The sequence below is a fragment of the Pseudomonas gessardii genome (genome assembly GCF_001983165.1).
GTDB classification, from domain to species: Bacteria; Pseudomonadota; Gammaproteobacteria; order Pseudomonadales; family Pseudomonadaceae; genus Aquipseudomonas; species Aquipseudomonas gessardii.
In genome coordinates, this window is record NZ_MNPU01000001.1 from 57392 (window position 1) to 170951 (window position 113560).

At 62.1% G+C, this 113560-nt stretch carries 107 protein-coding genes (2 of these 107 cut by a window edge); 48 read left to right on the top strand and 59 right to left on the bottom strand.

Translation table 11 applies throughout. The annotated features are described in order from the left end of the window. Nucleotides 1–2223, top strand: partial view of a hypothetical protein gene (locus BLL38_RS00260; protein ID WP_076960768.1) — the 3' portion only. 1527 nt of this gene lie to the left of the window's left edge; only the last 2223 of its 3750 coding nucleotides appear in the window; its start codon lies beyond the left edge, outside the window; it ends in the stop codon at nt 2221–2223. Here BLL38_RS00260 and BLL38_RS00265 read toward each other — a convergent pair. The 5 genes from BLL38_RS00265 to BLL38_RS00280 form a co-directional block, all read right to left on the bottom strand. Next, nucleotides 2220–3290, bottom strand: coding sequence for an NAD(P)H-dependent flavin oxidoreductase (locus BLL38_RS00265; RefSeq protein ID WP_076960769.1), 1071 nt, complete (start codon nt 3288–3290; stop codon nt 2220–2222). The two genes, BLL38_RS00260 and BLL38_RS00265, sit on opposite strands and share 4 nt — an antisense overlap. Nucleotides 3291–3372: 82 nt before the next feature. Continuing rightward, nucleotides 3373–4449 carry a bifunctional DNA-binding transcriptional regulator/O6-methylguanine-DNA methyltransferase Ada gene (gene ada / locus BLL38_RS00270; protein WP_076960770.1) on the bottom strand — a complete coding sequence of 359 codons (1077 nt, stop codon included), beginning with the start codon at nt 4447–4449 and terminating at the stop codon, nt 3373–3375. Nucleotides 4450–4535: 86 nt separating this feature from the next. After that, nucleotides 4536–5204 carry a DNA oxidative demethylase AlkB gene (alkB, locus tag BLL38_RS00275; RefSeq protein WP_076960771.1) on the bottom strand — a complete coding sequence of 223 codons (669 nt, stop codon included), beginning with the start codon at nt 5202–5204 and terminating at the stop codon, nt 4536–4538. Nucleotides 5205–5235: 31 nt separating this feature from the next. Continuing rightward, on the bottom strand, nt 5236–5403 hold the full coding sequence (locus BLL38_RS31060) for a hypothetical protein (protein WP_162493895.1): 168 nt from the start codon (nt 5401–5403) through the stop codon (nt 5236–5238). 29 nt (nt 5404–5432) lie between these two features. Further along, a complete protein-coding gene (locus tag BLL38_RS00280; RefSeq protein WP_034105160.1) occupies nt 5433–5735 on the bottom strand; it encodes a DUF1883 domain-containing protein in 303 nt (100 codons plus the stop codon). Nucleotides 5736–5947: 212 nt separating this feature from the next. Here BLL38_RS00280 and BLL38_RS00285 point away from each other — a divergent pair, with 212 nt between their 5' ends. From BLL38_RS00285 to BLL38_RS00300, 4 genes are all read left to right on the top strand, one after another. Next, nucleotides 5948–6298, top strand: a complete 351-nt coding sequence (locus BLL38_RS00285; protein WP_029294633.1) for a hypothetical protein — start codon at nt 5948–5950, stop codon at nt 6296–6298. A gap of 181 nt (nt 6299–6479) precedes the next feature. Next, complete coding sequence (locus tag BLL38_RS00290) at nt 6480–7130, top strand: c-type cytochrome (RefSeq protein ID WP_076960772.1); 651 nt, start codon at nt 6480–6482, stop codon at nt 7128–7130. Continuing rightward, nucleotides 7127–8050 (top strand): c-type cytochrome, encoded by a 924-nt coding sequence (locus BLL38_RS00295; RefSeq protein ID WP_076960773.1) that lies wholly within the window; start codon nt 7127–7129, stop codon nt 8048–8050. The genes BLL38_RS00290 and BLL38_RS00295 overlap by 4 nt, the downstream gene beginning before the upstream one ends. A 73-nt stretch (nt 8051–8123) precedes the next feature. Beyond that, nucleotides 8124–8354 (top strand): hypothetical protein, encoded by a 231-nt coding sequence (locus BLL38_RS00300; RefSeq protein WP_076960774.1) that lies wholly within the window; start codon nt 8124–8126, stop codon nt 8352–8354. 9 nt (nt 8355–8363) lie between these two features. On the opposite strand, the gene BLL38_RS00305 is transcribed toward BLL38_RS00300, so the two are convergent. The 11 genes from BLL38_RS00305 to BLL38_RS00355 form a co-directional block, all read right to left on the bottom strand. Further along, nucleotides 8364–8645, bottom strand: a complete 282-nt coding sequence (locus BLL38_RS00305) for a hypothetical protein (protein ID WP_076960775.1) — start codon at nt 8643–8645, stop codon at nt 8364–8366. Nucleotides 8646–8783: 138 nt separating this feature from the next. Next, entirely contained in the window at nt 8784–9737 is a 954-nt protein-coding gene (locus BLL38_RS00310) for a fimbrial protein (RefSeq protein ID WP_076960776.1), read from the bottom strand. A 106-nt stretch (nt 9738–9843) separates the two neighbouring features. Next, nucleotides 9844–10392: a fimbrial protein gene (locus BLL38_RS00315; protein WP_076960777.1), complete on the bottom strand. Its 549-nt coding sequence runs from the start codon at nt 10390–10392 to the stop codon at nt 9844–9846. Between the two features lie 11 nt (nt 10393–10403). Continuing rightward, nucleotides 10404–10883, bottom strand: coding sequence for a fimbrial protein (locus BLL38_RS00320; protein ID WP_076960778.1), 480 nt, complete (start codon nt 10881–10883; stop codon nt 10404–10406). 13 nt (nt 10884–10896) lie between these two features. Further along, a complete protein-coding gene (locus BLL38_RS00325; RefSeq protein ID WP_076960779.1) occupies nt 10897–11388 on the bottom strand; it encodes a fimbrial protein in 492 nt (163 codons plus the stop codon). 10 nt (nt 11389–11398) lie between these two features. Further along, complete coding sequence (locus tag BLL38_RS00330; protein ID WP_076960780.1) at nt 11399–11974, bottom strand: fimbrial protein; 576 nt, start codon at nt 11972–11974, stop codon at nt 11399–11401. Between the two features lie 21 nt (nt 11975–11995). Then, entirely contained in the window at nt 11996–12757 is a 762-nt protein-coding gene (locus BLL38_RS00335; protein ID WP_076960781.1) for a fimbria/pilus periplasmic chaperone, read from the bottom strand. Continuing rightward, nucleotides 12754–15363 (bottom strand): outer membrane usher protein, encoded by a 2610-nt coding sequence (locus BLL38_RS00340; protein WP_154220372.1) that lies wholly within the window; start codon nt 15361–15363, stop codon nt 12754–12756. The genes BLL38_RS00335 and BLL38_RS00340 overlap by 4 nt, the downstream gene beginning before the upstream one ends. A 21-nt stretch (nt 15364–15384) precedes the next feature. Continuing rightward, nucleotides 15385–15945, bottom strand: a complete 561-nt coding sequence (locus BLL38_RS00345; protein ID WP_076960782.1) for a fimbrial protein — start codon at nt 15943–15945, stop codon at nt 15385–15387. Nucleotides 15946–15996: 51 nt separating this feature from the next. Beyond that, entirely contained in the window at nt 15997–16518 is a 522-nt protein-coding gene (locus BLL38_RS00350; protein ID WP_076960783.1) for a fimbrial protein, read from the bottom strand. Nucleotides 16519–17196: 678 nt separating this feature from the next. Next, nucleotides 17197–17382: a hypothetical protein gene (locus BLL38_RS00355; RefSeq protein ID WP_076960784.1), complete on the bottom strand. Its 186-nt coding sequence runs from the start codon at nt 17380–17382 to the stop codon at nt 17197–17199. A gap of 309 nt (nt 17383–17691) precedes the next feature. On the opposite strand from BLL38_RS00355, the gene galU reads away from it, so the two are divergent. Then, complete coding sequence (gene galU / locus BLL38_RS00360) at nt 17692–18531, top strand: UTP--glucose-1-phosphate uridylyltransferase GalU (RefSeq protein ID WP_029294645.1); 840 nt, start codon at nt 17692–17694, stop codon at nt 18529–18531. Nucleotides 18532–18632: 101 nt separating this feature from the next. Further along, on the top strand, nt 18633–19991 hold the full coding sequence (gorA, locus tag BLL38_RS00365) for a glutathione-disulfide reductase (RefSeq protein ID WP_076960785.1): 1359 nt from the start codon (nt 18633–18635) through the stop codon (nt 19989–19991). Here gorA and BLL38_RS00370 read toward each other — a convergent pair whose 3' ends face one another. Next, nucleotides 19992–20999 carry a DNA-binding protein gene (locus tag BLL38_RS00370; protein WP_076960786.1) on the bottom strand — a complete coding sequence of 336 codons (1008 nt, stop codon included), beginning with the start codon at nt 20997–20999 and terminating at the stop codon, nt 19992–19994. Between the two features lie 184 nt (nt 21000–21183). On the opposite strand from BLL38_RS00370, the gene BLL38_RS00375 reads away from it, so the two are divergent. The 3 genes from BLL38_RS00375 to ahpF all read left to right on the top strand — a co-directional run bounded on the left by BLL38_RS00375 (nt 21184) and on the right by ahpF (nt 24492). Next, nucleotides 21184–22116 carry a site-specific integrase gene (locus BLL38_RS00375; protein ID WP_076960787.1) on the top strand — a complete coding sequence of 311 codons (933 nt, stop codon included), beginning with the start codon at nt 21184–21186 and terminating at the stop codon, nt 22114–22116. A 132-nt stretch (nt 22117–22248) separates the two neighbouring features. Further along, nucleotides 22249–22812 carry an alkyl hydroperoxide reductase subunit C gene (ahpC, locus tag BLL38_RS00380; RefSeq protein ID WP_076960788.1) on the top strand — a complete coding sequence of 188 codons (564 nt, stop codon included), beginning with the start codon at nt 22249–22251 and terminating at the stop codon, nt 22810–22812. A 126-nt stretch (nt 22813–22938) separates the two neighbouring features. Next, nucleotides 22939–24492 carry an alkyl hydroperoxide reductase subunit F gene (gene ahpF / locus BLL38_RS00385; RefSeq protein ID WP_076960789.1) on the top strand — a complete coding sequence of 518 codons (1554 nt, stop codon included), beginning with the start codon at nt 22939–22941 and terminating at the stop codon, nt 24490–24492. 71 nt (nt 24493–24563) lie between these two features. Here the strand turns inward: ahpF and gloA are convergent, their stop codons facing one another. Further along, a complete protein-coding gene (gene gloA, locus BLL38_RS00390; protein ID WP_076960790.1) occupies nt 24564–25085 on the bottom strand; it encodes a lactoylglutathione lyase in 522 nt (173 codons plus the stop codon). Between the two features lie 199 nt (nt 25086–25284). Between gloA and BLL38_RS00395 the strand changes: the two genes are divergently transcribed. Beyond that, a complete protein-coding gene (locus BLL38_RS00395; protein WP_076961127.1) occupies nt 25285–25821 on the top strand; it encodes a DUF4946 domain-containing protein in 537 nt (178 codons plus the stop codon). Nucleotides 25822–26023: 202 nt separating this feature from the next. Here BLL38_RS00395 and BLL38_RS00400 read toward each other — a convergent pair whose 3' ends face one another. After that, nucleotides 26024–26389 (bottom strand): histone-like nucleoid-structuring protein, MvaT/MvaU family, encoded by a 366-nt coding sequence (locus BLL38_RS00400; RefSeq protein WP_076960791.1) that lies wholly within the window; start codon nt 26387–26389, stop codon nt 26024–26026. A 198-nt stretch (nt 26390–26587) separates the two neighbouring features. Then, nucleotides 26588–28129 carry an EAL domain-containing protein gene (locus tag BLL38_RS00405; protein ID WP_076960792.1) on the bottom strand — a complete coding sequence of 514 codons (1542 nt, stop codon included), beginning with the start codon at nt 28127–28129 and terminating at the stop codon, nt 26588–26590. Nucleotides 28130–28525: 396 nt separating this feature from the next. On the opposite strand from BLL38_RS00405, the gene BLL38_RS00410 reads away from it, so the two are divergent. The 5 genes from BLL38_RS00410 to BLL38_RS00430 are packed head-to-tail and all read left to right on the top strand — an operon-like array spanning nt 28526 to nt 34354. Next, nucleotides 28526–29089 carry a fimbrial protein gene (locus tag BLL38_RS00410; RefSeq protein WP_076960793.1) on the top strand — a complete coding sequence of 188 codons (564 nt, stop codon included), beginning with the start codon at nt 28526–28528 and terminating at the stop codon, nt 29087–29089. A 47-nt stretch (nt 29090–29136) separates the two neighbouring features. Next, nucleotides 29137–29901 carry a fimbrial biogenesis chaperone gene (locus tag BLL38_RS00415; protein WP_076960794.1) on the top strand — a complete coding sequence of 255 codons (765 nt, stop codon included), beginning with the start codon at nt 29137–29139 and terminating at the stop codon, nt 29899–29901. 30 nt (nt 29902–29931) lie between these two features. Next, nucleotides 29932–32574: a fimbria/pilus outer membrane usher protein gene (locus BLL38_RS00420; RefSeq protein WP_090413040.1), complete on the top strand. Its 2643-nt coding sequence runs from the start codon at nt 29932–29934 to the stop codon at nt 32572–32574. Further along, the gene (locus BLL38_RS00425; RefSeq protein ID WP_076960795.1) at nt 32571–33635 is read left to right on the top strand and encodes a fimbrial protein; all 1065 of its coding nucleotides are present in this window, start codon (nt 32571–32573) and stop codon (nt 33633–33635) included. The genes BLL38_RS00420 and BLL38_RS00425 overlap by 4 nt, the downstream gene beginning before the upstream one ends. Next, entirely contained in the window at nt 33632–34354 is a 723-nt protein-coding gene (locus BLL38_RS00430) for a fimbrial biogenesis chaperone (protein ID WP_083743014.1), read from the top strand. The genes BLL38_RS00425 and BLL38_RS00430 overlap by 4 nt, the downstream gene beginning before the upstream one ends. A gap of 9 nt (nt 34355–34363) precedes the next feature. Here BLL38_RS00430 and BLL38_RS00435 read toward each other — a convergent pair whose 3' ends face one another. After that, the gene (locus BLL38_RS00435) at nt 34364–35236 is read right to left on the bottom strand and encodes a LysR family transcriptional regulator (protein ID WP_076960796.1); all 873 of its coding nucleotides are present in this window, start codon (nt 35234–35236) and stop codon (nt 34364–34366) included. A 78-nt stretch (nt 35237–35314) separates the two neighbouring features. Between BLL38_RS00435 and BLL38_RS00440 the strand changes: the two genes are divergently transcribed. Both BLL38_RS00440 and hppD read left to right on the top strand, forming a co-directional pair. Beyond that, nucleotides 35315–36244, top strand: coding sequence for a DMT family transporter (locus BLL38_RS00440; RefSeq protein WP_076960797.1), 930 nt, complete (start codon nt 35315–35317; stop codon nt 36242–36244). Between the two features lie 269 nt (nt 36245–36513). Beyond that, a complete protein-coding gene (gene hppD, locus BLL38_RS00445; protein ID WP_076960798.1) occupies nt 36514–37590 on the top strand; it encodes a 4-hydroxyphenylpyruvate dioxygenase in 1077 nt (358 codons plus the stop codon). Nucleotides 37591–37631: 41 nt separating this feature from the next. On the opposite strand, the gene rarD is transcribed toward hppD, so the two are convergent. After that, nucleotides 37632–38513: an EamA family transporter RarD gene (gene rarD, locus BLL38_RS00450; protein WP_076961130.1), complete on the bottom strand. Its 882-nt coding sequence runs from the start codon at nt 38511–38513 to the stop codon at nt 37632–37634. Nucleotides 38514–38645: 132 nt separating this feature from the next. Here rarD and BLL38_RS00455 point away from each other — a divergent pair, with 132 nt between their 5' ends. Further along, on the top strand, nt 38646–39122 hold the full coding sequence (locus BLL38_RS00455) for an Lrp/AsnC family transcriptional regulator (protein WP_076960799.1): 477 nt from the start codon (nt 38646–38648) through the stop codon (nt 39120–39122). Between the two features lie 33 nt (nt 39123–39155). Here BLL38_RS00455 and BLL38_RS00460 read toward each other — a convergent pair whose 3' ends face one another. The 10 genes from BLL38_RS00460 to BLL38_RS00500 form a co-directional block, all read right to left on the bottom strand. Continuing rightward, nucleotides 39156–40166: an aldo/keto reductase gene (locus BLL38_RS00460; RefSeq protein WP_076960800.1), complete on the bottom strand. Its 1011-nt coding sequence runs from the start codon at nt 40164–40166 to the stop codon at nt 39156–39158. Between the two features lie 95 nt (nt 40167–40261). Next, complete coding sequence (locus BLL38_RS00465; protein ID WP_076960801.1) at nt 40262–41902, bottom strand: dipeptide ABC transporter ATP-binding protein; 1641 nt, start codon at nt 41900–41902, stop codon at nt 40262–40264. Beyond that, entirely contained in the window at nt 41899–42750 is an 852-nt protein-coding gene (locus tag BLL38_RS00470; protein WP_076960802.1) for an ABC transporter permease, read from the bottom strand. Before BLL38_RS00470 ends, BLL38_RS00465 begins: the two co-directional genes overlap by 4 nt. Further along, the gene (locus tag BLL38_RS00475; protein WP_242627584.1) at nt 42747–43808 is read right to left on the bottom strand and encodes an NtaA/DmoA family FMN-dependent monooxygenase; all 1062 of its coding nucleotides are present in this window, start codon (nt 43806–43808) and stop codon (nt 42747–42749) included. The genes BLL38_RS00470 and BLL38_RS00475 overlap by 4 nt, the downstream gene beginning before the upstream one ends. After that, the gene (locus BLL38_RS31315; protein WP_242627583.1) at nt 43780–44076 is read right to left on the bottom strand and encodes an LLM class oxidoreductase; all 297 of its coding nucleotides are present in this window, start codon (nt 44074–44076) and stop codon (nt 43780–43782) included. Before BLL38_RS31315 ends, BLL38_RS00475 begins: the two co-directional genes overlap by 29 nt. A gap of 14 nt (nt 44077–44090) precedes the next feature. Continuing rightward, nucleotides 44091–45332 carry an acyl-CoA dehydrogenase family protein gene (locus BLL38_RS00480; RefSeq protein ID WP_076960803.1) on the bottom strand — a complete coding sequence of 414 codons (1242 nt, stop codon included), beginning with the start codon at nt 45330–45332 and terminating at the stop codon, nt 44091–44093. A gap of 76 nt (nt 45333–45408) precedes the next feature. Then, nucleotides 45409–46332, bottom strand: a complete 924-nt coding sequence (locus BLL38_RS00485) for an ABC transporter permease (protein ID WP_076960804.1) — start codon at nt 46330–46332, stop codon at nt 45409–45411. Continuing rightward, nucleotides 46329–48041 (bottom strand): ABC transporter substrate-binding protein, encoded by a 1713-nt coding sequence (locus BLL38_RS00490; RefSeq protein ID WP_076960805.1) that lies wholly within the window; start codon nt 48039–48041, stop codon nt 46329–46331. The genes BLL38_RS00485 and BLL38_RS00490 overlap by 4 nt, the downstream gene beginning before the upstream one ends. Nucleotides 48042–48057: 16 nt before the next feature. Continuing rightward, entirely contained in the window at nt 48058–50187 is a 2130-nt protein-coding gene (locus BLL38_RS00495; RefSeq protein WP_242627582.1) for a TonB-dependent receptor family protein, read from the bottom strand. Between the two features lie 359 nt (nt 50188–50546). Continuing rightward, on the bottom strand, nt 50547–51857 hold the full coding sequence (locus BLL38_RS00500; RefSeq protein WP_076960806.1) for an MFS transporter: 1311 nt from the start codon (nt 51855–51857) through the stop codon (nt 50547–50549). Between the two features lie 170 nt (nt 51858–52027). Between BLL38_RS00500 and BLL38_RS00505 the strand changes: the two genes are divergently transcribed. The 5 genes from BLL38_RS00505 to BLL38_RS00525 all read left to right on the top strand — a co-directional run bounded on the left by BLL38_RS00505 (nt 52028) and on the right by BLL38_RS00525 (nt 57064). After that, nucleotides 52028–53128 (top strand): sugar diacid recognition domain-containing protein, encoded by a 1101-nt coding sequence (locus BLL38_RS00505; protein WP_076960807.1) that lies wholly within the window; start codon nt 52028–52030, stop codon nt 53126–53128. 115 nt (nt 53129–53243) lie between these two features. Next, on the top strand, nt 53244–54386 hold the full coding sequence (locus BLL38_RS00510; RefSeq protein WP_076960808.1) for a glycerate kinase: 1143 nt from the start codon (nt 53244–53246) through the stop codon (nt 54384–54386). Between the two features lie 102 nt (nt 54387–54488). Then, nucleotides 54489–55760, top strand: a complete 1272-nt coding sequence (locus BLL38_RS00515; protein WP_076960809.1) for an AAA family ATPase — start codon at nt 54489–54491, stop codon at nt 55758–55760. Further along, nucleotides 55757–56476, top strand: coding sequence for an HNH endonuclease family protein (locus tag BLL38_RS00520; protein ID WP_076960810.1), 720 nt, complete (start codon nt 55757–55759; stop codon nt 56474–56476). The genes BLL38_RS00515 and BLL38_RS00520 overlap by 4 nt, the downstream gene beginning before the upstream one ends. Before the next feature lie 75 nt (nt 56477–56551). Continuing rightward, nucleotides 56552–57064, top strand: a complete 513-nt coding sequence (locus BLL38_RS00525; protein WP_076960811.1) for a GNAT family N-acetyltransferase — start codon at nt 56552–56554, stop codon at nt 57062–57064. Here BLL38_RS00525 and BLL38_RS00530 read toward each other — a convergent pair. Then, nucleotides 57052–57753: an aspartate/glutamate racemase family protein gene (locus BLL38_RS00530; RefSeq protein ID WP_076960812.1), complete on the bottom strand. Its 702-nt coding sequence runs from the start codon at nt 57751–57753 to the stop codon at nt 57052–57054. The two genes, BLL38_RS00525 and BLL38_RS00530, sit on opposite strands and share 13 nt — an antisense overlap. 412 nt (nt 57754–58165) lie before the next feature. On the opposite strand from BLL38_RS00530, the gene BLL38_RS00535 reads away from it, so the two are divergent. From BLL38_RS00535 to BLL38_RS00555, 5 genes are all read left to right on the top strand, one after another. Continuing rightward, nucleotides 58166–60391 (top strand): cytochrome P450, encoded by a 2226-nt coding sequence (locus tag BLL38_RS00535; protein WP_076960813.1) that lies wholly within the window; start codon nt 58166–58168, stop codon nt 60389–60391. After that, a complete protein-coding gene (locus tag BLL38_RS00540; protein WP_076960814.1) occupies nt 60388–61185 on the top strand; it encodes a class I SAM-dependent methyltransferase in 798 nt (265 codons plus the stop codon). The genes BLL38_RS00535 and BLL38_RS00540 overlap by 4 nt, the downstream gene beginning before the upstream one ends. A gap of 72 nt (nt 61186–61257) precedes the next feature. Further along, entirely contained in the window at nt 61258–61800 is a 543-nt protein-coding gene (gene idi / locus BLL38_RS00545; protein ID WP_076960815.1) for an isopentenyl-diphosphate Delta-isomerase, read from the top strand. Between the two features lie 120 nt (nt 61801–61920). Next, nucleotides 61921–62256: a hypothetical protein gene (locus tag BLL38_RS00550; protein ID WP_076960816.1), complete on the top strand. Its 336-nt coding sequence runs from the start codon at nt 61921–61923 to the stop codon at nt 62254–62256. 157 nt (nt 62257–62413) lie between these two features. Continuing rightward, nucleotides 62414–62908 (top strand): hypothetical protein, encoded by a 495-nt coding sequence (locus BLL38_RS00555; protein ID WP_076960817.1) that lies wholly within the window; start codon nt 62414–62416, stop codon nt 62906–62908. Between the two features lie 58 nt (nt 62909–62966). Here BLL38_RS00555 and BLL38_RS00560 read toward each other — a convergent pair whose 3' ends face one another. Together BLL38_RS00560 and ccoN are read right to left on the bottom strand one after the other, a co-directional pair. Beyond that, the gene (locus tag BLL38_RS00560) at nt 62967–63188 is read right to left on the bottom strand and encodes a cbb3-type cytochrome c oxidase subunit 3 (RefSeq protein WP_076960818.1); all 222 of its coding nucleotides are present in this window, start codon (nt 63186–63188) and stop codon (nt 62967–62969) included. Further along, the gene (gene ccoN, locus BLL38_RS00565) at nt 63188–64615 is read right to left on the bottom strand and encodes a cytochrome-c oxidase, cbb3-type subunit I (RefSeq protein ID WP_076960819.1); all 1428 of its coding nucleotides are present in this window, start codon (nt 64613–64615) and stop codon (nt 63188–63190) included. Before ccoN ends, BLL38_RS00560 begins: the two co-directional genes overlap by 1 nt. A 239-nt stretch (nt 64616–64854) precedes the next feature. On the opposite strand from ccoN, the gene BLL38_RS00570 reads away from it, so the two are divergent. Beyond that, the gene (locus BLL38_RS00570) at nt 64855–66525 is read left to right on the top strand and encodes a nitrite/sulfite reductase (protein ID WP_076960820.1); all 1671 of its coding nucleotides are present in this window, start codon (nt 64855–64857) and stop codon (nt 66523–66525) included. After that, entirely contained in the window at nt 66522–67016 is a 495-nt protein-coding gene (locus BLL38_RS00575) for a DUF934 domain-containing protein (protein ID WP_076960821.1), read from the top strand. The genes BLL38_RS00570 and BLL38_RS00575 overlap by 4 nt, the downstream gene beginning before the upstream one ends. Nucleotides 67017–67041: 25 nt before the next feature. On the opposite strand, the gene BLL38_RS00580 is transcribed toward BLL38_RS00575, so the two are convergent. Then, on the bottom strand, nt 67042–69360 hold the full coding sequence (locus BLL38_RS00580) for a tetratricopeptide repeat protein (RefSeq protein WP_076960822.1): 2319 nt from the start codon (nt 69358–69360) through the stop codon (nt 67042–67044). Between the two features lie 192 nt (nt 69361–69552). Between BLL38_RS00580 and BLL38_RS00585 the strand changes: the two genes are divergently transcribed. Further along, nucleotides 69553–70224: a DUF3313 domain-containing protein gene (locus BLL38_RS00585; RefSeq protein ID WP_076960823.1), complete on the top strand. Its 672-nt coding sequence runs from the start codon at nt 69553–69555 to the stop codon at nt 70222–70224. Nucleotides 70225–70304: 80 nt separating this feature from the next. Here BLL38_RS00585 and BLL38_RS00590 read toward each other — a convergent pair whose 3' ends face one another. The 13 genes from BLL38_RS00590 to BLL38_RS00650 form a co-directional block, all read right to left on the bottom strand. Further along, the gene (locus BLL38_RS00590; RefSeq protein WP_076960824.1) at nt 70305–72794 is read right to left on the bottom strand and encodes a fused MFS/spermidine synthase; all 2490 of its coding nucleotides are present in this window, start codon (nt 72792–72794) and stop codon (nt 70305–70307) included. A 163-nt stretch (nt 72795–72957) separates the two neighbouring features. Further along, nucleotides 72958–74544, bottom strand: coding sequence for an arylsulfatase (locus BLL38_RS00595; RefSeq protein ID WP_076960825.1), 1587 nt, complete (start codon nt 74542–74544; stop codon nt 72958–72960). 75 nt (nt 74545–74619) lie between these two features. Next, entirely contained in the window at nt 74620–75621 is a 1002-nt protein-coding gene (locus BLL38_RS00600; protein WP_076960826.1) for an HAD family hydrolase, read from the bottom strand. Further along, a complete protein-coding gene (locus BLL38_RS00605; RefSeq protein WP_076960827.1) occupies nt 75618–76673 on the bottom strand; it encodes a BatD family protein in 1056 nt (351 codons plus the stop codon). The genes BLL38_RS00600 and BLL38_RS00605 overlap by 4 nt, the downstream gene beginning before the upstream one ends. Further along, the gene (locus tag BLL38_RS00610) at nt 76666–78177 is read right to left on the bottom strand and encodes a VWA domain-containing protein (RefSeq protein WP_076960828.1); all 1512 of its coding nucleotides are present in this window, start codon (nt 78175–78177) and stop codon (nt 76666–76668) included. Before BLL38_RS00610 ends, BLL38_RS00605 begins: the two co-directional genes overlap by 8 nt. After that, on the bottom strand, nt 78158–79156 hold the full coding sequence (locus tag BLL38_RS00615) for a vWA domain-containing protein (protein ID WP_076960829.1): 999 nt from the start codon (nt 79154–79156) through the stop codon (nt 78158–78160). The genes BLL38_RS00610 and BLL38_RS00615 overlap by 20 nt, the downstream gene beginning before the upstream one ends. Beyond that, on the bottom strand, nt 79143–79613 hold the full coding sequence (locus BLL38_RS00620; RefSeq protein ID WP_076960830.1) for a DUF4381 domain-containing protein: 471 nt from the start codon (nt 79611–79613) through the stop codon (nt 79143–79145). Before BLL38_RS00620 ends, BLL38_RS00615 begins: the two co-directional genes overlap by 14 nt. Then, nucleotides 79610–80533: a DUF58 domain-containing protein gene (locus BLL38_RS00625; RefSeq protein ID WP_076960831.1), complete on the bottom strand. Its 924-nt coding sequence runs from the start codon at nt 80531–80533 to the stop codon at nt 79610–79612. The genes BLL38_RS00620 and BLL38_RS00625 overlap by 4 nt, the downstream gene beginning before the upstream one ends. Further along, entirely contained in the window at nt 80530–81504 is a 975-nt protein-coding gene (locus tag BLL38_RS00630) for an AAA family ATPase (RefSeq protein ID WP_076960832.1), read from the bottom strand. The genes BLL38_RS00625 and BLL38_RS00630 overlap by 4 nt, the downstream gene beginning before the upstream one ends. A 78-nt stretch (nt 81505–81582) precedes the next feature. After that, entirely contained in the window at nt 81583–82488 is a 906-nt protein-coding gene (locus tag BLL38_RS00635) for a transporter (RefSeq protein WP_076960833.1), read from the bottom strand. A gap of 45 nt (nt 82489–82533) precedes the next feature. Further along, entirely contained in the window at nt 82534–83934 is a 1401-nt protein-coding gene (locus BLL38_RS00640) for a DUF1254 domain-containing protein (RefSeq protein ID WP_076960834.1), read from the bottom strand. 95 nt (nt 83935–84029) lie between these two features. Beyond that, on the bottom strand, nt 84030–84821 hold the full coding sequence (locus tag BLL38_RS00645; RefSeq protein WP_076960835.1) for a hypothetical protein: 792 nt from the start codon (nt 84819–84821) through the stop codon (nt 84030–84032). Nucleotides 84822–85012: 191 nt separating this feature from the next. Continuing rightward, nucleotides 85013–85372 carry a response regulator gene (locus tag BLL38_RS00650; protein ID WP_076960836.1) on the bottom strand — a complete coding sequence of 120 codons (360 nt, stop codon included), beginning with the start codon at nt 85370–85372 and terminating at the stop codon, nt 85013–85015. 224 nt (nt 85373–85596) lie between these two features. On the opposite strand from BLL38_RS00650, the gene BLL38_RS00655 reads away from it, so the two are divergent. From BLL38_RS00655 to BLL38_RS00675, 5 genes are all read left to right on the top strand, one after another. Next, on the top strand, nt 85597–89097 hold the full coding sequence (locus tag BLL38_RS00655) for a response regulator (RefSeq protein WP_076960837.1): 3501 nt from the start codon (nt 85597–85599) through the stop codon (nt 89095–89097). Nucleotides 89098–89112: 15 nt separating this feature from the next. Continuing rightward, entirely contained in the window at nt 89113–89928 is an 816-nt protein-coding gene (locus tag BLL38_RS00660) for a CheR family methyltransferase (RefSeq protein WP_076960838.1), read from the top strand. Beyond that, nucleotides 89925–90530, top strand: a complete 606-nt coding sequence (locus BLL38_RS00665; RefSeq protein ID WP_076960839.1) for a chemotaxis protein CheB — start codon at nt 89925–89927, stop codon at nt 90528–90530. Before BLL38_RS00660 ends, BLL38_RS00665 begins: the two co-directional genes overlap by 4 nt. Continuing rightward, nucleotides 90524–91717 carry a hybrid sensor histidine kinase/response regulator gene (locus BLL38_RS00670; protein ID WP_076960840.1) on the top strand — a complete coding sequence of 398 codons (1194 nt, stop codon included), beginning with the start codon at nt 90524–90526 and terminating at the stop codon, nt 91715–91717. Before BLL38_RS00665 ends, BLL38_RS00670 begins: the two co-directional genes overlap by 7 nt. A gap of 78 nt (nt 91718–91795) precedes the next feature. Continuing rightward, nucleotides 91796–92173 (top strand): response regulator, encoded by a 378-nt coding sequence (locus tag BLL38_RS00675; protein ID WP_076960841.1) that lies wholly within the window; start codon nt 91796–91798, stop codon nt 92171–92173. 84 nt (nt 92174–92257) lie between these two features. Here the strand turns inward: BLL38_RS00675 and BLL38_RS00680 are convergent, their stop codons facing one another. The 4 genes from BLL38_RS00680 to BLL38_RS00695 form a co-directional block, all read right to left on the bottom strand. Further along, the gene (locus BLL38_RS00680) at nt 92258–93928 is read right to left on the bottom strand and encodes an ATP-binding protein (RefSeq protein WP_076960842.1); all 1671 of its coding nucleotides are present in this window, start codon (nt 93926–93928) and stop codon (nt 92258–92260) included. Further along, a complete protein-coding gene (locus BLL38_RS00685) occupies nt 93928–95430 on the bottom strand; it encodes an ATPase domain-containing protein (protein ID WP_076960843.1) in 1503 nt (500 codons plus the stop codon). The genes BLL38_RS00680 and BLL38_RS00685 overlap by 1 nt, the downstream gene beginning before the upstream one ends. A gap of 143 nt (nt 95431–95573) precedes the next feature. Continuing rightward, complete coding sequence (locus BLL38_RS00690; protein ID WP_076960844.1) at nt 95574–96632, bottom strand: tetratricopeptide repeat protein; 1059 nt, start codon at nt 96630–96632, stop codon at nt 95574–95576. A gap of 75 nt (nt 96633–96707) precedes the next feature. Beyond that, the gene (locus BLL38_RS00695) at nt 96708–97601 is read right to left on the bottom strand and encodes a bestrophin family protein (protein WP_076960845.1); all 894 of its coding nucleotides are present in this window, start codon (nt 97599–97601) and stop codon (nt 96708–96710) included. Between the two features lie 254 nt (nt 97602–97855). Here BLL38_RS00695 and BLL38_RS00700 point away from each other — a divergent pair, with 254 nt between their 5' ends. The 6 genes from BLL38_RS00700 to BLL38_RS00725 all read left to right on the top strand — a co-directional run bounded on the left by BLL38_RS00700 (nt 97856) and on the right by BLL38_RS00725 (nt 103753). Further along, nucleotides 97856–99508 (top strand): AMP-binding protein, encoded by a 1653-nt coding sequence (locus tag BLL38_RS00700; RefSeq protein ID WP_076960846.1) that lies wholly within the window; start codon nt 97856–97858, stop codon nt 99506–99508. Nucleotides 99509–99530: 22 nt separating this feature from the next. Beyond that, on the top strand, nt 99531–100298 hold the full coding sequence (locus tag BLL38_RS00705; RefSeq protein WP_076960847.1) for an SDR family NAD(P)-dependent oxidoreductase: 768 nt from the start codon (nt 99531–99533) through the stop codon (nt 100296–100298). A gap of 12 nt (nt 100299–100310) precedes the next feature. Then, entirely contained in the window at nt 100311–101504 is a 1194-nt protein-coding gene (locus BLL38_RS00710) for an acetyl-CoA C-acyltransferase (RefSeq protein WP_076960848.1), read from the top strand. Nucleotides 101505–101513: 9 nt separating this feature from the next. After that, complete coding sequence (locus tag BLL38_RS00715; RefSeq protein ID WP_076960849.1) at nt 101514–102641, top strand: acyl-CoA dehydrogenase; 1128 nt, start codon at nt 101514–101516, stop codon at nt 102639–102641. 14 nt (nt 102642–102655) lie between these two features. Continuing rightward, a complete protein-coding gene (locus BLL38_RS00720; RefSeq protein WP_076960850.1) occupies nt 102656–103429 on the top strand; it encodes an enoyl-CoA hydratase in 774 nt (257 codons plus the stop codon). A 129-nt stretch (nt 103430–103558) separates the two neighbouring features. Continuing rightward, nucleotides 103559–103753 carry a hypothetical protein gene (locus tag BLL38_RS00725; RefSeq protein WP_076960851.1) on the top strand — a complete coding sequence of 65 codons (195 nt, stop codon included), beginning with the start codon at nt 103559–103561 and terminating at the stop codon, nt 103751–103753. Here the strand turns inward: BLL38_RS00725 and BLL38_RS00730 are convergent. Continuing rightward, on the bottom strand, nt 103743–104105 hold the full coding sequence (locus BLL38_RS00730; RefSeq protein WP_076960852.1) for a fe2+ zn2+ uptake regulation protein: 363 nt from the start codon (nt 104103–104105) through the stop codon (nt 103743–103745). The two genes, BLL38_RS00725 and BLL38_RS00730, sit on opposite strands and share 11 nt — an antisense overlap. Nucleotides 104106–104358: 253 nt before the next feature. Here BLL38_RS00730 and pvdQ point away from each other — a divergent pair, with 253 nt between their 5' ends. Then, nucleotides 104359–106647, top strand: a complete 2289-nt coding sequence (gene pvdQ / locus BLL38_RS00735; protein ID WP_076960853.1) for a bifunctional acylase PvdQ — start codon at nt 104359–104361, stop codon at nt 106645–106647. A gap of 6 nt (nt 106648–106653) precedes the next feature. On the opposite strand, the gene BLL38_RS00740 is transcribed toward pvdQ, so the two are convergent. The 3 genes from BLL38_RS00740 to BLL38_RS00750 all read right to left on the bottom strand — a co-directional run bounded on the left by BLL38_RS00740 (nt 106654) and on the right by BLL38_RS00750 (nt 109478). After that, the gene (locus BLL38_RS00740) at nt 106654–107178 is read right to left on the bottom strand and encodes an AAA family ATPase (protein WP_076960854.1); all 525 of its coding nucleotides are present in this window, start codon (nt 107176–107178) and stop codon (nt 106654–106656) included. Continuing rightward, nucleotides 107175–107738: a nicotinamide riboside transporter PnuC gene (gene pnuC / locus BLL38_RS00745; RefSeq protein WP_076960855.1), complete on the bottom strand. Its 564-nt coding sequence runs from the start codon at nt 107736–107738 to the stop codon at nt 107175–107177. The genes BLL38_RS00740 and pnuC overlap by 4 nt, the downstream gene beginning before the upstream one ends. Before the next feature lie 105 nt (nt 107739–107843). After that, nucleotides 107844–109478, bottom strand: a complete 1635-nt coding sequence (locus BLL38_RS00750) for a methyl-accepting chemotaxis protein (RefSeq protein ID WP_076960856.1) — start codon at nt 109476–109478, stop codon at nt 107844–107846. 250 nt (nt 109479–109728) lie between these two features. On the opposite strand from BLL38_RS00750, the gene BLL38_RS00755 reads away from it, so the two are divergent. Further along, nucleotides 109729–110559 (top strand): undecaprenyl-diphosphate phosphatase, encoded by an 831-nt coding sequence (locus BLL38_RS00755; protein WP_076960857.1) that lies wholly within the window; start codon nt 109729–109731, stop codon nt 110557–110559. After that, entirely contained in the window at nt 110559–110942 is a 384-nt protein-coding gene (locus tag BLL38_RS00760; protein WP_076960858.1) for a DUF1294 domain-containing protein, read from the top strand. The genes BLL38_RS00755 and BLL38_RS00760 overlap by 1 nt, the downstream gene beginning before the upstream one ends. 175 nt (nt 110943–111117) lie before the next feature. On the opposite strand, the gene BLL38_RS00765 is transcribed toward BLL38_RS00760, so the two are convergent. Together BLL38_RS00765 and BLL38_RS00770 are read right to left on the bottom strand one after the other, a co-directional pair. Further along, entirely contained in the window at nt 111118–111468 is a 351-nt protein-coding gene (locus BLL38_RS00765; RefSeq protein WP_076961132.1) for an MmcQ/YjbR family DNA-binding protein, read from the bottom strand. Nucleotides 111469–111479: 11 nt separating this feature from the next. Then, nucleotides 111480–112388 (bottom strand): LysR substrate-binding domain-containing protein, encoded by a 909-nt coding sequence (locus BLL38_RS00770; RefSeq protein ID WP_076960859.1) that lies wholly within the window; start codon nt 112386–112388, stop codon nt 111480–111482. 126 nt (nt 112389–112514) lie between these two features. On the opposite strand from BLL38_RS00770, the gene BLL38_RS00775 reads away from it, so the two are divergent. Together BLL38_RS00775 and BLL38_RS00780 are read left to right on the top strand one after the other, a co-directional pair. After that, nucleotides 112515–113126: an FMN-dependent NADH-azoreductase gene (locus tag BLL38_RS00775; RefSeq protein WP_076960860.1), complete on the top strand. Its 612-nt coding sequence runs from the start codon at nt 112515–112517 to the stop codon at nt 113124–113126. Nucleotides 113127–113327: 201 nt separating this feature from the next. Beyond that, nucleotides 113328–113560 carry the beginning of an alpha/beta hydrolase family protein gene (locus tag BLL38_RS00780; protein ID WP_076960861.1) on the top strand. 805 nt of this gene lie beyond the right edge of the window, so the window shows 233 of its 1038 coding nt (coding positions 1–233); its start codon is at nt 113328–113330; the stop codon falls past the right edge of the window.

The window sequence follows — 113560 nt, forward strand, 5'->3', positions numbered from 1 at the left end:
GTCGGTCGGTTCCTGGCCGATGACAACGAGAAAGACCCTGTGTTACGAGAGTGCGCATTTGCTTTTTTGCATGGTGAACTCAAACCCCGGCTGTTGTTGTTTCACGGCAAAGTCATACCCAATGTCTATGTGCTCAAGCACAGCTCGCAAAAGGCCTTGCTGGTATCACTGAACATGGAAGAACTGACATGGGTGACGTGGGAGCCGAGTACCGCAGCCGGCCAGCCCAGTGACGCATTGGTGGCGTTCATGGCGCAGCATCTTCCGTTCCCGGAAAAAACCAGTATCACCCGCAGCGACTTTTATCCCCGGAAGAACCGCTATGGCTACCATTACCGCCGCCATCCGCCTGAGCCGGTGTCGTTTCGCGAGACGGCCGATATCAACAGTGCCTTGCTGCAAGTGGCCATTGATGAAATCAAGCAGCAGATGAATTACGTGGTGTTTTCTTCCAACGAAGAACGCCGAAGGGCGCGGACCCAGCTGTTCAGGTCGGCCTTGCGAGCGGTCGCCGGCCTGGTGATTGCTGCTGTCGGCACCTTGACGGGGGTTGGCGGGCTGATGCTGGCCGGCGCTGCACGGTTGTTGGCCAATATAGGCGACGCCAGTACCAGTTACTGGCTTGGGCAACAGGCCGACCGCCCTGCGGACTACGCGGCTTATGTACAGGAGTGCAAGTTGGGGGTGCTGCTGGGGCTGGTTGACTTGGGGGCGGATATCACTTTAGTCAGGAGAAAACTGCGGCTGGTCTTGAAGCAATCGACCCAGGCCGCCAAAACCTTTGTTCCGTTGCTGACCCGGCACTCCTCTGCGGACCTGCCCTTCAAGTTGGAACTGGAGAGTGAGTCCGATCTGTTTATGGGCAGCCCTGAAGAGTTGCGCGAACTGCGTGATCGGCTGGAAAAAACATTGCGCGAGGGTTTCAACCTCTCGGCACTGCGCAGTGCGCTTCAAGATTCAAGCACCTCAAGTTATGTGCTATCGAAACAGTGTGCGGACTATTTGCAGAACAAGTCCTGGGACATCCAGGCGATCGGCGTATTGATTTTTGCCGAGCCCCACGATGACCGACCGCGCGGGCATTTTGCGTTGTCTCTCAGGAACCGGGGGGATGCGGCGGTCTTGGATATGGCCATGTCCCGGCTGGACTCCGAGGCCCAAGGGCGTGCCTACTTTGGCTCCTTTGACAGTTGGCAAGAGCAGCTGCGCTCGCTGCTGCCACTGCAAGACAAGCTGGTGGTGTGCAAAGGGTACGAGCATCTTGCCAGGGCCAGCTATGAGATTGATGCAATGTTTCCTTTGGGCATCAGTTGGGGGCATTTTTTCAACACTGGCAACTACCGCCTTATCTCTTTGCCTTCACGGTTTATCCCCTTGCTGGAAAGCCAATTGTCGCGATTGTGGACGGGGGTTTTCCGACAGCGCACCCCCGTGCCCGCGCTCGGCTCAAGTCTCACCGAAGGTGGTCCGGGTGCGTTCAATCAGGAGCAACTGCTGATGCAGGTCAGCACACTCAACGGTTTGATCAGCGAGCCAGAGCAGATACTGCGCGCCAGCATCGGGGTGAGCAATATTGGTGACTTGCGCGTTCAACTGCTGGGCTTTTTACACGCCTGGCGTGCAGAGGCGATGGAAGGGTACCGCGAACTCATGGACGGCGTGGTTGCTGAAGAGGCGGGGTTGGTGCGCAATGCATTGCTGCACCTGGATGCGTTGCAGGTGGGGGTGGACAGCCCGATAGCGGTGACACAAAACGCGGTGGTCGATTGTGTCGACTGGATCGCCACCCGCGCGGGCCAAGAGGATGAACACTGGCGGGGGCTGCTCAAGACAGAGATCGAACGCTATGCCTCGGGTAACCAGGCCAGCCTCGATCTGTGCCTGAGGGCCGTGTTGGACCCATTGCATGCTGCCCTGGCCAAGGGCAAGGAGCGCCAGGTCCATCATCTGCAGCATGCCGATTATGAACAGTTGTCGATCACCAGCGGCCAGCCCCTGTTCGCCATCGGCCTGGAGTTTATCCGTGGAATGCAGGTGGCGCGCCAGGCCGAGGGGTTGTTTGCCTTGATCATGACCTGCCAGCCGTATGAAGACAGCAACGAGCTGTTTGCACGGATTGTGTACGGTATCAGCGCCTTGCGGCAGCAGCGTTTCATGGTGCTCAGCCCGGCACATGAGCGCCGGCTCAGCGGGCTTGAAACCGCCGAGCCGGTGCCACTCTAGGCCGGTTGCCGGGTCAACTGGGCGTACGCTTGCGCGGCCAGTTGGCGTGTCAGTTGCGCCGTTGACAGGGCGTGCTTCAGGCCAACGGCCTGGCCTGCCCACAGGCTGCTGAAGCCTGCTTCATCCTTGGCGCGCAGAGGCATCAAGGCACCGCCGGCCAGGGGGAAGGCCGGCGCCGTCGGATTGATTGGCCCAACCTCGCGCATCAGCCGGTTGACAATCCCGCGCGCCGGGCGCCCAGTAAACAGATTGGTCAGGGCCGTCTCGCTGGCCTGGGCGCTGTGCAAGGCCTGGTGGTGGGAGGGCGTGATAGTGGCTTCGGGCGTGAACAGGTAGGCAGTGCCGATCTGCACCGCTGAAGCGCCGAGGGCGAGGGCGGCGACGATCCCCCGCGCATCGCCAATCCCGCCGGCGGCGATCACCGGCACGCTGACCGCATCGACGATCTGCGGCACCAGGGCCATGGTCCCGATCTGGCTGCTAAGGCGCTCGCTGAGAAACATCCCGCGATGCCCCCCGGCTTCATAACCCATGGCGATGATGGCATCGCAGCCGTGCTGCTCCAGCCAGATCGCCTCTTCGACGGTGGTGGCGGACGACAACACTTTCGCCCCGGTGGCCTTGACCCGCTCCAGCAGCGCTTTTTCCGGCAGGCCAAAGTGGAAACTGACCACTTCGGGGCGCAACTCTTCCACCACTTCGCAACTGGCATTGTCGAACGGTGCGCGGTTGGAAACCGGCGTGGGCGCCTCAAAGTCGGCACCCAGCTCACGGTAGTAGGGCTCCAGCAGAGCTTTCCACTGGCGATCATGCTCGGGGTTGGGGGCCGGCGGCTGATGGCAGAAGAAATTGACGTTCAACGGTCCGGTACTGGCCTGGCGAATGGTGCTCAGCGCCTGGCGCAGTTGTTCGAGGCTCAAGGTGGCCGCCGGCATGGAGCCCAGGGCGCCGGCCTGGCTTGCGGCAATCACCATCTGCGGGCTGGTGCTGCCAGCCATGGGCGCCTGGATGATCGGCAGTTCAATGCCCAACAGGTCAAGAATACGGGTGTCTGGCCAGGTGCTCATGGATCGCTTCTCCAGGGTGTAACGCTCAGGAAGGGCTGCCCGGCACTTTTAACAGAGGCCGCCGGGGCAAGGCCAGCCTGTTTTATTCAGTGGACACCGGCGCCTGTTCAGGCGGGGTACGACCCTCGCGCTGGAGCAACTGCTGCTTGCGCTCCACGCCCCAGCGGTAGCCCGACAGATGGCCATCGCTGCGCACCACACGGTGACAGGGAATCGCCACGGCCAGGCGATTGGCGCCGCACGCCTGGGCGACGGCGCGAAAGGCACTGGGCGCGCCGATGCGCTGGGCAATCTCGGCATAGCTGGCGGTGCTGCCCACCGGGATTTCCCGCAGCGCCTGCCAGACCCGTTCCTGGAAGGCTGTGCCGCGCAGGTCCAGGGGCAGGTCCAGGCCCAGGGCGGGTGCTTCGATAAACCCCACCACCTGGGCAATCAATTGTTCAAAACCGGGGTCGGCGCCGATCACATTGGCCTGCGGGAACTGGTCCTGCAGGTCGCGCACCAACCGGTCCGGGTCATCCCCCAGGAGGATCGCGCACACCCCGCGATTGCTCTGCGCCACCAGAATCGCCCCCAGGGAACACTCGCCGACGGCAAAGTGAATATCGTTATGGGTGCCACCGGCCTTGTAGTCGCTGGGCTTCATGCCCAGCAACTGGTCGGCGGACGCATAAAAGCGGCTGTTGGAGTTGAAACCGGCGTCGTACAGCGCATCGGTTACCGACTGATTGTCCTGCAGGTGGGCCCTGACCTTGCGCGAGCGATGGGCGCGGGCATAGCCCCGGGGCGTCAGCCCGGTCAGGGTCTTGAACACCCGGTGGAAGTGGAACGGGCTCAGGCCGGCGCCGTTGGCCAGGTCTTCCAGGGAGGGCAAGGCCTGGGCCTGTTCGATATGGCGGCAGGCGGCGGCGACCAGGTGCGCATGGCGTTGCGCAACCTGGGTCTGGTCGGCCGAGGTGCGCTTATTGGGGCGGTAACCGGCGGCTTCGGCTTGCTGCGGTGTGTCGAAAAACTCGACGTTTTTGCGCAGCGGCTGGCGTGCGCTGCTGCTGGGGCGGCAATACACACCCGTGGTCTTGACCCCGTAGACGAAGCTCAGGTCGGCCGTGGCGTCACGGGCGACAATGGCCGCCCAGCGCAGATCATCTTCAGTGCTCATGGCAGTCGCTCGGCAATGGATCAGTGGCCAGGATAATCATCGGCGCCCGCCCGGACACTCCGTTGCTTGCGGTTGAATTCACCGGGTCAGCCGGCCGTGCGAAACGTCAGGTTGATCCGTTGCGGCCCCATGCGCGGGTGCACGCCTGGCTTGATCGGCTGCACGCCATGGTAGCGCAGGCGATCGACGCCGCCCCAGACCGCCACGTCGCCATGGAACAACGAGATTTTCTGCGTCTTGTCACTGCGCTGATGGCCGCCAAACAGAAACACCGCCGGCAGCCCCAGGGACACTGAAACCACGGGAGCATTGTAGTTGCGCTCGTTCTTGTCCTGGTGCAGCGACATCCGGGCGCCCGGTACATAGCGGTTGATCAGGCAGGCGTCGGGCGCAAAGGCGTCGAAGCCTGCGGCGCTGGCAGCATCGATCGCCAGCTCGCACAGTATGGGCGGCATGCCGGGCCAGGGTTGCTGGCGCTCGGGGTCAAGCGGGCTGTAGCGATAGCCCTGGGTGGTGGTGGTCCAGCCCAGCTCGCCACAACTGCTTAGGGCCGCCGACATGGTAAAGCCCCCGGGGGTGACCATATGGCGGAAGGGGGACTGGGCCAGGACCGCGCGCAACTCGGGCAAGACACGCTCAAGCCAGGGCAGGGCATAGCCCCTGAGGACGTAGGATTGTTCGCCGATTTGCTCGCGACGGGCCGGTTGTTGCAGGGCCTCGTCGCTGAACAGGTCGCCGGTGGAATGCGGGTCCATGTTGCACAATCACTCCGCTGCTGGTGAGGGTTTACAGGGCCTTGCTCACGGTGATTTCAGTGATTTGGTCACTGGCCTCGTGGATTTTCGCCAAGGCTGCTTGGGCTTCTTCAGTGCTGGCCGACTGCAATTGGGCAAATTCAAAACGGCGTTCGCCGTTGAGCTTGTATTTGATGACGTATTTAGTGGTCTGGTTCACGGGCATTCCTGTGGCGTAAGGCGGCGCAATCAGCTGAGTTTGCTGCTGGTGCGGCGGACAATGCGGATTTTATGGGACAAGGCCGGCTTGCGGGTAACGCTGATGGCGCGGCGCGTCACCACATCCAGGGTAATGTTCCAGAACCCGGTGCTGGGCGCGGTGATCTTGGCCGGGAACGTGTCGAATGCGCCACCGTGATAGGTGTGGCGACCGCCATTTTTGAAACTGCGAAAATTCGCATCGCTCATCAGGCGGATATTGCAGGTTTGCGAGCATTCAATGACGACAATGTCCCCTTCGTTCAAGTGTTCACGCTGGTGGATGAATTTCATGGGGGTGTCTCCAGAAGGGCTTTTTCTGAAAAATCAGAACGATACGTAGGTTAAGATGGAGTTTATCAGCCCCAGCACGTTTATTATCGGGTCGTCGTCGACGTCTTCGACAATTTAAAACAGTTATTTACCGATATATCAGGGATAAATCCTACGTGGGCGGGAGAAAAATACCATCTCCGCTGTCGTAGGATCTTTATCGGAGGTTTTGTATGAAGTGGAGTGTATTGGTTCTGGCCCTGGCAATAGGTGGATGTGCTTCGGTGTCGGACATCAAGCAGACACCGCCAACCCTGGCGGTCATCTCCGGGAAAAAACCACAGGAATACGCGGCCTGTGTGGTGCAGAAACTGTCGTCGACCCGGCGTCCGTCGCAGATCGAGCCCCATAAGGAAGGCGTGCGCGTGATTGTGCCGCAAAAATTCTCGGCTGACCCATCGGCTATTTTCGAGATTGAAGACCGTTCCAGCGGGAGCAGCATCAAGCTCTACGAGAGCATGTCCAATGTGCCGATCCGTCCGGGTGACGTGAAGAAAGCTGCGGAAGACTGTATTTCCGGCTGAGTCCACGCGCCATTCATACGCGATCAACTCCGATCGAAAAGCTCGGCCTGCGCTTGCAGTGCCGGGCTTTTTATTGCCTGAAATTTCCTACGCGGCGGTTGTGACTGTCAGCTCATTACCCTACCATTTGTATGCTTATGCATTGTAGGTCTAAGCATATAACTATAAAAATGGAGTCGTGATGATGTCTGTGGAGAGAGTGTTGATGGGTGGCGCCCTGCTGCTCATGCTCGGCAGCGCGCAGGCGCTGGAAGGCAAAAAGGTATTCAGTGAAGGGGGCGCGCAGCCTGGCGCGGCGGCGTGCATGGCGTGCCATGGTGCCGATGGCCTGGGGCTGGCCGCTGCGGGTTTTCCGCGGCTGGCGGGGTTGTCGGCGGCCTACCTGAGCAAGCAACTGCATGACTTCCAAAGTGGCGCGCGCAGCCACCCGGTGATGACATCGCTGGCCAAGGCGCTGACCGAGGAAGAAATCGCGGCGGTGACCCAGACACTGGCGGCGATGCCGGCGCCGGCCGTGCAAGCCGGCCATCGCAGCGCTACCCCCACCAACCCTGCCGAAAAGCTTGCGCTGCAAGGCGCCTGGGAGCGGTCGATTCCTGCGTGTGTCAGCTGCCATGGCCCGTCAGGTGTCGGCGTTGGCGAAGCGTTCCCGCCGCTGTCCGGGCAGTCTGCCGCCTACCTGGCCGCCCAGCTCAACGCCTGGCGCAGTGGCACCCGGCACAATGATCCCAATGACCTGATGGGGCATGTGGCCAAATCCCTGACGGATGATGAAGTGCAGGGGATTGCCAGCTACTTCGCCGCCTTGCCTGGCCAGGAGGTCAAGCCATGAAGAACCTGTCATTTGCACCCATGCTGGCCGTGTTGATCGGCGGGCCGGTGTTGGCCGCTCCGATTGCCATGGAAGATCAGTCGCAATTGCAGGTGCCGGCGGCCGTTCCCGTCGCCACGGCGTTCCAGCCGCCCCAGGAAAGCGAACTGCCCGACAACGCCTACGGCAAGCTGGTGATGCAAGGCTATGCGTTGTTCGTCGACACCAAGCGCCTGGCCCCGCAGTTTGTCGGCAATGGCCTCAATTGCAGTAATTGCCACCTGGATCAGGGGCGCCTGGCCAATTCGGCGCCGCTGTGGGGGGCGTACCCGATGTACCCGGCCTATCGAAAGAAGAATGACAAGGTCAACACGTTCGCCGAGCGCCTGCAGGGCTGTTTCCAGTTCAGCATGAACGGTGGCACGCCACCGGCGGCAGATAGCCATGAGATTACCGCGCTGTCGGTGTATGCCTACTGGCTGGCGAGCAAGGCGCCATTGGGCGTGGAACTGCCGGGGCGTGGCTACCCCGAGGTGCCGCCACCGGCCAAAGGCTACAACCTGGCGCAGGGGGCCCAGGTGTACAAGGCACAGTGTGCGGTGTGCCATGGTGCCGAAGGGCAGGGGCAGAAGGTAGGCGACAGCTACGTGATGCCACCGCTGTGGGGCAAGGACTCCTACAACTGGGGCGCCGGCATGCACCGGATCAACACGGCGGCCTCTTTTATCAAGCACAACATGCCGCTGGGCAAGGCCGGTAGCTTGACCGACCAGCAGGCCTGGGACGTCGCGGCCTACGTCAACCGCCACGAGCGCCCGCAGGATCCGCGTCTGGTGGACGGCTCGGTGGAGAAAACCCGCATCAAGTTCCACGCCAATGACGGTGTGAATCTGTATGGGCAAACGGTCGATGGCGTACTGATTGGCCAAGGCATCCGTTAAACTATGGGTTGACCACAAAAAATGCCGCGCAAACCCCGGGTTTGCGCGGCATTGTCATTCTGGAAAACCAAGTATGAAACGTGAATGCGTCAGAGAACGGCATGCAGAGGGTCACATCTCTGCGACCCATGTGATCCAAAATCCAGCCAATTCGGGGGAATGGATTGTTTTTTTCAAGAAAAGCGGCGGGCGCAGCTTTTTCCTGGTGGATGACCAGGACGAGGTCGAATCCTTTGAGAAGCTCGATGATCTGATCGACACCATTCGCAGCCTTGGCATCAAGTTCGCCGAGATCCACATGTAGCCGCCCGGGCTATTTGCAGACCACCACCACACTGCGGCCCTTGAAGTTACCCACATCGGCGCCCAGGGTCTTGTCGCTTTCCTTCAGGGCCGGCGTGCCTTCGGTCCCCACGATGCGGTAACCGGTGCCGGCGCAGGAGGCATCGGCTTTTTCATAGCAACTGGCCCAGGAGTTGGCCTCGCCTGAGCAATCGATGGTCAGGCCTTGTTCGCCGTTTTTCAGGTAAATGTCGGAAGTGGTGGTGCAGCCCGCGAGGGCCAGCAGCGAAGTCAGTGCCAGGATCTTGTTCATGAATTGAGTCGTCGTCGTAGGGGTTGGAGGGGCGCTGACACAGTCGTGGGGCGTTGGCGCAAGAGTATAACGAACTGCCACCTGGCGCGCCTGTGACGGTACGCACAAGATGGCTTGCGCCTTGGCCTCCAGGGTGTGTCACGGCACGCCCATCACAAGCACGCCGCTGCCGCTTACGGGGCCCGGGGTAGGCAGGGAGCCGGCTCGCCGGACCAGGGTGAACGTCACATCGTCGCCTCCCACGCTATTGGTGATACGGGACAGGAAGGCGCCACCGACCTGGACTGGCGCTCCACCCCGCACGAGTGCGGTGCCGACATCCGGGTTGCTCATCACCAGCAGATTGGCGTTGAACGACGATGGGATGCCTTTGTAGGTAATGGTGATCGGCGTGGTAATCCCCGGGTCCGGGCAGGCGTAGGTGAGCCTGCGGTCTCGGCGGATGGTGGTAGTCAGCGGATCGGTGCCGATAGCCCTTTGGTGTACATCGCCGAAGTTGATCTCGATCGGGTTGTTATTGTTGATCGTGCAGGTTGACGGGGAGATGGTGAAGTTGTTGGCCGCCGTATACGTGACCGTGAGTTGCGGCCGGGTGGCGTCGAAATTATTTGAACTGGTGAGGCGTAACAGGCCGAGGGTGTCGCCTGTCCGCACGTCGATTGGGTTGGTTGGATCGTTACGCACCAGGATGTAGGGGGTGATATTGATCGGGTAGCCGACCCCGTTGTTGGGCATGGTCGCCACCCGTATACCCGCCGGGACCGGGGTATTGAGGAACGCGCCATTGATGCGCAAGCCGCTCCTTTCGGCGGTGAATTTGGGGCCGGATGTCCAAGGCGTCCCTGAGGCATTCCCGGTTTCCCAGTAGTCCTCACCCCAAACCGGGCCTGCTCCTGCGGTAAATCGGCATTCGAGCCGAGCGCCCTCCATCAGAATCCTCACGCGATCTGTATCGAGTCGCACTTCTACGGGGACGGTCAGATGGGTGACACGCGCCCACTCACCGCCATTGACCCGACAATCGACAGCCCGTGCGGTCGTACTAACGCTGATCAACAGGAGAAGCCCAATGGCTCCAAAGAGTCGTTTCATTTTGATCTCTCGTTGCTTCTGTAGGCAGGGCCAGGCCAGCGAACAAACAGTCCGTGCAAACCTGGCTGACCTGAAAGCCTGTGAGTTTGGTTTTTGAGCGGATGAATTACGGATAATCCAGCGTAAAAGTGGAGGTCACGGTGTAGGGACCATGGCCAATGGTCTGATCCCGGATGGCATTCGGCTCACCCTGGACGTAGGCCTTGAGCTCGATGACATTGCTGCCATCACTCAACACCTGTTCGTCGCTGACGGTATTGAGCGGCAAAGGCTTATTGCCCGGTGTCTCGATGCCCACGCCAATACCCGAGGCGCCACTCCCGGCATCCAGCGCAAGCAGCCCGGGCAGCGCCGGGTTTTCCCGGCCGCCGAAGGTGATGGTGACGGTGTTGCCGACCGTGGTGTTGCAATCTTCCAGGTGCAGCTTGAAACCCTTGCCCTGGGAGCGCGTGTTGATATACAGGTGCTTGCTGGTCAGGTCCCAGAGTTCCAGGGTGATTGCCTCGTCGCCGGGGCGGATAGTGCAGGCTTCTTCAACCAGGTTGCCCTTTATGCGCAGGTTGTCTGCCGCCAGCCCCTTGGGGATCAGGCCGACGCTGAGCAGCAAGGCCAGCCCGGCCCTTGGCCATCCTTTATGCATCATTTCATGTCCCATGGACGGATCTCCTACTCGTATTCGGCCAACAGCGTGGCCACCGCCGTAAACCTTGCGGGGGGCAGGGTGGCCCCCGGCTGTTTGACGGGCACCACCTCCAGGGCCGGTGGCGACGACAGGGTGATGTCCAGTGGCGTGTTGAGTAGAAACGGTTGGTCATTCTGCAAGAGCCGAATGCCCAGCGCAGGCACACTGGTTTGCAGGGCGGCGGCGTCAAAGCCTGTGGGTGTGCCGTTGACACTCAGCCTCAGTACCCATGGCAGTGTGGCGGGGGCACAACTGATGGTGTAGCCGACCCCTCGACGGTATTTCACACCGTCGACCCGCTTGACCCCGACATCCCCAAAATCCACTTCAATGGTGTTACCTGCATCAATCGTGCAGGGTGGCGGTTCGTTCAGTGTTCCGCTGAAGGTCAGGTTGGCCGACGCACTGCTGCAAAGGCCGATGGAACACAAGGCGAACAACGCTCGCTGCTGCCAACAGGTCATGGATCGCTCCTCTTCATTGGTACTCGATGACAAGGGTGGCGGCGGCATCAAATGCCCCTCCTGTCAGACGGCTGCCCGCACGCTTGACAGGCACCGCCTGCACGATCGGAAAGTTTGGATAGGTAAACCTCACGGCCGTATTCAGAGGCCAGTCGGCGCCATTGGCGAACAGCTTTACCCCTAGGTCCGTCTTGCGGGTCACCAGTACGCGACTGTCAAACGCAGCGGCGGTGCCCTTGAGTTCCAGGGTCATGGCGTTGCTGAAGGGCGAGTCGCATGTCACGGTATAAGGCACGTCTCGACGGTAGTTGACCCCGTCAACCCGTGATGTCAGAAGGTCATTGCCAAAAGGCACATCGAGCGTGCTCCCGCTGTTAATGACACACGGCGGAGGGGCGATGATTTGCGCCCGGATGATCAGATTGGTATCGGCCGCCACTCCCTGGCTGACCGCCCACAGCAGGCTGCCAGCCAGAATGGCCTGTGCGCCGGTTGCCTTAGCCATTGCTTTACCCTTAATCATAATTGAGCCTGAAATCCACCACGGCGCGAAATGCCCCGCTGGTCAGCGGCGCCGAGGTGCGCGTAGGCTGCACATGCCACGTGCGGGTACTGCTGCCCAAGGCCAAAAACAGTGGTTCGCCCCGTGAGCCCAGCTGTACATCGCGGCCCAGGGCATCGGTCAGGCGCAGGCCCATCCCGGTGATGCCCTGCACTTTGACCAGCCGTGGATCGTCGGCATCGGCGGGGGCGACAAAGGCCACCGACAGCACCGGTTGAAAGGCACTCCACGCCAGGTTCCCCGTACGTTCGCTGCGGATGCCGCCTGCGGTGCGATGGCAATCGCTGAACCGCAGCTGGAAAGCCACCGCGGTTGCCTGGTCGCCGGGGCGTTGCAGCTGGCTGGTCGAGACCGCACCCAGGTCAATGGTTTGATGCAGCGAGGCCATCTCCAGGCTGCAAGGGGTTTCATGCATGGCCCCGCTGATGTTCAGCAGGCCATTCATGCCCTCGATATCATCCTCGGCGTGTACGCCTCCCACACAGGCCAGCAACAAGCCGCCCAAGATCTTCACCGTATGCAACTTCATGATGTTCTCCCGCAGCAGGCGCTACTCATTGGGCGGTGCCGCTTGTGCGTTGACCTTGCAGGTCTCGCCACTGCAGGTGAAGGCCAGCAGTGGGCGCCCACCGTAATCATTGACGTAGGATAAATAGGGCGTTGTGCCGAGTGTCTCGGCCGATGGCCCCAGCGTCAGCGCGCCTTTGGGCGGCACCATCAAGGGCTCGAAGCCCGGCACGGTTTTGCCGTCCTTGCTGCTGCGCGCATCCACCAGGGTCACGTAGTAAGGCGTCGGGTTGTTTACCTGGTAGTGGGGGCCTTTGCGGGTCAGGGTCAGCTTTTCCTGCCAGGGGGTGGACAAGTCTTGCTGGCTTGGGGCAATGGCTTGCGGTCGGTAGAACAGTTTGATCCGGGTCTGCAGGGCAATTTGCAGGGTGTTGGACTTGTCGCTGCGCGGCGGGATTTCCCTCAAGTTGAAGTAGTAGACCGTCTCGCGATCCTGCGGCAGCGATTTGGCCGCCGGCAGCGCCTGGACCTTGACCTGGCTTTGTTTGCCCGGCTCCAGGCGTTGAACCGGCGGGAGCACGATCAGGGGCGTGGTGATTTTTGTGCCCGCTTCATCCTCAATCCAGCCCTGCGCCAAATACGGTAACTGGGTGTTGTTATTTGTGATGTTGACGCTGGTGGCATCTTTGCCACCATCAAAAATCACTCGGGTACGATCCAGGCCGACAGCGGCGTATGCGCTATGGCTCAAGCCGACTGCCACCACGGCAAATGCCTGGAGGGTGAGGCGCGTGTTCAGCGTCATGAGGATGGGTTCTCCGTCTCGGTAGGCGTCCCGGTCAGCACCGCTGGCACGGGCAGGGATTGATCGGTGGCTGTCTTGCGGCAGCTCAATTGCAGGGCATCGGTCAAACCGTCCGTGGGCAACGTGACAGGGAGCGTGAGGACGCATTGTTCGACACCTCCCCAACTGACAACCATTTGCCCGCCGGCCTGTATGCCGCTCAGATAGACATTGCCGTCGTCATTCACAATGCCGGTGTCCTGCTGTTTCATGTTCTTGACCGTCGCGCCGAAGGGGGGTGAGTTGCCATCGTCCAGGCGCAGCACGGCCATGGCTTTTTCACCGGCAATCACGTCCAGTGATCGGTAACCGATCGCCCCTTCGGTCAAGGTCAGTTGCGTCACCGATTGAGTGGCCTCGACATTGCTCGGCAGGCTCTCCAGGTCAACGCTGGCGGCCGTACGCTGGTAGCTGCTGATATCGGCGATAACCGCCTTGCCGAAGGCGTTGCTGCGGGTGGGCGCGCCGTAACCGCGTACAGGCACATCGGGTACGCCGCCGGTATCGACCATCAGGCGGGTTCCGCCCGTGCTATGGGTGCGGTGCAGCGCGGCACCGTGGGAGGTAAGCGTGCCACCGCCCCGCGCCGACACACTGAGGCTACTGTTGCCGGTTTGCTGGCTGGCGCTCAGGTCGATATCGGCCTGGTCCCCCATATGGCTCAGATAGCCGCTGGCTGAGTTGTCACTGGCCCGCAGTTGGTAGCTATTGCGCGCATCCAGGCGATCGCTGAAGCGCGTTGAAAAACTGTTATCGCCTGCGCCCTGATAGGCATCCAGCGACAGTGTGCCGGTGCGCCCCAATGGCAGGCTGACCGTCAGCGCCGCGCCGTTATCCTTATAGTTGTATTCCTGCGTGCGGAAGACATTCAGGGACAGGCTCATGTTTTTCACAGTGCCCACATCAAAGTAGCGTGACACCGACATGTTCCAGCGCTGGGTCTGTGGCCGATCCCAGTACGTTTGTTTGTTATAGCTGGCGTAGACGGTGGTGCCCAGGTCGCGAAACTGCTTGTTTACCGTCGCGGTATACAGGGCTTTGTTGCCGCCGATCGGCCTCACATCATCAATGGGCTCGCCGTTCTCGTTGTATCCCCCGCGCCCGCCGAGCTCGCCGTTCAAACCGTAGTGCCGGGCATTGAGGTATTCACTCATGCTCAGGAAGTTCCTTTCGGAAAACCGGTAGCCGGCGAAGGTGATTTGGCTGTCGTACTGTTCAAAGTGCTTGGAGTATTGGAGACGGTAGGATTTGCCTGAGAGCCTCTCGTTCCACACGCTGGCCTGGGATTGTGTAACGTCCAGCGAGAGGGCGCCGAACGCCAGCAGGTCACGACCGGCGCCGACGGACAGCGCGCGGTAGTTGTTATCCGTGATCCCGCCGCCAAACAGCGACCAGCCATTGCTGACCCCCCAGGAGAACTCGCCGGTCGCGAACACGTCACCCTCGGCGCCGTACTGCAGGTTGGACGGTTGCCCCGTCGCTAGCTTGTAACGCACATGCCCGGGGCGCGTCAGGTAAGGGACGCCTGCGGTATCGATCTGGAAGCTGTGCACCGTACCGTCCTGTTCTTCCACCCGCACATCCAGCGTGCCCGACACGGCGTCATTAAGGTCCTGGATGCGAAAGGGGCCTGCCGCTACCAGGGTTTCATACAGCACGCGCCCTTGCTGACTGACCACGACCCGTGCATTGGTCTTGGCCACCCCGACGACTTCCGGGGCATAGCCACGCAAGTTGGGTGGCAGTTGGCTTTCATCGGAATTGAGCGCGGCGCCGGTAAAGCGGAAGCTGTCGAACAGGTCCGAATACAGATAGTTCTCGCCCACCACCAGGCGCGCCTTCAGCGCAGGGATTGCGCGGTAGGCGTAGTAACGGGTCCAGTCCAGCTTGCGGTCCTGGGCGACACCCTCATTGGCGCGCTCGAAACGTCCCTGCCAGTCTGCCCTGAGGCGCCAGGCCCCGGCATTGGCCCCGAGCGTGCCGTTGCCGCTGAGGTTATTGCGGTTGCCGCCGTCCTTTTGATAGTTGGATTGCGCGGTAAGGCTGTAGTCGACCAACAGCCCCGGCACGCCCTCATCCCAACGCGAGGGCGGGTCCCAGTTGATGTCGCTGTATTCGAGATAGGCCTGGGGGAGGTTGATATTCAGGGTGGAGGTGGCCAGGTCGCCACTGACCTCCATGCCAGGCAACCCCTGGATATCCAGGCACTGCCCGTTTTTCCACCAGGTGAGTTTTGCCGTGCTGGATGCCTTGAGGCCCAGTTGTTCCACGAGCTCAGGGGATAAACAAGCCTGGCTGCCTTTGGGATCATGGTCCGGGGGGTAGAACGCCACCGATTGTTCGGCAGTCGGCTGGGCGTTTATCTGCACGACCATCGAGTAGGTGCCAGGCAGAATGAAGCCGCTGCGCGCAAACTGAGACAAGTCAATATTGGTGCGATCATTCAGATCAAGAACGTCAGTATTGAACTCGATATCCCCGGCGCTCATGGCCGTACCAGCCAGTGACATCAACCCGCTGAACAGGCTGGGACGCAGCGCATATTTGACCTTCGACGTATTCAACATGAAAAAGCAACTCATCAATGTTCAAAAGTATTCCAACTTGAACCGCACGGCGGCACCGTGAGCACCAGGCATCAGCGGCAGCCCGTTGCCTACCAGGCGAAGCGTGTAGTGAAGTGTCATGTCGCCTTCGACCAATGGAAGCAGGGGCATCGGTTCACCCGGGACGCTCTCCTGGCCGGCGGCATCCCAGATATGCAGGGCTACCCCCTGCGAGCCGCCAAAAGCCGCAAACGAGCGACCGTCCCTGTCGCGAGGGCCGTCAAAGGTCACTTGCAGGTGCTGCCAATCAGGCAGGTTTACATCCGGGCGTGATGGGTCAGGGCGAGTCAGCGAACAATTGACCAGGCGCAACTGGAAGGGATGGGGGTCTCCTATGGCATTGCGCAACAGCCGGCCTATGGGTTCAGGGCGCATCTCGATGGTTTGATCGGCACTGACCAGCTCCAGCCCGCAAGCCGAGTCAATGATTTCTCCTCCCAGTGTGACGAGCCCATCGCCTTGCGCCGGGGTATCTGCGGCCACCCAGGGGCTGATGAACAGCATCAATGAAGAGGTGACGGCGAAACTTATAATTGTTTTCACCTGTATCTCCCGCCAGCGTCCCCCGCCACCTGAAGTGGCGGGGGGCGGTACTTACTGATAGGCCAAGGTGAAGTTGGTGACCGCGCTGAAATCGCCAGGCTCAATCGTGCCGGTGGCGGCGCCTTGCACATACGCGCCAAACTCCAGTGTGTTATCACCGACGGAAATGGCTTGCGGGGTTGTTGCGACCCCCAGTTCAATGGGCTGGCTGCCATGGGTCATCATGATGCCAATGCCACCCGCGCTGCCTACAGTGCCCAGTGCACCTGGAACCACACTGGAGGGCGCACCGGTGAACGTAGTGGTCACGGTGTTATCGGTAAGGCCGGTCAAATCGCAGCCTTCAAGTTCTATCAGTACGCGTCGGGCTTCAGATTTACCTCCGGTCTGCAATTGATGTTTTGCGATCGCGCCAAGGTGAACGCTTTGATCTACGGACTCAGGCTTGATAGAGCACGCGCCCGAGTGGACAGACCCCAAGAATGTAATTGTTCCATCTGCTGCATGCGCAGCGCCGATCGAGCCTGCGAACAACCCGATAGTTAATAGTGCGGTTTTAAATTTGTTTTTCATTTGCAGATGTCCATATGATAAAGGTCATTTAGGCGTCCGCTCGCAATAGTGCGAAGGACTTATTAAATAAGCGATTATGGTAAGTGCCGTTCAGTGTCCAGGTTTCAGCGGTTTGGCTTTCTCCTCCTATCAGGTATCGAAACTTGCGACTTGGGGCGCTACTTTTTATGGCGCCGCCCCTGATCGCCTGGCAGGCCGGAAAGGGCCAGCCAGTCGGCTCTATCACCTCAAGGGTGGCTTGCAGAAAACTCAATCGAGTTCAGTGCAGTCCAATTTTTTCAATTACGTGTATTGCAATTGAGGAGCACGTTCGAGGCGGTGCAATTATTGGGCTAGCGCTTTTTGTAAGAAAGTCGTCCGGTTCTCTTGGTTGTGTAGTCTTGTAATACTGAAGTGCATAGGAAAGTTGTGGCAATTTGCCAAAACTTGAGAAGCGGCCGTAAGAATTGGGCTACATATGGCTTGAGGGAGGGAGTAAAGGCTGTTGTAAGCGTAGGACTAAAATTTGTGGAAGGCACGCGTATTTATTGCGTTTAGGCAACTAACGTATCGGCCAGGGAATGAACTTTTTCGTTCTTCCGGCGCGCTGCGCGACGTTAGCGCCAAGGTGATGGCGGGTAGGGGGGCACAAAAAAGCCCCGATCATCGGGGCCTTCATGCATGGGCAATCGCGGGGTCTTATTTGCCCTTGGGCCTTTTGCTCGACGCGTGACCGGCTTCGTCTACAAACACTTCAGCGACCGCAATCGCCTGGCTTTCGGTCGCGAATACCCCGGCGACGCTGTCGCCGTGAAAATTGATCAGGTGCCAGCCGTCTGCTCGCTTGGTGATCAGGTAGCCGTTTACGCCTTTGGGTTCTGACATCGATTAACAATCTCGTGGTCTGGTTCAAGCAGGCAATGATAGCGCCAAATGCCATGAGGGCGCGCAAGTTGTTGCAGGTCAGTGCCGAACCCCATAAAGCGTGCTAAAAAGGATGTGGCCCTTTGAAACCGGGGCGCCCTGGATATTTCCCGGAGCCGTTGGGCGTGCTTGTTTGAACGTGGGCGGAACTTACATCGAGATTTTTTCTCTATGTTGACATCGCAATGCCAGCAGCGCCCATTGTAAGGTGGCTGCGGCCTGATTAGACTGCGCCGAATTTCGTACGCACAGCCCTTATTAAGGACTTTTATGATCAAGAAATGCTTGTTCCCAGCAGCCGGTTACGGTACTCGCTTCCTGCCAGCGACCAAGGCCATGCCTAAAGAAATGCTGCCGGTGGTAAACAAGCCACTGATCCAGTACGGCGTCGAAGAGGCACTGGATGCCGGCCTGAACGAAATCTCCATCGTGACCGGGCGCGGCAAACGCGCCCTGGAAGACCACTTCGACATCAGCTATGAGCTGGAAAACCAGATCAAGGGCACCGACAAGGAAAAATACCTGGTCGGTATCCGCAAGCTGCTCGACGAGTGCTCGTTCTCCTACACCCGTCAAACCCAGATGAAAGGCCTGGGCCATGCCATCCTCACCGGTCGCCCATTGATCGGCGACGAGCCGTTTGCCGTGGTCCTGGCGGACGACCTGTGCGTGAACCTGGAAGGCGACGGCGTCTTGACCCAGATGGTCAAGCTCTACCAGAAATACCGCTGCACCATCGTTGCGGTGCAGGAAGTCGACCCTTCGGAAACCAACAAGTACGGCGTGATCGCGGGTGACGACATTGGCGATGGCCTGATTCGCGTGCGCGACATGGTCGAGAAGCCGGCACCGGAAGATGCCCCGTCGAACCTGGCGATCATCGGTCGCTATATCCTGACCCCGGATATCTTCAAGCTGATCGAAGAAACCGAGCCAGGCAAGGGCGGCGAAATCCAGATTACCGACGCTTTGTTGAAGCAGGCCAAGGACGGTTGCGTCATTGCCTACAAGTTCAAAGGGCGTCGTTTTGACTGTGGTGGCGCTGAAGGCTACATCGAGGCGACCAATTTCTGCTACGAGCACTTCTACAAGACTGGCAAGGCTTATTGATTCAAGCCTGGCCTGTTGAGTCTCAAGAAAGCCACCTTCGGGTGGCTTTCTGGTTTTTTGGCTGCAAGCGGGTATTCTGATGCCCTGCCGAGGAGAGTGAAATGGCCTACGATTTTGATCTTTATGTGATTGGCGCCGGTTCTGGTGGCGTACGGGCGGCACGCTTTGCCGCAGGGTTTGGCGCGAAGGTGGCCGTGGCGGAAAGCCGCTACCTGGGCGGGACGTGTGTCAATGTGGGGTGTGTGCCGAAAAAACTGCTGGTCTATGGCGCACACTTTGCCGAAGACTTCGAGCAGGCCAGCGGTTTTGGCTGGTCCCTGGGCGAGGCGGACTTTGATTGGGCGACACTGATCGCCAACAAGGACCGCGAGATCAATCGCCTCAACGGTATCTACCGCAACTTGCTGGTCAACAGTGGTGTGACCCTGCATGAGGGCCATGCGCGCCTGACCGGGCCCCACGAGGTCGAGATCAATGGCCAGCGCTTCACCGCCAAGCACATCCTGATCGCCACTGGCGGCTGGCCGCAGATCCCCGAGATTCCCGGGCATGAGCACGCCATTGGCTCCAATGAGGCGTTCTTCCTTAAAGAACTGCCCAAGCGTGTGCTGGTGGTGGGTGGCGGTTATATCGCGGTGGAGTTTGCCGGGATTTTCCATGGCCTGGGTGCACAGACTTCGTTGCTGTATCGCGGCGACCTGTTCCTGCGTGGCTTCGATGGCGCGGTGCGCAAGCACTTGCAGGAAGAGCTGACCAAGCGCGGCCTGGACCTGCAATTCAACGCCGATATCGCACGCATCGACAAGCAGGCCGATGGCAGCCTCAAGGCCACCCTGAAAGACGGTCGTGTACTGGAAGCCGATTGCGTGTTCTATGCCACCGGCCGGCGTCCGATGCTGGACAACCTGGGCCTGGAACACACCGGGGTCAAGCTGGACACGCGTGGCTTTGTCGAGGTTGACGAGCTGTACCAGACTGCCGAGTCGTCGATCCTGGCCATTGGTGATGTGATTGGGCGCGTGCAGCTGACGCCCGTGGCCTTGGCTGAAGGCATGGCCGTGGCGCGGCGCCTGTTCCAGCCTGAGCAATACCGCCCGGTGGACTACGCGATGATCCCGACGGCGGTGTTCAGCTTGCCGAATATCGGCACCGTGGGCCTGAGCGAAGAGCAGGCCCGGGCCGATGGGCATAACGTGCAGGTCTTTGAAAGCCGTTTCCGGCCGATGAAGCTGACCCTGACCGAGTGCCAGGAGCGTACGCTGATGAAGCTGGTGGTCGATGCCGACACCAACAAGGTGCTGGGTTGTCACATGGTCGGGCCAGATGCGGGCGAGATCATCCAGGGCCTGGCGATCGCCCTCAAGGCGGGGGCGACCAAGCAGCATTTCGACGAGACCATCGGCGTGCACCCGACAGCGGCGGAAGAGTTCGTCACCATGCGCACGCCAGTGGCTGGTTGATCAGGGGTTGGCTGTTGCCTCTGGCGCCGTTGCAACGACGCCAGCCAGGCGCAGCGCCTCGATGGTGGCCTGGGCCTTGATCAGGTCCAGTTCCACGGCTTTGTGGGCGTGCTGCTGTGTTGTCAGTGCGTCCTGGCGTGACTGGCTGTCCTGCACGGCAACCCGCAGACGCTCCTGGAGCAGGGTGCGTTCGCTATCAATCAGGCTCAATTGTTCGCTCAGCTTGAGTTGCTGGGCCTGATCCTTACGGCTTTGCTCCTGCAGGGCAGTCAATTCCTTCGCCGTAACCCGGTGTTCAATCAATAGCCGCTCATTGTCGCGATGCAGTTGGGTGATCTCGTCCTGGCGCACCATGGCGCTCTGCTGGGCCTGGCGTAATTCGGCCTGCAACTGTTGCAACTGGCCTTCATGGCGGCGCTGCTCCTGCTCGCGTTGGTCCTTGATGGCATTGCGATAGTGCTCAAGGGCCTCGCGGGCGTGTAGGTGCTTTTCTTCCAGCGAACGAATCTGTTCGTCCTTGTCCGAGAGCCGTAGCTCGTAGTCGCTGCACGCCTGGCTGAGCCCGGCGTTACGGGTTTGCTCGGTCTGCAGGCTGGTGCTGGCGGTTTGCAGGGCGGCGCTTTCTTCTGCCAGGGCTGCGCCCTGGATATCAAATTGCTGCTGGAGTTGGCTGTGGGCTGCGGTAAGTGCCTCTACCTGGGCGAGCAGGGCGCTTTTCTGTTGCTCGAACTGCGCCAGGGCCAGGTCGATGGGCTCCTGGGCCTTCTCTTTCAGGCGTTGGGCCAGGCGCGCCACCAGTTCGCCCAACTCGTCGTCGAGCGGCGCTTCGGTAATGCTGAGGCGAGTTTCGCTCTCGTCCAGCTCCTTCAGATAGCGGTGGATGGTGGTTTTCGAGCCGGTATTGCCCATCTCGATGCGCACGGCGTCGATGCTGGGGTTTTCGCCGCGGGCGAGGATTGCCAGGCGTGCCGTTTGAACTACTGCTTTGTTGATGCCGCCGCGAGCCATGGCGTCTCCGTCGATTTAGTACTGTGGTATGTATTATGTATTTACGTACTGTATCACGAACTAAAATACGTTGAAAATCATGATTAAACAAATGGGGTATTGGCGTATTATCCCGTGTGAAGACCCCTTTGGCGCAGATCCAGCCCTATGATCCGTACACCACCCCCTTGCCAGCGATCGCGGTATGAGTGAGCTAGACCGTTACCTGAACGCCGCCACCCGCGATAACACTCGCCGTAGCTATCGCGCCGCCATCGAGCACTTTGAAGTGATCTGGGGTGGTTTCCTGCCGGCCACCAGTGACAGCGTGGCGCGATACCTGGTGGCCTATGCCGGGGTGCTCGCGGTCAATACGCTGAAACTGCGGCTCTCGGCGCTGGCGCAATGGCACACCAGCCAGGGTTTTCCCGATCCGACCAAGGCGCCGGTAGTGCGCAAGGTGCTCAAGGGCATCCGCGCCTTGCACCCGGCCCAGGAAAAACAGGCCGAACCCTTGCAGCTCCAGCATCTGGAGCAGGTGGTGGGCTGGCTTGAGCGCGAAGCCGAGCAGGCGCGGGCAGAGGGCGATCGACCGCGCTGGCTGCGTGCCAAGCGCGACACGGCCTTGATCTTGCTGGGCTTTTGGCGCGGCTTTCGCAGCGATGAGCTGTGCCGTTTGCAGATCGAGCATGTGCAGGCGGTGCCGGGCGCGGGCATTACCCTGTACCTGCCGCGCAGCAAGAGCGACCGCGAAAACCTCGGCCAGACCTACCAAACCCCGGCGCTGCTGCGCCTGTGCCCGGTGCAGGCTTACACCGAATGGCTGAGTGCTTCGGCCCTGGTGCGCGGCCCGCTGTTTCGCGGGATCGACCGCTGGGGCAACCTGGGCGAGGAGGGGTTGCATGCCAACAGCGTGATCCCGCTGCTGCGCCAGGCGCTGGAGCGGGCAGGCATTGCCGCCGAGCAGTACACCAGCCACTCCCTGCGCCGGGGCTTTGCCACCTGGGCCCATCGCAGCGGCTGGGATTTGAAGTCGTTGATGACGTATGTCGGCTGGAAGGACATGAAGTCCGCCATGCGCTATGTTGAAGCGACGCCCTTTCTTGGCATGACTCAGGCCCGCGACCCGCTGCTTTAGGATTTCTTCTATTAATACAGTCGGTTGATAGCCAAAACCAATCGGCAGCATCAGGTTTGCCAATGAGCCATCGACGATGAGACTGGGTAGGATTCACCCATCAACTTACTAACCCCTGACGGAGAGTCAACGATGCCTATCATCAACAGCCAAGTAAAACCGTTCAAAGCCACCGCTTACAAAAACGGCAACTTCGTAGACGTGTCGGACGCTGACCTGAAAGGCAAGTGGTCTGTCGTGTTCTTCTACCCAGCCGACTTCACTTTTGTTTGCCCTACCGAGCTGGAAGACCTGGCTGACAACTACGCCGAATTCCAGAAACTGGGCGTCGAGATCTACAGCGTTTCCACCGACACCCACTTTGCCCACGCGGCCTGGCACAACACCTCGCCAGCCATCGGCAAGATCCAGTACACCATGATCGGCGACCCAACCCTGACCATCTCCCGCAACTTCGACGTGCTGATCGAAGAAGCTGGCCTGGCAGACCGTGGCACCTTCGTGATCAACCCGGAAGGCCTGATCAAGATCGTTGAGCTGAACGATGGCGGCGTTGGCCGTGACGCTTCCGAGCTGCTGCGCAAAATCAAGGCGGCCCAGTACGTCGCTGCCCACCCGGGCGAAGTGTGCCCAGCCAAGTGGAAAGAAGGCGAGGCTACCCTGGCTCCGTCCCTGGACCTGGTCGGCAAGATCTAAGCCTGTGAAGTATCAAGGGCGGATGACCGCACCTTAAGTAAGCCGCACCGCCCTCAAAAACGCCCGGGCGAGATTCGCTCGGGCGTTTTTTTTTACCGAATTGATTTGAAATAGGAAATCGCCCGTATGTTGGACGCCAATCTTAAAGCTCAGTTGAAGTCATACCTGGAACGGGTCACCCAGCCGATCGAGATCGTCGCCTCCCTCGACGACGGTGCGAAATCCCAGGAAATGCTTGCTCTTTTGCAGGACGTAACCAGCCTCTCCACGCTGATTACCCTGAAAACCGATGGCAATGATGGGCGCAAGCCGTCGTTCTCCATCAACCGCCCGGGTGCTGATATCAGCCTGCGTTTTGCCGGCATCCCCATGGGGCATGAATTCACTTCGTTGGTGCTGGCCCTGCTGCAAGTCGGTGGCCACCCGTCGAAGGCCAGTGTCGAAGTGATTGAACAGATCCGTAGCCTTAAAGGTGAGTTCAGCTTCGAGACTTACTTCTCGCTGTCCTGCCAGAACTGTCCAGACGTGGTCCAGGCACTGAACCTGATGGCCGTGCTCAACCCGAACATCCGCCACGTTGCTATCGATGGCGCACTGTTCCAGGCTGAAGTCGACGAGCGCCAGGTCATGGCGGTGCCCAGCGTCTACCTCAACGGCGTGAACTTCGGCCAGGGCCGCATGGGCCTGGAAGAGATCCTCGCCAAGCTCGATACCAGCGGTATCGAAAAAGCCGCCGAGAAAATCAGCGCCAAGGACGCCTTCGATGTACTGGTTGTCGGGGGTGGCCCGGCCGGTTCGGCGGCTGCGATCTATGCCGCACGCAAAGGTATCCGCACCGGTGTGGCCGCCGAGCGTTTTGGTGGGCAAGTGCTGGACACCATGTCCATCGAGAACTTTATCTCGGTACAGGAAACCGAAGGCCCGAAACTGGCCGGCGCCCTGGAAGCCCACGTGCGTCAGTACGACGTGGACATCATGAACCTGCAGCGCGCCAGCAGCCTGGTCCCGGCGAAAAATCCCGGCGAGCTGCACGAAATTCGCTTTGAAAGCGGTGCGACCCTCAAGTCCAAGACCGTGATCCTGGCCACCGGTGCGCGCTGGCGCGAAATGGGTGTGCCGGGCGAGCAGGAATACAAGGCCAAGGGCGTATGCTTCTGCCCGCACTGCGACGGCCCACTGTTCAAGGGCAAGCGAGTGGCGGTGATCGGCGGCGGTAACTCCGGCGTTGAAGCGGCCATCGACCTGGCCGGTATTGTCAGCCACGTGACCTTGCTGGAGTTCGACAGCAAGTTGCGCGCCGACGCGGTGTTGCAGCGCAAGCTCTACAGCCTGCCGAACGTTGACGTGATTACCAGTGCGTTGACCAGTGAAGTGAAAGGCGATGGCCAGAAAGTCACCGGCCTGGCCTATAAGGACCGCGATACCGGCGAGTTCAAGACCATCGACCTGGAAGGTATCTTTGTGCAGATCGGTTTGCTGCCCAACACCGATTGGCTCAAAGGCACCGTGGAGCTGTCGCCCCGTGGCGAGATCATTGTCGATGCCCGTGGCGAGACATCACTGCCCGGCGTGTTTGCCGCCGGTGACGTAACCACGGTGCCGTACAAGCAGATTGTGATTGCGGTGGGCGAGGGCGCCAAGGCTTCCCTGAGTGCTTTTGATCACCTGATCCGGGCGTAAGGCCCGATGCTGATCATTCCCACGCTCTGCGTGGGAATGCCTCCCATGACGCTGCGCGTCACCCGGCCCGCTTACAGCGGCGCTGGCTGGATGATCTCGACCCAGTACGCATCCGGGTCCTTGATAAACGCCAGGCTTTTCATGCGCCCATCCGTCAGGCGCTTCTGGAAATCACAGCCCAACGCTTCAAACCGCTCGCAGGCCGCGACGATATCCGGCACCGAAATGCAGATATGGCCAAAACCGCGCGGGTCGGTGTTGCCATTGTGGTAGGCGAAGTCGGCATCGTTTTCGCTGCCGTGGTTATGGGTCAGTTCCAGGATGCCGGGGATCGACTTCATCCATTGGGTGCGTTCGGCGGCATCGGCCGGAATTTGCGCCTTGTCGACCAAGGCGAGGAAGTACAGGCTGAATTCGGCTTCCGGGAAGTCGCGTTTCTCAACCAGGGAAAACCCCAGGACGCGGGTGTAGAAGTCCAGGGACTTGGTGATGTCCTTGACCCGCAGCATGGTGTGGTTGAACACGAAGTTCGCCGTGGCGGTGTCGGGTTGGGCGGTGACGCCCGGGAAGTTGTTCAATTCGTGCAGGCTCATGGGCCCTCCAGAAAAAATGGGGCAGGCGCCGCTCGTGACTTGAGCGGTCCCTTTGGCTTGCGGCTGGCAGGTATCCGTACAGCCGGGCCATGATACGCAAGCCGCGCAGGCCGCGCCAAATGAAAAACTCACACGGGCCTTGCGAGCATCCTGTGCCCAGGCTCAAACTTTGCGGCTTGAACTTCGAGTGTTTTTCGCAATGAGCCGATCGAACAAAGCGTTGTTGAGCACCTTGTGCCTGATCTTGGGCAGCACTGCTGTTTGGGCGGCAGACCCCGAAATTCATTGGCCCAGCGGCTGGCAGGTGGAGGAAGTGGTGCCGGATGCCGATGCACCGGCCACGCCGTCGCCGGTCTCTCGCCAGCGTGCGATAAAGAACGATGAAAACGGCGAGACGCTAATGGTCATGGAGCTGACGGGGACACCGATCGAACCTGGGCATGTGGTCAATCTGCAAGGTGTGCTGCTGGAGATGCGCAAGTCCATCCAGAAGGACTTTGCCCGCAGTGGTTATCAAAGTGTCTGCAACAAGATGCACTCGACCACCTTAAGTCGTCTTGAGGCGCTGGAAACTACCTGTGTCGTTACCGAGAACGGCCGGCATGTGCTTTCGCAAACACTGGTGGGTGCTGTTGATGTGAATAAGGCCTATGTTTTTTCATACGCCGGACAAGCTGATGCTTATGAGTCGAGCAAGGAAGAAGTCCGCGCGGTACGCGCAAGCTTGAAACTTTGATGAGCAAAGGCTAGATGCCTGGCTTGGCTGCGTGATGAACAGTGCATAACTATAAGGCATTGGCACTCAGTGCCCGGTGGTCAAATGTGTGCCCAGTGGAATGTATTGCAAAGTTCACTTTCGCGAGCGCCGGGGTTTCAAACCCAGGCACCAAAACAAAAAAAGCCCCGCGTCTGCGGGGTTTTTTATTAGTGCGCTGGTATTAGCCGCGAAGCCAGGAATCTACAGTGGCTGCGCCATACTGTTCTTTCCAGGCCTTCAAGCCGCGGTGGTTACCGCCCTTGGTTTCAATCAGTTCACCGGTGTGCGGGTTGTGATACACCTTGACTACGCGGGCACGGCGGGTTTTGGGGGCGGGCGCTACCTGGATCCCCGATTTGCCTGGGTTTGGATCAAGGATGGAAATGATGTCGCGCAGGCTCTTACCGTAGGTTTTCATCAGGCCTTGAAGTTTTTCTTCAAATTCGATTTCTTTCTTCAGGCCAGCGTCGTTCTTCAGGGATTCCAGCTGGGCGAGCTGTTCTTGAAGGGCTTTTTCTGCTGCACGAAATTCGGCGAGTCTGGACAAAATATTTACTCCAATAGTGTATTTGGCTGATACCAACTGCAAACAAAGCTATAAGCCAAGAGCCTCAGCGTGACTCGGTAAAAGTGGCTCTCCTGCCGATTCAGCGCAGGCAGGAAAAATTGTAGTAGTTAATGAGCCACGAGTAAATCATGTCTTTTGTATAAATAACAATATTTCATTGTGGCGCTAGATGGCCATTCAATGGCTGTGAAAAGATTTAATGAACGCGTCAAAAGGCTGCGGGCGACCAAACAGGTAGCCCTGCAAAAAGTCCACGCCTTGCGCCGCCAGATAATCGCGCTGTTCTTGTGTTTCCACGCCCTCTGCGACGATGCCCAAGTCAAGCTTGGCTGACAGTTCAATGATGCTGTCGAGTATATGCCGCGATAATGCATCGACCCCGATCATCGCGACAAAGCTTTGATCAATCTTCAAGTAGTCAACGTTGAAGTTGCGCAAATAAGCCAGGCTGGAGTGGCCGGTGCCGAAGTCATCAATGGCAATCAGCACCCCCAGTTCGTGCAGGGCCTGAAAGAGCTGGCGGGCCACGTCGGTGGGTTCGATCAATTCGCGTTCGGTCAGCTCCAGGGTCAACAGGACCTGGCCCGGGGTGAAGGCGGCAAGGAATTCGCGGCAGTCTTGTACCAGCGCCAAGTCCTGGCAATGCCTGGCCGTGATGTTGATGCCCACGTGAAAGTTACCGCCAAGGCGCCCGGCATGGGGGGCCAGTTGGGTGGCCGTCTGGCGCATCAAGGCCCGGGTCATTGGCACGATCAGGCCGCAGTGCTCGGCCAGGGGGATAAACAGATCCGGGCGTACCAGGCCCTCCTTCGGGTGGTTCCAGCGCATCAAAACTTCACAGCCGGCCCATTGCAGGCTGTCGCCGCGTACCACCGGTTGGTAGTACGGCACAAACTCGTTGGCATCCAGCGCCCGTTGCAGTTCATGGGTGGGCGCCGACGAGCGCTTTTGCAACCAGTGCGTCAACACCCCTGCCAATACGCCGAAAAACACCACCAGGCTGAACAGCGCCGGGTAGCGCGCTTCCATATAGCGCCAGACTTCACCCTCGGGCATGCCGGCTTCCACGCTGTAGGCATAGCGCTGGGAGGCGAGGTGCTGGTGGGCTACGGCAAACACCGGGGTGGCACTCTGTTGGACCTTCCCATCGCTGCCCAGCCAGTTGGGGCCGACCTGCAACACCAGGTCGGCGTAACGGCTGATCAGGCGCAGGGCGTTGGTCAGGTGGTAGCCGTCAATCGAAGCAAACGCGGCCTTGTCACCCTCAACGAGGCGATACACCAGCAGGGCGGTATCGGGGGTGACGGGGTTGCCATTCATCAACCACAGGCGACCGTTGACATAGTCGTCAGGGTTGACCGGTGACACGTAGGTGCTGCCGAACAGCGAGCTGCAATAAATGGTTTTTTTCCACGACAAGGTGGTCGCGCGGACAAAGGGCCGGCGGGTGACCTGCTCGCGCAGCGCCAGTTGCGCGGTGCTGTCGCAGTCCTTGCCCGCCAGGGGGAGCAGCGCCTGGGCGGCGAGGGCGGTGTTGTCGAGCATCAGGTCAAACTGGCGCACGGCCTCGACGGCCGTCTGCGCGGTGCTTTGTTCCAGGGTCCGTTCGGCCTGCAGGTGGAGGATGAGCACCCCGAGCAAAATCGGCAACAGCCCGCACAGTGTGGTGATCAAGTTGCGGGCGACGCGTTTTCGCGGGCCTTTGAGGGTCAGTGGCATGTGCGCAGCCTGTAGCGGAATAAGGGAGGCGCCTGGCAACGATTACAGGCGATGCGTCGGATATCAGCATGATAGTTGGCCTATGGGAAATAAGCCTGTTTCGGTGGGCTGACCTAGCCACTTAGCTAGTTGTGGATGTTTTTTAACCTTGCCAAACTTTGCAACATATTTTGACGATTAAAAGCCGCCTGGTCCATTGCGTTATTGTCTGGATTGATGGCAGCCCTAATAAGAGTATCAGCGGTCCTGTGCCCGGAACCGTTCGCCGCCTCGGGAAGAGGCGACGATTCAAGACCTGAAAACTTTTTGAATCAGCAAGCCCGAATCCTGCGGGTGGGCTTGTTCCTGCCTGTCATTTGGATGGGCATCTACTTAACACTTAGGAAAACCTGTGTCATGAAAAGCAATTTATTGATGAGTGTCCTGTTGCTTGCTAGCGGTTTTATCGCCCCCCTGGCTATTGCGGCAGATGGCACCATCACCCTGACCGGTGAAATCACCGGCACTACCTGCACGATCAGCGGTGGAACCGGCGGTGTCGCAGGTTCCGGTGCGAACTTCCCGGTGGTCCTGGACAAGGTGCAAGCCAGCGCCCTGGCGAGCGACGGTGCAACCGCCAGCTCGAAACCTTTCTTCATCTATGTGGGCGGTGGTGCCAGTTGCGCGGATGCGACCAAGGTCGCGGTGTTGTATGAAAGCACCAGCCCAGCCATCAACCCCGCGACGGGCAATTTGCGGAACACGGCGTCGAAAACCGCCGCCGCCAAAGTGGAAGTGCAGATTATCGACGGCGCCACCCTCAAGCCGCTGGATTTGCGCACGGGGCATGCGTCGACCACGGCCACCGTCACCGCAGGCCTGGCGACATTGCCCTTTGCCGCACGGTATGTAGCCACGGGCGGCGCGGCGGGGGTCGGGCTGGTCAGTACGGCGGTGCAGTACTCAGTGGTTTTCCCCTGAGCGCGTACCACACCCACGTTCAGTCCTGACCCGTGAGGGTGCCGACCATGCCTAGTTTGCCGCTGCGTCTTCAGGTTGCGCTCTGCCTGTGCCTGGCCGTCGGGCAGGTGCAGGCGGGGGTGGTCATCAGCGGCACACGCCAGGTCTACCCGCAGCCGCGCCGGGAAATCACCGTGCAGGTCACCAACGATGACCGGCAAGCCGCACGCCTGGTCCAGGTCTGGATGGATGATGGTGATACCCGGCTGGCAGCCGAACACAGCGATGTGCCGTTCAGTATCAGCCCGCCGGTGTTCCGCCTGGATCCGGGCAAGAGCCAGGCCATACGCCTGGCCTACACCCAGCAGCCGCTGCCCGCCGACAAGGAGTCGCTGTTTTGGCTGAATGTGCTGGAGGTGCCGCCCGAAGGCCAGAAGCCAGGCGTGACCACCGCCGAAGACAGCCAGAACCGCTTGCGTTTTGCCTTTCGCATTCGCACCAAGGTGTTTTTCCGGCCCCATGGCTTGGCGGGCAATCCCCAGGACGCGCCGGGTCAACTGACCTGGACCTTGCGTACCGGTAAACAGGCGGTGCTGCGGGTATTCAATCCGTCGCCTTTCCATGTGACGTTTCATGAAGTGGCATTGGCCATGGGGCCCCAGGCGGAAGCCGCACGGATCCTGACCGACCAGCAAGGCATGGTTGCACCCTACGCCAGCCTGGATCTGGCCTTGCCGCCATTGATGCAGACGGTGCCTGAGGATGCCCAGGTGCAGTTCCAGTACATCGACGATTTCGGTGGTTTCTCGGCACCCCAACGGGCACCTCTCTAGCGATACGAAACCTGACTTATGTTTTTTTACATGCAAATCTGGATGCGCAGGTATTTCCCCCTGCCAGCCCTGTACCTTCCCGGCCTTGTGGCTGCCAGCCAGATCGTTACGGCGTTTTTTTGCCCCGAGGCGTTGGCGTCGTCGGTGACCTTCGACCTGGAAGCCTTTTCCAGTGGCCTTGCACCGGGTGTCGATATTTCCCGGTTCAACCGCCACGATAGCCTGGCTCCCGGCAAGTATCGCGTCGATGTGTTGGTCAATGGCCAGCCGGCCGGGCGCCATGCCCTGGATTTCATCGGGCTGCCCGGCCAGGACGCTGTGGTCCCTTGCCTGGACTGGCCGCTACTGGCCCGCCTGGGCGTGGCCCAGGACAAGGTCGACGGCGACCGGCCGGCTGGCCTGCCCGTGGCCCCCGGCCCAATGTGCGGGGACTTGGCGCAATGGATCCCCATGGCCTCCAGCACCGTTGATCCCGGTGCCCTGCAATTGGCCCTCAGCGTGCCACAGGTGTACCTGACGCCGGCGGCCCGTGATGGCGTCGATCCGTCCCAGTGGGATGAGGGGATCGATGCCGGTTTGCTCAGCTACAACTTCAGCGCCTCGACCATGACGGCGGGCAGCGGTGCAGACCGTGGGTACCTGGGGCTTAACAGTGGCATCAACCTGGGCAGTTGGCGCCTGCGTCACCAAGGCGCGCAGTCCTGGGATTCCAGGCGCGGTGCCGAGCGCTATCAGAATACCGCGACCTACGTGCAGCGCAGCCTGGGTGCCTGGCATTCGCGCCTGACTCTGGGCGACAGCTTCAGCAGTGGCCAGATCCTGGAAAGCGCTCGCATGCGGGGGATCAGCCTGGGCACCGATGAGCAAATGCTTGCGCCATCGCAACAAGGCTATGCCCCGGCGGTGCGGGGCATCGCCGACAGCAATGCCACGGTCACGGTCAGCCAGGACGGCTATACGATCTACGAGACTACAGTGGCGCCCGGGCCCTTTGTCATCACTGACTTGTACCCCACAGGTGGCGGCGACCTGAGGGTCACGGTGCGGGAGGTCGATGGCCGCCAATACAGCTACAGCGTGCCTTTCTCGGTGGCGCCGCAGCTGCTGCGCCATGGCGCGAGCCGCTACAGCCTGGCGCTCGGCGAGGTCCGTCAACAGGGCGTGGAGGGCCAGGCGCCCCTGGCGTTCCAGGGCACCCTGCAGCAGGGTGTGCTGGACGATCTGACGCTGTATGGCGGCGCCAGTGTTTCCCAGGGCTACGCCCAGGGCAAAACCGGGTTGGCCCTGAATACAGGCGTGGGCGCATTTTCCCTGGACACTACGACTTCGCGCACGCAGGTGCCAGGGAGTGGAGAGCTGTCGGGGCAGAATATAGGGGTGGGCTACAACAAACACCTGGCGCAATCGGGGACTCACCTGGTCTTGGGTGCTTATCGTTTTTCCACGCAGGGCTACCTGAACCTGACAGATGCCATCAACGTGCGCCAGTTGGGCCGCCAAGGCCAGAACGCGAGCATTTACGCCCGGCAAAAGCAGCGTGTCGACCTTACCGTCAGCCAGCAACTGGGGCAGGGCACGCTGGGGTTCTATGTCAGCTCTACCCAATATTGGGGCCCGCGCCTGAGCCAGGAAACCGCCTTCAATCTGAGTTACGGCGCGACCTGGCGCACACTCAACTGGAACCTCAGCGCACAGCGCTCGCGGGTCGAAGCGGCCCACGCGGCCAGCCACCAGGAGGACAGCGATTCGCTCTTCTTTGCCCGCTCACACAACGCCGGTCAAGTCGATAACCGCCTGATGGTCACATTGTCCATGCCCGTGGGCAGTAGCGCACGCGCCCCCAGCCTGAGCAGCAGCCTCAGCCGCAGTACCGGTGACAGCCGCGGCAGCCAGCAGCAAGTCGGCATCAGCGGCATGCTCGATGACGACGCGACGCTCAACTACGGCCTCACCGGCAGCCGCGCTGCAACCCCAGGGGCCGCCCAGGGCAGTTTCAACGGGTATGCCGGGTACAACGCCAGCACGGCGGCCCTGCGGCTAGGCTATGGCCAGAGCCAGGACAGCAGCCAATGGTCGTTCAGCGCCGACGGTGGGATGGTGCTCCACGAAGAGGGCCTGACGTTCTCTCACTACCTTGGCGAAGCCGCCGCCCTGGTACATGTCCCCCATGCGCAGGGCGCACGCTTGAGCAATGGCAACCACCTGCGGGTGGATCGCCAGGGCTATGCCGTGGTGCCTTCGCTCAGGGCATTCCAGCCCAATACCGTGGGGGTCGATCCTGCGGGCAGCGCTTATGACGTAGAGCTGCAGGAGACGACGCAACGTATTGTGCCCACCTCCGGGGCGTTGGCGCGCCTGCGGTTCGCCACGGTGGCCGGCCGTGCGGTGGTGGTCAAGGCCCTGCGGGAAAACGGCCAGCCGCTGCCATTCGCCGCCCAGGTGTTCGATGAGCAGGGTGGCGAAGTCGGGGTCATTGGCCAGGCCAGTAAAGCGTTTGTCAGGGGGATCGCCGATCGCGGTACGCTCACCGTCAAATGGAGCGAGACGGCCGCCGACCGTTGTTATATCCACTACCGCTTACCGCCCCAGGCGGCCCGACGCCAGGCCCGGGCCGATCTGTTGCAGGGCCAATGCGTGGGCATGGCACCCGGTCGGGAGGTCACGGCGCGATGAACCCGACGACCCGGCCTGGCCACGTATCCAAGCGCTGTGCGCTGCTGGCAACGTTGATGATCGTCGGCGTGGTGTCGGCATGCGACGTACAAGCCAATGCCCGGTGTAGCCCGGCGCCTCCCGTGGTGCTTTCCATTGAGCCCATCAGTGTGCCGGCCAACCCGCAGATGGGGCAGGTGTTGGGCAACCCCCAGGGGTATGTGCTCGACTCCCCCAACGCCCTGAGTTGCTCCTACGGGGTTGGCGTTCTTTCTGATCATTGGTCGTACATGAGCGTGCCCAATAACATGGGTTTTACCGGCAAGTACTTTGGCCATTCCGGGTTATCGCTGCCGATTTTTGCCACGGGCACGCCAGGCGTGGGATTTGGCGTGATGGCACAGGACCGTGACGGCGGGGAGTGGAAGTTTATCAACCAGGGCATCTCGAACCTGCGCGGGCCGATGCGCCCTGGCCTTGCCATCTGGGGCGTACGCGTGCGCGTGGTGTTCTTCGTGACCGGCGCGGTCCAGGGTGGGCCGATATTCTCGCGGCCGTTCGCGCAGTTCAGGGTTCACCCCGATTTCAATGCGGCGCATTTATTTACCTTCGGCACGATCGCTGTCGGGCCACCCCTGAAACCCACCTGCTCGGTCGCCACGCCCTCGGTCCCGATCAATCTGGGCCCTGTGGCCGTGACCGAGTTCAGGGGGGGAGTGGGCAGTATCGCCGGCAGCGCCACCCGCGATATTCAACTGCAGTGCGCGGGCGGGACAGGGGGCCAGCAGGATGTGCTGGTGACGGTGACCGACCAGACCCAGCCGGCCAACCGCAGTGACCGTCTGACCCTGACCGGGGATTCCACCGCCTCCGGCATCGCCTTGCAACTGCTCCACGGCAGCACCGTAGTGAGCTATGGCGCGGACGCCAACGCCATCGGCAACCCCAACCAGTGGCAGGCCGGCAGCACGGGCAATGGCAGTTTCCTGATTCCGCTGACGGCCCGCTACATCCAGACCGAACCCGCCGTACGCCCTGGCACGGCCAATGGCCTGGCTACCTTTACCTTGAGCTACCGATGAGCAGCGCCTGGATGCGTCTGGCGCTGGCAATACTGGGTATAGGCCTGGTGTGGGGCGCACGGGGTGAAATCGTGATTGACCGGACCCGTATCATTTACCCGGCCAGCTCGGAGCAGGTCACGGTCAACCTGACAAATGAGGCGGACAGCCCACGGCTGGTGCAGGTGTGGATTGATGCGGGCGATCCCCGGGCCCGCCCTGAAGACAGTGACGTACCGTTCACGGTGACCCCGCCGATCCTGCGCATGGACGCCGGCCAAGGCCAGGCGTTGCGAGTGGCCTACCATGGGGCGGCGGCGCAGTCGGATGTGGAGCAGGTGTATTGGCTCAACGTGCTGGGTATCCGGCCCGCAGCGAACACGAGCCATGCGTTGCAGCTCGCCTTCCGCAGCCGGATCAAACTGTTCCTGCGTCCGCCGCTGTCGCCAGGGCGGGCGGAGGCCGCCGCCCAGGGCCTGCAGTGGCGTGTGCTCAAGGACGTCACCCTGCAGGTGCAAAACCCCAGTGCCTATCATGTGAGCCTGGCCAGCGTTGTACTGGGGATTGAAGGGCGTCAGTACCGCAATGATGACCCGCCCATGCTGGCTCCCCGATCCAGCGCTATCGTGACCCTGCATGGGGCGCCGGGCAGTGGGCCGGGCGAGGCGCGGGTGCATTTCACTACCCTGGACGATCACGGCCACGCCCGCAACCATGAAGCGCCGCTCAGCCCCCAGTAGGCGTTGGTTTTATAAAGGGGAGAGTTGCTGCGCCATCTGGATAAACGCCAGGGTCGCCGGCGAGGACTGGCGACGGTCCAGCACCGCCAAGCCGATCTGCCGTGGCACGTTGGGCGATAATGGCCGTTGCACGTAGCGCGGCGGGCTGTCCTGCGGCAGCGACGCCTGGGCCACCACACTCACGCCTGCGCCCCGGCTGACGGTGTCCAGGGTGCTGAGCAGTTGCGAGCAGCGGTAGCGCACGTTGGGCTTGAGCCGGGCGCTGTGGAATAACCGCTCCACCAACTCCGAAGAGCCCGCCTCGGTCAGGATAAACGGGTCGTGACACAGCTCCTTGAGTGTCACGCTGGCCTGGTGGGCGAGGGCATGGCCTGGGGGCAGCAGGGCGACCATCTGGTCCTCGAACAGCGCAACCGTGTCGAAGCGTTCCTGTTCCAACACCACAAAGCCCACGTCAATGCGCCGCTCATCGAGCCACTGCAGTACCTGGCGGTCGGGGCCTTCGTCCACATGCACTTCGATTCCCGGATGGGCCTGGCGAAAGGGGTCGAGGATCCTGGGCAACAGGCGAATGGATGCGGTTGGCCCGAAGGAGCCGATGCGCAAGGTCCCGCTTTTCATGCCCCGGGCATCGGCCGCTTCCTGTTGCAAGGTGTTGGCCAGCCCGAGCATCGCCCGCGCGCGCAGCAGCAGTTGCTGGCCGATATCACTGAGTTCGACCGGTGACTGCTGGCGGCGGAACAGTTCCACCCCCAGTTCCTGCTCCAGCGACTTGATGGCGTGGGACACCGCTGACTGGCTGATGCCCAGGCGCTGGGCAGCGCTGGTGAACCCGTGCAGTTGCGCCACCAGCGAGAAGATTTCCAATTGGGTGAGGGTCATGAGGTTTTACTCATTTTACGATGACTGGGCATTAGGAAAAGAATACGCCAAACCGCCTCTTCAATACTCAGGATCCTTATGCCCAGCTCAACCCTTGTACTTGCCGGCGACCGCCTGACCTACGCCAAGCTGGCGGCCGTGACCATGCTCTGGGGCGGTACTTTTGTTGCCGGCCGATTCCTCGCGGCGGACCTGGATCCGTTGCTGACGGCGAGCCTGCGCTTTGTCCTGGCCAGCCTGGCATTGCTGCTGTTCATGGCCTTTGCGCGTATCCCCCTGGCCTGTCCCGCACCTGCGCAGATGGCGCGGTTGCTGCTGCTGGGGTTTTTCGGGATCTTTTTCTACAACCTGTGTTTCTTCTATGGCCTGCACTTTATCAACGCTTCACGCGCCTCGCTGATCGTGGCCCTCAACCCGGCGGTGATCGGCCTGGCGTCATGTTGGCTGTACAAGGAGCGGCTGGGGCGCAGCAAGCTGCTGGGGATCGTCCTGTGCCTGGCTGGCGCTGCGGGCGTGATTGTCAGCCGCGACCCGTGGCTGTTGCAGGGCAGGGCGGATGCATGGGTCGGCGACCTGTTGATTTTCGGCTGTGTGCTGAGTTGGGGCGTGTATTCCCTGGGTTCCCGTGAGTTGAACCACAGCCTTGGCCCCTTGCAGACGGTGACCTGGTCGGTGCTGCTGGGCACCTTGATGCTGTGCCTCGCCACCGTGGTGACGGGCAGGCTGACGGTGCAGGCGCTGGGGGCCATCCACTGGCCCCATCTGCTGGGCCTGCTTTACCTCGGGGTCCTGGGCTCGGCCCTGGCCTACATCGGTTATTACGACGGCATCCGGCGTATCGGGGCGACCCGGGCCGGGGTGTTTATTGCCCTCAACCCACTGACGGCAGTGGTCTGTGGCGCGTTGTTGCTGGGCGAGCAACTCAACACGCCGATGTTCGGCGGCGCGGTGCTGATCCTGCTGGGCATCTACCTGTGCAACAAACCCCTTGCGCCCGCCCGGGCATAGGGATTTGATAAGGAATACGGACAAAGTGGTTTACGCTGTGTAGAATCAATTTACGCATACAAGAATAAGCGCCTGTTTCCATGCAGGCCTCGTCCGCCAGAGACGCCCGTAAGAGACCGATCCAACCATGAAGCTACTCGGGTTCCAACTCATCTACGGTGACTTCCTCGCCCGCAGCGTGCGGGGCATTTCCTGTGCGCCACCGGCCTACCTCATCCTTGCTGGCAATTAATTTACTTAATTCTAAAAAGATGATGAGGCGCCAAATCATGGCAGATCTATACGAAAACCCAATGGGCCTGATGGGCTTTGAATTTATCGAATTCGCATCGCCGACCCCGGGCACCCTGGAGCCGATCTTCGAGATCATGGGCTTCACCAAGGTTGCGAGCCACCGCTCGAAAAACGTGCACCTGTACCGCCAGGGCGCGATCAACCTGATCCTCAACAACGAACCCCACAGCATCGCTTCGTACTTTGCCGCCGAGCACGGTCCGTCGGTGTGTGGCATGGCGTTCCGCGTCAAGGATTCGCAGCAGGCCTACACCCGTGCCCTGGAACTCGGCGCCCAGCCGATCCATATCGAAACCGGCCCGATGGAACTGAACCTGCCGGCCATCAAGGGCATCGGCGGCTCGCCGCTGTACCTGATCGACCGTTTCGGCGAAGGCAACTCGATCTACGATATCGACTTCGTGTTTATCGAAGGCGTGGACCGCAACCCGGTGGGCGCCGGCCTGAAGGTCATCGACCACCTGACCCACAACGTCTACCGCGGGCGCATGGCCTATTGGGCCAACTTCTACGAGAAGCTGTTCAACTTCCGTGAAGCGCGTTACTTCGACATCAAGGGCGAATACACCGGCCTGACCTCCAAGGCCATGAGCGCCCCGGATGGCATGATCCGCATCCCGTTGAACGAAGAGTCGTCCAAGGGCGCGGGCCAGATCGAAGAGTTCCTGATGCAGTTCAATGGCGAAGGCATCCAGCACGTGGCCTTCCTCACCGACGACCTGATCAAGACCTGGGACGCGTTGAAGAAGATCGGCATGCGCTTTATGACGGCGCCGCCCGACACCTACTACGAAATGCTCGAAGGCCGCCTGCCAAACCACGGTGAGCCGGTGGAGCAGTTGCAGACGCGGGGTATTTTGCTGGACGGTTCGTCCGTGGCCGGCGACAAGCGCCTGCTGCTGCAGATCTTCTCGGAAACCCTGATGGGCCCGGTGTTCTTCGAGTTTATCCAGCGCAAGGGGGATGACGGCTTCGGCGAAGGCAACTTCAAGGCCCTGTTCGAGTCCATCGAGCGTGACCAGGTCCGTCGTGGTGTGTTGACCACCGACTGATCCCGCACCCTACAGGAGCCGGCTGGCCGGCTCCTGTACCCTCAAGCCCGGCGTTGACGCACCAGGTGCTTGAACCCCTCGAACACCAGCACCATCACGGCCAGCCAGATCGGGATGTAGGTCAGCCACTCACCCGGCCCGATGCTTTCTCCCAGCAGCAAGGCCACCCCCAGCAACAGCACCGGCTCCACATAGCTGAGCAGGCCGAACAGGCTGAACGCCAACAGCCGGCTGGCGATGATGTAGCACACCAGCGCCGAAGCACTGATCAGCCCGAGCATCGGGATCAAGCCATATAACCCTTTGTGTGCATCCAGCACGGCGAAGCCCTGTTCGCCACTTTGCACAAACCACAGGGCCACCGGCAGCATCAGCGCCATGTCCAGCCACAGGCCGCCCAGGTGGTCGGTCGCCAGGCGTTTGCGCAGCACGAAGTAGATCGGGTAGCCGATGATCACCAGCAGCGTCGCCCAGGAAAAACCGCCCACCTGGTACAGCTCGTTGAGCACGCCAATCGCCGCAAACACCACCGCGATCAGTTGCAGCCGCGAGAGCCTTTCGCCATACACCAGGCGCCCGGTGAGGACCATGGTCAGCGGCAGCAGGAAGTAGCCCAGGGACACATCCAGGCTGCGGCCATTGAGCGGCGCCCACATAAACAGCCACAATTGCACCCCTAGCAGCACCGACGACAGCACAATCCCACCGATCAGCCGGGGCTTGCCCGCGAGCAATTGCAACAATTCCCACACTTGGCGCCACTCACCACTGACCACCATGAACACCGTCATGCACGGCACGGTCAGCAACATGCGCCAACCAAAAATCTCCAGGCCGCTCAAGGGTGCAAGCAGTGATGTGAAGTAATACATCACGGCAAACAACACCGAGGCCGCTACCGATAAAACAACACCTTTAGACACACAGTCCTCGCCAAACCGATTCAAACAAAAGAGGGGGCATTTCAGGTGGGAATATATTGCTTTTGAGGTGAGACGTTTGCTCTGTTTTACGGCATCTTATGGGAAATTTTCTCACGCCCAAGGTTCTCCAGCATGCCCGCCAGCCCCCAGCCGCCCCTGGATGATTTCGACCGCGCGATTCTCAAGCACCTACAGCGTGACAACACCACCGCACTGCGGGTGATTGGCGAACAGGTCAACCTGTCGACCGCCGCCGTACAGCGGCGCATCAAGCGCATGCAGCAGGGCGGGGCGATCAGCGCGAATACGGCGGTGGTCAATCAGGAGGCGGTGGGCAAACCGATCACTATCCTGGTGGAGGTGCACGCCGAACGCACCCATATCGAAGACCTCGACGTGCTCAAGGCGCAGATGTCGATCCCTGAAGTGCAGCAGTGCTACTACGTCACCGGCGATGCGGATTTCATGCTGGTGATCGTGGTGGAAACCATGAAGGCCTACGAAACCCTGGCCCGCACGCTGTTCTACGAGAACCGCAATATCAAGTGGTTTCGCAGCATTGTGGTGATGGACCGGGTCAAGGTCAGCCTGGATGTGCCGCTGGGTTGATGTGGGAGCAGGCAAACCAGCTCCCACGGGGGCTCAGGTGCGGTGAAGGCGCCCGGAGACAAAGTGCCCCACATCATTGAACCCCGCTGTCGACGCATGCCCCGGTGTCACCAGTGAGTCAATAAACGCCTCATCCTCAGCACTGATCTTCACACCGAGCGCGCCGGTATAGGCGTCCCACTGCGCTTCGGTGCGCGGCCCGACAATCGCCGAGCTGACCGCCTGGTTGTTCAAAACCCAGGCAATCGCAAACTCCACAATCCCCACGCCACGCCCCTGAGTGTACTGCTGGATCTGCTGGGCAATGCGCAGCGACTCCACGCGCCATTCGGTTTCCAGGATGCGTTTGTCCTGGCGTGCGGCGCGGCTGCCGGCTTCGGGGGCGATGTCCGGCGCGTACTTGCCACTGAGCACGCCACGGGCCAGCGGGCTGTAGGGCACCACGCCCAGGCCATAGGCGGCTGCGGCGGTGATCTGTTCCACCTCGGCCTGGCGGTTGACGATGTTGTACAGCGGCTGGCTGATGATTGGCCGGTCGACCCCCAGGCGTTCGGCCACGCGCACCACTTCGGCGATGCGCCAGCCGCGGTAGTTGGACAGCCCCCAGTAACGGATCTTGCCCTGGCGGATCAGGTCGCCGATCGCCGAAACCGTGACCTCCAGTGGGGTGTCGTGGTCTTCGCGGTGCAGGTAGTAGATGTCCAGGTAGTCGGTGTCGAGCCGGGTGAGGCTGGCTTCCAGCGCGTTGAACAGGCGCTTGCGGTTCAGGCCGCTGCGGTTGGGCAGGCCGTCCGGCGGGCCGAAGCCGACTTTGGAGGCCACGACCCAGTCGGCGCGATGGCGGCTGATGGCTTCGCCGACAATCTCTTCCGAGCGCCCGCCGGTGTAGACATCGGCGGTGTCGATAAAGTTGATGCCCTGGTCCCAGGCCTTGTCGATGATGCGCAGCGAGTCTTCGGTGTGGGTCTGTTCGCCAAACATCATGGTGCCCAGGGTCAGTGCGCTGACCTTGAGCCCGGACTGGCCCAGTGTGCGGTAAATCATGGTGAGTTCCTCAAAAGCGCGGACAGTTGCTATGCAATACCAGAGAGCAAGGCGCTAGAACAGCTCTGGCACGGACAAAGAGCGCATGACCATCCTTATATGGCAATGGCGTAAGTAATGAAGTGGTGTGCGGGCGCCGGGGCCGGGCGGTCGATCTGCGGGATAGCATCGAGCAGGGCGCGGGTGTAGGCATGCTGGGGATGGTCAAACACCTCGCGCACAGGGCCGCTTTCCACCACTTCGCCGTCCTTCATCACCAGCACCCGCTCGCTGACCTGGTTGATCACCCCCAGGTCGTGGGAAATGAACAGGCAGGCCAGTTTCAGGCGTGACTTGAGGTCGGCCAGCAGCGCGAGGATCTGCGCCTGTACCGACACATCCAGGGCTGACACCGGCTCGTCGCACACCAGCACCTGGGGGTTGGGCGCCAGGGCGCGGGCAATGGCGATGCGTTGGCGCTGGCCGCCGGAAAGTTCCAGGGGGCGGCGGTTGAGCACGCTGGCATCCAGGCGCACCAACTCCAGCAACTCCAGGGTGCGCGCCGGCCATTCCCGGCGCGGCAGGCCGGCGACGTGCAGCGCCTCGTCAAGCACGCGGGCCACGGTGTAGCGTGGGTCGAACGAACTTTGCGGGTCCTGGAACACCACCTGGATACGCTGGCGCAGTTGGCGGCGTTGTGGCGCACTCAGCGCGCTCCAGGGCCGGCCGTTGAGCCACACATCGCCGGCGTCCGGGCGCTCCAGGCCCAGCAGCATGCGGGTAAGGGTGGTCTTGCCGCTGCCGGACTCGCCGACAATCCCCAGGGTTTCCCCGGCCCGCAGGCTGAAGCTGGCGTTGTGCACCGCGACATGGGGCTGGCCGTCGGGGCCGATAAAGGTTTTTTGCAGGTTGCGCGCCTCGATCAGCGGCAGGTCGAAGCGCTCGACGCTGGCCACTTTCGGCACCGCCAGGGCCGGGCGCTGGAAATGCACCGCACGCCCGGCACGCAGTAGCGACTGGGTGTAGGGATGCTGCGGGTCATGCAGGATCGCCTCCACCGGACCCTGCTCGACAATCACCCCGTGATGCATCACCGCCACCCGGTCGGCCAGGCGCGACACCACCGCCAGGTCATGGCTGACCACCAGCATCGCCATGGCCTGGGAGCGCAGGGACTCCAGCAGGGCCAGGACCTGGGCCTGCACCGTGGCGTCCAGCGCCGTGGTCGGCTCATCGGCAATCAACAGGCGCGGGCCGGCGGCAATCGCCGAGGCAATCAGTGCGCGCTGGCGCAGGCCGCCCGACAGTTGATGGGGGTACTGCAAGGCGCGCAACTCAGGCTGCGGCACGCCGACCGCGCGTAGCAACTCGATCACCCGCGCCTGGCGCCCATGGCGGTCCAGCGCCGTGTGCAGGCGCAGCGGTTCGGCAATTTCCTGGCCTACCGGGCGCAGCGGGTCGAGGGAACCAAGGGCGTCCTGCATCACACAGCCGATCTGCGCACCGCGCAGGGTCTGCCAGGCGCGGTCGTCCAGTTGGCGCAGGTCGGTGCCGGCAAACGCCAGGCGCTCGGCCTGCACCCGCGAGCCGGCGCCGCTCAGGCCGCTGAGGGTGCGTGAGGTGACGGTCTTGCCCGAGCCGGACTCGCCCACCAGCGCCAGGCATTCACCGGCAGCCAGGCTGAACGAGATGCCCTTGATAATCGCTGTGTGGCCAAACTGCACCCGCAGGTCTTGTACATCCACTAACGGACTCATCGGGATTTACCCTCGCTGCGCGCCAGCCAGTCCCGGCCAATGGCGGTGATCGACACCACCGTCAGGATGATCGCCACACTCGGCCAGGCCACCAGCCACCAGGCATTGGCCAGGTAGTTGCGGCCCATGGCGAGCATCGAACCCCATTCCGGCGCGGGCGGTGAGGCGCCAAAGCCGAGAAAGCTCAACGCCGCGCCGGTGATGATGTTATGGCCGATACCGATGGTGGCGAGGATCAGGATCGGCTTGATCGCATTGGGCAGCACATGCCGCAACACCACGGCGGCGCGATGCCGACCGAGGGTGGTGGCGGCTTCGACGTAGGGGGCATCGCGCACCACCAGGGTCTGCGCGCGCACCATCCGTGCAAAACGCGGGATGCTTGCCACGCCCACCGCGATCAGGGTGATCCACAGGCCCTGCCCCCAGAACGTGATGATTACCAGGGCCAGCAGCAAGTCGGGAAAGGCCAGCAGCACATCGATCAAGCGCATGATCGCGCCATCCACCAGGCGCGGCCCCAGCCCGGCCGCCAGGCCGAGGAGGATCCCGGCGCCCAGGCCGATGGCCGTGGACACCAGGCCCATCAACAGTGAAGGCCGCACCCCGTGGATCAAGCGGGCAAGTACATCGCGGCCGTTTTCATCGGTGCCCAGCCAGTGGCTGCTGCCGGGCGGCAGGTAGGCGTTGCGGGCGGCGGCGGCCAGTGGGTCGGTACTGGTCAGCCAGTGCGGCACGAGCGCCGCGATCAGCAAGCCGAGCACGAACAGCCAGGCCAGTGACAGGCCGGGGCGAAAGGTGTTCGGCAAGGCAAGGGTAAAGTGCCAGGGAGCTGCATAGGTGCTCATGCCCGGCTCCTCGCATACTGACTCTGCGGGTACGGCAACCCCAGGTGCTCACGCAACGTGCTGCCACTGTACTCATGGCGAAATACCCCGCGCTTGCGCAGCAGCGGCACCACTTCATCGACAAACACCTCGACCCCTGAAGGAAACATGTCCGGCATGATGTTGAAGCCATCGGCGGCGCCCGCGAGGAACCAGTGTTCGAGGGTGTCGGCCACATGTTCCGGGGTGCCCACCAGCAAGCGATGGCCGACCAGGATGCGCCGCGACAGTTCGCGCACGGTCAGGCCTTCGCGGCGGGCCAGGTTGAGTTGAGCTTCGAGAAACCCCTGGGAGCCTTTCTCATAGGTGCCGATCTCACCGATCCGCGCCCACGGCAGCGGCGCATCCAGCGCCAGCTCCTCGGCGGGGATGCCAATCCGCGCAGCCACTTGCTGAATCAGGCCCTGTTCGCCGTGGTAGGCATTGAGTTGATCAAAGCGCGCCTGGGCTTCGGCCTCGCTGCTGCCGATCACCGTGGACAGGCCCGGCATGATTTTCAGGTGCTCGGGGTTGCGTCCCCATTGCTGGGCGCGTTGTTTCATGTCGCGGTAGAAGTGCTGGCCATCTTCCAGGCTGGTCTGGGTGGTGAAAATCGCATCGGCATAGCGCGAACCCAGGGCCTTGCCGCCCTCCGACGAGCCCGCCTGCACCAGCACCGGCCGGCCCTGGGGCGAGCGCGGCAGGTTCAGCGGGCCCTTGATGGAAAAGTGCTGGCCGACAAAGTCCTGGGGGTGGATCTTGCCGGGGTGGGCATAGCGCCCGTTGACGGCATCGCCGATGACGGCGTCGTCCTCCCAGCTGTCCCAGAGCTTGCACGCGATGTCGATAAACTCTTCGGCGCGGGCATAGCGCTGTTCGTGCTGCAACTGGTTGGCCAGGCCGAAATTCTGCGCGGCGGCGTCGGTGGCGTTGGTCACCACATTCCAGGCGGCGCGGCCGCCGCTGATATGGTCCAGGGAGGCAAAGCGCCGCGCCAGGTTGTAGGGGTCGTTATAGGTGCTGGAGGCGGTGGCGATCACCCCCGATGCGCTGTGTGGCCAGGGCCACGGCGGTCAGCAGGATAGTCGGTTCCAGGCGGCCCAGCGGTTGCGTGGCCACATCGCCTACCAGGGCCGGGCCGTCGGCGAGGAAGATCGCATCCAGGCAGCCCCGTTCGGCAATACGCGCGATAGTGCGGTAGTACTCCACATCCAGGTAGGCATTGGCCGGTACTTCGCCGACCCGCCAGGCCGCCGCGTGGGCGCCGAAACCGAGGATGTTCATGCCAATGCTCATATGCTTTTTCATGCAGGTTCCTGGGGTTAGACGGCGCTGGCTTCATCGCGGGCGCTGGCCTGTTCGGGGTGGTCGGCCACCGCCTGTGCCTGGGCGGCGCGCCAGGCGGCAGCGGGGCTGACATCGTTGAGGTAGAAGTCGCCCAGGGCCCGCTCGCGGTAGATCGCCGGGTTGTGCGAGGCCAGGGTGCGGGCATTGCGCCAATGCCGGTCGAGGCGCCGCACCTGGCTGGTGGCCGAGGCACCGCCGACCTCGAACAGCAGGCTGGTGGCTTCCAGCACCAGGGGCAGGATCACTTGCTGGGCCTGGTAGGTGCGCACATCCGCGTTGACATAGTGTGCCTCGCTAATGGAGCCGTCGAGCACGGCCTCATGGGTGGTTTGTAACACCTGCGCGGTGCTCTGCACCAGACTGTCGGCGGCATAGGACAGGCTCGACAGCTTGCCGATCACCCGTTGCACCAACGGATCCAGGCGCGGGCTGGATTGCCCGGGAATGCCGAAGGCGCGGGTGCGGCCCTGGACAAATTCGACGGCATCGCGCAACGCGGCGCGGGCGATCCCGGCCAGGGTCGCCAGGTGGAACAACTGGTAGAACGCCGAGATATACGACTCGGCCCGCAGTTCGTCGGGCTTGAAGCGGCGCAGTAGCTGATGTTCGAGCACCGTCACCTGGTCGAAGCGTGTAGTACCGCTGCCACTTAGGCGCTGGCCAAAACCGTCCCAGTCATCCACGCGGGTCACGCCGGGTGCATCGGTGGGCACCACCACGCTGATAAAGTCGGCCCCGTCGGCGGCGGCCACGGCGATCCAGTCGGCATACAAGGTGCCGGTGCAGTAATACTTCTGGCCGTCCAGTTGCCAGCCTTCGGCGGTGGGTTTGAGGGTTACCGAGTTGCTGGTGGTGTCACTGCGCTCGGCCATGGCCGCGCCCCACAATTGCCCGGCGACCACCTTGGGCAACCAGTATGCCTGGGAGTCGCGATCCAGGCTGACCAGCCGGCCTTCGACAAAGCCGAAATGCGCGCGCACGATCTGGGGCAGGTTCGAGTCGGCGCTGCCCAGCTCAATCAGCAAGGCGAACAGCTCCGGCAGGCTGGCGCCGAGGCCGCCCTGGCTGCGCGGTACGCGCAGGGCGCCAAAACCTGCGGTTTTCAGCCAATCGACGGCGTCGAAGGCCAGGGTGCGCTCCTGCTCACGTTGCACCGCGCCTTGGGCAATGCGCTGGAAAATCGGGGCGAAGCGTGTGTGCAGTGGGGTGTCGCTCATAGTCGGTTCCTTACTTGAATACAGTATTTGAGGTTGTCGGTGATCCACTGTGGGAGCAGCCTGTGTGAATCAGCCGTCATCGCGGTTTAACCCGTGGATCAATCAACCCGTTGAGCACATCCACCACCAGGTTCACCACCACATAAACCAGCGCCGCCAACAACGTGATCCCCAGCACCACCGGCGCATCCTTGGCCACGGCTGCATCGAGCATCATTCGCCCGATACCCTGGCGGGCAAACAGCATTTCGGTGACCACCGCGCCGCCCAGCAGGCTGGCGAAGATAAAGCCAGACAAGGTCACCAGCGGCACCAGGGCATGGCGCAATGCGTGGCGCAGGCGCACGGCGGTCTGCGACAGGCCACGGGCGCGGGCCATGGCGATAAAGGGTTGCTCGAGGATGTCTTCCAGCTCCTGGCGCAACACCTGGCTGAGCATCCCGGCAATCGGCAGCGCCAGGGCCAGGGTCGGCAGGATCAGGGTTTGCCAGCCGTTGGAGCCTGCCGGCGGCAGCACCGGCCACTGGAACGAAAACACCAGCAACAGCAAAATCCCAAGCACGAATGACGGCGATGACGACAACACCAGCTCGCTAGCCGAAGCCACACGGCGCACCCAGGGATTGCGCTTGGCGGTAAGCACGGCGCTGGCCAGGGCCAGGCCGATGGCCAGCAGCGCCGCACTCAGGGCCAGTTGCAGCGTCGCGCCAATCTGCTTGCCGATGGCCTCGGTGACGGGAATGCGCAAGCGGTACGACTCGCCGAAATCACCGTGGGCGATCCGCCCCACATAGCGCCCGTATTGCACCCACAACGGTTGGTCAAAGCCGTATTCCTCGCGGACCTGGGCCAGTTGCTGCGGGGTGGGGATGGCGTCCGGCCCGCCGAGAATCGCCAGCACCGGGTCGCCGGCACTGAAATGGATGGCAACGAAGGTCAGGGTGGCCGCGCCCCACAGCACGCCCAGGCCGGCCAGTAGTCGAGCGGCAAGCCGTTTCATGGTGCCTCCTGGTCCAGCCAGACGCTGGTAAAAAATGGGGTGTTGTGCACGGTGTCGAAGATCAGCCCCTTGACCGCCGTGCGATAGGCAATCAGCACCTGGCTCTCGAAGTCCGGCACCGCCGGCACCATTTCGGTCAGGCGTTGTTGCGCGGCGCTGTACAGGGCCTGCAATTGCAACGGGTCATGGGCGCGGCGGGCGGCGCTGAGCAGTTGGTCCAGGTGCGGGTCGCTGAGGTTGCTGAGGTTGTTGCCACTTTTGCCTGGCGAGGCGCGCGAGTCGCTGTGGTACAGGATGTACAGGCCGTCGGGGGTGTTGGTGTGCCAATAGCCGCCGCCGATGGCGTCGTAGTTGCCCGCCGTGCGGCGGTCGCTGAGCTGGGCCAGGGGCAGCATTTGAATGGTCAGTTGCATGCCGACTTTCTTCACGTCCGCCTGCACGGCAACCGCAACGTTGCTGGGGAATGACGGGCTTTCAAAACCCAGCAGTTGCGCCGTCAGGCGTCGGCCGTCCTTGAGCCGATAGCCCTGGGCATCGCGCTGGGTCCAGCCGGCTTCGTCCAGTTGGCGGTTGGCGGCGTCAACGTCGTATTTCAAGACATCGCGGTAGGCCGGGTCGTAGAACGGCGTGTTCACCGCCAGGTAATCGCTCTTGGGCAAGAACTCGCCGAACCCGGCAATCCAGGCCAGGCCGTCACGGTCGATGGCCTGGGCGATGGCCTTGCGCACCCGCACATCGTCGAACGGGAAGCGCAGGGTGTTGAAGGTAAGGCTGCGATAAGGGCTGGCCATGCGGATTCGATTGCGCACCACCAGGTTCTGCGAGGCGCGCATCGCCGCCGTATTCTGCGCCGGGGCATCCAGGGTGAAGTCCGAGCGTTTGGATTGCAGGGTGCTGTAGCGGGTCATGGCCTCGGGGACGATGTTCAGCTCGATACGGTCCAGGTAGGCCGGGCCGACGTGCCGGGTGACCGGCGGTGCCCAGTGGTAATCGGCGCGCTTGATAAAGGTCGCGCCTTGTTCGCGGGTGTAGCTTTGCAGTACGAACGGCCCGGAACCGATGGGGTGCTCGGCGATGCTCCTGGGCGCTTCGCGGATCTGTTTGGGCGAGACCATGCTCAGCCAGGACTGGGCCAACACATACAAAAACGGCGAGTAGGGCTCGCGCAGGCGGGCCTCGAAGGTGTAGTCGTCGATGATCCGGCCCTCGATGTAGGGCGCGATATAGGCGGCGGCCAGGGGGGATTTGGTGGCCGGGTCGCGCATATGTTCCAGGTTGACCCGCAGCGCCTCGGCGTTGAATTTTTCGCCGTCGCTGAAGGTTACGTCGTCACGCAGGTGGAAGGTGTAGGTCTTGCCATCTTGCGAGACGTCCCAGGACTTGGCCAGCCAGGGCGAGAGTTTGCCGTGCTCGTCCTGATACAGCAGGCAGTCGTAGACGATGCGCGCCAGCCATTGCACGTTGCCGTGGTAGCTGGAATGCACATCGAAGGTGCCGGTATCCAGCGCGGCCGACATGCGCAGAGTGCCGCCCGGCGTGCCCTGGCGGGTTTGGTGGTAGTCGCTGGGGTCGTAGCTGAGCAGGCCCTGGGCGTCCAGGTGCCCGTCCACCCGTTGCATCGAGCTGGGCGGTGGGGTGTCCGGCGAGCAGGCGCCCACCAGCAGCAACCCCAGGAGCAGGCCAAACCGGCTCCAGTGATTGATCGGCATCGTCAAGGCTCCCACCTTAGAAGTTGAACGCCACACCGGTGAAGGCGCCAAAGCCGTCCCCCGGATACAGCGCGGCAACGTCCTTGCCCTGGGCGTCATAGATCGGCTGGATGGCGGTGACGTAGTTCTGGTCGGTGAGGTTTTTCACGTCCAGGTACACCTGCCATTTCTTGCTCGGGGCCTCATACCCCAGCTTGGCGCCGAAAATCGTGTAGGAGGGCGCATACAGGGTGTTGGCGTAGTCCACGGCGGTACTCGATACCGAACGCACATTGACCCCGGCGTAGAACCCGTCCGGATGGCGGTATTGCAGCTCGGCCTGGTACACGTGCTTGGGCAGCCCCGGCAGCTCGTTGGCGCCAAAGCGCGCGTCGTTACGGTAGTAGAAGTCGTTGAGGGTATAGGCCTGGCGCAGGTTGACGGTTTCACCGCGTGCGCTCTGCCACAGCTGGGTATCCAGGCCGGCTTCGATGCCCTGGTGGATGGTCGGGCTGGCGTTGGACGTGGAGTTGACCGCCGCCGTGGTACGGGTGGCCGGAATCACTTCGACGGTGAGCAGTTCGTCCTTGATCCACGAGCGATACACCGCGAGGCTGCCGTCGAAAATTCCGGCTTTGCCGCGCACGCCAAACTCCACGGTATTGGCCTTTTGCTCGGTGAGGGTCTTGGCGTAGTTGCTGGCCACCCCGGAGCCCGACGACGACCAACTGTTGGGCGGGTCGATAGAGCGGCTGACGTTGCCGAATACCTGGAAGTTCGGCGTGATTTCGTAGCGCAAGCCCAGGCGCGGCGCGACGTTCCAGCTGTCGTAGTTATAGTGGTCGGGGTAGGGCGAGGTGTTGGCGCGGTCCGAGTAGCGCACCTCGATATCGCGCTTGATCTGGCTCAGCGACAGGCCGGTGGACAGCCACAGGCGGTCGGTCAGTTGCAGGTCATTGCCGGCGGCAAACACGCGGTCGAACGAGCCGGTGTAGCGCGCCTGTTTCTGCAAGGCGCCGTAGGTGCTGGCGGCCGGGTTGCCGTTGTAGGTCTTGACCCCGGCCTGCAGGTGCTGGGTGCTGGTCAGGCTCAGGGACGTATTGCTGGTATGGCCCTGGATCTGGTCGCTGCGGTTGTAGGTCAGCGACAGGTTCAGGTCGCGCCAGTCCCAGTAGTTGGGGTTGACCGTGCTCTTGCGGTACAGCACCTGCGGGTAGTTGTGATAGACCAGGCCAAAATCCAGGGTGGCGTCATCGTCGAAGGTGTAGGTGGTCTTGCTGCCGACCCAGGTCGAGCCGCGCTTGGTTGAGTCATCGCGGCTGGCCAGGGCCACCGGGTTGGTGTGCGATGAGTTGTGCTTGAGCTGGGCCTTGGTCAGGGTGCCGGAGCTTTCGTGGTATTCCTCGCGATAGCGCACGAACAGCCGCGTTTGCAGCTTGGGGTTGAAGCGGTAGCCGAAGTTGGTGACCACGCCCTTGGCCTTGGTGAAGGTCCAGTCCTGGTAACCGTCGCGTTCGGAGTTGCTCAGGCTGACGTAGTAGTCGCCATCGCCGACTACACCGGCGGTGCTCAGTTGCTGCTTGCGCCAGCCAAAGCTGCCGGCCTCCAAGCGCGCGTGATTGCCCGGCGCAGTCAGGCCGGAGTTGGTCACCATATTGATCGCGCCCCCCAACGACAGTGCGCCGTACTGGAAGGCATTGGCCCCGCGCAGCACTTCGGTGTAGTCCAGGCCCTGGGTTTCCAGCAACTCATAGGGCGTACCGCCGGAACCGGTCAGGGCCAGGCCGTCGAACAGGAACTTGGTGCCTTCGCGAAAATACCCCGGCGAGGTATTGGCCCCGGAGCCGCGGATGGAAATCTTGATTGCATCGTTGCCACCCGCCGACTGCGCATACACGCCGGGCTGATAGGCGAGGGTGTCTTCCAGGGTTGCCGAGCGGCCGCGTTCGACCTCGGCGGCCTTGACCAGGCTGACGCCGCCGGCCACCTCGTCGAGCTTGAGCCGGGCTTCTTCGCTGGCGGTGATCTTGCTGGCCTGCACCGTCACGGTCTGTAGGCGTGAATCTTCTGCGTGGGCCCATTGGGCGGCGAGGATCAAGGTCAGGGCGCTGGCGGTTTTAAACGAGTGGGAGGCGAGTGGAGGCAGAGGCCTTGAGATCAACTTCAATTGTGCATTCCCTGTGATTGGCTACGAGTGGAGGCGAGTTTCTATTCGTATAGTCAATCTCTGGCAGGGATAGAGCAGAAAGCATGCCAAGAGCAGCGGGGCGTTTTTGTGGGGTGTTTGGTTTTAACCAGCGGGCCACTTATGCCAAAAAAATACACCTGTGTTGAACGGCTGTTGGATTTTGAACAGTGCTGGAGGGCCCGCGCCAGAGCGGGTCAATGTGGTTAGCGGGGGGGATATCGACGGCGGCGTGAACCCCATGTGGGAGCGGGCTTGCTCGCGATGCAGACGCCTCGGTGTATCAGTTACACCGCGGTGATGCTATCGCGAGCAAGCCCGCTCCCACATTTTTTACCGTGTCAGGCTTTTAAGGTACGGGTCATGCGCAACGCCAGCACACTACCCGCGACAATCACCGCCGCCAGCAGGTACAGCGCCAGGTCGGTGGACCCGGTGGCATCCTTCACAAAACCCACCACGTACGGGCTCAAGAAGCCCGCCATCTGGCCCATGGAGTTGATCAATGCCAGGCCACCCGCTGCAGCACCGGCGCTGAGCATGGCGGTGGGCACTGGCCAGAACATCGGCAAGCCGGTGAGGGCGCCCATGGTGGCGATGGTCAGGCCAAGGATCGCGATGGCCGGGGTGGTGGCGAAGTTCACCGCGATGATCAGGCCGACAGCGCCCATCAGCATCGGCACCACCAAGTGCCAGCGGCGCTCCTTGCGCAGGTCGGCCGAGCGGCCCACCACCAGCATGAACACGGCCGCCAGCAAATACGGAATTGCACTGAGCCAGCCGATCACCAGGTTATCGCTAAAGCCCATGTTCTTGATGATCGACGGCAGCCAGAAGTTGATGGCGTACACGCCGCTCTGGATACAGAAGTAGATCAGGCCAAAGGCCCAGATCGCCGGGTTCTTGAACACTTGCAGCAGCGAATCGGTAGTGGTCTTGGGTTTGTTGGCCAGGTCGGTGGCCTGGTCGGCTTCAAGCACTGCGCGTTCATGGGCGGTCAGCCATTTGGCGTTGGCAAAGCTGTCGCTGAGCAGGAAGTAGGCGAGGGCGCCAAGGATCACCGTGGGCACACCTTGCAGCAGGAACATCCACTGCCAGCCCGCCAGGCCGCCCTGGCCGGCGGCGAAGTGGTTGAGGATCCAGCCGGAGAACGGGCTGCCGAGCAGGCCCGATACCGGGATCGCCGACATGAACAGCGCCATGATCCGCCCGCGGCGGAAGGTCGGGAACCACTGCGAGAGGTACAGCACCACGCCGGGGAAGAAGCCCGCCTCAGCGGCCCCGGTAAACAGGCGCAAGGTGTAGAAGTGGGTCGGTGTGGTCACAAACAACAGGCAGGTGGACAGGGTGCCCCAGGTGATCATCATCAGCGCAATCCAGCGCCTGGGACCGAACTTGGTCAGCGCCAGGTTACTCGGCACGCCGCACAGCACGTAGCCGATAAAGAAGATCCCGGCACCGAGGCCGTACACGGTCTCGCTGAACTTCAAGGCGTCGAGCATCTGCAACTTGGCAAAGCCGACGTTGACGCGGTCCAGGTAGTTGAACAGGTAGCAGATGAAAATAAAGGGGATCAGGCGCAGGGTGATGCGCTTGTAGACGGCGTTTTTGTCGTCATCGTTGGCCAGGGTAGCGGCGGCGCTCTGTGACATGGTGTTCTCTCTTTATTATGATTTTTCGCGATGCGCGGGTAACGTTGATCGCCCCAAGAGTCTCGGTCACGGGACGGTGCCGTGTCTTTGTGCCCCCGCACAGCGATCCATCCATTGCGCTGTGCCTTTGACCAATCGCTTAATGCAGCGCTTTCAAGGAATTTAGCCCCATGTTCGAGCTCGATCATGACCTGGCGCAGGACATCGTCAATCGCACGATGGCCATTTTGCCCTATAACGTCAACGTCATGGACAGCCAGGGCCTGATCCTTGGCAGCGGCGAACCGGAGCGTATCAACACCCGCCATGAGGGCGCGCAATTGGTGCTGGCCAACGGTCGCGTGGTGGAAATCGACAGCCAGACCGCCAAGCACCTCAAGGGCGTGGCGCCGGGGATCAACCTGCCGCTGCTGCATGACCAGCGCCTGATCGGGGTGCTGGGCATCAGTGGGGAACCGCAACTGCTGCGCACCTATGCCGAACTGGTGCGCATGACCGCCGAGATGCTGGTCAGCCAGCGCCATCAACAGGCCGAGCAGCAATGGCGACGCCAGCGTTGTGATGATCTGCTGGCGTTGCTGCTGGCCGACAGCGGCGAATCGCCGCGCCTGGTGGATGAGGCCCAGCAACTGGGGCTCAAGCCGCAATTGTCGCGCACCCCCTATCTGTTTGAGTTGGGCCCGGGGCAGACCGCCGAAGCCCTGGCGGCCTGGCTGGCCTCCCGTTACCCGGACAGCTGGTGCGTCAGTTCTGCACAGTTTTCGTTGCTCTGGTGCCGCCCGGCCTCGGTGCCGATGGATAACCCGCGCCTGCTGGAAAAACTCGATGCTGCGGGCTGGAACATCCTGCGGGTCGCCGTGGGTGGCCAGGCCGATGGGTTGGCCGGCTTGCGCCGCTGTTATCGGCGGGTGGCGGACTTGCTCGCCTATGGCCGCGACATACTGCCCCAGTCGCGCCTGCTGACCCTCAATCGCTACCGCTTGCCGGTGATGCTCTGGCGCCATCGCACCGACGATGCCCTCGATGAGTTGCTCAACCCGTTGCGCAAGGTCCTGGCCAAAGACAGCAACGGCCAACTGCAGGCCACGCTGCGCAGTTGGTGCGAGCACGATGGGCAAAGCCAGGCCTGCGCCGACGCCCTGGGCATCCATCGCAATAGCCTGCGCTACCGCATGGAGCGCATTGCCGAACTGAGCGGTGTCGATCCCCTGACCCTGGACGGCATGCTCGCGCTGTACCTGGGGGTGCAGCTGTTGCCCCAATCCCCGTAGGTGCCGGCACTTTTGTAGAAATGAACAACAAACCCCAGCCACGCTTGTGCATCGGACAGGCGTCATTGCCGCTGCCAACTGGCAGCATGGGCGACATAAAAACCGGAGAAAGCCCATGAAAGTCATCATCGCCCCCGACTCGTTCAAGGACAGCCTGAGCGCCGCCGGCGTCGCCCAGGCCATTGCCCAAGGGTTGGCCCAGGTCTGGCCGGATGCCGAACTGATCCAGTGCCCGATGGCGGACGGCGGTGAAGGCACGGTGGCGTCGGTCCTTGCGGCCTGCCAGGGCGAGTTGCGCAGTTGCACCGTGCAAGGCCCGTTGGGCGGCACCGTTGAGGCGCGTTGGGGCTGGTTGGCCGAGAGTGCCACGGCAATCATCGAAATGGCCGAAGCCAGTGGCCTGCAATTGGTTGCGCCGGGGCAGCGCGATGCCTGTGCCAGCAGCACCTTCGGCACCGGTGAACTGATCCGCGCGGCCCTGGATGCCGGGGCCCGGCGGATCATCCTGGCGATTGGCGGCAGCGCCACCAACGACGGCGGCGCCGGTGCCCTGCAGGCCCTGGGCGTGCAACTGCTCGACGCCCAAGGCACAGCCCTGGCGCGTGGCGGTCTGGCCCTGGCGCGCCTGGCACGGATCAATCTTGAGCAATTGGACCCACGCCTGGCCCAGGTGCGTTTCGACATCGCCGCCGACGTCAACAACCCTCTGTGCGGGCCCCACGGTGCTTCGGCGATTTTCGGCCCGCAAAAGGGCGCCAACCCTCAGCAGGTCGAGCAACTGGACCAAGCCCTCGGCCATTTTGCCGAGCACTGCGCCCAGGTCTTGCCCCGGGACGTGCGCGACGAGCCCGGCAGCGGCGCCGCCGGTGGCCTGGGCTTCGCCGCCAAGGCCTTCCTTGGCGCGCAGTTCCGCCCGGGCGTGGAGGTGGTCGCCGACCTGGTGGGCCTGGCAAACGCCGTGCGCGACGCCGACCTGGTGATCACCGGCGAAGGCCGCTTCGACGCCCAGACCCTGCGCGGCAAAACCCCGTTTGGCGTGGCACGGGTGGCCAAACAGCACGGCGTGCCGGTGATCGTGATCGCCGGCACCCTGGGCGAGGGTTACGAGCAGATGTACGCCCATGGCGTCGACGCCGCGTTCGCCTTGCCTGGCGGACCGATGAGCCTGGAGCAGGCCTGCAGCGAAGCGCCGAGGCTGTTGCGCGAGCGGGCGGCGGATATTGCACGGGTGTGGCGCTTGGCGGTGCGGGGGGATTGATAGGGGTAACCGTGCGCGCCGTGACAGGGCGGCCGATAATTACTATGATCGCTGCTTACTTTGAAGACTGGCTGACCTGGCCGGGGATGTTGGAAGCCGATCATGCAGATCAAGCGTTTTACTCTCGTCAATTTCCGTGGCATCGAGCACGTCGAGCTTGATTTTGAGGGCAAGAAGACTATTGCTTTGGTCGGGGTCAATGGGGTGGGCAAGTCTTCGATTCTGGATGCGTTGGCGATTACGCTGTCGAATTTGACCTCGCGGATCGTGGGGCAGGCTTCAAAGTCCAGGGCTATCTCCAAGGACGATATCAAGGTTGGCGCTGACTATACGCGCCTGCAATTAGTCGCCAGGTTTGCGGCAAATGAAGTTGATTGGGCGATCGCTTTAAACCGTAAGGCAGGTAAGCATCCCAAGGAACGAAGCAGCGACTTGAGCCAGTTGAATACTGCTGCTGGCTCCATCGAGATCGATGTCCTGCGTCACGAGCTTGTTGACGAAGCACCGGTCCAGTTGCCACTGGCGGTTTATTACGATGTCCATCGCGCTGTTCTGGATGTGCCATTACGCATCAGAGAGCAGTTGGTCAATGCCATCGCTGAGGGGTATGACGACGCCCTTGGTCACGGCGGCGCTGACTTCAAGCGGTTCTTCATTTGGTTTCGCAACCAGGAAGACCTTGAAAACGAAAAGGCTCGGGATGTGCCAGGGTATCGTGACCCGGAGCTTTCTGCAGTTCGTCGCGCCATCGAAACGTTCACTGGCTTCAAGGATGTCAGGGTCCGCCGCAAGCCTGCGTTGCGAATGACAGTCCTTAAAGGCAATCTTGAGTTCAACGTTCTGCAACTGTCGGACGGCGAAAAGTGCCTGCTGGCGATGGTGGGAGATCTGGCTCGCAGGCTTACATTGCTGAACCGTCAGGTTGTCGATCCGCTCAAAGGCAGTGGCGTAGTTCTGATCGACGAACTGGACCTGCACCTGCACCCAGGCTGGCAACGTACCGTCGTGGCCAATCTGGAAAAAACCTTCCCCAATTGCCAATTCATCATCACTACCCACTCCCCGCAAATCCTCGGTGAACTGCCCGCCAACGCAATCATGTTGCTCAAGGAGGGTCGGTACCTCGGGCATCCAGAGCGGTCACTCGGGCTTCGCAGTGGTGAAGTAGTGGAAGAGTTGATGGGCGGCTTTGCACAAAACCAGGACGTGAGCGAGCAACTTAAAAAAATCCATCTCCATCTGGATGACGACGACCTGGACGCTGCTCAAGCCGGTATTGAGTCGCTACGACAGGATATTGGAGATATCCCCGATATCCTTGAAGTCCAGGCCAGTCTTGATTCCCTGAGGTGGACGCAAGAGGATGAAGCGTGAGGTCGATCAGAAAAGGTGCGGAACCCCGTGAACTGATCGACTGGCGCAGAGCAAACAGAGAGACACCCCAGAATCTGTTTTATGGCCGGGGCAGTAGTTTTCCGGGCGAGCCCGTTCGCAAAGCGCTGCTGTTGGAGCAGTTTCATCTTTGTGCCTATACCCTGCGCCGATTGCCGACCGCTGATGAGTGCCTGGCGAGGGGGCAGGGGACGATTTTCAGTTGCCATATTGAACATGTGCTTCCGCAAGCGGAGCATGAGGCCAAGAGTATTGCCTACGACAATATGGTTGCCTGTTATCCCGCTAGCCAGTCAGGTGTGGCTTGTGAGTACGGCGCGATAGAGAAGAAGGCCTACGACCCGGCTAAAGGGCTTTTTGTCTCGCCGCTGTCTCCTGCTGCCAGCCAGCAGTTCCGGTTTTCCAGTGATGGCAGGGTCGAGGGGCTTTCACCTGAAGCGGTCAAAACCGTGGAGGTGCTCAAGCTCAATCACGCCACACTGGTCAACAACCGAAAGGCTGTAATCAGGGGGCGATTGATGCCACGTGGCAAACCTATCTCCGCAGCGGCAGCCAGGCGCCTGTGCGATGAGGCTGAAGTCCCTGATGCCAATCAATGTCTTCTTGAATACTGCCTGGCCCTCAAGCAGCAAGCAGAGCTGCACGCTCAAAAATACGAAAAGAAGGCGGCACGTACCCGTGGTCTGCCGAGGCATTGATAGATCGAGTATTCCCCAGGACGGTAGCGGGCGCCTACACTGCTCGGCCACTTGTCTTTCAAAGGATGAAACACAATGCCTACACCTGACCCCAAGATCGTGATCCAGCGCTTTGCCGAACCCCATCTCGAAGGCATGCGTGCGCTCTACAACGAACCGGCCGTGTGCCGTCAGGTGCTGCAGATGCCGTTCCAGTCACTGGAGGTGTGGCGCAAGCGCCTGGCCGATACCAATGAGCGACTGCTCAGGCTGGTGGCGGTGCAGGCGGGCGAGGTGATTGGCAGTTGTACCCTGGAGCAATATGCGCGCAGTCGGCAAAGCCATATCGGCGGCATTGGCATGGGGGTGGCGGTGGCCTGGCAGGGCAAGGGCGTGGGCACTCAGTTGTTGGGCGCGGCGCTGGAGGTGGCGGACAACTGGATGAACCTGCGCCGGGTGGAACTGACGGTGTACGCCGATAACGAGCCGGCCCAGGCGCTGTACCGTAAGTTCGGTTTCGAGACCGAGGGCCGGCTGCGTGATTACGCCGTGCGTGACGGCGTCTTTGTCGATGCCTTGAGCATGGCCCGCCTGCGTCAGACCGCCTGATCGCCCAGGGCAAACGCCACCGCAGCCTGCGCATGCAGCGCGGTGGTGTCCAGCAACGGCAGGTCGCTGTGCTCGGGCTTGATCAGCAGGCCGATCTCGGTACACCCCAGGATAATCGCCTGGGCGCCACGGGCCGCGAGGTTGGCGATGGCCTGCTGGTATATCTGGCGTGAGGCTTCGCTGATCACTCCGACGCACAACTCGTCATAAATGATCCGGTGCACGGCGCAGCGTTCTGCTGCGTCGGGCACCAGTACGTGCAAGCCCTGGGCCGCCAGGCGCGCCTTGAGAAAGTCCTGTTCCATAGTAAACGCTGTGCCCAGCAGGCCGACCGTCAGGGTCTGGGCCTGCACCGCCGCCGCGCCCGCCGCATCGGCAATATGCAGGAACGGCACCGACACGCAGGCTTCGATCTGCGGTGCCAGCAGATGCATGGTGTTGGTACACAGCACGATGCAGTCCGCACCACCGGCTTGCAGGCGGCGTGCGGCGTCTTGCAGGATCAGCGCCGCGTCATCCCAGCGCCCGGCGTGCTGGGCTTGTTCCACCGGGCCGAAGTCGACGCTGTACAGCAGGATTTGTGCCGAGCGCAGCGGCCCCAGCCGGTCGCGTACCTGCTGGTTGATGATCCGGTAGTACTCGGCGCTGGACTCCCAGCTCATGCCGCCGATAAGGCCGATGGTGCGCATGTGATGCTCCTGACAAGGGGGAGCTTCACCTTACTCATTGACGGCTGATTAGTCATACGCAGTTGCCAACCCATTCACCAGGACAGTTCAAACAACGGTGATTGCCGAGCACTGTTTGCGTGCTGAGTTGACTCGTCCATACCTGTAAGAAATGACAGTATTTTTTGATTCAGTGCACGTATCTAATCAGCATGGGCGAGGGGCAATACATTTGCCAGGCCGATGGCGACTTACCCCTCACTCTGCGAGGTTTTGTCTGAATCGATTTAAGGCAATGCCCACATCCCAGGCCGTTAACTTTGAGCAAGATCAGGCCGGCTGAAGAAAATACTCCCTGTTTTGCTTCACCGTCACGGCAGGCGTTGCAGCCGGAGCCCAATCTTATCGACAGTTGATTCAAGAGGAATCCCTTATGGCATTGCAACCCAGCGAAGGCGATCCTGGCACCGGCCAAAGCGATCATTTACCGCCGACACCGCTCATTATTCCCGAGATCCAGCTTCCATTCGCTGCTGCGCCACCGCGTTCCGATAGTGAGCCGTTGCGCACACAGGCTCTCGCTTGGGCGCAGCGGTACGGCTTGATCGGACGCCGCGGTGCGCACCGGTTGAGCACCACTGCGCTACTCGAACTGGGAGTTGCATTGTGTGCAAGGGCGCCCACACCCCGAGCCGAGATTCTGGTGTGCTGGTATCTGTGGGCGCTCACTCTTGATGACCGAATCGATGATGGCCCTTGGGCGGAAAACGGTGCGCTGGATCGCTTTATCATTGCCGTGCAGGCTTTGACCGAAAGCGGGGATGCTGACCCATCAGGTGAGATCAGCCGATTTGATGACCCGATGCTCGTTGTTCTGGCCGATGATCTGTGGCCTCGGACCCAGTGCCTGGGAGGCGACCATTGGCGCCACAGGCTCGTGCAACATTTGATCCAGCATCTGCGTGCGCAGGCGACGCTGGTACGCCTGCGGGAAGCCGACAGGTCGCTCACGTTGGCTGAGTACCTGCCTTTGCGCCGGGACTCTTTCGGCGCACTGTTCTTTTTTGATCTCATCGATGCGGCCGAAACGCTCGACCCGTACGAGCATCCAGCGCACACCGAATGGTGGAGCACGCTGCGTGAGCATGCTGCCGATATGATTGCCTGGACAAACGACATCCATTCGATTGCCAAAGATGTGGTGTGTGGTGAGCGCTTCAACCTGGTGTCAATACTCGCCAATACCCGTGGCATAGGCTGGCCTGCCGCGCTTGAATCCGCCCATCAGATGGTGAACACGGCGGTTGCGCAGTTCACGGTGGTCGCCGCCCGGCACGCCAATCAACGGCGGACCGCCGCGACCGACCCGGATCGGCTGAGTCAGGTTGTCCGGGCGGCGGCTGACTGGCACCGCAGCGTTTCTCGCTATCACCTGCAAACCACCGACGCTTCGGCACAGGACAACCGGCAAGTGGATCTGAAACTGACCCCGCCAACCCTTAAATCCCGTCAGTTTGAAATCGACCCGTATCCATTGTATGAGCGTTTACGTACCACTCTACCGATCGTTTACGACGAGCCCACCGATGTGTGGCTGGTCAGTCGGCATGTGGACGTCAAAGCCGTGTTGACCCAGCCTGGGGTGAGCAACAACAACTACAGTTGGCAGATTGGACCGCTGCTTGGACACACTATTGTCACTATGGATGGGTGCGAGCACGCTCAGCACCGAGCGTTGCTTAGCCCTGCGTTCCGCAGTCAGGCCCTTGTGGCGCTTGAAGCATCCATCACCTCGGTGACCACAGACCTTCTGGCGCACATGCATGGCCGATCCCAGGTGGACCTCATTGCCGATTTCACGGCAGCGCTGCCAGTGCGGGTGATGGCTCGTGCGCTGGGTCTCCCGGCGCAAACCCTCGAGGAGGTGGAGCGGTTAAAGCGTTGGTGTGCGGTCGGCTTTGCTTATATGGGCAACTATCGACAGGACCCGGCACTGTTGACCGGCGGGTTATCCAACCGAGACAGTTTCTATGACTTCATCCAGCCACACATCGATGCCCGCCGTGCTGAACCCTCAGATGATTTGATCTCGCAGCTCCTGGCGGCCCGGATTGACGGTCAGCCGTTGTCCGAGACGTTCGTGCGGTCCTACTGCGCGATCCTGATGACTGCGGGTAGCGAGACCAGTCACGGAGCCCTGGCGAATTTGATTGTCAACCTGTTGAGCGAGCCTGGCGTTAAAGAGGCGGTGATGGCCAATCCAGACCTGATGGATAATGCGCTCACCGAAACCCTGCGACGCAACCCTCCTTTGCAACTGGTACTCCGGGAAGCCCGTGAATCGTTGCAACTGCCGTCGGGAACGATTCCTGCCGGCGCGACCCTGGCCTGTCTTATCGGTTCGGCCAACCGTGACCCGGACCAATTCATCGACCCAGACACGTTCAACATGTCGCGTACCGAACAGGCGACCAGTCATTTCGCCTTCGGCGCGGGGCGTCACTTCTGTCTGGGATCGATGCTCGCACGGATGGAAATTACTATCAGTGCTCGCATGCTGCTACAGACATTTCCAAACATGCGCTGGGCTCCGGGGTTTACGCCTACCGAACGCGGATTCCTCAATCGCTGCCCTGAGCAACTGGAGGTTGTACTGTGACCACGACTGACTCCACTGAGGAATTCGGCTACACCAGCAGTTATCTTGCCGATCCGCACGCAGGCCAATTGGCACGGCTGCGCACCCTGGAGCGTGCCTTTGACCCATTGAGCCATGCGGTTTTTAATCAGCTGGATCTTGTGCAAAAACCTGCCATCCTCGATCTCGGCGCCGGTGCCGGATCCCTCGCTGGCTGGCTGGGCAAGCGATATCCCGACGCGACAGTCACCGCCACAGACATCGACACCCGATTCCTCACCGATATCCCCGGCATTGAGGTGATGACCCATAATGCGGCGACCGATGGTTTTCCCGCTGCCTCCTTTGACGTGGTACATGCTCGGGCGCTTCTGTGTCACCTCGGTGAACGCGAAGACATATTGACGCGAGCCGCTACCTGGGTCCGCCCGGGTGGTTGGTTGGTGATCGAAGACGTGAGTCTGCGACCGAGCTTGAGAACGGCGAACCCGGTGTTCCGAAAAGTCGCCCAGGCCGGCATCACCCTGCTGGAGCAGACCATCGGTTCCGACATGCTATGGGCCGATACGCTTCCCGATGGATTACGTGATCGGGGACTCTACAGGGTTGGGCATCGCACCCTCGAAGGCCGAATCGGTGACAACGGCCCAGCCGATGCCTTCTGGGCTGCAACCACCGCGCAGGCTGGGCCAGCGCTGCTGAAACGCCAGTTACTCACTCAAGACGATCTTGATGCCATGGTCAACCTGCGTGCCGATCCAGGATTCACTGAAGCAGCGTTGACGTTCGTCAGCGCCTGGGGACAAGTCACCTGACTTGGGTAAACCCCGTACCCGAAAACAATGTATGGGGGGAGGGCACATGTACTGCACCGAAGGGAATGTAGAATGACCAATGATGTAGTGTTAGTTGATGCGCACGATGTACAGATCGGAGTTTGTGACAAACGCCTCGCACACCTGGGAACGGGAAAGCGTCATCGCGCATTTTCAGTGCATTTGATCGACAGTGGCGGGCGTCACCTACTTCAACGTCGTGCTGCCGGTAAAATGCTCTGGCCAGGTTTCTGGTCGAATGCGTGCTGCAGTCATCCGGCACCTGGAGAGACTGTGCTGGATGCCGCTTCTCGTCGTCTGCGTGAGGAGTTAGGCATCTGTGCCTCCTGCCGCTTTTTATATAGTTTTGAGTACCATGCACGTTTTGGTTCGATCGGTGCGGAGCACGAATTTTGTCATGTGCTGATTGCGCAATCTGACGCTTTGGTTTACCCGGCAGCGCAAGAAGTCAGCGAGATCCAGTGGTGGACGCGGGCTGAAATATCGGCTCAACTTTCAGAAGCACAAGGGCAATTCACGCCCTGGTTTCGGATGGAGTGGCGTCGCCTTTTATCGGAGCATCCTTCGTTCGATGTACCTGCATTGCAGATCTGATCAAGCTACACGTATAAACCTGTTAATTATGACAGTAGACGGTAGGCCTTTGGGCCCTGTTAATGGAAACCAAGCCTACTCCTTGAAGGCTTGATCCATTGACATGATGAGGGTTGCCAAATGCAAAATACATACGACTTTCTTAGCTTCGACGGCCTGCCTGCGGCCGAAATTACCGAGACAGGCGATAAACTTACGATCACCGCGCAAGCGATTCCTAACATTGATAAGGGACAAGAAGTGGTGTTCTTTCTGCGTACGCCGATGGGCCATGGCATTGCGATCTACCTGGCCTTGCAACAAGACAACTTGAAGCGGCCCATGGTGATTGAGATTGATAAGAGCCAACTTCCCAAGGCGAGGGAATTGCACATCGACTATGGCGCCTACGATAACCGGCGCGCGGTTCATCGTTCAGCCGTGGCGTATTATCCCCCCCGTGAAACCGCAGCCTAGGGCTGGCAGGTCAACCGCATCTTCCATTGCAGCCACATTGAGGCCGGGGCGCTTGTAAACACCGGCCCGTGCCTCAGGCTGGTGTTTAGTCATACGCCGAGCGGGCGCATCTGCCATGATCAGGCCTTGCAACCTGGCTCACCCAAGGAAACCCGCAATGGACGATGTACAGCAACTGGGCGAGATGCTTCGTCATTACGCCGACAGCGAAGCGCACAAGCGCCAGCAGTTCGAGGTGCAGTCTGCCCACTGGGCCCGGAAAATCACCGAGCTGTATGGCCAGATCGAGCAATGGCTGGCGCCGGTCAAGAGTGATGGGTTGCTGGAGGTGCGGCGTGAAGCCTATGTGGCGTCCGGCCCGAGCGTGCCGGTGGAGACTTCGACCTTCAAGAGCGAGAAGCTGACCATCGAGATTGCCGGCAAACCGGTGGAGTTCGTGCCGGAGGTGATGGGGGTGGGTGGGTTGATTGCGTTGTCGGTCATGGGCCTGACCGCTGCCCGTTACGGCAGCATATCCCTGGTACTGCTGCCGGGCTCCGATGACTGGCTGTGGAAGAAAACCAATGGCCTGAAAGACCCGGACACCTTCGCCTTTGATGCCAATTTCCTGGCCTTGCAGTTGCAGAGCCTGATTCCGCGCGAGCGCGGCTGATCCCCAAGCCAATGTGGGAGTGGGCAAGCCCACTCCCACACAAGCCCAACACTTACCTTCAGACCTCTACATTACCCCAACCCGGCTTGGCCTCTTCAGGCGCCACCGACTTGACCGGCTTGCCCGTCGCCAACTCCACCCGCCGCGCCACCTCCGGGTCGTCGGCGAACGGAATCAGGCTCGCCTCATCCAGCTCTGCTCCAGACTGGTCCCGCAGGCAGTATTCCACGGCGCCATACAGGCAGATCACCGCCACCAGGTTAAAAATGACCTCCCACATCAGGCGATCTGCGCATCACGTTGCGCCACCTTCAAGTCGGCCACCCGCACGGTGCGCCAGGTGTTGTAGGCCATCAGCAGCATGCCGCCGAGGAAGAACACCCCACCGGCAAACCGCACCACAAACCCCGGGTGGCTGGCCTGCAAGGCTTCGACAAACGAGTAGGTGAGGGTGCCGTCATCGTTGATCGCCCGCCACATCAGGCCCTGGGTGATGCCGTTGACCCACATCGAGGCGATGTACAGCACCGTGCCGATGGTGGCCAGCCAGAAGTGCAGGTTGATCAGCGGTACGCTGTACATCTGCTCGCGGCCGAAGATTTTCGGGATCATGTGGTACAGCGAGCCAAAGGTGATCATCGCCACCCAGCCCAGGGCGCCGGCGTGGACGTGGCCGATGGTCCAGTCGGTGTAGTGGGACAAGGCGTTGACCGTCTTGATCGCCATCATCGGCCCTTCAAAGGTCGACATGCCGTAGAACGCCAACGACAGCACCAGGAACCGCAGGATCGGGTCGGTGCGCAATTTATGCCAGGCGCCCGACAAGGTCATCATGCCGTTGATCATCCCGCCCCAGCTGGGCGCCAGCAGGATCAGCGACATGGCCATGCCCAGCGATTGCGCCCAATCCGGCAGCGCGGTGTAGTGCAAGTGGTGGGGGCCGGCCCAGATATACAGGGTGATCAGCGCCCAGAAGTGCACGATGGACAGGCGATAGGAATACACCGGCCGCCCGACCTGCTTGGGCACGAAGTAATACATCATCCCCAGGAACCCGGTGGTCAGGAAGAACCCTACCGCGTTATGCCCGTACCACCACTGCACCATGGCGTCGGTCGCCCCGGAATACACTGGATAGGACTTGAACCAGTCCACCGGGATCGACAGGTGGTTGACCACGTGCAACATGGCGATCACCACGATAAACGCGCCGAAGAACCAGTTGCCTACATAGATATGCTGGGTCTTGCGCTGCACCACGGTGGTGAAGAACACGATGGCGTAGGCCACCCACACCACAGTCATCCACACCGCGCCGGAGAACTCGATCTCGGCGTATTCCTTGGTGGTGGTGTAGCCCAGGGGCAGGGTGACCAGCATGACCACGATCACCGATTGCCAACCCCAGAACGTAAAGGCGGCGAGCCAGTCGGAGTACAGGCGCACCTGGCAGGTGCGCTGTACCGCGTAGTAGCTGGCGGCAAATTGCGCGCTGCCGGCAAAACCGAAGATCACCAGGCTGGTGTGCAGCGGTCGCAACCGGCCGAAGGTGGTCCAGGGCAGGTCCAGGTTCATGTCCGGCCACACCAGTTGCGAGGCGATCCACACGCCCATGGCCATGCCGATGACGCCCCATACCACGGTGGCGATGACGAATTGACGGACGACCTTATAGTTATAGGCCTGCCCGGTTGATGCTGTGCTCATGGTCAGTCTTCCATGGTTTCAAGTCCCGGGCACTGTAGGAAATCCATGAAAAACAAAACAGGCTCAGAAAAACTACATTAATACGGATCAGAATTTATCCCTTAAAACATGGGGTATTCCATGGCTGATATGGTTTTTTAGTTTTTAGCTGAATCTGTGACGTCTTGAGCTGTAGGTGCATAGTCGCCCCCATAGAAACCGCTGCCGTCGAGCGCGGTCAGCCATGATGAGGTAGCGAGATGTATCGGTACGATGAGTACGACCGGGCCCTGGTCTTCGAGCGTGTGGCGCAGTTCCGTGACCAGGTCGAACGGTTTGTCGCTGGCGACTTGAGCGAAGAAGAATTCCTGCCGCTGCGCCTGCAAAACGGCCTGTACCTGCAAAAACATGCCTATATGCTGCGGGTGGCGATCCCCTACGGCACCCTCGGTGCGCAGCAACTGCGCACCCTGGCGAGCATTGCCCGGGATTACGATCGCGGCTACGGCCACTTCACCACCCGGCAGAACATGCAGTTCAACTGGATCGAGTTGCAGCAGGTGCCCGACATCCTCCAGCGCCTGGCCGAAGTCGACATGCATGCGATCCAGACCTCGGGCAACTGTGTGCGCAACATCACCACCGAAGCCTTTGCCGGGGTGGCCGCCGACGAGTTGCTGGACCCGCGCCCGCTGGCAGAAATCCTGCGGCAATGGTCGACCATCAACCCCGAGTTCCTGTTTTTGCCGCGCAAGTTCAAGATCGCCATCTGCTCGGCGCGCCAGGACCGGGCGGCGATCATGATGCATGACATCGGCCTTTATCTTTATCAGGACGCCGACGGCCAGATGCTGTTGCGCGTGCTGGTGGGCGGTGGCCTGGGGCGCACGCCGATCCTGGGCTTGCAGATTCGCGACGGCTTGCCCTGGCAGCACCTGCTGTCGTATGTCGAGGCGGTATTGCGCGTGTACAACCGCCATGGCCGGCGCGACAACAAGTACAAGGCGCGGATCAAGATCCTGGTCAAGGCCCTGGGCATCGAGGCGTTTTCCCGGGAAGTGGAGGAGGAGTGGCAGCACCTGCGCGATGGCCCGGCGCAACTGACCGAGGACGAGTACCAGCGCGTGGCCGCAGCCTTTGTGCCACCGGACTATCAGGCATTGCCCGATACCGACCTGGACTTTGGCACGCACATGGCCGACAGCCCGGCCTTCGCCCGCTGGGTAACCCGCAATGTGCAGCCGCACAAAGTGCCGGGCTATACCAGTGTGGTGCTGTCCACCAAGCCGGGGATTGCCGCGCCGCCGGGGGACGTGACGGCCGAGCAGATGGACGCCGTGGCCCAGTGGGCCGAACAGTTCGGCTTCGGTGAAATCCGCATCGCCCACGAACAGAATATCGTGCTGCCGGACGTGCCCAAGGCGCGGCTGCATGCCTTGTGGACCCTGGCCTGTGAGCAAGGGCTGGGCAGCGCCAATATCGGCTTGCTGACCGATATCATCGCCTGCCCCGGCGGCGACTTTTGTGCCCTGGCCAATGCCAAGTCGATCCCCATCGCCCAGGCGATCCAGCAGCGTTTCGACAACCTCGACTACCTGCATGACCTGGGCGATATCAGCCTGAATATCTCTGGCTGCATCAATGCCTGCGGGCATCATCACATCGGCAATATCGGCATCCTGGGCGTCGATAAAAACGGCAGCGAGTGGTACCAGATCACCCTGGGCGGTGCGCAGGGCAAGGCCAGCGCGCTGGGCAAGGTGATTGGCCCCTCGTTCAGTGCCGCACAGATCCCGGATGTGATCTCACGTCTGATCGCCACCTACGTGCGCTACCGGGAAAGCGACGAACCCTTTATCGACACCGTACAACGCATCGGCCTGGAGCCGTTCAAGGAGCGGGTGTATGGCAGCGTGGTGCAGCCGGTATGAACAATCTATTGAGCCTGGAGCAGGGCGTGGCGGCGATCAAGCACGATGACCCTTGGACCCTGGTGCGCGATGCCGAAGGGCCGCTGCCCGAGGGCGCGCTGATTCTGCCGCTGGCGCTGTGGCTGAGCCGGCGCATTGCACCAGACCCACCGCAGGACGCGGTGTGGCTCGGCCCGGATGATGACGTGGAACACCTGCGACCGTGGCTGGATGCATTGCCGCTGATTGCCCTGGATTTCCCCAGCTTTCGCGATGGCCGTGCCTACAGCCAGGCCTATCTGCTGCGCACCCGCATGGGCTGGCAGGGGGAGTTGCGGGCGGTGGGGGATGTGCTGCGCGACCAACTGAGCCATATGCGCCAGTGTGGTTTCGATGGGTTTGCCGTGCGCGAGGACCGCTCGGCCGCCGATGCGCTCAAGGGCCTGGCGGGCATGAGTGTGAGCTATGGCCGCTCGGTGATTGAGCCGCGGCCGTTGTTTCGCCGGCGGTAGCCCTCTGCCTGCCGCCGGCGCGTTGTTATTTCAAGGCCGGGTCGGCGGGGTTGAGTTTTTTCCAGCTCTGCATCACCTGCTGCGCCTTCGGTTCCTGGCCGTTCTCCAGGTAGTACTGGATCAGCGACAACCGTGCATTGCGGTTATAGGGCTGGCGTTGCAGCAAGGCTTCCAGTTGCTGGCAGGCCTTGTCGACCTGGCCACCGTCATGCAACGCCACCGCCAGCACAAAACTGTACTGCCCGTTGTCCGGTTCCAGGCGGGCGGCCTCGCGCAGGTGCGTCAGCGCTGACGGGGTGTTGCCCTGGCGAATCAGCATCAATCCCTGGGTATGTTGCAGCAGCGCCGCCTCAGGGTGTTGCTTGAGGCGGTCGGCCAACAGGCGGCCGGCTTCTTCGCGCCGGCCGTTGGCTTCCAGCCACTGGGCGAGGGTCACCAGCGCCGGGTAGAAGTCCGGGTCGCGCAGCAGTGCCGTGCGCAGTTGGGCTTCGACCTGAGCGGCGCGACCGCTGGCCTGGTACAGCATGGCCAGGTTGAGGTTGGCTTCGGCGCGTTCCTGCAGGCTGAGTTGCACGTTTTCGTATTCACCGATGGCCTGCTCCCAGGCCGGGCCCAGGCCTTGGGCCGCGACGCTGAGCAGATCCCGCGCGGCAAGGATGCGCACCGCACGCACCGGGTCCTTGAGCAAGGGGCCATACAGCGCCACACGTTCGGCGGGTGGCAGGAAGGCGCTGACCGCCCGTAGCGCACTTTCGCGCACCTGCGGGGCAGGGTGGCCCAGGTCCTTGGTTGCCAGCTTCAACGCCTGTTCGCTGGGGTAGTTGGGCAGCTCGACCAGCAGCGTGGCGCGTTGGATGGCCGGCAGGTTATTGCGTGCCAACTGCTCATACAGCGCCTGCGCCGCCCCCGGCTGGCCACCGCGAATCAGTGCCAGGCTTTCGTCGTAGCGGGGGGCCTGGAGCGCCTGGCTGTGGTCCCACAGTTTGAATTGCGCGGTGATCTTGTCGCCGGCCTTGCCTTGGTGGCAGGTCAGGCAGGCGTCCGGGGTGCCGAGCCTGGCGGCGCGCTCGGGGTTGGGAATGCTGAAGCTGTGGTCATGGCGAAAGTCATTGCCCATGTAAAACTTGCCGGGCATATGGCAATCGACGCAAAACGACCCGGGTTGCCCGGCGACATGGCGCGTGTGTTCTGGCGCCTCGTAGTTCTTGGCCTGCAGGCCCCGGCCATCGACCGTGGCCACAGCGGTCTTGCCCGCCGTGTTGTGGCATTGCAGGCAGACGCCATTGCCGGGGGCCTTCAACTGGTTGCTATGGGGGTTGTGGCAGTCGGTGCAGCGCACGCCCTTGTCGGCCATCTTGCTCTGGGCGAAGGCGCCGTGTTCAAACACCTCATCCTTGATCTTGCCGTCCAGGGTATACAGCTCGCGGGTCAGGACACTGGGCAGGTAGTCGTCCATCAGGCGCTTGCCCACGCGATAGCCATCGCCCAACGGTGCCCGGCGCGCATGGCAGCGGGCGCAGGTTTCGAGTTCGACGGTGGCGTCCTTGTCCTTCAAGTCCACGGCAAAGCCGGCATGCAGCAGGTCGCCCTTTTTCGCCGCCCATTGCACATGGTTCGACGCCGGGCCATGACAGGCCTGGCAGCCGACGCCGAGGCTGTTCCACTGGCTGTCGAAGCGGTTGTTGACGGCATCGAAATTGCGCTGGTAGCCGGTGGTGTGGCACTCCACGCACATGAAGTTGGCGTTCTGGTTGGGTTGGCTCCAGTGCAGTGGGTTCTTGAAGTTCACGCCTTGGCCGGGGTAGAGGTGAAACCAGCGGTTTTTTTCGGTATCCCAGGCCACGCCCAGGGCCTGCAAGCGCCCGTCGCCGACCTCGATCAAGTACTGCTGCAAGGGCGTGATGCCGAAGGTGTAGGCGACCTTGAAGTCTCCAGGCTTGCCATCGGCACCCGGGGTATTGACCCAGAACTCATTGCCCCGGCGAAAAAAGCGGGTGGTTTCGCCTTCGCCTTTGAACGACGCATTGTTGAAGTCGGCCGGCACGGTTTCAGGCGTCGCCTGCTGCATGGCCAACTGATGATGAGAACCTTGCCAGTCCTGGGCCTGGGGCTGATGGCAGGCCTGGCATTGTTGCTCGTCCACGAGCTGCGCTGGCGGTATCGCCACCGGCTTGGCCACCGTGGCCACCGGCGTGGGGGCCAATAGCTGCGGGGTGGGCGTACTGGCCTGGAGAAACAGCCAGATCCCGAGCATGGCCAGCAGCAAAACGGCAATCAGCAAGGGGTATAGATAACGATTGGGTGAGTCACGGTGGGCTGCGTTTTTGTTGTTAGGCTTGGGCATGCGGCTTCCGATGTCCTGGGGCATTGACGCACTAAGGCGTGCTTAAGCTAGGTGCAGCTTTGACGCCGGCACGGTATATGTCAATCGAGGTACAAAAAAAGCACACGAGTAGTGTGCCAATAGGCTATTTTTCACGAGTTGGCTATACCTGTTAATTCACGTCTTGATGATAAATACCAAGGAGTCGCACCAATGAAGCTAGGGCTAATGATCAGCACGCTGTGTATTGCCTCACTCGGGGTGACTGGCTGTGCAAGTAAAGTCCCCCAGCCGGACGAGTATTCCGGGTTTCTTTCGGACTACAGTCACTTGAAGGAAGCCAAGTCGCCATCGGGCGCAGAGGTGATGCGCTGGGTCGATCCCAAGCTGAATCTGAACCGCTACACCTCGGTGTATATCGAACCGACCCAATTCTTCCCCAAGCCCCAGGCCACGGCGCAAATCCCCGAAGACACCTTGCGTAGCATCAACGAGTACTACAACCAGGCGCTCAAGCGTGAGCTGGTCAAGTCCCTGCCATTGGCCAACGCCCCGGGCCCGGGCGTGATTGTGGTCCGGGCGGCGATCACCGCAGTCAGCCGCAAGACCGAAAGCCTCAAACCCTATGAGTACATCCCGGTGGCCCTGGTGGCCGCCGCGGTGAGTACCGGCACCGGGATTCGCGACCAGGAAACCACCCTGGGCACCGAGGCGCAGTTTCTCGATGGCGACAATGGGCGGGTGATTGCCCAGGTTGTGCGCAAAGGCACCGGCAAGCCCCTGGACAATGACAGCCAGGTGATGAAAGCCTCGGATGTGAAGGGTGTGATCGATGGCTGGGCGGCGGATTTGCATCAGTCCTACGCCAAGTTCAAGGCCAAATAACGCGCGCAGGCTTGTTGTGGTTGTGGCGAGTGGGCAAACCCCGCTCGCCACAACAATAGGCTGATGGCATGCCGGTTTAGTCAATCCCCGACAAACCACCGGTAATACGGATTGGCCCCATCCCGCTGCAACACCTGCCGGATATCCCGGCCCCAGGCTGCCCGATCACCGTCATAGGCGTGCAGGCTGGCGCGGTAGAACTGCATCAGGCGTTGCTGCTCGGCATCCAGGGTCCGCAAGAAGGCCGCATCGGCATTCAGCAACGGCGCCGGCACCCGTAAGTCGAGCAAGGCCGGCAACACCCGCTTGATCTCCTGGCTGCGCACCCACGGCGCATATTCGATGCGCGGCTGGTCATCGGTGACGGCCAGGGCCTGCCCGGCAAAACGTTGCAGCCCATTGCGATCGGTGACCCAGGTCGCCAACAGGGTCGGCGCCGAATCAATGCCGACCTCGGCCAGGGCGCTGCGTACCGGGGCTTGCTCAAAGCGCTGACGAATGCGCGCGGCGTCCAACTCGATCGGCTCCAGGGAACCGACTAACAGCATCTCGTGGAACTCGCTGGTCCACAGCGTGGCGTACGGGAACACATCGAGGAAGCTGCGCACCAGTGACTGCGAGTCTTCGATGTTCTGCGTCGGCAGCGGCAGCCACTGGGCCAGCAGACCGTGTTTTTCCAGGCGCCGCGCAGCCAGTTGGTAGAAGTCGCGCGAATACAGGTTGACCACGCCGGCGGCGGAGGGCGGTGGCGGTTCCAGGGTGATCAGGTCATAGGCCTGGGGGCTGCGCAGCAGTTCCTGGCGCCCGTCGCGCAAGCGCACCTGCACCCCGGGATCGCTGGCGGCGTTGTAGTTGCCCTTGAACAGCGGCGCCGCCTGCACCACGGCGGGCAGCAACTCGGCGACCACCCGGTGTTCCAGCCCCGGATAACGCAACAGCGCGCCGGCGGTAATGCCGGTGCCAAAGCCGATCACCAGCGCCGAACGGGGCTCGGCGTTATGGATCAGCAACGGCAGCAGGGCCTGGATACGCATATAGCGCAGGGACGGCATGGCATCGCCGGTGTTGGACACGCCCTGGATATACAGGCGCTGAAAGGCCCGCGCGCCCTGGCCCTGGGTGACCACCGCGACCGTCGCACCACGGCCTTCCTGGTAGAACGCCAGGCTGGCATTGCGTGCGCCGGGCAGCAGGTTGGCCAGGCGCTCGACCGGGGTCAGCAGGGCCACGACCAATGACAGTAGGCCGAGGGCCGCCACTGCCTGGCGCCGGCCTTTTTTTACCCCATGGCCACGGCGCACCGCGATGTAACCCACTACGCCGGCAATCACCGCCAGCAGACCCAGGGTGCGCACCAGGCCGAGCCAGGGGATCAGCACAAAGCCGCAGAGCATCACCCCGACAATCCCACCCAGGGTGTTGAACGCCACCACCGCGCCCACCTCCCGGCCTACCTGCGCGCCGCCCACACTCAGGCGCAGCGCCAGGGGAAACGCCGCGCCGAGCAACAGGGTGGGCACAAACACAATGCACAGGGCGACCATGGCAAAGCGTGCGCTCATGCCCGGCAATTGGCTGCCACCCAGGCTCAGTACCAGCGCTTCGGCCTGGGTTTGCAACAGCACCAGCCACCGGCCCAGCAGGGCGATTTCCAGCAGCGCCACCAGCCCGGCCCCGGCGATCAGCAGGCCGAAGACGCCCCAGGGATCGCGAAGGCGTGCGACCCGGCGCGCCATCAGTTGGCTGCCGATAAACAGCCCGGCCAGGTAAGTCGCCAGCACCACGGCAAAGGCATAGGTACGGGTACTCATGAACTGCACGATAGACTGCGACCAGACCACTTCGTAACCCAGGGCCACGCCACCGGCGATGGCGTACAGCACCAGCGCCAGGCGGGCCGGCCGGGTCTTGGACGGAACGCTGAGCGACGTTGCACGATGGCGCACGTACAACAAGGCGCCGACGGCGGCGAGCAGGTTGAGCAGGGCGGCCACCAGGGCACTGCCGCGCACGCCAAAGGTGGCGATCAGCACAAAGGCCGTGAGCAGGGTGCCGACGATGGCCCCGGCGGTGTTGGCCGCATACAGCCGGCCACCGGCCTGGCCCAGGTCCTTGGCATCGACATTGAGGGCGCGCACCAGCACCGGCAGCGTGCCACCCATCAACAGCGCAGGCAGGCCCACCAGGGCGAAGGGCAGGACCCAGGCCAACAGGCCGATGCGTTGTTCCAGCCAGGCAAACGGGCTGGCGGCCATGCCCAGGGCCAGCGTGGCGCTGACCCCGAGCACGGCGACCAGTATTTCCAAGACCGCGTACAGCAGCAGTGGCCGGGCGAGCCGATCGGCCCAGCGACCAAACAGCCAGCTACCCAGGGCCAGCCCGGCGAAGAAGGCACTGATCCCGGTGGTGATGGCATAGACCTCGACCCCGACCACCAGTGACAGCTGCTTGATCCAGAGCACCTGGTACACCAGGGCGGCGCTGCCGGAGATAAACAGCAGCAGGGTGGGGATCAGTAGGGTAGAGGCCTGGAGTTGGGCCAGGGGTTGGCTGGCTGTGCGTGAAGACATTGCAGATTGCCTTGTTCAAAGGGAACACACATTGCAGAACTGGCGAAGAGGCCAGGTGAAAACTGGGTTTGGTGTGGGGCGGGCTTGCCCGCGATAGCGGAGTGTCAGTCAATGTATTAGGTGGCTGATCCACTGCCATCGCGGGCAAGCCCGCTCCCACTTTTTATTGCGCCGGTGCCGCCTTCATTTTCTCGGCAATCTTCGCATCCACCGCCGCGCGAATCTGGTCGATGCTGAAGCTCGCCGGTTTCTGGCTGGGCGGGTAGTCGATGAAGGTTTCGAGGAAGGCCGCCGACTTGGTCACCGCGACGCCCGCCAGGTACACGTTCTTGGTGCTCCAGTCGTAATACTGGTCAGACACCACGTCCGCCCGCTCGTACGGGTCCATGCGCAAGTTGAGGATCTTCGGCACCCGCAGGCACACGAACGGCTCGCTCCAGACCCGGAACCCTCCCGGCTGGCGCTGTTCGCAGAACACCACTTTCCAGTTGTCGAAGCGCATCGACACCAGCACCCCGTCATCGTTGAAGTAGTAGAACTCGTTGCGTGCGCCCTTGGGTTGCTGGCCGGTCAGGTACGGCAGTTGGTTGAAACCGTCCAGGTGCACCTTGAAGTTGGCGCCGCCCGCCACCGGGGCCCAGCCTTTGAGCAGTTTGTCTTTGACTTGCGCATCACCGGCTGCCGCGAGCAGGGTCGGGAACCAGTCCATGCCCGAGACCATCTCGTTGGAGACCTCGCCGCCCTTGATCTTGCCCGGCCAGCGAATGATCGCCGGCACCCGGTAGGCGCCTTCCCAGTTGGAGTTCTTCTCGTTGCGAAACGGCGTGGTCGCCGCGTCCGGCCACGAGAACTGGTTCGGCCCGTTATCGGAGGTGTAGACCACGATGGTGTTGTCGGCGATTTTCAAGTCGTCGAGGGTCTGCAAGAGTTTGCCGACGTCACCGTCGTGCTCCAGCATGCCATCGGCGTACTCGTTGCCGGGCATGCCGCTCTGGCCCTTCATCGAGTCGCGTACGTGGGTGAACACGTGCATGCGCGTGGTGTTCATCCAGACGAAGAACGGCTTGTCGGCCTCGGCCTGTTTCTTGATGAACGCCTGGGCGGCGGCAGTGGTTTCGTCGTCGATGGTTTCCATGCGCTTGGTGGTCAAGGCACCGGTGTCTTCGATCTTGCCGTCGGCAAAGCTGTGGATCACCCCGCGCGGGGTGTTGGCCTTGACGAAGGCGGCGTCGTCCTTGGGCCAGTACGGGCGTTCCGGTTCTTCTTCGGCATTGAGGTGGTACAGGTTGCCGAAGAACTCGTCAAAGCCATGGTTGGTGGGCAGGTACTCATCGCGGTCGCCCAGGTGGTTCTTACCAAATTGCCCGGTGGCGTAACCCAGGGACTTGAGCGCCTGGGCAATCGTGATGTCGCGCTTCTGCAAGCCCACCGCTGCACCGGGGATGCCGACCTTGGACAAGCCCGTGCGCAACGGCGTCTGGCCGGTGATAAAGGATGAGCGCCCGGCGGTGCAGCTGTTTTCCGCATAATAGTCGGTGAATATCATGCCTTCCTTGGCGATACGGTCGATGTTCGGCGTCTTGTAGCCCACCACGCCCATGGAATAGGCGCTGATATTGGTTTGCCCGATGTCATCGCCGAATATCACCAGGATATTTGGTTTTTCGGCGGCCAGGGCTGTTGCCCCGCCCCCCATCACTGAAACCGCCACCAGGGCCAGTTTCGGTAGCCACTTGCCTATGCGAGTCATAAGACCTGCTCCTATATCGGCTTGAGTCGCACTGCTGCGACCAACGTTTACTACAGTCCATCGCGACGTCTTTGCTTATTGCACCTGCTTTTGCACAACCGGCTCGAACGGGTAGATACGCCGCCAATCGGCCGCCATATCAACCACGTTCCAACCCTTTGTCCTGGCTTCATCGAGGGCCTTGTCCAGGCGCCCGACCTGGGAGTGGCGGTCATAGGCCCACTCGCGGGTGGCATCGGTGTGGTGCACCAGGCCCATAAAACGTTTGCCTGCACCTGCCGCCGTCCATTGCAGCATCTGCAAGTCGCCGTCGGAGTTGCCGAACGCCAGGATTGGCCGCCGGCCAATCACCGCATCAATGCTTTCCGGCTTGCCCGGGCCGTCGTCGTTATGGGCCAGCTTGGCCGTGCGCAGGATCTGCGGCGTGCCGTCGCTGATCTGGAACCGGGTGACGAAGGTGCTGCCGATCACCTGTTCCGGCGGCACGCCATAGACCACTTCGGCAAAGGCCCGCATAAATGCGGTATCGCCACCGGACACGATGTAGGTCTTGAATTGCTGGCTGCGCAGGTAGTCGAGCATTTCCAGCATCGGCTGGTAGATCATCTCGGTGTAGGGCTTGCCGGTTTTGGGATGGCGGGCCTGGGTCAGCCAGGCCTTGGCATTGGCGATAAAGGTCTCGGTGCTGATCCCGGTATGGGTCGCGCCGATGATTTTCAGCAGGCCGTCCATGCCGCTCTGGGCCAGGGCCTGGTGGTCGTTTTCCAGCACGGCCTGGAACGGCTGGGTGGTTTTCCATTGCGGGTGCTGGGGCGCCAGGCGTTTGATTTCATCGAAGGCGAACAGCACCTGGAAGTAGGCCGGTTGCTCGGTCCACAGGGTGCCGTCGTTGTCGAACACGGCGATGCGCTCGGCGGGTTTGACGTAGTCCGTCGAGCCTTCGGTGGTCACGGCCTGGACGAATTCCATGATGTGCTGTTTGCTCGGGCCTTCATGCCACGACGGCAATGGGTCGGCGGCCAATGCCGCAAAGCTCAGGCCCAGCAGCAGGGGCAGGGTGCGGCGCACAGAGGTCATGGGAAATCCTTTTCACGGCGAGGGTTGAGTGGTTGCAAGCGTAGTTGACGACAGACCCGGCGCACTGTGGCCCAGGCATGTCGCCACAGTGGCAGCAACCGTGGCCACCACTGGCGGCCCAGGTAGCCGGCCAAGACCAGCAGCACCAGCGTCGCGCTCCAGGCCAGGGCGTGCCGGGACAGTTGCCAGCGTGTGTGCTGGCCGAGGTCCTTGAGGTCCTGGGCGATGGAAAAGGTCGGGCGGTAGTCGCTGCTGGCCAGGGCCTCGACGCTAATGGCGGGCAGTTGCGCCACTTGCAGGCGCTGGTTGCGGCTGTCCCACCACTTCACGCGGATGGCCGGCAGTTGGTAATGGCCGCCCTGTTCGACCCGGTACACCCAGCGATCCACGCGCTGGCCGCCAGTGACCGTGCCGCGCCCGTCGTCCAGGTTGCCGATGGCGGGCGTCTGCGGGTAAGCGCGCAAGCCTGCAATCGCCACCTGCAGCGGCGCCGGCAATGACAGCGCCGGGGTGTTGTCGGCCTGCAAGGTGAGGGTGCGGGTCAGGCTGTCGCCCACTTTCAACGGTGTGGCCGACGTGCTGAGGCTCTGGCTCAGGCGCAGCCCTTCGGCCACCAGCAACGGTTCACCGGGGGCAAAACCGGGTGGCCGCGTGGCCTTGAACGCCAGTGGCGTGCTATGGGCGGTCAGGGGCGCGCTGGCCTGGCCGGGCTGCGCGCGGATGGCCAGGGACGGCACGCTGAAATCCTGCGCCACGCTGGGGGTGATGCGGTAGCGATAGCGCATGCCATAGAAGGTCTGGCCGTCGATCACCTGGGTCAGGTGCTCGGCCTCGCCCCCCGGCGCCTCGACCCGCGCCCCCGGCAGTTGCAGGGCGGGCAGGCTGACGGCGGCGGTGAACCAGGTGTTGGTCAGCACATCCACCTGCAACTGTGCCTGCTCGCCCACCCTCACCGCCGGGCCCGGCAGCAGTTGCACCAGTACCTTGAGTTGCGGCTCGCCGGCCATGAGCGGTGTGCAGAACAGCAGGCCGAGCAGGGCATGCTTATTCATGGGCATCCCCCTGGTCTTGCAGGCTGAATTTGCGCCGCAGGAAGTTGGCCGGCGAGGTGGTCAAGTTCTGCAACCACAGGGCGTCATTGCTGGCCTGTTCGGTCTGCACCGCCTTGGTTTGGCCCTTGCCGGGCGTCTTGTCGAACTGGATCGCATCGGGCTTGACCTCGGGCGCGTTGGCGGCGGCGCTTTCGGTGTCTTGTTTCAGGGCCATGGCCAAGGCCAGGTTGGCGCGGGCCTCGGGGAACTGTGGCTGGCGCTGCAAGGCTTGCTGGTAGGCGCTGATGGCCTGGTCGAACTTGAAGCGGCGTACCTGGATATTGCCCAGGTAGAACGCCGCCTGCGCGCTGTCGAGCTGGGCGAAAGTGGCCAGGGCCAGGTCATAGTCGGCGGCGTTATAGGCGGCGATGCCCTTCCAGTACGGGTCGATAAACAGGCGGGCGGCGGCGGGGTAGTGGTGGTGCTCGAAGGCCCAGCGCCCTTGTTGATCGGCGCTGAGAAACGCATCGACCAACCCGTTGGCATTAACCTGCGCCGGTTGCAGGAACAGGCCCAGCATCACCACGGCGGCCCAGTTCAGGCTCCAGCCGCGGCGCACGCCCAACAGCGCTACCAGCAATAGCGGCCAGCACAGCCAGTAGCCAGCGTCTTGCCATTGCAGGGCGCGCTGTTGTTCATCGCTCGCCTGGAAGTGCTGTTGGGCATGCAATTGCACCCAGTCCAGATCGTCGTCATTGAGGGTCAGGCTGCCCAGCGGGGCGTCGGTGGCGCCAGCCAGTTGCTTGAGGGCGGGCGCGTCAAAACTGCCGGGGTTGCTGCCTACCGCCAGTACCAGCACTTGCAGCGGGCTGTCGGCCAAGAGGGGCTTGAGCCGGGGCAGTTGGGTGAGGTCGGCACCGTCGCTGAGCAGCAGCAGGGTGCCCGGCGACTTTTCCGCGTCCAGCAGGCGCCTGGCTTGCTCGATCACCCCGGCCACATCCTTGCCTGGCCGGGTGATCAGATCACTGCCGAGGGCCTGGATAAAGCTGTCCAGCAGCGCCGGGTCATCGGTGGGCGGCAACACCAGGTGCGCGCTGCCGGCGTAGACGATCAGTGCGGTTTTTGCGCCTTTGCGCCGCGCAACCAGGTCATGCACCTTGTGTTTGGCCGCTTCCAGGCGGGTGGGCGGTACATCGAGGCTGTCCATGGAGGGCGACAGGTCCAGGGCAATGATCAACGGCGCACGGTTCTCCAGGAAACCCGGTCGATCCTGCTCCCAGGTCGGCCCGGCGGCGGCGAGAGCGCCGAGCACCAATAGCGTACTGGCCAGATGCACCGGGCGCAGGCGCTGGGGATTATTGGGCGTGAGCAGCAGGTGCGGCAACAGGTGCGGGGCGATAGTGCCGCGCAGGCGCCGTTGCAGGTCGCGGTTGCGTCGCCAGAGCAGGGGCAGCAGCACGCCGACCAGCGCCAGCAACAGCCAGGCCGGGCGCAGGAAGTGCAAGTCATTGAGGTTGAACGCCATCGGGCACCTCCCGTTGGGGACGGTACGACCAGGCGGCGATCAGGTGATACACGGCAAACAGGCCCAGGGCGGCAGTCAACGGCAGCCAGAACAGATCGCGCTTGGGCTGGTGGCTCAAGGTCTGCACTTGATGGGGCGTGAGCTGGTCGAGGGTGGTGTAGACCTGCTCCAGGGTGTCGCGGTTTTCTGCGCGCCAATAGCGCCCGCCGGTGGCCTGGGCAATCTGCTGCAAGGCGCCCAGGTTGACCTTGGCTTCGCCCGACGCATCGGGGTCGCCAATGCCGATGGTATGGATCACCACGCCTTTGGCCGCCGCCATGCTGGCGGCGTGGTCCAGGGTGATTGCGCTGCTGGTGTCGTTGCCGTCGGTGAGCAGGATCAGTACTTTTTCCTGCTCGTGGGCCGCGTCCAGCAGCTTCAGGCTCAGGCCGATGGCATCGCCAATGGCCGTGTTGGGCCCGGCCATGCCGATGCCGCTGTCATCGAGCAGCAGCGCCAGGCTGGCATGGTCCAGGGTCAGCGGTGCCTGGGGGTAGGCGCCGCTGCCAAACAGGATCAGGCCCAGGCGGTCATCCTTGCGCCGTTGGATAAACCCCTGCACCACCTGTTTGACCGCGGCCAGGCGGTCGGTCTTCTGGCCGTTGGCGTCGGTGAAGTCCTGGGTCTGCATGGATTGGGAAATATCGATGGCTAGCATCAGGTCGCGCACCGGCTGTTGGCGTTCGATGGGTTTTTCCACCCACACCGGGCGGGCCACGGCCAGCACCAGAAGGGCCCAGACCAGCAGGTTGAGCAGCAGTTGCCGGCGATTGCTGCGGCTGTCGCTGCCTGCCGGGGCCTGGCCTACCGCCCGGCTCATACCGGCAAAAAACGGCACCCGCACCGCGCTGCGGGCCTCGCGGTAGGCGGGCAGGTAATGCCAGGCCAGCCAGGGCAAGGGCAGCAGGAGCAACCACCAGGGGTAATCAAGCTGCCACATGATGCCCCTCCACCCAGGTTCGGCAGTGGGCCAGCAGGCGGGTGCGCTGTTCGGCAGACAGCGCGTCGGCCGGGGCATAAGCCAGCTCGGCCAGTTGCCGGCTAAGGTCGGCCGGCACCGGCGCAGCGCCATGGCGTTGCAGGAAGGCTTGCCAGTCGGCGCCACTCAAGGTCGGCACGCGCTGCCGTTCCTCGGGGGTAAGGGGCATCGACAGCGCCACGCGCTTGAGCAATACCGGCAGCTCCCGTAGATCCTCCAGCGCCTCCAGGCGCGCCAGGGCCTCGCGGCGATAGGCATTGCGCCGCCACGCCAGCCAGGCCCTGGCCGCCCACACCAGCAGGCCGAGGACCAGCAGCCCGAGCAGCAGCCACCAGCCCCAGGTCTGCGGCCAGTAGCTGACGGGCGCGGGCAAGCCCAGCTCTTGCAGCTGTTCGATGCTCGGCACCTGGGTGTTCAACGGCGCCTGCCCAGTTCGGCGCGCAATTGCTCGGCGGCGGGCAGGGCGCTGCTGAACATCAGCACGGGCACCTGGCTGCGCCGCAACAGGCTGGCGACATCCTTGAGGCGCCCACCGAGAAAGTCCCCCAGGGGTTGGCGCACCTGTTGTTTGTGCACGGCCAATTCCACTTGCAACTGGCCCTGGGTCACGCGCAGTTGCCCGCGTGTGGGCACGTTGAGGGCCAGCGGATCGTAGACCTGCAGGGCGAGCACATCGTTATGGGCCGACAGCTGGCGCAGCAGTTGCAGGGTGCGCGGCCCGGCGCCGGCAAAGTCGCTGACAAGGCAGATCAAATGGTCATGTCCGGCCAGGGCCAGGCACTGCTGCAAGACCTTGTCCAGTTGCCCGTCGCCTTCATGGTCGGGGTTGCGCGCGTTGAGCGCCTGGTTGTGTTGCACGATGCGGCTGCACAGGGTCTCGACCCGCTGGCGACTGCGCAACGGGGCCACAGCGTCGATGCGCTCATCGTTGAACACCACGCCGCCGACCCGGTCGCCGGCATTGAACACCATCCACGCGGCCAGCGCGGCCAGTTCGGCGGCGAGCGCCGATTTGAAGCTGCGTACCGAGCCAAAGAACATCGACATGCGCTGATCGACCACGATCAAGGCCGGGCGATCGCGCTCTTCGGTAAAGGCGCGCACCACCGGCTTGCCGGTACGCAGGGAGGCGCGCCAGTCAAGGTGGCGCAGGTCGTCGCCGGGCTGATAGCGCCGCAGCTCGTCGAAGTTCAGGCCGCGTCCGCGCAGGCGTGAGGCATGGTTGCCCGCCAGGAGGCTGCCCCGGGGTTGGCGCGCCACAAAGCTCAAGCCCCGTGCCTGGAACTGCAGGGCCATCAACTGCCCGAGGGCCACGTAGACCAGGCCGTCGGCGTTCATGCCGGGATCGCTACTTTGGCCAGCAGGCGGTCGAGCACCTGATCGGCACCGACCCCATCGGCCACCGCGTCGTAGCTCAGTTGCAGGCGGTGGCGCAGCACCGGGTGCAGCACCGCTTGCACATTGGCCGGGGTCACGAAGGCCTGGCCCTGCAACCAGGCGTCGGCACGTGCGCAACGGTCCAGGCCGATGCCGCCACGGGGGCTGGCCCCCAGGCTGATCCAGCGCGCCAGGTCCGGGTCGTAGTCGCCGGGATGGCGGGTGGCGTTGATCAGGTCGATCAGGTAGCGGTCGATGGCCGGCGCGACCTGCACGGCGCTGACTTCCCGGCGGGCGGCGAAGATCACCTCTTGTGCCAGGTTGAAGCCCTGGCTGACAGGGGCGTCGCCTGCCTGTTCTTCGGCCCGCAGCAAGCGCAGCACCTGGCTTTCATCGTCGGCGCTGGGGTAGTCGAGGAGGATTTTCATCACGAAGCGGTCCATCTGTGCTTCGGGCAACGGGTAGGTGCCTTCCTGCTCGATGGGGTTCTGGGTGGCGACCACGATAAACAGCTCGGGCAGCGGGTGGCTGGCGCCGGCCACCGTGATCTGCCGCTCTTCCATGGCTTCGAGCAGGGCAGCCTGGACCTTGGCCGGGGCGCGGTTGATTTCATCGGCGAGGATCAGGTTGCCGAACAAGGGGCCGGGCTGGAAGCGGATCTGGTTCTGCCCGTTTACCTGGTGCAGCACCTCGGCGCCGGTAATGTCCGACGGCAGCAGGTCGGGGGTGAACTGAATCCGGCTCATCTTCGCGTCCAGGTGCCTGGCCAGGGCCTTGACCGTGCGGGTCTTGGCCAGCCCGGGCAGGCTTTCCAGCAGCAAGTGCCCGTTGGCCAGCAGGCCCAGGAGGATCTGCCGGATAACCGGGGCCTGGCCCAGCACGCTTTCGGCGATGCTGGCTTGCAGGGCGTTTAGATCGTTGAGTGCTGTCATCGCAATCGTCCTTGAGGCAAAGGAGCCCCGGGGGGCGGCGACCACGCCATTGGCGATGACCGACACCTGAAAAAGCCACTACCAGACGTATTGCATACGCAAGGTCCAGGTGTTCACGTCGGGCGAACCGCGGCGTTCGGCGATGGTGTCGGAATAGGCCAGCAGCCCACCGAATTGCGGCGTGAGCATAAAGCCCAGGCTCGCCCCCAGCAGGCCGTTTTCCTGTTTGTTGTCCTGCCAGATGCCGTCGATCTTGCTTTCGCCGCCCCGGCTGTAGGTGGCATCCAGCGACGCCCAGAGGGCGCGGTTGATGGTGTAGCTGTAGTGACCCTCGATGGCATACAGCGGTTTTTGTTCCAGCTTGCTGTTGCCGTGGTACTCGTCGTTGTCGCCAAACAGCGAGACCCAGGTATTGATCTCCAGCCATGTGGGGCCGAACGGTGTGCCGAAGCCCAGTTCCGGCTTGACCACCCAGCGGTTGGCGCCGATGTTGATCACACGGTCCTTGTCATAGTCGCCGGTGGGCACGGTGAGCCATACGGCGCCGGTCAGGAAGGTCTCGGGTTGCCAGCTGGCAAACTCCTCGGCCGTGAGGGCCGGGCCGCCGAAGATGTTATGGGCGAACACCACCTGGGCATCGCCCATGCCGCCGTTGTGTTTGGTGCCATCGAAGAAGCGTGCGTTGTCGAAGGACGCCGACACATCGGCATAAGGCTGGATAAGCTGGAGAGCGCTGTTGCGCCCGTCGATGCCGAACGTGCGCGCGTAGCGCAACAGGTACACATCGGCGTTGAGCGACAGGCCATCGAGGGGCAGCGTAGTGTCGATGGGCGTGTTGGTATCCACCCGGTTGTAATACCCGAACAGCATATTCAGGTCGGTGGGGGTGTTCTGCCAATCCCTGGCATTGTCCGCAACACTGATCCCTGGCACCAGCGCCAGCGTGGCGGCGGCGAATGCACTCAGTTGACTGCGTGAAGCCATGGCTCTACTCCTTGTCTCGGCCTGATATCAGGGGAGACGGGTCGATTATTTTACCGGGGTCAGCGCCGGTAGTTTCCACTGGCCGTTACCCACCTCAGGCTTGGGCAGGTAAATGCGCAGTACGGCGTAGAACGGGCCGGGTGGTGCCGGCAGCCAGTTGCTTTGCTCGGCTTTGGGCGGCTCGTGATGCTGGACCTTGAGGGTCAGGCCGCCATCGGCATCGAGCTTGAGCTGGGGCAGCATCCGCGAGTTGATCAGGTAGCGTTTCTTGTGGTTCTCCACCAATAGCTTGTTCTTGCCGTTGTACAGGGTCAGCGACCAGAACGCGTCGGCGGGTGGCAGTTGGCCCTTGGCAAAGTGCAGGGTGTAGCTGTGCTTGGCGCCGTTGGCCGGCTTGCCCTCGCTGTCGACGAAGTAGCCCATGTAGGCGGCCTCATCGGTGGAGTTGCCGAAAATCCCCATGTCGGCACCGGCGTAGCGGTACAGGTAGTTGTTTTGCAGGTGATCGCGGCTGCCGAACAGGTCGCCGCTGGCCACTTGATGGGTGTCGATCTTGTCTTTCTTGAACCTGGCAAACTCGGCCTTGCCGTCGGCGATCCCGTCTTCCAGGGCCTTGCGTTGTTCGGTGCTCAACTGGGCGACCTTGAACGGCGCGCCAGGGGCGATACCGATCTTGGCAAAGCGTGCCAGCAGCTCTTTTTCACTGGCCTGGGGGGCGGCGAAGGCCAGCATGAAGTTCAGGTAGCGGAACAACTGCGGGCTGTCGCTCATCTCGGCGACCGGCTTGGGCCACTCGATCTTCGCCACCTTGGCCGGCGCTGCCTGTTTGACGTAGCCGCTCAGGGACTGGACCTTGTAGCCGGCCTGGATCTGCTTGACCTTGGCCAGGTCCCTGTCATCGAACAACTGGGTGCGATACAGGGCGTAGGCGATGTTGCTTTCGCTGTAGACCACGCGGTCTACATCCAGCGGTTGCTGACCCTGCCAGTCGGGCCCGGCGACCATGTAGTGCCCGCCGTTGTTGCCGGTGCTGCGGGTGCCCAGGTAGGCGAAGTTCTGGGTGTAGAGGTCGATCAACTGCACGGAGTAATAGCGGTTGTCCTCGATTTTCGGCAGGGTCAGCACCATTGGCTCGCGGCGCAGGTCCAGCCAGACAAAGGAGTAGGGCGTGTCCGAATTGGGCGTGACAAAGGCCGTGTCCTTGGGCGTGAACACCTTGGCGGTGTTGCCGATGTGGTTGAACGGCGCCTTGAAGTTGGCGCCGCCCTTGTCCACCGCCTGGGTGTAGAGGGTCTTGTACATTTCCACCACCGGGAAGCCATACAGGTAGGCTTCCTTGGCAATGGCCCGGGCTTCGCTGGGGGAGGCGGTAAAGTCCGCCCAGGCGCCGGTACTCAGCAGTATCGAGAGGCTCGCCAACAGCAGGCGTGTCGGTTTTGCAATCATGTGGGTGCGTCCTTCCTTTAAAGCGTTACCCCACTGGCCGCAGGGCCAGTTGGCTGAAGCCCGCAGTGTGAATCAGGGTCTGCATAACACCGTGGTTATTTTCCGAAAGTCACATTGATCCCGGCGAACAGGGTGAACTGCGGCAAGCCATCGCCTTTGCGCGCGACTGTCCACTGCGGCTCGACATAGGCGTTGAGGATATTGCTGCCGGCTTTCCACGCCTTGCCCGCACCCAGGCCGATGGGGATGTAGTGGGTGTCGTTCTTCAGGTCGAAGGTCCAGGTGCCGGTGGAGCGCAGGTACCAGCCCTTGGGCAGGTTATGGATGATAAAGGGCTGCAGGGTCGCGCTTTCCACATGGGCGCGGTCGCGGTCGCCGGCGAACGAGCTCTGGTACTGCACCAGCGCGCCCAGCAGGCCACGGGGCGAGGCGTCGATGGCCACGGCCGCCAGGCCGGCCTGCCATTTGCCGGTGCCCAGTTCGTCGTGCTCGGCAGTGGGTGCGGTGAGTTGTGGGCCGATGCCCAACTGCACGCCCTCGGTCTTGAGCAGGAAGATATCGAACAGGTTCAGGTCGCCGATGCCGGTGCTGTAGCCGCGATGGGGATCGGGCCGGGTACTCAGGGGCAGGGTGGCGCGCAGCAACTGGGGCACGCCGATAAAGTCCGAGGGAGCAATGGGCAGCGCGCCGCGCAGCAGCAGGTCATTGGTATGGGCATGGGTGTCGTACAACCTGGGGGTGTAGTAATCCTGCAGGTTGACGCCCGGTGCCAGGTTGAGCGGGTTGTTACTCTTGTTGGCGGTCTCGGCGTTATCGGCCTCGGCAGCAAATGCGGGCAACAGTAAAGCGGCCAGCAGCAATGCCGGAATTCGCGTTAGCGTGGACATGAAAACTCCCCAGTTCCTTGGTCACTGACCCGAGAGCGCTTATTGAAGGCTGCCGGTGGTCCTTATTTGAAAAACATGTAGGACTTGTCGTTTGAACCTAGCAGTTAAATTCAGACTCGCTAGTCATTCGGATGAATTAATGACTTTATGTGGGGGGAATCACGGTTTTTGGATGGCGGCCGCAGGAGCGATCAGCTCCCCAGCATGGTCTTGACCTTATCGCGCAGTTGATCGATGGAGAACGGCTTGGCAATCATCTGCACACCCGCAGGCAGCTCGATGTTTTCGGCATAGCCACTGGCAAGCAGGATGGGCAAGGCCGGGCGCAATGTGCGGGTTTTTTCCGCCAGGTCCTTGCCATTCATGCCCGGCAAGCCCCAGTCGGTCATCATCAGGTCGAGCCCATGGGCGCTGTCTTGCAAGAAGATCAGCGCCGCTTCGGCATGTTCAGCCTCAAGCACCTTGAACTCCAGTTCTTCGAGCACATCGACGATCAACATGCGCACGATAGCGTCGTCTTCGACTACAAGGATGGTGGAGGCAGCGGACATAGTGAGGGTTCCCAGATAGTGGAGGTACAGATCTTGAACAATTGAAAGACCATCCTCTAGTGAGTCGCGTCGATCTCGGCAAGTTCCCCAAACGGGGGCGGGCATTGTGCCGAGAATCAGGGGCAATGTCCTGAGTGTGTCGTTGAAATACGTCAGAAACATAGCCTTCGGCGACGATTCTGGGGCAAACTTCCGGTTTTTCCGCACTTGGCCAAGGCTCGCCCATGACTCCCGTTGCGTCAGTCGATGAAAACAGTTTCCGCAAACTCCTGAGCCGCAACGTGGGCTTGCCACTGGGGGTGGGTGTGCTCAGCGCGGTGTTTTTCGTGTGCCTGATCACCTACCTGCTGTCGGTGATCCAGTGGGTGGAGCACACGGACCGGGTGATCAATAACCTCAATGAAACCTCGAAGCTGACGGTTGACCTGGAAACCGGCATGCGTGGTTTCCTGATCACGGGGGACGAGCATTTCCTCGACCCTTACGAAGTGGCCAAGCCGCGGATCATTTCCGACTTGCGCAGCCTGCGTGAGTTGGTGGCAGACAACCCCCAGCAAGTGGATCGGCTCAAGCGCCTGGAGTCGTTGCAGCTGGAGTGGAACACGTACGCCCAGTCGATGATTGATCTGCAACGTAGCAACGGCGACTACCGCGGCGCGGTGAAGGCCGGGCGTGGCAAGCGCCTGACCGACGAGATCCGCAAGGAATTCGACCATGCGATTGCGATGGAGCAACAGTTTCGCCTCGAGCGCAATGAAGACGTGACCCGCACCACGGTCTTGAGCGTGACGCTTTACCTGCTGTTTGTGCTGGGCCTCAGTGGCTTCCTGGCCTATGCCGGCAGAAAGAACCTCTTGGTCCTTTCCGACAGTTACAGCGCCAACCTGGCTTCGCAAATGAAGATTGCCAAGCGCCTGGAACAGCAGGCCTGGCTGCGCAATGGCCAGACCGAACTGGCCGAACAGGTGCTTGGGCAACTGACCCTGAACCTGTTGGGGCGCAATATCCTGCAGTTCTGTGCCCAGTACATGGGGTCGGTGGTGGCTGCGCTGTATGTGCGCGAAGAGCACGGTGGCCTCAAGCGTGTGGCCGCGTACGGCTTCTCCCGGGAGCAGGAGGCGCAGGAGCAGGCGATCTACCGCGACGAGGGGATTGTCGGCCAGGCCGCCCAGCAGCAGCGCTTGATTCGCCTGGATGATGTACCCGTGGACTACTTCAAGGTCAGTTCCGGCCTGGGCACTGGCGCGCCCCGCAGCGTACTGGTCGTGCCCACCAGTGACGACGACCGGGTCAACGGAGTGATCGAGCTGGGCTTCTTGCGCGCCCTGGATGAGCGCGATGTGGAACTGCTGGAGTTGATCGCCGGCAATATCGGCACGTCCATCGAAGCGGCGCGTTATCGCCAGCGCTTGCAGGAAGTCCTGGCCGAGACCCAGCAGCTTAATGAAGAACTACAAGTGCAACAGGAAGAGCTCAAGACCGCCAACGAGGAGCTGGAAGAACAGTCGCGCATCCTCAAGGAGTCCCAGGTGCACCTGGAGACCCAGCAGGCGGAGCTGGAGCAGACCAACGAGCAATTGGCCGAGCAGGCCCAGATCCTCGCCGACCAGCGCGACGCCATGGACCGCAAGAACGTCGAACTCAACCGCGTGCAGGTCGAGCTGGAGGACCGCGCCGATGAGTTGCAGCGCTCCAGCAAGTACAAGTCCGAATTCCTCGCCAACATGTCCCATGAGCTGCGCACGCCGCTCAACAGTTCGCTGATCCTGGCCAAGTTGCTGGCGGAGAACGCCGAGGAAAACCTCAGCGCCGAACAGGTCAAGTTTGCCGAGTCGATCTATTCGGCGGGCAACGATCTGCTCAACCTGATCAATGACATCCTGGATATCGCCAAGGTCGAGGCCGGCAAGCTCGATATGCGCCCCGAGAACACCAGCGTGGCGCGCCTGGCCGAGGGCTTGCGCGCCATGTTCGAGCCGTTGGCCAGCGACCGCAAGCTGGGCTTCCAGGTGGAGGTGCAGGCCGGCGCGCCGCTGATGCTGTTCACCGACCGCCAGCGCCTGGAGCAGATCCTCAAGAACCTGCTGTCCAACGCCGTCAAGTTCACCGAGAAGGGCCAGGTCAGCCTGACCATTTCCCGCCAGCCGGGGGAGGGCATTGCCTTTACCGTGCGCGATTCCGGGATCGGTATCGCGCCCGACCAGCAAGAAAGCATCTTCGAGGCCTTCCGCCAGGCCGACGGCACCACCAACCGCCGCTATGGCGGTACGGGCCTGGGCCTGTCGATTTCCCGCGACTTGGCCACGTTGTTGGGCGGCTACATCAGCGTCACCAGCGAGCCGGGCCAGGGCAGTCTCTTTACCCTGGTGCTGCCGGAGCAGTACGTGGAGCGTGATGAAGACGCGCCGGCGGTCGAGCATCCACGGGCCGTGGTGGCGGCCCCGGCCCCCGTGGCGCCGGTGAAGGTCTCGCCGTTGCCGGTGGCGGATGCCGCATTGATCCCGCGCTTTGCCGACGACCGCGAGCAGGCACCGTTCGCCACCCGCTGCATCCTGGTGGTGGAGGACGAGCCGAACTTTGCGCGCATCCTCTTCGACCTGGCCCATGAACTGGGTTACCACTGCCTGGTGGCCCATGGCGCGGACGAGGGCTACACCCTGGCCGAACAGTACCTGCCCGACGCGATCCTGCTGGACATGCGCCTGCCGGACCACTCCGGGCTCACCGTATTGCAGCGCCTCAAGGAGCACGCCGAGACCCGGCATATCCCGGTGCATGTGATTTCCGTCGAGGATCGCGTGGAAGCCGCCATGCACATGGGCGCCATCGGCTATGCGGTCAAGCCCACCACCCGCGAAGAGCTCAAGGACGTGTTTGCCCGCCTGGAGGCCAAGCTGACGCAGAAGGTCAAGCGCATCCTGCTGGTGGAAGACGACGACTTGCAGCGCGACAGCATTGCCCGCCTGATCGGCGACGATGATATCGAGATCACCGCCGTCGGTTTCGCCCAGGAAGCCTTGGACCTGCTGCGCAGCACGGTGTACGACTGCATGATCATCGACCTCAAGCTGCCGGACATGCTCGGCAATGAGCTGCTCAAGCGCATGGCCACCGAGGATATCTGCTCGTTCCCGCCGGTGATCGTCTACACCGGGCGCAACCTGACCCGGGATGAAGAGGCGGAACTGCGCAAGTATTCGCGCTCGATCATCATCAAGGGCGCCCGTTCACCTGAACGCTTGCTGGATGAAGTGACACTCTTTCTGCACAAAGTCGAATCCCAGCTGTCCCAGGAACGCCAGAAGATGCTCAAGACCGCCCGCAGCCGCGACAAGGTCTTCGAGGGGCGCAAGGTGCTGCTGGTGGACGACGATGTGCGCAACATCTTTGCCCTCACCAGTGCCCTGGAACACAAGGGGGCGATTGTGGTGATCGGCCGTAACGGCCGTGAGGCCATCGAGAAGCTCAATGAAGTCGAGGACATCGACCTGGTGCTGATGGACGTGATGATGCCGGAAATGGACGGCTACGAGGCGACCGCGTTGATCCGCCAGGACCCGCGCTGGCGCAAGTTGCCGATCATTGCGGTTACGGCCAAGGCCATGAAGGACGATCAGGAGCGCTGCCTGGCGGCGGGCTCCAACGATTACCTGGCCAAGCCCATTGACCTGGACCGGCTGTTCTCGCTGATCCGGGTGTGGTTGCCCAAGATGGAACGCATTTAAGTGGAAATACACTAAGTGGATCGAAGTACTGATATTGAACTGCGCTTGTTGATCGAGGCGATTTACCTCAAGTACAGCTATGACTTTCGCGACTATTCCGGGGCTTCGATCAAGCGCCGTGTGGCCCATGCCTTGCGCCAGTTCGACTGCAAGACCATTTCGGCCTTGCAGGAGCGGGTGCTGCACGATCCCACGGCGTTTATGCAGTTGTTGCAGTACTTGACCATTCCGGTCAGCGAGATGTTTCGCGACCCGTCGCACTTTTTGGCGATTCGCCAGGAAGTGGTGCCGCTGCTCAAGACCTACCCGTCGATCAAGATCTGGATCGCCGGTTGCAGCACCGGGGAAGAGGTGTACTCCATGGCCATCCTGCTACGGGAGGAGGGCTTGCTGGAGCGCACGATCATCTACGCCACCGATATCAACCCCAACTCCCTGGAGAAGGCCAAGCAGGGGATCTTTTCCCTGGAGAACGTGCGTGCGTACACCCACAACTACCAGCAGGCCGGGGGGCAGCGTTCGTTTGCCGACTACTACACCGCGGCCTACGATTACGCGATCTTCGACAAGACCCTGCGCGAGAACGTCACGTTCGCCGATCACAGCCTGGCGACCGATAGTGTATTCTCAGAAACTCAATTAATTTCATGTCGTAATGTACTGATTTACTTCAATAAAAAATTGCAAGATCGCGCATTTGGGCTGTTCCACGAGTCGCTGTGCCATCGCGGCTTCCTGGTGCTGGGCAGTAAGGAAACCCTGGATTTTTCCGCTTACAGCAAGCAGTTTGAACCCTTGGTCAAGCAAGAACGGATCTACCGCAAATCATGAATCAAGCCGCTGCCAGCCCGGCGTGTGTGTCGGGTGTCCAAGCCATTGTCGTTGGCGCATCCGCCGGTGGGGTCGAGGCGTTGCTGAGTATTTTCGGGGGCCTGGCGCCGGGCTTCCGTTTGCCGATCATCGTCGTGTTGCACCTGCCGGATGAGCGCCGCAGCCAGTTGGCCGAAGTGTTTGGCCGACGTGTGGCCATGACCGTGGTGGAAGCGCGGGACAAGGAAATGATCCAGCCCGGCACCCTGTATTTTGCCGGCCCTGGTTACCACCTGTCGGTGGAGCACGACCGCAGCCTGTCCCTGAGCCAGGAGGAGCGTGTGCATCACTCCCGTCCGGCCATTGATTATCTGTTCGAGTCGGCCGCCGACACCTATGGCCCGAACCTGCTGGCGATCCTGCTGACCGGCGCCAACCAGGACGGCGCACGCGGCCTGGCCCAGGTCAAGCTGCGCGGCGGCACCACCGTGGTCCAGGACCCGGCACAGGCCCAGGTGGCCGTGATGCCCAAGGCGGCCCTGGCGCTGCATACACCTGACCATATTCTCACTTTGAGCCACATTGGCGATTTGCTGGCTTCCCTGGAACCTTCCCCATGTTGAGTACTATCCAGGCCAAACTGCTGATCGTCGACGATCTGCCGGAAAACCTGCTGGCCCTTGAAGCGCTGATCAAGCGCGAGGACCGCCATGTATATAAGGCATTGAGCGCCGACGAAGCCTTGTCGCTGCTGCTGGAGCACGAATTCGCCATGGCGATTCTCGACGTGCAGATGCCGGGCATGAATGGCTTTGAACTGGCCGAGCTGATGCGCGGCACCGAAAAGACCAAGAACATTCCCATTGTGTTTGTCAGCGCGGCCGGCCGTGAGCTCAACTACGCCTTCAAGGGCTACGAGAGCGGCGCCGTGGACTTCCTGCACAAACCGTTGGATATCCATGCGGTCAAGAGCAAGGTCAATGTGTTCGTCGACCTGTATCGCCAGAGCAAGGCCATGAAGCTACAGGTCGAAGCCCTGGAACACAGCCGCCGCGAGCAGGAACTGTTGCTCAACCGCCTGCAGGCGACCCAGGCGGAACTGGAGCAGGCGGTGCGCATGCGCGATGACTTTATGTCGATCGTTGCCCACGAAGTGCGCACCCCCCTCAACGGCCTGATCCTGGAGACCCAACTGCGCAAGATGCACCTGGCCCGGGACAACGCGGCAGCGTTCACCCTGGACAAGATGCACGCCATGGTCGACCGCGACGAGCGGCAGATCCAGAGCCTGATCCGCCTGATCGAAGACATGCTGGATGTGTCGCGGATCCGCACCGGCAAGCTGTCGATCCGCCCGGGGCAGTTCGACCTGGCGCAGTTGGTGCGCAACCTGCTGGAGAACTTTGCCCCGCAAGTGGCGGCGGCCGAGTCGTCGGTGCAACTGGATGCGCCACAGCCGGTGGAGGGCAACTGGGACGAGTTCCGCATTGAACAGGTGGTGTCCAACCTGCTGACCAACGCCCTGCGCTATGGCGCCAAGAGCCCGGTGGCGGTGCGGGTATACGCCGAACATGGCGAGGCCAGGGTGGAAGTGCAGGATCGCGGGATCGGTATCAGCGAAGACAACCAGAAGCGGATTTTCCAGCAGTTCGAGCGCGTGTCCGCCAACCATGCCGTGGCAGGGCTGGGCCTGGGGCTGTTTATTTCCGAGCAGATCGTTGCGGCCCATGGCGGCACAATTGAAGTCCAGAGCCGGATAGGCGAGGGCGCATTGTTCCGCGTGTGCCTGCCCTTGGGGGCCGGGGCGTGAAACCAATCGTCACACTGACGCAACCTCTGCGTGACCCCATGGTCGTATCAGCAGCAATTGACCGGACAAAGGCTTCCCATGAGTGAAGATGCACAAGATGTTGTACTGATCGTCGAGGATGACGAGTCGATCATGTTCGTGCTGGGCGAATACCTGTCGGGCCTTGGGTATCGGGTTCTCAAGGCCATCGACGGCGAGCAGGCCTTTGAAATCCTTGCCTCCAAGCCGCACCTGGACCTGATGGTGACTGACTATCGCCTGCCTGGCGGGATTTCCGGGGTGCAGATCGCCGAGCCGGCGATCAAATTGCGCCCAGAGTTGAAGGTGATCTTTATCAGCGGTTATCCCCAGGAGATCCTCGACTGCAACAGCCCGATCACGCGCAATGCACCGATCCTGGCCAAGCCGTTTGATCTGGATACGCTGCAGGAGCATATCCAGCGGCTATTGGCCTGAGGTTTCAAGTTCGCGCCAGGATGCGCTGACGGTGCCGCGACGCGGGAGCATTTTTCAGGAAGTGCCCCGCACGTTTTATAGGCGTCAGGCCCCAATCATCTCCCGCACCTTCGCCGTCAACAGGTCGAAGGTAAACGGCTTGGTGATCAACTGCATTCCCGGATCCAGGAACCCACCGCGCACTGCCGCATGCTCGGCATACCCGGTAATAAACAGCACCTTCAAGTCCGGGCGTATCTGCCGGCCGATTTCCGCCAATTGCCGCCCATTCATCCCCGGCAACCCCACATCGCTGATCAGCAGATCAATGCGCTGGCAGGATTCGATGATCGGCAAGGCGCTGCCGGCATCCGACGCTTCGACAAAGGCATAGCCCAACTCACTCAGTACCTGGCTCACCAGCACCCGCACCGCCGGGTCGTCCTCGACGATCAGCACGGTCTCTCCGGCATTGGCAAAGGGCAGCAGGGCCGGGTCCAGGGGCGCCTCGGCGGTGACTTCACCGACAAACCTTGGCAGGAACAGGCTCACCGTGGTGCCTTTGCCGACCTCGCTGTGGATGGTCACATGGCCATGGGACTGGCGGGCGAAGCCGTAGATCATCGACAAGCCCAGGCCGGTGCCCTGGCCGATGGGCTTGGTGGTGAAAAACGGGTCGAAGGCCCGGCTGATCACGGTGTCCGGCATGCCGCAGCCGGTGTCGCTGACGCTCAGCTCCACGTAGTCGCCCGGGGTCAGGGTGCCGTAGGCCGCGGTAAACACGTTGTCCAGATGGCGGTTGCGGGTTTCGATCACCAGCCGCCCGCCGTCGGGCATGGCATCCCGGGCATTCAGGGCCAGGTTGAGCAGGGCGCTTTCCAGCTGATTGGGGTCGGCTTCGGCGGTCCACAGCGGCGCGCTCAGTTGCATCTCCAGCACGCTGCTTTCGTTGAGGCTGCGTTGCAGCAGTTCGCCCATGGACGCCACCAACTGGTTGATCTCCACCGGTTTGGAGTCCAGCGATTGGCGGCGGGAAAACGCCAGCAGGCGGTGGGTCAGGCCGGCAGCGCGGTTGGCCGAGGTCACGCCAAGGTCGATCAGGCTGTCGAGGTCATCCAGGCGGCCTCGCGCCAGGCGCCGGCGCAGCAGTTCCAGGCTGCCGATAATGCCGGTGAGCATATTGTTGAAGTCATGGGCGATGCCGCCGGTCAATTGGCCGACGGCTTCCATTTTTTGCGACTGGCGCAAGGCTTCTTCGTTGCTGCGCAATTGCGCGGTGCGCTCTTCGACTTGCTGCTCAAGGGTTTCCAGGGTGCGTTGCAGGCGCAGTTCGCTTTGGCTCAGGTCAATCAGGCGGTCGCGGGCTTCGTACTGGCGTCGGCGCCCGCGCAGGGCGGTGGTCACCAGGCTGATCAGGGTCACCGGGTGGAACGGCCGCTCCAGCAAGGTGATGTTGCCCAGCCGGGCGCTCAGGTGTGAAGACGCGTTCTGTTCATTGCCGCCATGGTGGGTCAGCAGCACGATGGGCAGGTCCGACCAGGCCGGCTGCTGGTGCAGATAGTCCAGCAGCGGCTCCAACCCGACCCCGTGCAACGCTTCGGCGGCGATGATCAAAAGGCCCGCGCCCTGTTCCAGTTCGTTGCAGAGCATTGACAGGTTGGGGGTGGCAATCCCGCTGAAACCTGCCTCGTTGAGCATCATCAAGGCCAGTGAGCTGTCCCGCCCCAGGGGCGCGAGAATGATCGCGCGCTCGGAGACGGCCGGAAGGCTACTCATCACAGGCTCTCATCCTTGAGCAGCGGGTTGCCGGCGCCCATGTAGGTGGGCACCCCGCGCAGCACGCCCTGGAAGGCTTCGAGGGGTTCGCCGATGGTCATGCCACGGCTGGCGATGCGGTATTCGCGAATGGTCGATTCATGGCTGCCGGTACGTTTCTTGATGATGGAAATGGCCCGCCGCACCTTGCCCAGGGCCTCGAAGTAGCGCAGCAGGATCACGGTATCGGCCAGGTAGGTGATATCCACCGGCGCTTGCATGTCGCCCACCAGGCCGTGCTGGGCCACGGTCATGAAGGTCGCTGCGCCCCGGCGGTTGAGGTACAGCAACAGCTCGTGCATATGCAGCACCAGGGCGTTTTCTTCAGGCATGGCCGCCTGGTAACCGTTGATGCTGTCGATGACCACGGTCTTGATCTGGCGTTCATCGACGCAGCGCCGTACCCGGTGGGAAAACTCGCCGGGCGACAGCTCGGCGGCGTCTACCTGCTCGATCAACAGGTTGCCGGTGGCTTGCAGGGCGGCCAGGTCGATGCCCATGTTTTTCATGCGGTCAAACAGCAGGCCCAGCTCTTCATCGAAGATAAACAGCGCGGCTTTTTCGCCACGGGCCACTGCCGCGGCGGCGAAGATCATCGAGATCAACGACTTGCCGGTGCCTGCCGGGCCGAGGATCAGGGTGCTGGAACCGGTCTCGATACCGCCACCGAGCAGCGCATCCATCTCGCGAATGCCGCTGGTCAGGGTCTGGCGTTTGTAGCCGCCGCGATGCTCGGCCGCCACCAGGCGCGGGAACACATGCACGCCGTCCTCCATGATGGTGAAGTCGTGGAAGCCGCCGCGATATTTCTGGCCACGGTACTTCACCACCCGGACCCGGCGCCGTTCCGCGCCGTAGTTGGGGGTCAGTTCTTCCAGGCGGATCACCCCGTGGGCCACGCTGTGCACGGTTTTATCCAGGGATTCGGTGGTCAGGTCGTCCAGCAGCAGCACGGTGGCGTCGTAGCGCACGAAGTAGTGTTTGATCGCCAGGATCTGCCTTCGATAGCGCAACGAGCTCTGTGCCAGCAGGCGGATTTCCGAGAGGCTGTCGATCACCACGCGGGTCGGCTTGACCCGTTCCACCACCTCGAAGATCTGCCGGGTCGCTTCGCCCAGTTCCAGGTCGGAGGAGTACAGCAGGCTTTGCTGGTGCTCGGCATTGAGCAGGCTTTCCGGCGGGGTCAGTTCAAAGATATGGATATGCTCATCCAGGTCCCAACCGTGGGACTTGGCGCCCTGGCGCAGTTCGCGCTCGGTTTCCGACAGGGTGATATACAGCGATCGTTCCCCGGCCTTGGACCCGGCCTGGAGAAAGTGCAGGGCCACGGTGGTCTTGCCGGTGCCGGGCTCGCCTTCGAGCAGGAACAGATGGCTACGCGAGAGGCCCCCGCAAAGAATGTCGTCAAGACCTTCGATACCGGTGGCCGCCTTTGCTGTGAACAGCTCTTTGGATGTAGACAAGAAGTGCCCTCGGGTCACGTATAAGTTGAGGGGCGCGCCGGGTAAAGGCGCGCCCTATTCACTTGACCGTTGGGCTGTGGGGCGGTTCAACGTTTTATGGCAATTGTGTAATCCAGCGCACAGTGTGCAAGGGCTGGCGCGGCTCACAGGCCCTGCTGCAGGGCGGGATCGTCCGGGTTTTGCTGTTCCAGCTGGGCCAACAACACCTGGACGTTCTGCAACTGGCCGCTTTCCTTCCAATAGTTGATCAGCAGGACCCGCGCCTTGCGGTTGGCGGGATGGCGCTGGACGATTTCTTCCAACTGGCGCTGGGCGGCTTCCAGTTCTTCCTGGTCATGCAGGGTGGTGGCCAGGTCGTAGCGGTAATCCTGGTTCTCGGGTTCCAGCTCCACGGCCTTGGACAGGCCCAGTAGGGCGTATTCGCGCTCACCATGGTGCAGCAGCCACATGCCCAGGGCATGTTGCAGGTAGGCCGACTCGGGGTGGGCCTGCAACTGGGTGGCCAGCACCTGGCGCGAGTCATCGACCTTGCCCTGTTTGTCCAGCAGCTCGATGCGCGCTACCACGGCCGGCAGGTTTTCCGGGTCCAGGCGCAAGGCCTGTTCCAGGGCATGTTGCGCCTCGGGCAGCAGGGCGCTGTGGATGTACAGGCGGGCCAGCTGGATCCAGCCTTCGGGGCTTTCGGGCTGGGCCTTGAGGTACTTCGCATATTCATCCAGCACCAGCTGCAAGGGGCCGAAGTACAGGCCCAGGGTGTCGGGCGACAGGCCCAGCAGGGCGTTGGCCGCGGCAAACCGTACACTTTGCTCGTCATCGTCGAGCAGGGGGCCCAGCAACAGGGTGCGCTGGCCGCTGGGCACCAGGCCAACAATGCTGGCAATGGCCGCCTGGCGCACCCGCGGCGATGGGTGGCTCAAGTCCTTGTCCGCCAGCTTCAAGGCCTGGGGGCTGGGGTAGTTGGGCAGCTCGCCATGCAGGGCGGCGCGGCGCACATCGGACAGGTCTGGCCGGCCCAGTTGCTGATACAACACGCGCGCGGCGCCGGGTTCGCCGTTATGCGCCTGTTTCAGGGCCTTGGAGTAACCGTGGGCAATCGCCGGCGGCACGGACACGCTGGGGGTGCGGGAGAAATACCAAAAAATCAGTACAACCAATAACAGGGCGCTCAGGCCGATGATCGCGTAACGGCGTGACTTTGACATGCAGGCGTCCGAAAGCTGGGCAGCTAGTGCAAAGTGACCAGCTTCGGTCAGACACCGGCGAGTGTCAAACCTGTGTCACGTCAGCACGTAGTCCACCGGCGCCAACGGCGCGGGCAGGGCGGTTTCGCCGAGGGCCGCGAGGATCTCCCGTTCCAGGCTGCGCACGATGGCATTGCACGGCAGGTCGTTTTCGTCGAAGCCAAAGGGGTCTTCCAGGTCATCGCCGATTTCATCCAGGCCAAAGAAGGTGTAGCTGACAATGGCGGTGAAAATCGGCGTCAGCCAGCCCAGGGGCTCGGCCATGGCAAACGGCAGCAGGATGCAGAACAGATAGATGGTGCGGTGCAGCAGCAAGGTGTAGGGGAAGGGCAGCGGCGTGCTCTTGATCCGTTCGCACGCGGCCTGCACCTGGCTCAGGCCCACCAGGCGGGTTTCCAGCTGGGTGTAGCGCCAGTCGCTGATCCGGCCCTGTTGCGCGGCGTCCGAGCAGTGGGCACCGAGGGTTTGCAGGACCCGGTCAGGTAGGTTCGGATGGCTGGGCTCCACGCTGATCCACGGCTGGATGGCCCGGGCCTCGTCTTCCAGGCGCAGGCGCGCCACCAGGCCATGGGCAAAACCGCACAGGCCGCGCAACAGCCCTTCGCGCTCGCCGGGCAGGGTAAAAACCTGGCTCTCACGGATCAGCGAGCGGACTTCAATGACCATCTGCCCCAATTGTTTGCGGCCTTCCCACCAGCGGTCGTAGCAGGCGTTATTGCGAAAACTCATGAAGATCGACAGCGACAGCCCCAGCAGGGTGAACGGCGTGGCGTTGACCTTGGAGAAATAGGCCGGGTGCAGGGTTTCCACCAGCACGATCACCGAGGCCAGCAGTGTGACCAGCAGGCTGCGCAGGGCAATGCGCTTGGCAATCGAGCCCTTGAGGGAGAACAGGATGCCGAACAGGTTGGGTTTGGGGCGAACAATCATCGAGGGGCTTCTTCGGTGGCGCAGGCCCTCAGATTAGAAGTTGGCGGGCGGGGCGTCCAATCGCTTGCGTTGACCGGGCGATTGTCGGCCTCTATGACACAACCGTTTGTTCCAGAGCGTTATTGGCCAAACCAGTCAGCCACATTGAAAGCTTTGACCATTGTCCGTGCGCGGCTCTGGCGCCACTATTTGCGCAGCTTCACCCTGCAAAAGCACGCCCCCCAAAACAACAAAAGACCGAGGGATTTGCCACGATGCGCGATTATTTGGCTGCGACCACCCAGTTCAACTACCAGCAAACCGTCGAGGCCGCACTGGCCGGGCACCTGCAAGGCCTCAACGCCTGCGTCGAGTGTTGCGACCGGCACGCGCTGCCGGGGCGCATCGCGTTGTTCTGGGAGGGCAAGGATGGCGGCAGCGCCACCGTCACCTTCAGCCAATTGCAGGACCAGGCGGCGCGTTTGGCCAATTTTTTCCTGGCCCAGGGCGTCAAGCGTGGTGACAAGGTGGCCGGCCTGTTACCACGCACCGCCGAATTGCTGGTGACGGTGCTCGCCACCTGGCGCATTGGCGCGGTCTATCAACCGCTGTTCACCGCGTTCGGGCCCAAGGCCATTGAACACCGCCTGAACAGTTCCGGCGCGGCGCTGGTGGTGACCGACGCGGTCAACCGCAGCAAGCTGGCCGAGGTCGCCGACTGCCCGACCATCGTCACCGTGGCCGGCGCCAAGGGCGAAGGCATTGTGCGTGGCGATTTCAGCTTCTGGGCCGAGTTGGCCAACTATTCCAATGTGTGCGAGCCGGTCCTGCTGGGCGCCGATGATCCCTTCCTGCTGATGTTCACCTCTGGCACCACCGGCCCCTCGAAAGCCCTGGCCGTGCCGCTCAAGGCCCTGGTCGCGTTCCAGAGCTACACCCGCGACGCCGTGGACCTGCGCCCCGAAGACGCGTTCTGGAACGTCGCCGATCCGGGCTGGGCCTACGGTATCTACTTCGGCGTGACCGGGCCGCTGTCCATGGGCCATCCGATCACCTTCTACGATGGCCCGTTCACCCTGGAAAGCACCTGCCGGGTCATCAATAAATACGGGATCACCAACCTGACCGGTTCGCCCACGGCCTACCGCCTGCTGATCGCCGGTGGCGAGCAGTTCGCGCGCTCGATCAAGGGCCGGCTGCGTATTGTCAGCAGCGCCGGCGAGCCGCTGAACCCGGAAGTGATCCGCTGGTTCGCCGATAACCTGGGCGTGACCATCCACGACCATTATGGCCAGACCGAGCTGGGCATGGTCCTGTGCAACCACCATGGCCTGGAACACCCGGTGCATGTCGGCTCCGCCGGCTTTGCCTCGCCGGGGCACCGCATTGTGGTGCTGGACGACAATCACCAGGAACTGCCCGCCGGCCAGCCCGGCATCCTTGCTATCGACCGCGAGCAGTCACCCATGTGCTGGTTCGCCGGCTACGAAGGGGTCAAGACCAAGGCCTTTGTCGGCAAGTATTACTTGAGCGGCGACACCGTGGAGTTGAACCCCGATGGCAGTATCAGCTTTGTCGGGCGCAGCGACGATGTGATCACCACCTCTGGCTACCGGGTAGGGCCGTTCGATGTGGAAAGTGCCCTGGTCGAGCACCCGGCAGTGATCGAAGCCGCCGTAGTCGGCAAGCCGGACGCTGCGCGTACCGAACTGGTCAAGGCCTTTGTGGTGATCAACAGCCAGTACCGCGCCGACGCCGCATTGGCCGAAGAGCTGCGCCAGCATGTGCGCAAGCGCCTGGCGGCCCATGCCTACCCACGGGAAATCGAATTTGTCAGCGACTTGCCCAAGACCCCGAGCGGCAAGCTGCAACGCTTTATTTTGCGTAACCAGGAAATCGCCAAGGTCCAGGCAGCGACCACGGCTTGATCCCTCTTTTAAGGAAACAACGATGCAGATTGAAAACAAGGTGTTTATGGTCAGCGGCGGCGCTTCGGGCCTCGGCGCGGCGACTGCCGAAATGTTGGTGGCCGCAGGCGCCAAGGTGATGCTGGTGGACCTGAATGCCGACGCCGTGGCGGCCCAGGCGGCAAAACTGGGGGCACAGGCGCGTAGCGTGGTGGCGGATATCAGCCAGGAAGCGGCCGCCGAAGCCGCGGTACAGGCCACTGTGGCGGCGTTTGGCGGCCTGCATGGCCTGGTCAACTGCGCGGGCGTGGTGCGTGGCGAGAAAATCCTCGGTAAGAACGGGCCCCATGCCCTGGCCAGCTTCGCCCAGGTGATCAACGTCAACCTGGTCGGCAGCTTCAACCTGCTGCGCCTGGCCGCAGCGGCGATTGCCGAAAGCACGGCGGATGCCGATGGTGAGCGCGGGGTGATCATCAACACCGCTTCGGTGGCGGCCTTCGACGGCCAGGTCGGCCAGGCCGCCTACGCGGCGTCCAAGGGCGCGATTGCCAGCCTGACCCTGCCGGCCGCCCGTGAGCTGGCGCGCTTCGGTATCCGCGTGATGACCATCGCCCCGGGCATCTTTGAAACGCCAATGATGGCTGGCATGACCCCGCAGGTCCGCGACTCCCTGGCGGCAGGCGTGCCGTTCCCGCCACGCCTGGGCAAACCGGCCGAGTACGCCGCGCTGGCCCGGCATATCATTGAAAACAGCATGCTCAATGGCGAGGTGATCCGTCTTGACGGTGCCTTGCGCATGGCAGCCAAGTAAGGAGGATTTGTCATGACCCAGCTCCACGATCCGATTGTTATCGTCAGTGCCGTGCGCACGCCCATGGGCGGGTTCCAGGGCGACCTCAAGGGCCTGACCGCGCCGCAACTGGGCGCCGCCGCGATTCGCGCGGCTGTCGAGCGCGCCGGTATCGCCCACGACGCCGTGGATGAAGTGTTGTTCGGCTGCGTACTGCCCGCCGGCCTCGGCCAGGCCCCGGCACGCCAGGCCGCCCTGGGCGCCGGCCTGGACAAGTCGACGCGCTGCACCACCCTCAACAAAATGTGCGGTTCGGGCATGCAAGCGGCGATCCTGGCCCATGACTCGCTGCTGGCCGGCAGCGTGCAGGTGGTGATCGCCGGCGGCATGGAGAGCATGTCCAACGCGCCTTACCTGCTCGACCGGGCGCGCAGCGGCTACCGCATGGGCCATGGCCGGGTGCTTGACCATATGTTCCTCGATGGCCTGGAAGACGCCTACGACAAGGGCCGCCTGATGGGCACCTTTGCCGAGGATTGCGCCGAGGCCAATGGCTTTAGTCGTGAGGCCCAGGATGCCTTTGCCATTGCCTCGTTGACCCGCGCCCAGCAGGCGATCAGTGCCGGGCGCTTCAGCGCCGAGATCGTCCCGGTGCAGGTCACCGTGGGCAAGGAACAAAAGACCATCACTGACGATGAGCAGCCGCCCAAGGCCAAGCTGGATAAGATCACGACCCTCAAGCCAGCGTTTCGCGAAGGCGGCACGGTGACGGCGGCCAACTCCAGCTCGATCTCCGATGGTGCGGCGGCCTTGCTCATGATGCGCCAGAGCCAAGCGCAACAGCGCGGGCTCAAGCCCCTGGCGGTGATCCATGGCCACGCAGCCTTTGCCGATGAGCCGGGGCTGTTCCCGGTGGCGCCGGTGGGGGCGATCCGCAAGCTGTTGAGCAAGACTGGCTGGAGCCTGGGTGATGTCGACCTGTTCGAGATCAACGAAGCCTTTGCCGTGGTCAGCCTGGTGACCATGAGCAAGCTGGACATCCCCCACGACAAGGTCAACGTCCATGGCGGCGCCTGTGCCCTGGGGCACCCGATTGGCGCATCCGGTGCGCGGATCCTCGTGACCCTGCTCTCGGCCCTGCGCCAGCGGGGCCTCAAGCGCGGTGTCGCGGCCATCTGCATCGGCGGCGGCGAAGCCACGGCCATGGCCGTCGAGTGCCTGGATTAAGGAGTTTTTATGTTGCCCAATGACGAACAACTGCAAATCAGCGACGCGGCCCGCCAGTTTGCCCAGGAACGGCTCAAGCCGTTCGCCGCCGGGTGGGACCGCGAGCATCGCTTCCCCAGGGAGGCTATCGCCGAGATGGCCGAGCTGGGCTTTTTCGGCATGCTCGTGCCGGAACAGTGGGGTGGCTGCGACACCGGTTACCTGGCCTATGCCATGGCCCTGGAAGAGGTCGCGGCCGGTGACGGCGCGTGCTCGACCATCATGAGCGTGCACAACTCGGTGGGCTGCGTGCCCATCCTCAAGTTCGGCAATGACCTGCAAAAGGAGCAGTTCCTCAAGCCCCTGGCCAGCGGTGCGATGCTAGGCGCGTTCGCCCTGACCGAGCCCCAGGCCGGGTCCGATGCCAGCAGCTTGAAGACCCGCGCGCGCCTTGAGGGCGAGCACTACGTGCTCAATGGCTGCAAGCAGTTCATCACCTCCGGGCAGAACGCCGGGGTGGTGATTGTGTTTGCGGTGACTGATCCGGCGGCCGGCAAGCGTGGGATCAGTGCGTTTATCGTGCCCACTGACTCGCCGGGCTACAAGGTGGCGCGGGTCGAGGACAAGCTGGGCCAGCATGCGTCCGACACCTGCCAGATTCTCTTCGAGGATGTGAAGGTGCCCGTCGCCAACCGCCTGGGCGAGGAGGGCGAAGGCTACAAAATCGCCCTGGCTAACCTTGAGGGCGGGCGCGTGGGCATTGCCGCGCAATCGGTGGGCATGGCCCGCGCCGCGTTTGAAGCGGCCCGTGATTACGCCCGCGAGCGGGAAAGCTTCGGCAAACCGCTGATCGAGCACCAGGCCGTGGCCTTTCGCCTGGCAGACATGGCCACCCAGATCGCCGTGGCCCGGCAGATGGTGCATTACGCAGCGGCCCTGCGCGACAGCGGCCAGCCGGCGCTGGTGGAAGCGTCCATGGCCAAGCTGTTCGCCTCGGAAATGGCCGAGAAAGTCTGTTCTGCCGCCTTGCAAACCCTGGGCGGATACGGTTACCTGAGCGACTTCCCGCTGGAGCGGATCTACCGTGATGTGCGGGTCTGCCAGATCTATGAAGGCACCAGTGATATTCAGCGCATGGTCATTTCGCGCAATCTTTGAAGAGGAACGGATCGATGAGTTACGAAACCATTTTGCTCGACGTTCAAGGCCGTGTCGGGCTGATTACCCTCAATCGCCCGCAGGCGCTGAATGCCTTGAACGCGCAATTGGTCAGCGAAGTGAACCAGGCCCTGGACAGCCTGGAAGCCAACCCCGAGATCGGCTGCATTGTGCTGACCGGCTCGAAGAAAGCCTTTGCCGCAGGCGCCGATATCAAGGAAATGGCCGAGCTGACCTACCCGCAGATCTACCTCGACGACCTGTTCAGCGACAGCGACCGTGTGGCCAACCGGCGCAAGCCGATCATCGCGGCGGTCAACGGCTTTGCCCTGGGCGGCGGCTGTGAACTGGCGTTGATGTGCGATTTTATCCTGGCCGGCGACACGGCCAAGTTTGGCCAGCCGGAAGTCAACCTGGGCGTACTGCCGGGCATGGGCGGCACCCAGCGCCTGACCCGTGCGGTGGGCAAGGCCAAGGCCATGGAAATGTGCCTGACTGGGCGTTTTATCGATGCGGTGGAGGCCGAGCGTTGTGGCATCGTGGCGCGGATCGTGCCGGCCGACGAACTGCTGGACGAAGCGCTCAAGGTGGCGGCGCTGATTGCCAGCAAATCGGTGCCGATCAGCATGATGGTCAAGGAAAGCGTGAACCGCGCCTTTGAGGTCAGCCTGTCGGAAGGTGTGCGCTTTGAACGCCGGGTGTTCCACGCGGCCTTCGCGACCCAGGATCAGAAGGAAGGCATGGCGGCGTTCGTGGCCAAGCGTGCGCCGCAGTTCAAGGACCAATAACCTGGCCCTGTAGGCGCGAGCGAGCTCGCGCCTACAATGGGTTGTGTGTGGGTGCCAAAGTGTTTGATCGCCTGTAACATGCGCCCCTGATACGCCCCAGATACAATCTTCAGGTTTCAGGAACCCATCATGACCCAGAAGCAACGCTTGATTTACTCGATTCTGATTTCCCTGGTCGTCCTCGGCACGATGTTTGGCCTGTCCTACTTGCAGAACATCGGCACCATCAGTGAGAAGGCGTTCCAGTACATCGCCATTGCCGTGGCGGTGATTGTGGTGGTGATCAACGGCATCATGCGCCGCAAGGTCAAGCCTAACCAGTGACGTCGGTCAGGACCTTGGCAGCCTCTTCATGGAGGCTGTAGCTTTTATCGCTGTTGAGGATGATCACCCCCTCGCTGCACAGGCGCTTGAGTACCTCGCGCACACTGAGAAACGATAGCGGGATGCCCAGTTCCAGCAAATGGCTGTGCACACCCCGTACCCCCAGCGAGCGGCCGTTGTCGGCGGCGGTGAGCAGGGCGTCGATGACTTTCAGCCGGATCAGGCTGGTGCGCAACCCAAAACACTTGAGCAGATGGCGGATGCGTTGGTTGCCTTGCTGCTCGGGGGCCGCGCCGTAAGCGGCGTCGTGTGCCATAGAATGTCCATCCGTGGGCAGTTGCGGGTTGTACATGCAAAAACTCCTTATCAGAGCCTTGATCAGGAAAACGATGGCGCTCTTAGTTAATAAGACGTATGAGCGGCGCAAATCATGAAGTCCCAAGGGTATAAATTTTGTCAGTATCGGGTTTGTCACATGCCTGACACCTGGGAATAGTCTGCGGGCGGACTAAATTTCTCCGATTTTCTACGTCTTTACCCATGGGTTGGTGTTCGCGAGCCGGCCTCGCCTTGGGCGTTTAATTTGGTTTGACGATGGGGTCTGCGTGATTATTTCCAACGGGTTGTCCAGGGTTTGCGTAGCGGGTGTGTTGCTGGGGGTGAGCCTGGGGGCGACGGCCCGCCAGGCGAGCGAAGTACAGGCCGGTGCAATGAGCGCCGAGATCCGCCGCACCGGGTTTGGTATCCCGCATATCCGCGCCAACGATGAGCGCGGCCTGGGCTATGGCATCGGCTATGCCTACGCGCAAGACAACCTGTGTTTGTTGGCCAACGAGGTGGTGACGGTCAACGGTCAGCGCGCCCGCTATTTCGGCGCCGAGCAGGCGACCCTGGAGGAGCGCAACAACCTGACCAGCGATGTGTTCTTTACCTGGCTCAATACCCCCGACGCGGTGGCGGCCTTCTGGAAGGCGCAGCCCCCAGCGATGCAGCAGCGCCTCGAAGGCTATGTGGCGGGGTACAACCGTTACCTGCAAGAGCGCGGGGCCAAGGGCCTGCCGATGCAGTGCCAGGGCGCCTGGGTGCGGCCGATCAGCACCGATGACCTGGTCAAGCTGACCCGACGCTTGCTGGTGGAAGGCGGTGTCGGGCAATTTGCCGAGGCCTTGGCGGGAGCGACACCGCCCCAGCCAGGCGTGGCGGTGCAGGGCAATGCGCGAGCGTTTGAGGTCGCCACCTTGAAGCAGCAGCGCTTTGCCCTGGATCGTGGCAGCAACGCGGTGGCGGTGGGCAGCGAGCGTTCGTTCAACGGGCGCGGCATGTTATTGGCCAACCCGCATTTCCCGTGGATCGGTGGCATGCGCTTTTACCAGATGCACTTGACCATCCCTGGTCAGTTGGATGTGATGGGCGCCGCCTTGCCGGGCCTGCCGGTGGTCAATATCGGTTTCAACCAGCATGTGGCCTGGACCCATACGGTCGATACATCCAAGCACTTCACCCTGTATCGCTTGACCCTGGACCCGAAGGATTCAACTCGCTATTTGCTCGACGGCAAGTCGATCCCCATGCAGAAAAGCCAGGTAACCGTGCAGGTCAAGGGTGCCGAGCCCCACACCCAAACGGTCTACAGTTCGCAGTTCGGCCCGGTGGTGCAATGGCCGGGCAAGCTCGACTGGAACGGGCAGTACGCCTTCAGCCTGCGCGACGCCAACCTGGGCAACGACCGCGTGCTGCACCAGTGGTATGCAATGAACCAGGCCCATAGCCTCAAGGACCTGCAAACCTCGGTGCAGACCCTGCAGGGTATTCCGTGGGTCAATACCCTGGCGGCGGATGACCAGGGGCAGAGCCTGTATATGAACCTGTCGGTGGTGCCGAACGTCAGTGCGCAAAAGCTCGCGCAATGCAGTGACCCGCGTGCCGGCCTGCAGATGATCATGCTTGACGGTGCCCACAGTGCCTGTGCCTGGGATATCGACCCGCGTGCCGCACAGCCGGGGATCTTCGCCGCTGAGCAACTGCCGCAGTTGCAGCGCAAGGACTATGTGCAGCATTCCAACGACTCGGCCTGGATGGCCAACCCCAAGGCGCCGCTGGCCGGCTTTTCGCCGGTGGTCAGCCAGGACCGCATCGCCCTGGGCGCCCGTGCGCGTTTTGCCTTGCAGCGTTTGCAGGACCTGGATAAGCAGCCGATCACCGTCGGCGATTTACAGCACATGGTGCTGGATAACCAGGTGTACCTGGCCGGGCAGGTGATGCCGGACTTGCTCAGGTTTTGCGCGCAACAGACGGATGCAGCGCTGACAACCCTGTGTACCCGCCTCAAGGACTGGGACCAGAAAGCCAACCTCGACAGCGGCCTGGGCCTGGTGCATTTCATCCAGATCATGGCGCGCATGCAGCACGTGCCGCAGGTGTGGCGTGTTGCGTTTGACCCGGATCATGCGCAAACCACCCCGCGCGGCTTGCTTATCGAGCAGCCGGAGGTGGCCGGGGCATTGCGTGAGGCGATGCTGGCGTCAATCGCCCAGGTGAGCGAGCTGGGGTTGCCGGAGGGTGCGCGTTGGGGCGATATCCAGGTCTCGGGCAGCACCCCGATGCATGGCGGCCCGCAGGAACTGGGGATCTACAACGCCATGCAAAGCGTGCCGAGGGCCGATGGCAAGCGTGAGGTGGTCAGCGGCAGCAGTTACTTGCAGATCGTCACCTTCGACGATCAGGGGCCCAAGGCCGAAGGGGTGTTGGCGTTCTCACTGTCCAGCGATCCGGCATCGCCGTACTTCAAGGACCAGACCCTGGCGTTTTCCGCGAAAAAACTCAGCCCGTTGCCGTTTACCGAACAGCAGATCAAGGCTGATCCGCAGTATCAACGGCAGGTGATCCACGAGTAGGGGGGGTTATTCTGCGAGCAGCTGCGCCACGGCGGCAAACGCCTGGTCATGCCGCGCCTGCCAATCCCCGTCAATCACCTTGAAGGGCTGGTGATGCTGCTCCAGCCAGTCGCGGCTGGCCTGGAAGAAGGCCAGGCGATCGGCCAGGTCCGGCTGGCAGCGCTGACCGTCGGCGGTCCAGCCAATGCCTTCGGGCGACAGCAGCAGGTGCAGGTCGTAGTGGCGGGCCAGCAGCGCCTCATCGAGCCATGCCGGGGCATCGCCAAACAGGGTCAGGCTCCACAGCTTGTTGGTCAGCAAGTGGGTGTCGAGGATCAACAGTTGCGGCTGCCGCGCACGGCCGGCATCTTCCCAGGCCAGTTGGCCGCGGGCGATGTCCGGGATGTCGGCCAGGGTGGTATCGCGCTGGTAGTGGTCGATGAAGTAGCGCACATACTCGCCCACCAGCACCGCGCCGAAATGCGCCTGCAACTGCTCGGCCAGCCAGCTTTTACCGCTGGACTCGGGGCCTGCCATTACCAGCACCTTCATGCGCGCAACGCCGGGTCGGCGCGCCATTCCCGCCAGCCCTGCACGGCGATCACGGTGAACAGGGCATAGAGCGCGGCCGTCAGGTACAGCCCTTTGTAGACAAACAGGCCGACAAAAATCACATCAACCACAATCCATAGCGCCCAGCATTGCACGCGTTTTTGCGCCATCCACATCTGCGCCACCAGGCTGAAACCGGTCAGCGCTGCATCCAGCCACGGTTGGGCGGCATCGGTCCAGTGCGCCATGGCCGCGCCCAGCAGCAGGCTGCCCACGGCGCCGAGACTCAGGCTCAGGAGGACGGCCTGGGTGCCGAGGCGGGTGACCTGCCGCCCTTGGCGCACCTCGCCGGCCCGGGTCCATTGCCACCAACCGTAGACTTGCAGGCCGGCGTAGACCACTTGCAGCAGCATGTCGGAATACAGCTTCACCTCGAAGAACACCCAGGTGTACAGCAACACCATGACCAGGCCGATCGGCCAGCACCACGGGTTCTGCTTGACCGTCAGCCAGACGGCAATCACCCCCAGCGCGGCGGCAAACAGTTCAAGCCCGGACATGGGATTCCTTGGAAGAGTCGAAGAGGAGGGCGATTGTACCCAACCTCCCGGGCAAAATGCAGAACCCGTGTAGGCGCTGGAAGCCAGCGCCTACACCGTGGGGGGTTAGACCTTGAACTGGCGCAGCAGGCCGTTGAGCTCTTCGCTCAAGTCCTTCAGGTGCACGCTGGCTACGCTCGACTGCTGGGCCGCCAGCGCAGTGCTGTGGGACAGGCCGGCGGCCTGGGTCACGTTCTGGTTGATGTCTTCCACCACGTGGGCCTGTTGCAGGGTGGCGCTGGCAATCGAGGCGTTGAGGCCGTTGAGGTTGCGCAGGGCCTGGCCGATGGCCGTCAGGCTGGCACCTGCCTGGCCGGCTTGTTCAATGGTCAGTTGCGAGGCCTGGTGGCTGTCGCTGATGACCTTGACCGCCGCTTCGGAATGCCCTTGCAGGCGTTCGATCATGCTCTGGATTTCGGCGGTGGATTTTTGCGTGCGCTGGGCCAGCAGGCGTACCTCGTCGGCAACCACGGCAAAACCGCGGCCCTGCTCGCCAGCGCGGGCCGCTTCGATGGCCGCGTTGAGGGCCAGCAGGTTGGTCTGGTCGGCAATGCTGCGGATCACCTCCAGCACCCCGCCAATCTGCGTGCTTTCGGTGGACAGGGTACGGATCACTTCCACGGCCTGGCTGATGGTGCCGGACAGTGCATCGATCTGTTGCAGGCTGCCGTCGATATTGACCTGGCCCTGTTCGGCCTGGGTCTGGGCATCGCGCATTTCGCTGGCGGCGTGTTCGGCATTCTTCGCCACGTCCTGCACGCCGTAGGTCACTTCATTGATGGCGGTGGCCACCAGCTCCATTTGCTGGGACTGCTGCTGGCTGCGGTCATGGGCCTGGCTGGCGTTGCTGCCCAGTTCGGCGGACGACTGGCCCAGGGCATTGGCGCACACCTGCAACTGGCTGACCACCTGGCGCAGCTTGGCAGTGAAGGTGTTGAAGTGCCGCGACAGTTGCGTGACCTCGTCCTGGCCATGGGTGTCGAGGCTGCGGGTCAGGTCGCTTTCGCCGCTGGCGATATTGGCCATGGCGTGCACCGCTTCCTGTAGCGGGCGCACGATGCTGCGGGCAATCAGCACCACCAGCAGGGCCATGATCAGCGCAATGCCCAGGCCGACCAGCGAGGCTTCCCACACCTGGCCACGGAACTGGGCTTCTACGTCATCCACGTAGATGCCGGAGCCAATGATCCAGCCCCAGGGCTCGAACAACTGGATATAGGAGGTCTTGGCCACCGGCGCATCCGCCCCGGGCTTCGGCCAGCGGTAGTTGACGACACCGCTGCCCTTGGCCTTGGCCAGGCTGACGAACTCGTTGAAGATCGCAAAGCCGTCCGGGTCGCGGATGGTCGAAAGGTTCTGGCCGTCGAGCTTGGGGTTGGCCGGGTGCATGATCATCACCGGCGTCAGGTCATTGATCCAGAAGTAGTCGTCCTGGTCATAGCGCAGGCCGCGCACCACACTCAGGGCTTGCTTCTGCGCCGCTTCGCGGGTCAGCACGCCGGTGGTTTCGAGGGTGTGATAAAAGTTCAGAATCCCGCTGGCGGTCTGCACCACATGCTGGGTCTGCTGGCTCTTGGCCTGGTAGAGATCGTCGTGGATCTGCTTGAGCATCAGCAACCCCAGGGTCAGCAACATCAACACGGCGACTATCAGGATCATCCACAGGCGTCGACTGATCGACATATTGCGCAAACTGTTCATAGTCATGTCACTCCGCGTTCTTATAATTTTCGGTGTTGCATTGATCGGCCGGCGATAACGCGCAGCGAAATTCGGGCTTGTCTGATAGGCTTTCGGCCCGGAATCAAAAAACCTGAGTCCTGCCTGATTTTTCACAGAATTTTTGCAGTTCGGCCTTGATCCTGCGCGCAGCCTTGCAGCGTGCTCATCGTTAGTGAACACCTAGAAAATATCAACGAGGCATGCCGTCGCATGGCCTTTTGGGGGAATAATGGATCTTTGGACTGCCTTTCAGGCATTGATACTTGGCATTGTCGAAGGGCTGACGGAGTTCTTGCCGATCTCCAGTACCGGGCACCAGATCATCGTCGCCGACTTGCTCGACTTCGGTGGCGAACGCGCCATGGCGTTCAACATCATCATTCAACTGGGCGCCATCCTGGCGGTGGTCTGGGAGTTCCGGCGCAAGATCCTCGACGTAGTGACCGGCCTGCCGACCCAGCGCAACGCCCAGCGCTTCACGGTCAACCTGCTGATCGCTTTCCTGCCGGCGGTGGTGCTGGGGGTGATTTTTGCCGACCTGATCCACGAATACCTGTTCAACCCGATCACCGTGGCCACCGCACTGGTGATCGGCGGCGTGATCATGTTGTGGGCCGAGCGCCGCGAGCATGAAGTCCATGCCGAAACGGTGGATGACATCACCTGGAAAGACGCCTTGAAAGTGGGCTTTGCCCAGTGCCTGGCGATGATCCCGGGCACTTCGCGTTCCGGCTCGACCATTATCGGCGGCCTGTTGTTCGGCCTGTCGCGCAAGACAGCCACCGAGTTCTCGTTCTTCCTGGCAATGCCAACCATGGTCGGCGCAGCGGTGTACTCGGGCTACAAGTACCGTGACCTGTTCCAGCCGGCGGATCTGCCGGTGTTTGCCGTCGGTTTTGTGGTCTCGTTCATCTTCGCGATGATTGCGGTGCGTGGCTTGCTCAAGTTCATCGCCAGCCACAGCTATGCGGTGTTTGCCTGGTACCGCATTGCGTTCGGTTTGCTGATCCTGGCCACCTGGCAGTTCGGCTGGATTGACTGGGCGGCGGCCAAGGCGTGATGACAATCCAACATCTGCGCTTGAAGGCTGTGGTGTTTGCACTGTTGTGTGCCGTGCCGTTGTTCGGCGCGGCCCTGCTGGCGTATCGCGGGGTGTCGTTGGTGCCGTTGGCGGCCTATGGCCTGGTCAGCGTGGTGACGTTTTGCCTGTACTGGAGCGACAAACGCAAGGCCCAGAGCGACAGCTGGCGCACCCCGGAGAAGATCCTGCATGCCCTGGAACTGGCCGGTGGCTGGCCGGGCGCCTTGCTCGCCCAGCAGGTGTTTCGCCACAAGACGCGCAAGGTGTCGTACCAGGTGGTGTTCTGGCTGATCGTGTTGCTGCACCAGGTGTTCTGGATCGATCAGTTGTTCCTTGGTGGGACGCTGCTGTCAGTCTTCTAGCCATGTGGGGCTTGAGAGCGAAGCTGCGCCCTTGTGGGAGCGGGCTTGCTCGCGATAGCGGTGTGTCAGTGCCAGATTAACTGACTGATAGACCGCTATCGCGAGCAAGCCCGCTCCCACAGGGGTATGTGCATGTCTCGATGATCAAGTTGTGTGCAAGACGACCTGGACTGGCTTACTCGTCCAGCCTCAGGCCGATCTGCGTGCGCTTGGGCAGCTTGCTCACCACCAACTGGTGGGAGCGCTGCAGCAAGCCGCGCAGTTCTTCGCCGCCCAGTGGGTAGGGCACCTGCATGATGATCCACTGCGCCCGCGCCAGGTACGGCGCCGGGTGGATGCCGGGGCGGTCCACGTGGCCGAGGAACAGTTCCTTGTCGACCTTGAACGCCAGGGAATCGCCCCGCAGGTTCTGCAAGGCGAACATCTTGTTGCCGGCAATGGAGAACACCCGCACGCCGCCCCACTTGTAATCCTCCCGGGCACCGGGCAAACCCAGGCAGAACCGGGCGACGTCGTCTTCGCTCATGATCCGGGTATTCATAGCCGTCGATCTCCGCAACTCTTGAAGGCATGGGCCAAAAAGTCGATCCAGGCACGCACGGCTGGGGATACGCCGCGTCGGTGTGGGTAGACCGCTTGCAGCCAGCCACCGGGCAATGACCATTCAGGTAGCAGTTGCACCAGTTGGCCGGTTTCCAGCTCCTGCTCGCAATACATCATCGGCAGCACGGTAAAGCCCAGGCCGGCGAGGGCGCTGGCCTTGCGTACGAGGAAGTCGTCGATACCCAGGCGTGCCTCCATTGCCAGGTCAGTGACATTGCCGACCGGGTCGAGCATGCGCAGGTGGACCAGACGGTCGGCCTCCAGTGCGCCGAGTATGGGCAGTTGCTTGAGGTCGACCGGGGTCTCGATCCGGCGACCGCGCATAAACTCGGGGCTGGCGACCATGGCCGTCTGGGCCTGGCGCAGGCGGCGGGTTACCAGCAGCGGGTCTTCATCCCCCAGTTCGCGCACGCGCAAGGCCACGTCTACGCCCTCGGCCACCAGGTCTACGCGGCGATTGATCAGCATCATCTCCAGTTGCACCAACGGGTGGGCCGCGAGGAATTGCGCCACCACGGTCGGCAGGATTTCATGGGCCAGGCCCACCGGACAACTGACCCGCAGGCGGCCCCGTGGCTCGCTGGACATGTTGACCACGGCTTCGTCGGCCATTTCCGCTTCCAGCAGCATCGCCTGGCAATGCCCCAGGTAACGTTCGCCGACGGCGGTCAGGGTCAGTTGCCGGGTGGTGCGCTGCAGCAGGCGAGCGCCGAGGCGCTCCTCCAGTTCGGCAATGCGCCGCGACAGCCGGGATTTGGGGATCCCCAGCAGCCGGCCAGCGGCCGCGAAGCCACCGGCTTCCACCACCTTGGCGAAATAGTAGAGGTCATTGAGGTCTTGCATGGTTGGCCTATTGTCCTGTCAGTGGGACGAACTATCGCATTTTAATTGGCTAATCGGCTATTGGAATGACCTGTAGGATTCTCTCCATCAGATCGCCCGGTGGCGGTCCTCACTTGGAGATCCCACATGAAACTCTTGCATATCGATTCCAGCATCCTGGGCGACAACTCGGCCTCCCGCCAGTTGAGCCGCGAAGTGGTCAAGGCCTGGCAAGCGGCCGAGCCGGGTGTGGCAGTCACCTACCGCGACCTGGCCAGCGAAGGCATCAACCATTTTTCCGGGATTACCCTGGGCGCCCTGGGCACCGCCGCCGAGCTGCGTGATGCAGTGCAGAAGCACGAAGCCGACCTGAGCGCCTCGACCTTGGCCGAGTTCCTGGCCGCCGACGCGGTGGTCATCGCCGCGCCGATGTATAACTTCACCATCCCCACCCAGCTCAAGGCCTGGATCGACCGCATTGCCGTCGCCGGCCAGACCTTCCGCTACACCGAAGCCGGCTCGGAAGGCCTGTGCGGTAACAAGAAAGTCATCGTGGTCTCCACGGCTGGCGGCCTGCACGTAGGCCAGCCTTCCAGCGGCGCACACGAGGATTACCTGAAGTTGTTGCTGGGCTTCCTGGGCATCACCGATGTCGAGTTCGTCCGCGCCCATGGCCTGGCCTACGGTGACGAAGTGCGCAGCAAGGCGCTGAACGACGCCAATACCGTGATCAGCGAGCAGTTGTTCGCCGCCGCGTAAGCCCTGTGTAAAGATCGCCGCGACTTGCTGTCAATCTGATCCGAGACGCCTAGACTCTGTATTCTGCTGGCCTGAAAACCAGCGGGATACAGGGTTTTTTGTTTTGGGCGGGCGAATCTGGCGCAGGTTATGCATTGCAGGGCCATGCCGCCTGAGCCTGAACCGACTCGCAGGCGTCACACAGCCCAGGTGGACAGCCCCATGATGCGTTTTTGTGCAGTCTTGCTGCTTTGCCTGCTCAGCGGCCTCATTCCCGTGCACGCTGCCGTGGCCCCGCACCCCCACTGGAGCGTGGGTTATCACCGCATGAGCTTTCTCGACCCACTGGATGGGCAGCCGATGAAAGCCATCGCGTTTTATCCGTCCACGGGCGCGGAACATATCAACCAGGTGGGCGCGTATCGCGTCGCCGCCACCGAGGACGCCAAGGTCGC

Coding starts and splice junctions, on each gene's coding strand:
- BLL38_RS00370 (WP_076960786.1), bottom strand. CDS start 20,999: ATGGCTCGCGGCGGCATCAACAAAGCAGTAGTTCAAACGGCACGCCTG.
- BLL38_RS00695 (WP_076960845.1), bottom strand. CDS start 97,601: ATGATTGTTCGCCCCAAACCCAACCTGTTCGGCATCCTGTTCTCCCTC.
- BLL38_RS00415 (WP_076960794.1), top strand. CDS start 29,137: ATGCCTAGTTTGCCGCTGCGTCTTCAGGTTGCGCTCTGCCTGTGCCTG.
- BLL38_RS00630 (WP_076960832.1), bottom strand. CDS start 81,504: ATGACAGCACTCAACGATCTAAACGCCCTGCAAGCCAGCATCGCCGAA.
- BLL38_RS00700 (WP_076960846.1), top strand. CDS start 97,856: ATGCGCGATTATTTGGCTGCGACCACCCAGTTCAACTACCAGCAAACC.
- BLL38_RS00280 (WP_034105160.1), bottom strand. CDS start 5,735: ATGAAATTCATCCACCAGCGTGAACACTTGAACGAAGGGGACATTGTC.
- BLL38_RS00440 (WP_076960797.1), top strand. CDS start 35,315: ATGCCCAGCTCAACCCTTGTACTTGCCGGCGACCGCCTGACCTACGCC.
- BLL38_RS00310 (WP_076960776.1), bottom strand. CDS start 9,737: ATGAAACGACTCTTTGGAGCCATTGGGCTTCTCCTGTTGATCAGCGTT.
- BLL38_RS00580 (WP_076960822.1), bottom strand. CDS start 69,360: ATGCCCAAGCCTAACAACAAAAACGCAGCCCACCGTGACTCACCCAAT.
- BLL38_RS00570 (WP_076960820.1), top strand. CDS start 64,855: ATGTATCGGTACGATGAGTACGACCGGGCCCTGGTCTTCGAGCGTGTG.
- BLL38_RS00355 (WP_076960784.1), bottom strand. CDS start 17,382: ATGTCAGAACCCAAAGGCGTAAACGGCTACCTGATCACCAAGCGAGCA.
- BLL38_RS00295 (WP_076960773.1), top strand. CDS start 7,127: ATGAAGAACCTGTCATTTGCACCCATGCTGGCCGTGTTGATCGGCGGG.
- BLL38_RS00680 (WP_076960842.1), bottom strand. CDS start 93,928: ATGAGTAGCCTTCCGGCCGTCTCCGAGCGCGCGATCATTCTCGCGCCC.
- ada (WP_076960770.1), bottom strand. CDS start 4,449: ATGAGCACTGAAGATGATCTGCGCTGGGCGGCCATTGTCGCCCGTGAC.
- BLL38_RS00430 (WP_083743014.1), top strand. CDS start 33,632: ATGAGCAGCGCCTGGATGCGTCTGGCGCTGGCAATACTGGGTATAGGC.
- BLL38_RS00605 (WP_076960827.1), bottom strand. CDS start 76,673: ATGAATAAGCATGCCCTGCTCGGCCTGCTGTTCTGCACACCGCTCATG.
- BLL38_RS00585 (WP_076960823.1), top strand. CDS start 69,553: ATGAAGCTAGGGCTAATGATCAGCACGCTGTGTATTGCCTCACTCGGG.
- BLL38_RS00405 (WP_076960792.1), bottom strand. CDS start 28,129: ATGCCACTGACCCTCAAAGGCCCGCGAAAACGCGTCGCCCGCAACTTG.
- BLL38_RS00420 (WP_090413040.1), top strand. CDS start 29,932: ATGCAAATCTGGATGCGCAGGTATTTCCCCCTGCCAGCCCTGTACCTT.
- BLL38_RS00575 (WP_076960821.1), top strand. CDS start 66,522: ATGAACAATCTATTGAGCCTGGAGCAGGGCGTGGCGGCGATCAAGCAC.
- BLL38_RS00595 (WP_076960825.1), bottom strand. CDS start 74,544: ATGACTCGCATAGGCAAGTGGCTACCGAAACTGGCCCTGGTGGCGGTT.
- BLL38_RS00740 (WP_076960854.1), bottom strand. CDS start 107,178: ATGAAGGTGCTGGTAATGGCAGGCCCCGAGTCCAGCGGTAAAAGCTGG.
- BLL38_RS00410 (WP_076960793.1), top strand. CDS start 28,526: ATGAAAAGCAATTTATTGATGAGTGTCCTGTTGCTTGCTAGCGGTTTT.
- BLL38_RS00375 (WP_076960787.1), top strand. CDS start 21,184: ATGAGTGAGCTAGACCGTTACCTGAACGCCGCCACCCGCGATAACACT.
- BLL38_RS00320 (WP_076960778.1), bottom strand. CDS start 10,883: ATGACCTGTTGGCAGCAGCGAGCGTTGTTCGCCTTGTGTTCCATCGGC.
- ahpF (WP_076960789.1), top strand. CDS start 22,939: ATGTTGGACGCCAATCTTAAAGCTCAGTTGAAGTCATACCTGGAACGG.
- BLL38_RS00515 (WP_076960809.1), top strand. CDS start 54,489: ATGCAGATCAAGCGTTTTACTCTCGTCAATTTCCGTGGCATCGAGCAC.
- BLL38_RS00510 (WP_076960808.1), top strand. CDS start 53,244: ATGAAAGTCATCATCGCCCCCGACTCGTTCAAGGACAGCCTGAGCGCC.
- BLL38_RS00615 (WP_076960829.1), bottom strand. CDS start 79,156: ATGTGGCAGCTTGATTACCCCTGGTGGTTGCTCCTGCTGCCCTTGCCC.
- BLL38_RS00690 (WP_076960844.1), bottom strand. CDS start 96,632: ATGTCAAAGTCACGCCGTTACGCGATCATCGGCCTGAGCGCCCTGTTA.
- BLL38_RS00490 (WP_076960805.1), bottom strand. CDS start 48,041: ATGCCGATCAATCACTGGAGCCGGTTTGGCCTGCTCCTGGGGTTGCTG.
- BLL38_RS00465 (WP_076960801.1), bottom strand. CDS start 41,902: ATGAGTCCGTTAGTGGATGTACAAGACCTGCGGGTGCAGTTTGGCCAC.
- BLL38_RS00505 (WP_076960807.1), top strand. CDS start 52,028: ATGTTCGAGCTCGATCATGACCTGGCGCAGGACATCGTCAATCGCACG.
- BLL38_RS00670 (WP_076960840.1), top strand. CDS start 90,524: ATGTTGAGTACTATCCAGGCCAAACTGCTGATCGTCGACGATCTGCCG.
- BLL38_RS00675 (WP_076960841.1), top strand. CDS start 91,796: ATGAGTGAAGATGCACAAGATGTTGTACTGATCGTCGAGGATGACGAG.
- BLL38_RS00555 (WP_076960817.1), top strand. CDS start 62,414: ATGGACGATGTACAGCAACTGGGCGAGATGCTTCGTCATTACGCCGAC.
- BLL38_RS00645 (WP_076960835.1), bottom strand. CDS start 84,821: ATGTCCACGCTAACGCGAATTCCGGCATTGCTGCTGGCCGCTTTACTG.
- BLL38_RS00305 (WP_076960775.1), bottom strand. CDS start 8,645: ATGAACAAGATCCTGGCACTGACTTCGCTGCTGGCCCTCGCGGGCTGC.
- BLL38_RS00285 (WP_029294633.1), top strand. CDS start 5,948: ATGAAGTGGAGTGTATTGGTTCTGGCCCTGGCAATAGGTGGATGTGCT.
- BLL38_RS00705 (WP_076960847.1), top strand. CDS start 99,531: ATGCAGATTGAAAACAAGGTGTTTATGGTCAGCGGCGGCGCTTCGGGC.
- BLL38_RS00600 (WP_076960826.1), bottom strand. CDS start 75,621: ATGACCTCTGTGCGCCGCACCCTGCCCCTGCTGCTGGGCCTGAGCTTT.
- BLL38_RS00640 (WP_076960834.1), bottom strand. CDS start 83,934: ATGATTGCAAAACCGACACGCCTGCTGTTGGCGAGCCTCTCGATACTG.
- BLL38_RS00350 (WP_076960783.1), bottom strand. CDS start 16,518: ATGAAAAACAAATTTAAAACCGCACTATTAACTATCGGGTTGTTCGCA.
- BLL38_RS00480 (WP_076960803.1), bottom strand. CDS start 45,332: ATGAGCGACACCCCACTGCACACACGCTTCGCCCCGATTTTCCAGCGC.
- BLL38_RS00395 (WP_076961127.1), top strand. CDS start 25,285: ATGAGCCGATCGAACAAAGCGTTGTTGAGCACCTTGTGCCTGATCTTG.
- BLL38_RS00455 (WP_076960799.1), top strand. CDS start 38,646: ATGCCCGCCAGCCCCCAGCCGCCCCTGGATGATTTCGACCGCGCGATT.
- BLL38_RS00625 (WP_076960831.1), bottom strand. CDS start 80,533: ATGAACGCCGACGGCCTGGTCTACGTGGCCCTCGGGCAGTTGATGGCC.
- BLL38_RS00715 (WP_076960849.1), top strand. CDS start 101,514: ATGTTGCCCAATGACGAACAACTGCAAATCAGCGACGCGGCCCGCCAG.
- BLL38_RS00470 (WP_076960802.1), bottom strand. CDS start 42,750: ATGAGCACCTATGCAGCTCCCTGGCACTTTACCCTTGCCTTGCCGAAC.
- BLL38_RS00325 (WP_076960779.1), bottom strand. CDS start 11,388: ATGGCTAAGGCAACCGGCGCACAGGCCATTCTGGCTGGCAGCCTGCTG.
- ahpC (WP_076960788.1), top strand. CDS start 22,249: ATGCCTATCATCAACAGCCAAGTAAAACCGTTCAAAGCCACCGCTTAC.
- BLL38_RS00665 (WP_076960839.1), top strand. CDS start 89,925: ATGAATCAAGCCGCTGCCAGCCCGGCGTGTGTGTCGGGTGTCCAAGCC.
- BLL38_RS00525 (WP_076960811.1), top strand. CDS start 56,552: ATGCCTACACCTGACCCCAAGATCGTGATCCAGCGCTTTGCCGAACCC.
- BLL38_RS00775 (WP_076960860.1), top strand. CDS start 112,515: ATGAAACTCTTGCATATCGATTCCAGCATCCTGGGCGACAACTCGGCC.
- hppD (WP_076960798.1), top strand. CDS start 36,514: ATGGCAGATCTATACGAAAACCCAATGGGCCTGATGGGCTTTGAATTT.
- BLL38_RS00750 (WP_076960856.1), bottom strand. CDS start 109,478: ATGAACAGTTTGCGCAATATGTCGATCAGTCGACGCCTGTGGATGATC.
- BLL38_RS00755 (WP_076960857.1), top strand. CDS start 109,729: ATGGATCTTTGGACTGCCTTTCAGGCATTGATACTTGGCATTGTCGAA.
- BLL38_RS00315 (WP_076960777.1), bottom strand. CDS start 10,392: ATGGGACATGAAATGATGCATAAAGGATGGCCAAGGGCCGGGCTGGCC.
- gorA (WP_076960785.1), top strand. CDS start 18,633: ATGGCCTACGATTTTGATCTTTATGTGATTGGCGCCGGTTCTGGTGGC.
- BLL38_RS00765 (WP_076961132.1), bottom strand. CDS start 111,468: ATGAGCGAAGACGACGTCGCCCGGTTCTGCCTGGGTTTGCCCGGTGCC.
- BLL38_RS00425 (WP_076960795.1), top strand. CDS start 32,571: ATGAACCCGACGACCCGGCCTGGCCACGTATCCAAGCGCTGTGCGCTG.
- BLL38_RS00650 (WP_076960836.1), bottom strand. CDS start 85,372: ATGTCCGCTGCCTCCACCATCCTTGTAGTCGAAGACGACGCTATCGTG.
- gloA (WP_076960790.1), bottom strand. CDS start 25,085: ATGAGCCTGCACGAATTGAACAACTTCCCGGGCGTCACCGCCCAACCC.
- BLL38_RS00340 (WP_154220372.1), bottom strand. CDS start 15,363: ATGTTGAATACGTCGAAGGTCAAATATGCGCTGCGTCCCAGCCTGTTC.
- BLL38_RS00550 (WP_076960816.1), top strand. CDS start 61,921: ATGCAAAATACATACGACTTTCTTAGCTTCGACGGCCTGCCTGCGGCC.
- BLL38_RS00290 (WP_076960772.1), top strand. CDS start 6,480: ATGATGTCTGTGGAGAGAGTGTTGATGGGTGGCGCCCTGCTGCTCATG.
- BLL38_RS00730 (WP_076960852.1), bottom strand. CDS start 104,105: ATGTACAACCCGCAACTGCCCACGGATGGACATTCTATGGCACACGAC.
- BLL38_RS00560 (WP_076960818.1), bottom strand. CDS start 63,188: ATGTGGGAGGTCATTTTTAACCTGGTGGCGGTGATCTGCCTGTATGGC.
- BLL38_RS00265 (WP_076960769.1), bottom strand. CDS start 3,290: ATGAGCACCTGGCCAGACACCCGTATTCTTGACCTGTTGGGCATTGAA.
- BLL38_RS00725 (WP_076960851.1), top strand. CDS start 103,559: ATGACCCAGAAGCAACGCTTGATTTACTCGATTCTGATTTCCCTGGTC.
- BLL38_RS00435 (WP_076960796.1), bottom strand. CDS start 35,236: ATGACCCTCACCCAATTGGAAATCTTCTCGCTGGTGGCGCAACTGCAC.
- galU (WP_029294645.1), top strand. CDS start 17,692: ATGATCAAGAAATGCTTGTTCCCAGCAGCCGGTTACGGTACTCGCTTC.
- BLL38_RS00760 (WP_076960858.1), top strand. CDS start 110,559: ATGACAATCCAACATCTGCGCTTGAAGGCTGTGGTGTTTGCACTGTTG.
- BLL38_RS00635 (WP_076960833.1), bottom strand. CDS start 82,488: ATGGCTTCACGCAGTCAACTGAGTGCATTCGCCGCCGCCACGCTGGCG.
- BLL38_RS00460 (WP_076960800.1), bottom strand. CDS start 40,166: ATGATTTACCGCACACTGGGCCAGTCCGGGCTCAAGGTCAGCGCACTG.
- BLL38_RS00710 (WP_076960848.1), top strand. CDS start 100,311: ATGACCCAGCTCCACGATCCGATTGTTATCGTCAGTGCCGTGCGCACG.
- BLL38_RS00610 (WP_076960828.1), bottom strand. CDS start 78,177: ATGGCGTTCAACCTCAATGACTTGCACTTCCTGCGCCCGGCCTGGCTG.
- BLL38_RS00535 (WP_076960813.1), top strand. CDS start 58,166: ATGGCATTGCAACCCAGCGAAGGCGATCCTGGCACCGGCCAAAGCGAT.
- BLL38_RS00655 (WP_076960837.1), top strand. CDS start 85,597: ATGACTCCCGTTGCGTCAGTCGATGAAAACAGTTTCCGCAAACTCCTG.
- BLL38_RS00500 (WP_076960806.1), bottom strand. CDS start 51,857: ATGTCACAGAGCGCCGCCGCTACCCTGGCCAACGATGACGACAAAAAC.
- BLL38_RS00770 (WP_076960859.1), bottom strand. CDS start 112,388: ATGCAAGACCTCAATGACCTCTACTATTTCGCCAAGGTGGTGGAAGCC.
- BLL38_RS31315 (WP_242627583.1), bottom strand. CDS start 44,076: ATGAAAAAGCATATGAGCATTGGCATGAACATCCTCGGTTTCGGCGCC.
- alkB (WP_076960771.1), bottom strand. CDS start 5,204: ATGGACCCGCATTCCACCGGCGACCTGTTCAGCGACGAGGCCCTGCAA.
- pnuC (WP_076960855.1), bottom strand. CDS start 107,738: ATGTCCGGGCTTGAACTGTTTGCCGCCGCGCTGGGGGTGATTGCCGTC.
- BLL38_RS00300 (WP_076960774.1), top strand. CDS start 8,124: ATGAAACGTGAATGCGTCAGAGAACGGCATGCAGAGGGTCACATCTCT.
- BLL38_RS00720 (WP_076960850.1), top strand. CDS start 102,656: ATGAGTTACGAAACCATTTTGCTCGACGTTCAAGGCCGTGTCGGGCTG.
- BLL38_RS00590 (WP_076960824.1), bottom strand. CDS start 72,794: ATGTCTTCACGCACAGCCAGCCAACCCCTGGCCCAACTCCAGGCCTCT.
- BLL38_RS00335 (WP_076960781.1), bottom strand. CDS start 12,757: ATGACGCTGAACACGCGCCTCACCCTCCAGGCATTTGCCGTGGTGGCA.
- BLL38_RS00530 (WP_076960812.1), bottom strand. CDS start 57,753: ATGCGCACCATCGGCCTTATCGGCGGCATGAGCTGGGAGTCCAGCGCC.
- ccoN (WP_076960819.1), bottom strand. CDS start 64,615: ATGAGCACAGCATCAACCGGGCAGGCCTATAACTATAAGGTCGTCCGT.
- BLL38_RS00330 (WP_076960780.1), bottom strand. CDS start 11,974: ATGAAGTTGCATACGGTGAAGATCTTGGGCGGCTTGTTGCTGGCCTGT.
- BLL38_RS00485 (WP_076960804.1), bottom strand. CDS start 46,332: ATGAAACGGCTTGCCGCTCGACTACTGGCCGGCCTGGGCGTGCTGTGG.
- idi (WP_076960815.1), top strand. CDS start 61,258: ATGACCAATGATGTAGTGTTAGTTGATGCGCACGATGTACAGATCGGA.